Here is a 115,343-nt window from a genome sequence, read left to right on the forward strand (position 1 = left end):
TAGATAGAATTTCTAAAGATATTTTAAACAGGAAAGATTCAATTAACAATGAAGTAGATAGCAAGCTTAGTGATTGGCAAAGTAAATTAAATGAAATAACTGTTAAAATTGAAAATTTATTGTCTTCAGGTAAAGTTGATCTGGATTTAATAGATTCTGAGGTGACTACAAAAATTAAAGAGCTTAAATTTTCTATAGAAAGCCTTGAGAGTTATTATCTTGAGAAAATAGATGAGTTTAGAAATCAAGGTGCCATATACTCTGATGAGCTTTTGCAAGACATAATGAACCATTTTAATAAAGAGACTAGAGAACTTGAAGAAAATTTATCAAAAAAATTTGCTGCGGTTTTAAATAATTCAGAGGAATTTGTTAAAGAGGTTGATAGTTTATTGCAGGACAAAAGAACCGATATTGCTTCTTTTCAGGCTAACATAGATATTACTCTTGATTCTCTTAATGTGAAGTTTAATGATATAAACAAAGAAATTAATGGAAAATACAATGAGGTGATATCTAATTATAGGGGGTATTCAGAGAATATTTCTAGTAAACTTGAAAATGAAATAATGCATGAGATTGAAAATCTAAGCAGAAGATTGACAGATAGAATAGATAGTCTTAGTAAAGGTATGGATGAAAATCTTCAAAAACTTAAGGAATCTTTTGATGTATCAAAATATCAAGTTGAAAAATTTGAATTGAAAGTTAAAGATTTAACAGATGATGGAGAAGCAAAAATTAACAAGCTTGTTAAAGAGATCGAACAGTATTATAAATCTAGATTAGAAGAAGCAATTGATTATAGAAGAACGATTGATAACGATATTATGCAAGCAAAAGAGAGATTTGGGGAGATAACAAATGAGCTTAAAAATAATATTGAGAGTAAGTCTGAGTTTTTAAACGATCTTTATAAGGAAAGATTTAAACTTATTGAGAGTAATTTTGAAGAGAGATATTCTACATTTTTAATTGAAAGCGAGGGAGCTATTTCAAAAATTAGAGATGAAATCTATAAAACACTTACAAGTAATGATGAAAATTTGCAAATTAAGATTTCTGAAATGGATCAAAATTTTGAGATAATAGAGCAAAGATCAAAAGATATTTTAGAATTTGAAAAAGAATTGCAAGATAAAATTAAAGATTGTTACGGTTTTATAAATTCTCAATTTGGAGAGATTAAGGCAGGTGTTGAAGAGAATATAAAAAATCATTTTGATGTTTGTATAAAAAAGGTAAATACCTTGATTGATGATGACATTGTAAAGTATGAAAATGAAATTCACAAGAGAATTGATTCTTTAAAATCGATTGAGAGTACTTTTGATAGCATAGAGAAAAATTTAAATGATAAGGTGAGTGGGTGTATTGATAAAATAGCTAATGATTTTAATCTTAAGTATATTGAACTTGAAGAAAGGTGTAATGAAGGGCAATTAAATTTAGAGAATAAAATTGACAACAAAATTAAAGCCATTGATAATTTAGCTTTAAGTCAATATGATGGACTTGAGAAAAAGTATGCTGATATGTACGATGAGTTTTCAGAGAGATTAAATTCTTATATTGCAACTTTAAGTGAAGAGTTTAAGAGTTCAAATAAAGAGATGATTTTTGAACTTGAATCTCAACTGAAAAATCTTAAAAATCTTGAATCTGATTTAAATAATGTTGAAAAGGATGTTATTAGATTAAAAGAAGAGTCTTATCACAATGTTTCATCACATCTTAAATTATTAGAAGAAGACTTTTTTAAAGATTTAAAAATTAGAGGCGAAGAGCTTAAATATTCTTTAGAAAACTTTATTGCCTCATATAATGATAAAATTCAAAATTTAGAATATGATTTGTCTAAAAATTTGGAAAACAAAACAGAACTTATTCAAAGTTTCCGTTTAGATATTGAACAAAAAATGAAAGATGATAAAGAGAATTTTTATTTAGATTTTACTAAAGAATTTTCTTCTAAAAAAAAAGATATGCAGAGCGAGATAGCTTTAATGGAAACCAATATTACCGGAAAAGTAGATGAATTTGTTGATTTTGTAAATAATAAGCAAAGTATTATTGATTCTTGGTTTTTGAATATTAAAGATGATGTAAAAGATTGGCAAGAAAAATCTTATAGCACAATAGAGAAGAGAATAAATCTTGCTGAGCTTGGAATTAAATCATTTGAGAATGATATTTTTAATGTTAAGATTGGTTTAGAATCTTTTAAAGATGGTTTTGAGATTAAGGCTGAGGAGATTTTTAGCAATTTGCAAAACGAGGCTAAAAAAATTGAACAATCAGTTCATCTTGATTTTAAAAATATTGGCGAATCATTAAATCTTAAAGTTTTAGATCTTGAAAAATTTGTTGATTTTAAATTAGAAAAGATAGATGAAAAGGTTAATAAAAAAACAGAAGACATCTTAATTCAAGCAGAAGTGAAATTTTTAACTCAGCAAAAGGATCTTGAAGATAAGATCTTTGAGCTTAATCAGAAATTAGAGCATGAATTTACAACCTTGTCTTCTAATCTTGATAAAGTAAGGCGGGAAATGGTTGATGTAATTTCTAGTGATAAAGAAAGCTTTGAAGGGCAAATTGAATTAATTAATAAAAATATTTCAGAATTTTCTGAGAAAATTAGTTTATACAGAAATAATATTGAGACATCAATTGAGAATGAATATAATTCGTTTTCTAAATCTATAAAATCAGATCTCGGCTTACTTGAAGATGAGCTTAAAAAAAGTTTAAAACATTCAACATCAGAGATTGAAACCATAAAGAGTGGTTTGCAAGAACAAATTGATAAATTTGAGGTTGAATTTAAGAAAAATCATAAAGAATTATTAAAAGAAGTTGATAATAATATTTTAGAACTTGAATCTAAAATATTAAATTGTGATGTTCAATTTAACAAATTTATTAGTGAGATTAAAGACAATTTAGTTGAATACAAATCTGATTTGAGAGCAGAATTTGAAGATAGTTATGATAAAATAAATTTTCAAATCGAAAATCAAATTGAAAATTTTAAAAAATTAGATTCTGAACTTGAAAAGAATAATTCAATATTTTTGGAGGCTTATTCTCTTAAGGACAAGTTGGAAAAATTATGGGAAACTTTAAAAAATGAGATAGGGCTTGCTCAGGAATATAAAAATAATTTTGAAAACGTTAACAAAGAATTTTATAATATTCAAAAAGAAACATTGGGTATTATTGAAATTTTTAATGAGCTAAAGTTAGAACAAGAATCAATTAAATCTATTAAAAATGATTTTAATAGATTTTTTGAATTTTACTCTTCATTTGATAGTAGATATAAGAGTTTAATTGAATCTTATGATGAAATGCAGATATATAAAGCTAAAATAAAAGAGATAGCTGACGAGCAGAGAACTATTCTTGATAATTATGAAAGAATTAGCAATAAAGAGAGCATATTAAAGAGTACTATAGAGTCTGTTGATAAAAATTTTGATTTAATAAATGAAGTGGAGAAAAGATTTAATAATTTAAGCAAAGAGAGTGCTAAGATTCAAGACAATCTCAAGGATATGGAAAATGTTGTTTCAAGTCTCTTATTAAACAAAGGGTTGTCAGAAGAAGTGTTGATTAATGCTCAAAATTTAAAGGAAATGCTATTAGATATTGAAAATAAGTTGAAAAATACTTTGACTATGAGAGAGAGGGTGGTGAAATCTGAGACAAGGTTGGAGAATTTAAATATTGCAGCAGAAGAGAGAATAAAAACTCTTGGTATTCTTGTCAAAACTGATTCTAAATATCAAGATAATGTTGGTCTTAATAATGAAACTGTTAGGAATTCTGTAATAAAATTAATGAGGCAGGGATGGAGTGCTGAAGAAATTTCTAGAGCTACCAAATTATCTATTGGGGAAGTTGAGCTTATTTTAGAGCTTGGTATAAGTAATAAAGGTGATTGAAGGTTATATTTATGAAGGCAGATTTAAATTTAATAAAAACATTGCACCCTCTTGAGATAAAAGTAATTGTAAATAATGAAGAAGAGGATGATATTTCTGCTTCAATTATTATTGAAAAATTGGGGTTTAATGAAGGTCAAGCAAATAAAACAATTGAATGGTTAAATTCTAAAGGGATTATTGAAGAGATTTATAGGAAATTAAATGTATTTTATAAAGCAACAGAAAGGGGTCTTGGTGCTTTAAGAGATGGTTTTGTTGAAGAAAAAATAATAAATTTAGTATCTCAAAAGGCAGTGTTGGCTTCAAATTTAGCCTTAGAGCTTGATATTGATGTTAAAGAAGTAAGAAAAGCCTTTGGTAATTTGTTAAAAGAGGGCATTCTTTCTCTTGATTTAGATAAACAGATTATTATAAATTGTTTAGATGGCACAGAGACTAATTATCAAAAAGTACGTGTTTTGTTGGAAAGAGCAAAAAATAGCGATCTTCTTAGAGAAAGTTTGACAACCGAAGAGCTTTTATTAATATCAAATTTTGCTAAGAAAAAAGGAGCAGACTCTGTATTTTTTAAAATAATAGAAAAACTTGATTTAAAGTTTAGATTATCTAGTTTTGGATTGGAAGTTAAAAATTTTTTAATGAAAAGCAAATTGACTGGAGATGAGCTTACTAAGCTTACTCCCGAAATTTTAAAAAATAAAACGTATGAGAACAAAAAATTTAGAGCTTACAATATTCATATTCCATCAGCTAAGACTTTTATTGGGCGTGCCAATTCTTATTTAGATTATATTTCTAAAATTAAAGATAAATTAGTAGGTCTTGGCTTTCAAGAGTTTGATGGTCCTTTGGTAGAAACAGAATTTTTTAACAACGATGCTCTTTTTATGCCCCAATTTCATCCTTCTCGTGATATTAAAGATGTTTATTACATTTCAGATCCTAGCATGCAAGAATCTTTGCCAGAGCCTTATTTTTCTAATGTAAAATTAGCCCATGAAACAGGATATGCAACAGGTTCAAGAGGCTGGAGATATAGTTTTAGTGAAGATCTCTCTAAGAGATTGGTTTTAAGAACCCATGGTACCGTTCTTTCTGCAAAACAATTAATTAATGCCAAAAATCCAAGCAGATATTTTGGAGTTATTAGATGTTTTAGGTATGATCAAGTAGATGCAACTCACGGAGTAGATTTTTATCAAACCGAAGGGATTGTTATTGAGGATGGTGTTAGCATTAAAACTTTGCTAGGCCTTCTTGAAATTTTTGCCAAAGAGCTTGCGGGCGCTACAGAAATTAAATATGTTCCCGCATATTTTCCCTTTACTGAACCTTCGATTGAGATACATGTAAAGCATCCTGTTCTTGGTTGGTTTGAACTTGGAGGAAGTGGAATTTTTAGACCAGAAGTTACAAAGCCTTTAGGCATTGATCTGCCTGTTATTGCTTGGGGAATTGGAATAGATAGAATGGCTTTAATGCACTTAGGTCTAAATGATTTGAGAGATCTATTTACTTATGATATTGGTGATGTTATTTTAAGACGAGGAAAGATAGATGCCAAAGTTAGAAATTTATAAAAATCTTTTTTTAGATAAAATAGGAAAAAATTTTACAAATTTAGAGATTTCAGAATTACTTGAACCATTTAAGGCAGAATTTGATGGGTTTGATGAGAGTTCGGGAAAAATCAAAATAGAATTTAATGATACAAATAGGCCAGATTTGTGGTCTTATTTAGGACTTGCTCGTCAGATAAAAACGTATTTTTTTGGAGAAATGCCCTATTATGATTTTTTTTCAAAAAAGGGAGATTTTAAGAAGTTTTATGGTGAAATTTTAGTTGATGGCAAAATGTCTCAAATCAGACCGTTTATTTTTGGATTTTTAGCAAAAGGATTGATTATTAATGATAAAATGCTTGAGACACTAATTCAATTTCAAGAAAAACTTTGTCAGAATTATGGACAAAAGAGAAGAAGAATTGCAATGGGGATGTATAATTCTAATTTTATTAAATTCCCAATAAGTTATATTGCCTCATCTCCTAATCACAAGTTTGTTCCCTTTGGAATGGATTATGAGCTTTCTCTTTTAGAGATAAATGAAAAGCATCCCAAAGGATTGGAATATTCACATATTATTAAAAATTTTGATAAGTTTCCGTTATTATTAGATGATAATAATAATGTAGTCTCTTATCCTCCAATAATTAATTCTAACAATATTGGATCTTTAAAGGTTGGTGATACTGATTTATTTGTTGAGGTTACAGGTATTGATTTTGAAGCAACTTTGTTAGCGTTATCTATAGCAGCCTGTGATTTTTATGATATGGGTTTTGAAATTTTGCCCGTAAAAACTGTGTTTAGAGAGCCTTTTAATTTAGATTTTAAAGAATTGGTATGTCCTTATTATTTTCAAGAAGAAGTGGAGTTTAATGTTGAAAATATTAATAGACTGCTTGGAAGCAATTTAACATTAGAGCGTATTTGCCTTAGTTTAAAAAAAATGGGAGTAAATTCTTATTCCAAAGATTTTAAGAATTATATTGTTCCACCTTTTTATAGAAACGATTTTCTTCATGAGGTTGATGTAATTGAAGATGTAATGATAGGGGAGGGTCTTTCAAGTTTTAATCCGGAGCTTCCCAAGGCTTTTGCAGTGGGAAGGCTTAGTCCTTTAGAAGAGTTTTCAAGGAATGTTAGAAATTTAATGGTGGGTATGGGATTTCAAGAGATGATTTATAATTATATGGGTTCTAAGAAAGATTTTATTGACAGAATGAATATTAATGATCAAAATTTTTTAAAAGTATCTAATCCAATGACAGAGAATTATGAATATATTAGAGCATCAATAATTCCTAATTTATTAAAATCAGAAAGTGTTAGTTCTAATTTTCCCTATCCACATAAAATTTTTGAAATTGGCAAGGTGGCTTTAAAGAATCTGGATACTACCGAAGGAACAAGTACTTTTACTAATTTAGCTTTTTTAATGTCTGGTAAAGAAATTTCTTTTAATGAGATTAATTCAATTGTTGCAACACTTTTTTATTATTTAAATATTGAGATTAATTTAATAGAATCAAAAACCACTTTTTATATTAATGGCAGGGGAGCGGATATTGTAATTGAAGGTTTTAATATAGGTGGTTTTGGCGAAATTTCACCTTATGTGTTAAATAATTTTGGTATTTTTATTCCATGTTCTGTTTTTGAGGTTAATATAAACAAACTTATGAGTCGATCTTAAGCATTGAATATTAGTTTTAGCAATGTTAAGATTAATATTCAAATTTTTAAGAGAGGCCTGAAGTTTAGATATGTTGGAATTTGAAACTATTGATATAAATCTAACCAAGAAGAAAAATCTATCTCAAAAAGAGGTAGATTTTATTGAAGATGTAATAATTGTAGGATCTGGCCCGGCTGGACTAACAGCTGGGATTTATTCTGTTATGAGTAATTATAAGGCTGCTATTTTGGAAGGTCCTGAACCCGGGGGACAGCTTACTACAACCACAGAAGTTTACAATTATCCTGGCTTTAAAAATGGAATAAGTGGTAGAAATTTGATGTTAAATATGAGGGAGCAAGTAGTAAATCTTGGGGCTAAAACTTTTCCCGAAACCGTTTTTTCTATAAAAAGGAAGGGTAATATTTTTTACCTTTATACAGAAAATTATATTTATAAAAGTAAAGCTGTTATTATTGCTGTGGGATCAAAACCCAAAAAACTTGAAACTCTTAAAAATTCGGGTTTATTTTGGAATAAAGGTATTTCTGTTTGTGCTATTTGTGATGGACATCTTTTTAAAGGGAAAAGGGTTGCAGTAATTGGTGGAGGCAACACTGCCCTTTCAGAATCAATTTATTTAAGCAAATTGGTGGACAAGGTTTATCTTATTGTAAGAAAAAATAATCTTAGAGCTATTGCTATGTTAAGAGATAGTGTTGCTAAGTTACCTAATATTGAAATTTTGTATAATTCAGAAGCCATAGAAGTAGATGGTAAATCTTCTGTTTCTTCGGTTAAGATTTTTAATAAAAAAGATAATGTTGTTTATGAATTAGAAGTGAGTGCTGTATTTATGGCTGTTGGCTATAAGCCAAATACAGAATTTTTAAAGGGATTTTTGGATTTGGACGAAGAGGGATTTATTGTCACTAAAGATGTTGTTAAAACAAGCGTTGATGGTGTTTTTTCATGTGGAGATGTTAGCAATAAACTTTATGCTCAAGCCATTACTGCTGCTGCTGAGGGGTTTATTGCATCTGTTGAGTTAGGAAATTTTTTAAAATAGTTTTTATTAAGATGTTTTTGTTTTTTTAAATGAAGTTTTTATATAATTTAATGCTTTAGAGTAGATTTAATTGTCTTTTGATTTCAAAAATTAAAATGCCTGTAGATACAGAGACATTAAGTGAGTCTATTTTTCCGCTGGTTGGTATCCTTATTAAAAAATCAGAATTTTCTTTTATTAGCTTATGTACACCTTTTCCTTCATTTCCTAAAATAAGTGCAATTTTTTTATCGTTTATTTTGATTTTGTTTATATCTTGTCCTTTAATATCACCAGTATATATCCAAAAGCCATAGTTTTTTAAAAGATTTATTGTGTTGTTTATGTTTGTCACTGTCATTTTTTTTACATATTGACTTGCGCCAGAGCTAGTGCGCAAAACTGTTGAATTGTCTTTTGCGCTGCGTTTTTGAGTAGTAATTACAAGATCTATACTAAACTGTTCTGCTGTTCTAAGGATTGCTCCAAAGTTTTGGGGATCTTCTATTTCATCTAGAAGTAAAATGAAAGCATTTTCTTTTTTTTTAAATGTTTCTAGTAAGTTTTCAAAATCTTTGGTTTGTGTTTTTACATTTTTATTTTTTTCAAGTTTTAATTTTAATGCAAATCCTCTGTGGTCTTTGTTTTTAAGAATTTTGTCAAGTTCATTTGTATTTATTCTTATTATTTTTATATTTTGTGTTTTAGCTAGCTGTTCAATTTCTTTAGTTTTTGGACTTTTTTTTTGATATATAAAGTTCAAATCCTTTGTTATTTTTTATGCTTTCAATTATTGAATTGGCATGAGTTATATACATATTATGCTTTGAGTAAATCTATTTCATCACCATCTTTTAATTCTTTGCCCAAGTTTTCAAAAAGTTTAATAGCATTAGAATTTAAATTTTTAGGTGTTTTTATTTTGGTGATTAATATTAAATTTCCAAACTTTTCGGTTTGAAGAATTGGCATCCCTGCATTTTTAATTAAAATTTGTTCTTCATTGTTTATTCCTTTTGGAATGTGTATTTTAATCTCTTTTGAAGCGATTGTTTTTATTTTCACTTCTTTTCCAAGCGCTGCTTGAGTAAAGCTTATTGGAAGCATTGCATAGAGATCTTTACCATTTCTTTTGAATACTTTATGAGATCTTATCAATATTTTTACATAAAGATCACCATATTCTTGATTATCTGGATTAACATTTCCCTTGCCTTTCATTTTTATTTGTTGGTTATTATCAATGCCTGGGGGAATGTTTAATTGAATGGTTTCTTGCTTTGTAAGACTTCCTTTTCCTTTACAGGATTTACAAGGGTTTGATATTATTTTACCTTCTCCGTAACATTTAGAACATGTTGTTGTAACTCTGAAAAATCCTCCGCCTTGCACTACTCTTCCGCTGCCGTTACACATGTTACATATCGAAGGACTTGTACCTTTTTCGGATTTTTTCCCGAGACAAGAATCACAGAGCATTTGTCTTGTTATGTTTATGTTATTTTTGTACCCAAAGTATGCATTTTCAAGAGATATTTCTATGTTGTATCCTAAGTCTTCACCTTTTGCGTGTTTTCTATTTCTTTCTTGTCCTTTGTTTCCAGTGAAAAATGAATCAAAAATATCGCCAAAATCTTCAAAGATGTCTGAAAATCCACTAAATCCACCTGAAAATCCTTCAAATCCTCCTCCTTCAAAAGCGGAATGCCCAAATCTGTCGTATTTAGCTTTTTTATTGTCATCTATTAAAATTTCGTAAGCCTGAGTGGCTTCTTTAAAGATAGAGGCGGCTTCTTCATTCCCTTGATTTCTGTCTGGGTGATATTTAATTGCTATTTTTCTATAAGCTTTTTTTATCTCATCTTTTGAGGCTCCTTTTGAGAGCCCCAAAATTTCATAATAATCTTTTTTCACTATTTTTTATCCTCGTCAACAACCTCATAATCAGCCTCTTTACCCTCTTCGCTTGTATTGCTTTGTGGGCCATTTTCTTGTTGGCTGTTTGCATTTTGCTGGGAAGAATCTTTATACATCATCTCAGCTATTTTGTAAGAAGCTTTTTGAAGTTCTTCTGTTCTAGATTTTATAAGTGAAATGTCTTCTTTTTCAAGACTTTCTTTTAATTCTTTTATTTTACTTTCAATAGCTTCTTTGTCTTCGCTTGAAATTTTTTCAGAATATTCTTTTAATGATTTTTCTGTTTGATAAATTAAAGAATTAGCTGTATTTTTTGCTTCAATATTTTCTTTTAATTTTTTATCTTCTTCCGCATGAGCTTCTGCATCTTTTACCATTCGATCTATTTCTGATTCAGAGAGTCCTGATGATGATTCAATTCTAATTTTTTGTTCTTTGCCCGTTCCCATATCTTTTGCAGACACATGAACTATTCCATTAGCATCAATGTCAAAGCTAACTTCAATTTGAGGCACTCCTCTTGGTGCTGCTGGTATTCCATCAAGTATAAAATTACCAAGTATTCTGTTTTGTGCTGCCATTTCACGTTCACCTTGAAGGACTTTAATATCAACAGAGGTTTGATTGTCAGCAGCTGTTGAGAATACTTGACTTTTTTTTGTAGGAATTGTGGTGTTTCGTTCAATAAGTTTAGTCATAACCCCGCCTAGTGTTTCTATTCCTAGTGAGAGTGGAGTAACGTCAAGGAGTACCATGTCTTTAGTTTCTCCTGTTAGAATGCCACCCTGAATAGCAGCTCCAATTGCTACAGCTTCATCTGGATTTACTCCTTTGTTAGGATCTTGTCCAAATATATCTTTTACAATTTTTTGAATAGCAGGAATTCTTGTTGATCCACCTACAAGTATTACTTCATTAATATCAGAAGCTTTAAGCCCAGCATCTTTAATAGCCTTAAGGCATGGTTCTTTTGTTTTTTGAACTAAGTGGTCTACCATTTGTTCGAATTTTGCTCTTGTTAGAGTATATTGTAAGTGTTTTGGACCATTTGCATCTGCTGTAATAAATGGAAGATTTATTGAAGCTTCTTGAGCGCCTGAGAGTTCTATTTTAGCTTTTTCAGCTGCTTCTTTGAGTCTTTGAAGAGCCATTTTGTCGTTTGATAAATCAATAGCGCTTTCTTTTTTGAATTCTGAAATTAAATGTTTTATTATTTCGTCGTCAAAATTGTCACCACCAAGATGTGTGTCTCCGTTGGTTGACTTTACTTCAAAAACACCATCTCCAAGTTCCAATATTGAAATGTCAAATGTTCCCCCACCAAGATCGTAAACAGCAACGATCTCTTCGTGTTTTTTTTCAATTCCATAAGCAAGAGCAGCAGCAGTTGGCTCGTTAACAATTCTTTTTACCTCAAGACCTGCTATTTTTCCAGCATCTTTTGTGGCTTGTCTTTGAGCATCATTAAAGTAAGCAGGAACTGTGATAACAGCCTCTGTAACTTTTTCACCTAAATAAGCCTCTGCTGTTTCTTTCATTTTTGTAAGAGTTGCTGCTGAGATCTCAGGCGGTGACATTTGCTTTTTTATATTTGAAATGTTTACTCGCGCATCGCCATTTAGTCCTTTTTCTATTTTATAAGGAACCATTTTTATTTCGCTTGCAACCTCTTCAAATCTTCTTCCCATAAATCTTTTAATAGAATAAATTGTGTTTTCAGGGTTTGTAACCATTTGGTTTTTTGCAACTTGCCCCACAAGTCTTTCGCCTTTATTTGTGTAAGCAACAATAGATGGAGTAGTTCTTCCCCCTTCTGAATTTTGTATTACAACTGGTTTTCCATGCTCCATTATAGCTACGCATGAGTTTGTTGTTCCTAGGTCAATACCTATTATTTTGCCCATATTATAAACCTCCTTTTTTCTAATTAATTTTTGCTTTGAGCAACTTTAACTTTCGCTGTTCTTAATATTCTGTCGTTGTAGCAATATCCTTTTTGGTATACTTCTACTATTTCTGGATTTTTAAGACCCTCTTTCTCTTCAATGCTTATTGCTTCATGACGACTTGGATCAAAGTTCTCGCCATTTTCTCCAAATTTTTTTAAATTATATTTTTTATCAAAGATTGATAGTATTTCATTTTCAATCATACTGATTCCTGTTAATAAGTTATCAAAATCTTTAGATTTTTTTGAAGAGTTAATAGCTCGTTCTAAGTTATCAAGAAAATTAACGACATCTTTCATTATGGTTTCATTTGCAAATTTAACAAAATTGTCTTTTTCTTTTTCTAATCTTTTTCTGAAGTTTTCAAATTCTGCTTGTTTTCTTAAATACAAATCTTTAAGATTGGAGATTTCATTTTCAAGTTCAGCAATTTTTTTATCAGAATTTACTAAATTTAAGTTTTCTTTTTTTTGAGATTTTGTATTTTTATTATCTTGTTTGTTGGTTTTTTCAGATTCGCTTTTAGTTTCTTTTTTTTCCATTTTTCCTCCTTTGATAAAGCATTTTATCTTTAAAAAAAATATTTTACAAATTTTTTTCTTTCTTGAAATTTAATAAAATTGATTCATTTTGAGCATTTGTAAGATGTATATTTTTCTTAAGCTTTCAGTAATAGTGTTATATTGATACATATTGTTATTTAGTAAAATGTTCGTGTGTATTTTTTTGTCAAAATAAAAAATTTTATTTTTTTATTTATAAGAATATTTTTGGTATCATTTTTTGATTTTGTTGTGTTTTTAGTGCTTTTAGACATCTTTAATATTAGGGTATTTTTAAAATATGGGTGAGTATTATTTTTGCCAAGCTATTAATTTTTTTGTTGTAATTTAATGTATTATTGCTTATTATTTACCTATGAAAATAAGCATTGCTCAAGCAAAATACAGAGCTTTAGATTTTGATAAATGTATTGCTGATTTTAAAATTAATTATTATGAAGCTTTGCTAAGGGGATCAGACGTTTTAGTTTTTCCTTCTATGTTTTTAGGCAATACTAAGTATGGTGAGTTTTTTGGGCTTTCTAAATATTCTCAAAATATATGTAAGTTCATTGAATTTATGAAAGAACAGGTTAATGATAACACTTTAATTGTTTTTGGTCATAGTGTTTATGAGGGTGGTAAATTTGTAGATGTTATTTCTGTCATCAGTAATCATAAAGCTATTCTAACTGTATCACAATGCAATTTGCCTGGGTTTTTTAGGTATAAGGACAATTTATTTGCTGTATTAAATTTTGAGGATGCTTTGTTATTTAAAGAAGTAATTCCCAAATTTGGCGAGGATTTAAAGAAGCACAGTATTTAATAATACCGTCCAAATCTTACTTCACTAAGGAGAAGAATAATCTTAGGTTAAAATTCTTTCAAAGAGTTGCTATTGAGAATAATCTAGATGTTATTTATTCGAATTTTTATGGAGTTGAAGATTCTGCAGTTTATGATGGGTGTAGCTTTTTTATTAATAGTTTTGGCAAGGTAAAGCAAGCCAAAGGATTTGAATTTGATTTTATATCTAATGATACATTTCAAGATTTAAAATTTGATACATGTAATGAGCTTTTTGAAAAAATTATTTTAGCAATATCTCTTGTTTTAAGAAAATATGTTTCTTTTTCAGGATTTTCCAAAGTTCATTTGGGAGTATCTGGGGGTGTTGATTCTGCTCTTATTGCGTATCTTGCATGTTTTGCTTTGGGCGCTGAGAATGTTGTTGGGATTTCTATGCCTAGTAAATTTTCATCAGCAGGTTCTATTTCTGATGCTAAAGAACTTTCTAGAAAATTAGGTTTTAAATTGATTGAAATGCCAATAAAAGATTTATTTCAGGTAAGCAGTAGATTTTTTGAAGGATATTTTGATATTAAAGGTGTTACTGGAGAAAATTTGCAAGCTCGGTTAAGAGGGCTTTTATTAATGTCTTATAGTAATTCTCAAAATTCTTTGCTTTTAAATACTGGTAACAAAAGCGAAATTGCAGTTGGTTATTGTACCCTTTATGGGGATACTTGCGGAGGGCTTGCTTTGATCGGAGATCTTTTTAAGACTGAGGTTTATGATCTTGTAAATTATATTAATGCAAAATTTGACCAATGTATTATTCCTGTTAATATTATTTTAAAGGAGCCTTCAGCTGAGTTAAGGTTTGATCAAAAAGATAGTGATTATCTTCCAAAATATGAAGTTCTTGATGTTATTTTAAATAGATATTTGATTGGCAATGAATCTGTAGATTCAATTTATCTTAATTTTGAAAAAGGTATAGTTGATAAAGTTTTAAATCTTTATTTTAAAAATGAATACAAAAGAAGACAGGGAGCTCCTATAGTTAAAGTTTCTGAAAAAACCTTTGGTTTTGAGCTTTCAATGCCTATTTTAAATAATATAATTTGAAATTATGATTGGAGCTTGAGATTTTGAAATTCTTTTCTTTTTTTAAATTTTATTAATAATATTTTTTGCTGGAAAAATTGAAAAATAGCTTTTTAAGTTAAAATTAAGTTTTTATACCTTTAAATCTGTTTAATAGACATATCTGGTCATAGTATAGGATCTGCTTTTTTATTTCTTAGTGTATTAATATTATTAATTTTTATGTTGTGACAGCTTAAATAACACAAGTCCTTTTTAAGTGTTAAATCATGTCAATAATTATTTATTGAATTTATAAGTGATATGTGTATTCCATTGTTGTATAGAATTTTGAATGTAAAAATTATAAAAATGAGATTTGTTCTAATGCTTTAACTTCAGTTTTTTAATTTTAATGGGATTTAATGGGATTTTGGCACTTAAACAAAGGACATCGTTTTTAATTGGGATTTATGTATTTCTATTAGAAGAAAGAGTTTGTGTTTGATAAATTTTCTTAGCTTTTGATATTTAATAGAATCTTTGAGATTGAAAATAAAAAAATGTAAGTATAGATATTTATGATTTTTATACTATGTTTAGTAAAAGTTATTCTAATTTGGTGCATTTTTTAGAGGTGCTTTATTGAAAAATATTTAATTTATCAAAGTATAATGCTTTTAAAGATGATTTTTCAATTTTAGAATTTATTATTAATAAGAGAATTAAGATAAAAATGGATTGGGATTTTGAAAAAATTATATTTTTATTAAATGAATCAACTAGGCTTGCATTAAGTGGTTGTGCTAAATTAATTTTAGATTTTAAATCTGATGGGTCTATTGTAACTCAGGTTGATAAGCAAATTGAGCAATTCTTATTCAAAGAGATCAAAAAGCCTGGAAATTTTGTTCTTGGAGAAGAGACAATATCTACTTATAAAGAAGAGTATATCAAAGATGCTTTAATATCAGAGAGTACTTTTATTATTGATCCTATTGATGGAACTTCTTCTTTTGCAGCAGGCCTTCCTTCATATGGAATATCGCTAGCGTATGCTAGTGGCGGCAAAATTATTGAAGGAGCCATTTCTCTTCCTTTAAGCGGAGAGTTTTTTATTACTTCTAAAGATAATGTATTTTATGCTAAAAAAAACATTGGTAGCTATCCTTTAAAAAAGGATTTTAATAAATTTATTTTTGATAATTCTAAATGTTACAATATTCATAGTTTACTTGCAGTTTCAAGGTCTATTATAAGGTTATTTAATCTTGATATTTCTTCTCATATTCATATTAATGGTTCTTGTGTATATTCTTTTGCTAAACTTTTTACAGGTTCTTATAAGGCCTACTTTTCTTTTGTAGGACTTTGGGATATTGCAGCGTGTTTAGCTATTGGTAATAAATTGGGCATGGTTGGCGAATTTTATTGTGGTAATAAAATGACATTAGATATCTTAGATTCAATGTATATTTTAGAGCCTAATAATCATAAAAGATGGTCCTTGAAAGATTTTTTTATTTATTCTGATAATAAATCAACAATAGACATTATAAGAAAAGATGCAAATAAAAAAATCAATAAGTAAGGTATAAAAAACTTGAAAATTGTTATTTATGTTTTGCGGTTTTGTTGTTATTAGATTCAATGTCGAGTGTTTTGATTAGCTTGTTTAAGGTCCAGCTTGAAAATTTTATGTAAAGCATTTTAAATGGATTTTTTGTATTTTTCTTTAGCACTTTTAACGATTCTATATTCATTAAAGCTATTATTTCTTTTAGTGTTTTTGGTAAATTATTGAAAATTTTGGAGCCTATTTTATGTCCTTCTAGAATGAAATTTTGAAGAGTTATTTGATCTTTTTTTTGTAGGCGCCTCATATATAGCTTCAAAATACGCTCTTGAGATTTCATGATTTCTGAATTAATTTGTTCTTGTTTTTTAGTAATTTTTTTCTTGTTTTCAATGATAGGTTTTTTAGGTAGAGACTTGTAAGGGTTTGTTCCTGGAATATAATTTTTAGGAATTTTCATATATTTTACTCCTATTTAACTAGCTAACCTATAATTCTATTATTTTTTTTGTTTTTATGCAATCAATATTGATATTTTGATTTTTTATGATTAGAATCATCATATGAAGGAGTTTTTAAGGGTAGGGGCTTTTAATTTATTGCTTGGTGCTTTAATATTGTTTGTTGTTATTTTTTTACAATTTAGAAATTTAAACTTAAATATATTTTTTTTAAAAGATATAAAATTAGAAGTAAATAATAAGGTTTTAAATAGTGAATATACTTTAAATGATCTGGTTGTTAATGTTAGGGGACTTAGGATATTTTTGTCCAAGCTTAATCCACTTGTTGTTTTAGAAACTGGTTTAAATCTTTTCCCCATCTCTTATAAAGTGCAAGACATGGGTATTTATGTTTATTTTGAGAATAATATTTTTCTCGGATTTTTGCTTGATTCGGAAAATAATTTTAGCATTGAATCAAATCTCTCTAAGAGCTTTTTGTTAAGTTATGAAGTTGAAGATCATTATAGAGTTTTATTAGATAAGCCTACTATTTCAATAAGACAAGGGGAGAATTTGGAATATAAAATCTTTTTAGGAGAAAATGTAAAGATAAGAGAGAAAGATATTTTGATTTCTCCTCAAGCAGCATTTAGAATTGGCAATGCTATTTATATCGATTCACCAAAGAAAAATATTCCAAATTCTATTATGGAGGGCAACCAAACTAATAAAAGTAATGTATTAGATTATTCTATTGTGCATTCAAAAATTAAAGAGGTGGATAATAAGATTTTTAATGATGTTTTAAGCAATTTTAGACAAAATGCTTATGATTCTTGGAACAATTCTGTTAATTTTAATGCTTCAAAGGGAGGATGGCTTAAATACGGTGTTTATAGCTTTGATGAAAATTTAATGGTTTGTTTTTTAGCAGAATCTTTAATCAGAGGGGATCACGAGTCAATATTTTTAAAATTAGATTCTTTATTAGCCAAAAATGAACATAAGTTGACTTATTTAAGTTTATGTTATTACGCTAATTCAGATCAATTTGATAAATTTTTTTCTTATTTATCAAGGAATAAAACTTTTATTGATTCTCTTGAAGAAGACAGGCTTATGGTTTATTTAAAGGAAGATCCTCGTCTTTTGGAAAAAATTTTTTTATCAGAAAACGGTTCTAAATTAAATGGTGCTTTAAATCTTCTCAAAGATCCTAAAAAAATATTAAGTTCTAATTTTAATTTTAACCAAGCCTACAACATTTTATCTAATTATCTTACTTTTCTTAAGATTAGAGTTGACGATTCTTTTTATTTAAGTTTTAAAAAGGAGCTTTATAAATTTGTATTTACTTTATTTGGCGTTACAGATGAAGGAAAAATGTATATTTTAAATAATAATATTAATTCATCTGATGTTGTTGAGCATGCATTAAAGATTTCTGGGGTTCTTAAAAGAATGGCATCTTATTTAAAAGATAGCTTAATATTAAAGCTTTCATTGAATGCAATTTATTATTCTTTAATGAGTGATTATGCCAAAGGAATTCCTTATGAAAGCTATTATTCTGATATTATTGATAATCAATATATGCCCCAATTTATCTTTATTTCTAGCTATAGATCTATCAGGTGGATATATGCTGCTTCTGGGGTTTTAAATCGTGAAATTACTGATACTAAAGTTGCAATTGATTTTGATCAAGAGATTAATTATTCAAGCTATATATTTTTTGGAAACATTTTAAATCCAACTTTAGTTAGATTTAGAGAAATTGATTGGTTTACAGATTATAAGTTTTACGTATATTCTGATGGTTGGAAGTATTATCCTTTAAACAAAATTTTGGTTATTAAAGCAACGCCCAAGAAAAAGAGAACTTTTAATCTTTTATTGAGATTTGACAAAATTGCAAAAAAAATAAATATTTATGAATAAACCTTTATTATCAGAATTGATAATTGATATTGGAAATACCAGCATTGCTTTTGCCTTATTTAAAGATAATCAAGTTAATTTATTTATTAAAATGAAAACAAATCTTATGTTAAGGTATGATGAGGTTTATAGCTTTTTTGAAGAAAATTTTGATTTTAATGTAAATAAAGTTTTTATAAGCAGCGTTGTTCCTATTCTTAATGAAACATTTAAAAATGTCATTTTTTCTTTTTTTAAGATAAAGCCTTTGTTTATTGGTTTTGATTTGAATTATGATTTGACATTTAATCCTTACAAAAGCGATAAATTTTTGCTAGGTTCAGACGTTTTTGCCAATCTTGTTGCAGCCATTGAAAATTATTCATTTGAAAATGTTTTAGTAGTAGACCTTGGAACTGCTTGCACCATTTTTGCTGTTAGCAGGCAAGATGGAATACTCGGTGGTATTATAAATTCTGGTCCTTTGATAAATTTTAATTCTTTATTAGATAATGCCTATCTTATCAAAAAATTCCCCATTAGCACTCCAAATAATCTTTTAGAGAGAACGACATCTGGGAGTGTAAACAGCGGTTTATTTTATCAATATAAGTATTTAATAGAAGGTGTTTATCGTGATATTAAGCAGATGTATAAAAAAAAATTTAATTTAATAATTACTGGGGGTAATGCGGACCTAATTTTGTCATTAATTGAGATAGAGTTTATTTTTAATATTCATTTAACTGTAGAAGGCGTTAGAATTTTAGGAAATTCTATTGACTTTAAGTTTGTTAATTGAAATATTTGTTTTTAAAGTTTTAAATTTTTTTGTTAAATAAATTTGGGAAGTTTTTTGTTTGGTGATTGAAATTATCTAAAATTGATGTAATCTCTTCATATACTTTATCATTAATTTCTGCTTTAAATGAATTTACGTTTGATTCTACATAATTTTCCTTGCTAAAGCCCACTATAAATCCACTTAATTTTGTTTTTTTAAGCCATGAATATGTTAATTCTAAAATTGTTAAGTTATTTATCTTTGCTATCTCTTCAAGTTTATTTATGGTTTTCAAAGTATAAGGCCAAATTTCTTTTTTGAAAAGTATCAATTTTTCTGTTCTAATATCATTAAATTTGTTTTTGTCTTTTATATTAGCTTTAGATAAAAGTCCTTGAGCAATTGTTGAATATGATATGGTGGCAATATTGTTGTCTTCACAGTAAGGAATTACATCTTTTTCTTTATTTCTAAATAAGGGGTTGTATCCTATTTGGTTTACGTCAATTTTGCAAACTTTTTTTATGCTTTCCATGTGTGATATTTCAAAATTACTTACGCCTACATATTTTATTCTTCCTTTTACTCTCATTTCTTCAAGAAATGATGCGATTGGTCTTAGGTCAAAATCGGCTTTAGGCCAGTGTATATAGTAAATATCTATATAATCAGTTTTTAAATTTTTAAGACTTTCATTAAAGTTCTCTCTATATTCTGAAATTTCCATTGGGTAGCATTTACTTGCAATTAAAATATTTTCTCTTATTGTTGGATCTTTTTCTATTATTTCGCCAATTATTTTTTCCGAAATTCCATTTCCATAAGCTCTTGCAGTATCAATATTTCTGATCCCGTGATCATATGCTTTTTTTAATATTTTTTTAGCAGTTTCTTTTTCGACTTGCTTAAAATATCCTCCTCCGAATTGCCAAGACCCTAAAATTAATTTGCTATAAGTATTTATCTTGTCTTTAAGATTATTCACAGATTCTCCTTTTTATTTTACGATAAATTGGTATTTTTGTTTTAATGATGATTTAAGTATGTCTTATTTTAAAAGTTTTATAAATAAAATTTTATAGTTTGTTAATATTTTTTAGCAATTTTTCTTTATTAAAATCTCTATTTATTCCAAATCTGGTTAAAGAGAAATCGTATTTTACAGGATCTTCATTATTTTCTTTTGAAAAATAGCTTGTAATTTTTATTGCTTGTTTAAGATTTACGTTTTTTATTTCTTTGATTTTAAATAGTTTTGAAGCAATGCTTGTCATGTGAGTATCCATTGGCACTATAAGCTTATTGGGATTGAATTTATTCCAAATGCCTAAATCGACCTCATCTTTGCGTATCATCCATCTTAAGAATAAAAAAAGCCTTTTGCAAGAACTTCCCTTTGAAGGCTTTGGAAGTAGCATGCCAAATTCTCTCCCATTTATTTTTTCCATATGCTTTATTAATTCATCTATGCTAAGTATAAAATCTTGGTTTTTATAATAAATACTGTAAAGAAGATTTTCAAGCGTATGGTGCTGTTCTTTTATTATCTTAAGGGTGCACAGTAGCCTTACAATATCTTCTCCTTTGAAAAATCTATAAACGAATCCTTTAAATATTTCTTTTAAGTCCTTTTCATTTGCCAGCTTAAGGCTCTCAGAAGGGGATTTGCCAAGTGGTTTAAGTATTGTCTCGATTGCTTCTAAAATTCTTTCTACTCTTCCAAGCGACAATGAAGAACTWATAGGCCTACRAGTTCAATGTCTTCTTTTTCTTTATACCTGTATAGAAATTCTAAAGGATCAGGATGTATAAATTTTTTTTTATTGTATTTTGAATATATCTTTTCTAGAAAATCATATAGCGAGCTTTTAGCTTTTATTTGCATTATTATATTCTAATAGTTCTAATAATATTTTTTTAAGTTTTTTGTCGTAAAGTTTGTCTTTTGCCCATTTCCCAGTCAAATCATATATTGTTGGAGCAGATCCTCTTTTAACAAGGTAAAATCTAGGATCAACCATATTTGATTTGATATTTTGTTTTGAAGCATAAGCTTTTAAATGTTGAATATGAGCTTTAATTCCTTCTGTAATATTGGAAAAAGAATTTCCTTTTGTAAGATTATTAGTAGCGCCTATTMMTGAAAAATTGTGTTGTTCTTTTGAAACTATTCCATTGAATTTTAGAGCTCCTGTTTCTAGTAACATTTGAGCATAGGCAATGTCATAATTAACCCCTTCAATCAAAGATTCGTCTATATAGGTTTTAGCAACAGTATTTACATAGTTTTTGTCAAGCTCTGGATTTATTTCTAGAGTATATTTTACAAGGTCTTCTAGTTGAGTTTTTCCTCTACTTATTAAAAAGGGAATATATTTTTCCTTTTGTATTTCAGTACTTATTTCGATTATCTCTTCATTACTATGAGCTTTATTTGTTAAAAAGATGTTGAGCATTGCAAATAGCAAGAATTTTTTTATCATTATTATTTTTCCTCTTCAATAAATTTATTAATTTCATTAACTATAGAATTAAATCTTGATAACATTGATTTTTTGTTTTTTAAGAAATTAAAACTTTTTAAATAGTTTCTGCTAAAAATAAGATCAGAAATTTCTGCAATATTGCTTATGCCTGTTAGCTTTATAGATTTTGTATTAGCAACTTTTGTGTGGAGGTTCTTTTCATTTTCTTTTAGAATTAGTTGTAAGTTTTTTAAATTTCTTATTGTTTGCGGTTCTCCCCCTATATTGATATATTTTGCTATGTTTGTGTTTTTTGCAAGGATAAAATTAACAATATTTGCTTGATTTCCTAGTGTAATTAACGTTAGTTTATTAAGGTTCATTTTTGAATTTAAAAATTCCAAATTTTGGCTTGATTTTGCTAGTTCAATACATATTTTGAATATCAGTTTCAGTAGATGCAATATCAGCTTTTTCATTAAGGATATTGGCAGGCTCAATTAAATAGCTAATGCTTTTATTGATTACATAGCTAAATATACTTTTATGGCTATTTTTAATAAAATCGTAGCTTTTCATATGTTTATATTTTGGCGAATATAAATAAACAATTTTTCCTTTCTTAACAATCCTGCTAACTAGAGATTTGAACATTGAATCGTGAGAATAATAAGGAAGTATAAGTAAAACAGAATCATATAGTTTTTGGTTATTGCTAATAAGGGCTTTTTTATATATGTTATTCTGTTTTGATAAGTAATTCATTTCGTTTATGAAAAAAGGATTAAATTCGTACAAAAGAAATGGATTTTGTTTTTTAAGGCCCAATGTTGAGCTTACAGGGTACCAAATCGATAAGTTTAAATCATTTTTGTGATCTTTAATTCTTGCGAATCCAAGTTGATAGCTATTGTTTTCATCTTTGGGATAATTTATAAAAAGTGCTAAGTATGAAAAAATAGTTGCAATAATAACAGTTAAAATAGCAGGCATTACAAGTATTGTTTTTAGCAAAATTGAAAGAAATATTCCTTTTGATTGTTTTGTAGACCTATTGTTGATTCTTCTTCTACTATTTACTATTGTTTTGATGTTTTTAAAGAAGATGATTATCATAAAGATTAAGAATATACTGCCAATATATAACATTAACGGTCTGATTTCTGTAAAGTATAAAGTTATTACAAAAAACGTACCTGGAAATATTATGAAGTAGTCTTCATAAGTAAATTCTTTTTTAAAATTAAATAAATTTACTATTAAAAATATGCTAAAACTGGTTAAGAAAATGAGTTCATAAATTTGCGTATCCATAAAAATAATTTTTCCTTAAATAATTATAAGCATAAAAGCAATTTTTCCAAAATAGTTTACAGAATTGATTATTAAATAGTGTTAATCTAATTTTAGATTTAATAAGAGTTGTTTGATTAAGAAAGTTTATTTTTGTTTAATATAAAATGTTGTGTTAAAATAGATTATGTTTACAGGCGAAAGGTAGTAACATATGGTTGGAACCTTTTTGGGAACGGGGGCTTCAAGTGGTGTTCCTATGTTAAATTGTAGCTGTAAAGTCTGTACTTCAAGTTATAGTAAAAATAAAAGATTGAGAAGTTCTTTTTTTCTTGAGTCATCTTCTGGCATCAAATTGTTGATTGATACAGGTCCTGATATTAGACAGCAACTTTTAAGAGAGAAAATAGATAGGCTTGATTTAGTGCTTTACACGCATGAACATTATGATCATATTATGGGTTTTGATGATATTAAGTTCTATACACGATGTGCCCCTTTAAACATTTATGCTAGAGATACTGCCATGGCTCACATAAGGAATGCTTTTCCGTATAATTTTACATCCAAACCCTCTTTAAGTGGAAAGGCAGACATTATTGCCAATGTTATTAGGGATTTTGAGCCCTTTTTTTTTAAAAGTCTAAAGATAGTGCCAATTCCTTTGATTCATGGGGATATAATTAGTTTAGGTTATAGGGTAGGCAATTTAGCGTATCTTACTGATGTTAAATTTATTCCCGAAGCGTCTTATGATTATTTAAAAAATTTAGATCTACTCATAATAGATGCTATGAGGATTAAGCCTCATCCTGCGCATTTAAATTTTTCAGAGGCTTTTTGTGTAATTAAAAAGATCAATCCTAAAATTTCTTACTTTACACATATTGCACACGATATAATGCATGAAGAATTTGATTATTTAGAAAAAGATAATATCTATTTAGCTTATGATGGATTAAAGATTTATATTTGATTTAACTTTAGTTAGAGAGGATTTATGAAATTAATTTCATGGAATGTAAATGGAATTAGAGCTGTTTTAAAGAAAGGTTTTCTTGAGTTTGTAAAAGAATATACTCCAGATATTTTATGTATTCAAGAAACTAAAGCCTTAAGAGAACAGTTGCCAAAGGATTTAATTCTTGAAAATTATTATTCTTATTTTTCAAATTCAAAGATTAAAGGTTATAGTGGTGTTTGCATTTATTCAAAAGTTGAGCCTATCTCTGTAAGGCTGCTTGGAGAAGAAATTTTTGACAATGAGGGTAGGGGGCTTGTAGCATGCTACGACGATTTTATATTGGTTAACGGTTATTTCCCCAATTCTCAAGTTTTAAGAAGAAGACTTGGGTATAAACTTGATTTTTTATCTTATGTTGAAAATCTTGCAGATTCTCTTGTATGTGATGGTAAAAATGTAGTAATTTGTGGTGATTTTAATATTGCTCATACCGAGATTGACCTTATAAGTCCCGATTCTAATAGAGACTCTCCGGGATATTATATTGAAGAGACTACTTGGTTAGATGATTTTTTAAACAAAGGATATGTGGATACATTTAGGATATTTAATAAGGATCCTGGTTATTATACTTGGTGGAGCTATAGAACAAGAGCTAGAGAGAGAAATATGGGGTGGAGAATTGATTATTTTATTGTTAATGAATTTTTCAAGAGAAATGTTGAAAAATCTCTAATTTTAGACAAAGTAATGGGAAGTGATCATTGCCCTGTTTTTTTAGAGTTGGCTGATGTAGTTAGCTAAAGGGAGGAGGCTAGATTGAAAAAAAACATTGCAATTTTTTATTTAATATTTATTGTTAATTTTAGTTTTGGAATTGATTTAAATGATTTTGATTTTTACCGTAGTCTTGAAAAGGAAGAATTGATATTTTTTATTAACTTATTAAAGAGGGAGCAACTTGTTTTGGAAAATAGTTGCGCTTTAGAGTATATTGAATTAGCCTATAAGGCATTAAAAGAAAAAAATATAAATTTATTATTAAAAAATGACAAAGAATTAGCAGTAGATAATAATACTGAGCACTTAGTGCAATCCAAGGCATATAACAATGCAAGGCTTATCTTTAATGCTACAAAGGATTTAAATACTTTGGTTCATATTGGCAAAGATGGTCTTTTAAAGACTTTAGATGGGAGAAATGTAGGGGTTAAGGATAATAAATTTATTATTTTAGATTCTTTTTTGAATAACGATTTTTATGATGATGTTCCAAGTGAATATACTACTATTGAAATTTATAATAAAAGCATTTTAATGCCCAATTTAAATAAATTTCTTCTAGATAAGCGCTTAAATCCTTTTATTTATCTTGAAGATTTTAATAAAAACGTTTACTTAAATGATATTCCAAAATTAAGCAAAGAAGAGTTATTGTTTTTATTTTATGAACTATTTCCAGTTTCTAAGCTAAAGAGTTTAAAAGATTGGAATGATTTTGGATTTTCATCTATTTCAAAAGCATTGAATAAAATTTATTCTGAAAAAATAAATTCAATAAAGAGGAGTGCAAATGAATTATCAAAGAATTAAGAATTATTGTAAATTTACAAGCGTTTTTCTATTTTTTTTGTTTTCCTGTGTTTCTAATGAGTTAAAGTTAGATCAAAGTTTGGTAAAAGGAAAACTTGTCAATGGGCTAAGGTATTATATTTATAAAAATCAAACCCCAAAGAATGCCGTTAATATGGGAATTGTTTTTAATGTGGGCTCACTTAATGAAGAAGATAATGAGAGGGGAATAGCGCATTATCTTGAACATATGGCTTTTAATGGTACAAAAGATTATCCAGGGAATTCTATAGTTGATGTTCTTAAAAAATTTGGAATGCAATTTGGTGCTGACATTAATGCTGCTACTAGTTTTGATTTCACTTATTATAGACTTGATTTGTCAGATGGTAATAATAAAGATGAAATTGATGAATCTATAAATATTTTGAGAAACTGGGCTTCTCAAATCAGTTTCATGAAAGAAGAAATAGATCTAGAGCGAAATATTATTATTGAGGAAAAAAAGCTTGGTGAGACTTATCCTGGAAGAATTTATGAGAAAATGGATAAGTTTTTGACAAGCGGAAGTCTTTATGAATTTAGAAGTCCTATTGGACTTGAAGAGCAAATTTTATCTTTTCAGCCAGAAGATTTTAAAAAATTTTATAGAAAGTGGTATAGGCCAGAACTTGCAAGTGTTATTGTGGTAGGAGATATTGATCCTATAGAAATTGAAGAGAAGATAAAGAAGCAATTTGTTTCTTGGAAAAATCCAACCGATAAAATTAAAGAAGTAAAAGTAAGTTTAGACGTAGAGCTTAAGGATAAATTTTTACTTTTAGAAGATTTGGAAGTTGGAGAGCCTAGTTTAATGTTCTTTAAAAAGGAAATTATTAACTTTGTAAAGACCAAAGATGACCTTTTAAATGCTATTAAAAAGTCTTTATTAGCCGCTCTTTTTGAAAATAGATTTTCTGAATTAAAGACTGCTGGGGTAAAGCAATTTAAAAATGTTTCAAATAAAGATTTTTTCTCATTTAAATCAGATAACAATACCATTGTTGCAAAATCGATTTCTTTAAACTTTAATCCAGATCATTTGAACGAAGGAATACAAGACTTTTTTTATGAGCTTGAGAGGATAAGAAAATTTGGATTTACCCAAGGTGAGCTTGAAAAAGTTAGATCTCAATTTTACAAATCTTTAGAATTAAGGAAAAAGAATATAAATAAAACAAATTCATGGGCTATTTTTCAGGATTTAATAGAAATTGCTATTAATGGTTCTAATAAATTTGATATGAATGAATATTGCGATCTTTCTTTTCAATATTTGGAAAAGATTGATTTAAAAACAATAAACAATCTTGTAGGAAGAGAGTTTGATGTAAAAAATTGTGCAATTTTTTATTCTTACCATGGAAGAGCACATCCTGTTTTAACTCTTGAAGATATTGACAATCTTCAAAAGATAGCTTTAAAAAGAGAGTTAAAGCCTTATGAGAATTCTTTAATTGAAGGTAAATTTTTTAAGAAGTCTTTAGATGATAAAGATATTATTAGAGAAAATGAGTTTGAAAATGAAATTTCGTCATTTGTTCTTGAAAATGGGGTTGAAGTTTATTTTAAATATAATGATCAAAAAAAAGGTGTAATTGATTTTAGTGCAACTTCTTGGGGAGGTTTAATTAATGAAGATTTAAAACTTATTCCTGTTTTATCTTTTGCTCCCGGAGTAGTATCTGGTTCGGGTTATGGTGATTATTCTGCATTACAGATTGAAAAATATTTATCAGATAAAGCTGTTTCTTTAAGAGTTGGGGTTGGAGCTCAAGAATCATATATTTCTGGAAGTTCAGATAAAAAAGATCTTGAAACTCTTTTTCAGCTTATATATTTTACTTTTAAGGAACCCAAAATTGATGATGTTTCTTTGCAAAATGCTATTAATAATATAAAAGCATTAATAAAGAGCAATGAAAATAGTTCTGATTATCATTTTCATAAAGCCATTAGTAAATTTTTAAACAATAATGATCCTAGATTTGAAGATACAAAAGATAGTGATTTGCAATATTTTACAAAAGAAAATATTTTGTCTTTTTATAAGAAAAGGTTTACTTATGCAAATAATTTTAAGTTTGTCTTTGCTGGAGACTCAGATATTCAGACAATAAAGGCTTATTCAAAGAAATATTTGGGCAATCTTAACTTTAAAGAAATAAACGAGTATAAAGATTTAGATTACTCTTACAGTAAAAATTTTAATAAAATAGTTGTAAGGAAGGGAAAAAATTCAACTAGTTTTGCCTATGTAATTTATCCTTTTAAATTTAATTATTTAGCAGAGACCTGGTTAAATTTAAATGCTTTAGCGGATCTTTTAACGGATGGGCTTATAAAAAATATTARAGAAAAAATGTCTAGTGTTTATGCAATTCAAGCCTCTTTTGACTCCAATTTAAGAAAAAATGTAGATTCCGATGGTATTTTGTCTATTTTTTTTACTACCGAGCCTAAGGAGCTGGACAATGTCTTAAATTCTATTAATCGCTATATGATCGAAAGGCAAAAAATAGATTTTAATGATAAAGATTTTTCTTATGTTAAGAAGAATTATATTAAAAATACAAAAATAAATTCAGAGAAGAATGGTTATTGGATTTCAAATATATTGGCGTCATTATCCTGGTATGGAGTATTTAAAAATAATTTTGGTGTTAAGTTTATAGAGACAAACTTAAACAAAGATTTAATAAATGAATTTTTTAAGAAAATTAATCTTGATGAAAAAGCAGAAATATTGCTAATACCTGAATAGTTTGTGTTTGCTTAAAAAACATTCTTGTTTTCTGGGTTTGCTAGAAGGCAAGAATGTTTAGTCTATTTTTATTAGCAAGACATCCTCTAGGGGAATCGAACCCCTCTTGCCAGGATGAAAACCTGGAGTCCTAACCGATAGACGAAGAGGACAAAAGTGAGCTCAGTAGGACTCGAACCTACGACAAACGCCTTAAAAGGGCGCTGCTCTACCACCTGAGCTATGAGCCCAAAAGTCATTTTATGACCATCGAAAGTAATAATATATTTATTTTCCAATAATGTCAAGTTAAATTGGCATAAAATTAATAATTTATACCAAAATGTATTTAACAATTTGAGCTGCACAGGACTTGAACCTGTAACCAGCGGATTAAGAGTCCGATGCTCTACCACTTGAGCTAGCAGCCCAGTTTATTAATTTGCTAACAATAAGAATAAGTTTTTATAAATTGAATGTCAAGGTTTGTTGTTGCTTTTTTTTAATTCTTCTAGTAAATTTTTTGCCTCTAGATTATTAGGAGAGATTGTAAGAATTTTAATTAGTGCTTCTTCTGCTAATATTTTATTTTTTGCATTTATTCTTGATCTTGCTAATTTTATTAATAGATTTTGGTTATTAGGAGAAAAACGTAATGCATGTTCGTATGCAAAATCGGCTTCATTATATCTTTTTAGCTCATAAAAAGAATCTGCAATTAAATTATAAACTTTTATTATTCTTGCTCCTTTAGAATCAAGGCTAATGTATTCTTGAAAGTATTTTAATGCATTGTCATAATTTTTTTGAAAGAAATAAGCTTCTCCTAGTGCTTGAATAATTCTTATGTCATGTTTTTTAATGCCAAGTCCTATAATCGCCTCTTTTTCAGCTCTCTTGTATTCTCCTATGGCTATTAAGCTCCATATCAATATTGTCCTAGCATCTAAGTTACTAGGATTTAGTCGAATTTCTTCTAACGTGTTTAAAATAGCTTCTTTAAATTTTCCTTCTTTATATAGAAGAAGAGAGTCTTCTTTTTCTTTAGGCGGTGATTGTCCAAATAACAAGCTTGAATTGGATAGTAGAATTAAAGCTATTTGTAATAGAAAAAAAAATTTCATTCTTCTAAATCCTCCATTTCACAATTCCCTTTAAACATTGCTCCAGAATCTATAAAGAGTTCTTTGGTTTTAATGTTTCCTATTAATTTGCCGGTTTTGTAGATTTTAATTGTTTTTAAAGCCTCAATATTTCCTTTTATTTTGCCATGATTTAGCAAATGTTGACATTTTATTTCAGCTTCAACATCAGCTTTTTCCCTTAGATAGATTGAGTTTGATGAGTTTATTAAACCCTTAAGCTTTCCTTCTATTATTATTGGCTTATTACTTTCAATATATCCTTCAAACTCAAAATTTTTTTTTATTACATTTTGAGTACTACTTTCTTCGAATTCTAAGCTATCTATACTCATTGAAACCTCTAAAAATGAATGCTTTAAAGTTAAAGCATTCATTTTTGATTGAATTTTTTATGATTTTTTTATTATTTTAATCGTTTCTTCTTTGGCCCAAAAATCTTAGAAGATATAAGAATAAATTTATAAAATCTAAATAAAGTTTAAGTGAGGCTACAACCGCCATTCTGTTTTTTATTTCAGTGTCGTCTTGTAGCATTTTGTCCATTTTAGAAATATTTTGAACATCATAAGCTGTTAAGCCTGTAAATATAACTACGCCCAAAATAGATATAAGGAAATTAAGACCTGAGCTTCTAAAAAACATATTAACAAGAGATGCAATAATGATTCCCCATAAGCCCATTATTAAATAGCTTCCCATTTTTGTTAGATCTGTTGTTGTAGTGTATCCATAAACAGACATTCCAAGAAATGTTCCAGCAGTAATTCCGAATGTGAATACTATTGATCCTTGTGTGTAAATCATAAATATAGAAGATAATGTTACTCCTGTTAGTGCTGAGTAGAGCAAGAAAAGAGCTGTTGCAGTATTGCTTGATATTTTATTAAGAGCACCACTTATTGCATATACAAGTCCAAATTGTATAAGTATCATAGCCATAAATGACATTGAATTTGAGAATATTATTGCTTTGATTGTTTGATTTTCTGAGGTTGCATATGCAAATACTGCTGAGATTAAAAGTCCAATTGACATAAGCCCGAAAACTTTGGCTAAAAACTTGTTTTTTATTAGTATTTCTTGTTTTTCTTGTGTTAAATCGATCATAATAAAGCCTCCTTATTATTTTATTAAGATTTGTTTTGATCGTTAAATTTTTTGCGAAGTTCATCAAATATAGTGCTTGGAACTTTTCCATACCTTAAGAATTCCATTGAGAATTCTGCTTTTCCTTGGGTAGAGGATCTAAGGACTGTTGAAAATCCAAACATTTCGCTTAAAGGCACCTCAGCCTCAACTTTTGAAAAACTTCCATCTTCTAGGGAACCTGTTATTATTCCTCTTCTTTGATTTAAAAGTCCAAACATATTGCCTTGGAATTCAGTAGGTCCTTCAAGGGTAACTTTCATTATTGGCTCAAGGATTGTAGGCTTTGCTTTTTCATAAGCCTCTCTAAAAGCTCCAATTGCTGCTAATTGGAATGCAATATCAGATGAGTCAACAATGTGATATTGGCCATCATTGATTGTAATTTTTATGTCAACTATTGGAAAGCCAATTAATGTTCCCCTTTCCATTGCTTTTTGGAACCCTTTATCACATGATGGGATATATTCTGTTGGGATTACTCCTCCTTTTATTAGATTGACAAATTCGTATGTTTCTCCTTCTTTGTCAAGAGGTTCCATAAACCCTGCAACTCGTCCAAACTGACCAGCTCCTCCAGATTGCTTTTTGTGAGTATAATTAAATTCAGCTTTTCTTGTAATCGTTTCTCTATAGGCTACTTGCGGCATTCCGGTTTCAACTTCTGCCTTGAACTCTCTTTTCATTCTTTCAATGTAAACTTCTAAGTGTAGCTCTCCCATTCCTTGAATTATTGTTTCATTTGATTCAATGTCAACATAAGTTTTAAATGTTGGATCTTCTTTTGTAAATCTTCCAAGGGCTTTGGCCATATTATCAGCAGATTTTTTATCCTTTGGTTTTACAGAAAGAGAAATTACTGGATCTGGAATAAACATTGATGTCATTGAATAGTTGATCGATGGATCACAAAACGTATCTCCTGATGCACATTCTATTCCAAATAAAGCAACAATGTCACCACTTCCTCCAAATTCAATGTCTTCTGTATTATTGGCATGCATTCTGATAAGCCTTCCAACTTTGAATTTTTTAGAAGTTCTTGAGTTGATAAGTTCTTGTCCTTTTTTTAAAATTCCTTGATAGATTCTCACATAAGTCAACTGTCCGTATTGTCCGTCTTCAAGTTTAAATGCAAGAGCAACAGTTGGGAGCTCGTTGTCAATTTTAAGATCGATTTCTTTTTCATTATTATTTAGGTCAAGAGCGGTGTTTTTTATATCATGAGGGGATGGCAAAAATCTGGTTACAGCATCTAAGAGCAATTGCACTCCTTTGTTTTTATAAGCAGATCCCATAAATACAGGGCATAATTTTAAAGCCAATGTTCCTGTTCTAGTTGCATTGTATATTATTTCAGTAGGAACTTCTTTTCCTTCCATGTGTAATTCCATAAGTTCATCATTAAAGTCAGCAAGAGTATCAAGCATTATTTCTCGTTTGCTTTTTGCTTCTTCTAAGAGATCTGAGGGTATTTCTTTTTCTATTATTTCTGTTCCATCTTTTCCTTCAAAATAGTAGGCTTTCATTAATACAAGGTCTATAACTCCAATATGTTTGTCTTCTAATCCAATTGGAATTTGCATTAAAACGGAGTTTAAGTCAAGTTTTGATCTTAGTTGATCTTTTACATTGTAGGGATTTGCTCCGGTTTTATCACACTTGTTTACAAATGCAAGGCGCGGCACGCTATATCTTTTAAGCTGTCGATCAACAGTTATTGATTGGGATTGAACTCCTGCAACAGAATCAAGAACCAATATTGCCCCGTCAAGCACTCTAAGAGATCTTTCAACTTCAATTGTAAAATCTACGTGTCCGGGTGTATCAATAATATTTATCGGAAAATCTTTCCATTCAACGTGAGTTGCAGCTGATGCTATTGTGATTCCTCTTTCTCTTTCAAGTTCCATTGAGTCCATTGTTGCACCAACCCCATCTTTGCCTTTTACTTCGTGAATTGCATGAATTTTATTACAATAAAAAAGAATACGTTCTGTAAGAGTGGTTTTTCCTGAGTCGATGTGTGCGCTAATACCTATGTTTCGTAATTTATTATAGTCCATTAGACTTTGTCCCTCCTGATGATATGTGGGTAGAAGATTAACTATCTTAGTAATTTTACAAAATTTTTTTTTAAAAATCTATCTTATATCGTTTTATATTATTAAATATTTGGAAGTTTAAACTATTTTATATGAAATTTGACAGTTTGCTTGATTAAATTTGCATTAATGTATATCCTTATATTAGGGAATATATCATTTAGTAGATTTTGATTTTATTGATTAAAACTTTTTATTTAGTGAATTAACTCTTACTTTATTATTATACTCCTAAGATAATTATTTGGAGGAATTTGAGTTGGAAACTTTAACAATATCTAATGAGTTGAGCAAAATATCACAAGTAGATTACGATTCTTCTGTGTCTGAGCTTTCTGTGTTTTTTAAGGATGGAAGAGCTTATAAGTATTTTAAGATTGAACCAAGACATTTTAGCGCAATATCTAAACTTGTTGAGGACAGAAGATCAGTTGGTAAATATTTAACAGCAAAACSTATTTAACAAATATGACCAAGAAAAGCTTTAATTTGTTTTTTAGATAGTATTAAAAGCCCTTTTGCTTTTAAAGCAGGAGGGCTTATTTATGTTTATGACTAGCTTTTAGAGTAATAAATTTTGTTTTATAATCATCAAGATGGTTTATTTAATTTTAAAATTCAACAGCATTGAAGTTTTGTATTTTGATTATTATTAGATTTAGTGTTATTTTGCTGCTTTGGATAATTTAAATAGTATAAATAGTATTAAGGATTTAAGTAAATTTTTTATGTATAAATTGTTGTTTATTATTGTTTTTGTTTTGTCTTGTAGCTCTATTTTTAAGGAATATCAGAACATATCAGGTGAATACTATAAGCTTGCTAAATTAAATGAAGAGCTTGGTAATGATGAGACTTCTGTTTTGCTTTATGAAAAATCTATTAAATTTAATATTAATGCTGGTGATGATTCAAGTTACAATTTTATTTTAGCTTGCATTAATTTGAAAAAATATGTTGAGGCTGAGTTGAAACTTAATTCTATTATAAAAGAAGATCCAGAAAATATTTTGTTAATCAATCTTAAGGGATATTTGCTATTTAAAAAAAATGATTTGGACAATGCTTTGATTTATTATTTGAAAACTCTAGAATTTGCGCCTGCAAATAAAGAGGCTCTATTTAATATTTTTTACATTTATCATTTAAAGAGTGACAAAAAAAATGCAAAAAAATATATCTCAAAATATAAAGAGCTAAATCATCCTATACCAAGTGGTGCGGAAGAAATAGTTTCTTCTATTCTTAAGAGTTAATTTTTAAGTTTTTTTGTTTACTTTTTGCTTGTGGTAATCTTTATGGTAATTATTATATAATAAGGTGTGCAATATAAACCCTGTTTTATTTTTCATAAATTTTTGTAGGAGAGTTTGTATATGATTAGGCTTAAAGTTTTAATTTTGTGTTTATTTGGGATTTTTGTGTTAAATGGTTTTGCAGATACTAATTTTGAATTCAATTTTGGTGGTGGGGTTGCTTTTCCTGTTAGTCCCTTTTCAAGCTTTTACAATGAGGCTTTAGAGATTAATGCAAAGCTTAAGCAAAATTTGCCTTCAGATTTATCCCCAATAGAAAAAGAAGAGATAGTCCAAAATTTTTCCGATTTAGCCAATATTGCTAAAGCTGGAATAAGATATGGAACTTACGCTCAATTTGGCGCTAAATTTGATGATTTTGTTTCTATTGGATTTGAGCTTTTGTTTAACATTAATCTTCTTAAAGCAATAAAGCGTTCGGATGGAACTGCAAATGAAAATTTCTCGTTTATTATGGCAATAACACCAAGATTTTATACAAAATTAGATTTTTTTGTTTTAGCTTTAGCGTTTTTCACAGGTCCTAAGATCAATATAGCGACTTCTTCTGCGGATTCTGTTTTAGCAGAACTGGGAACAATGGGCTGGGATATTGGTGCTAGACTTTCATTTTCTTTTTTAATTCTTGAAGGGTACTATGTTTGGAATATTAAAAACCCTAAATTTTCTGATTTCAAGTTTGGAATAGGTTTTGAATTTGGAATTGTGTAGTTTATTTAATTTTATTTTTAGGATTATGTTATAGTATTTGTTTTTGCTATTAATAGAATTTTTAGATTTTTATTTTTATTATTAAAGCTAAAATATTTTAATGACCTTGCTTTAAAAAATTTTAGTCATATTTGTGTGTATAAGTTTTATTAATTAGTAAATTAAGATTGTTAAGATTTTCTAAAAAAGAACGAGGAGCTGGGTGAATTTACTTAAAAAGAAATCAATAGGAATTATTGCTTGTCCTGGGGGTAGGGTTTTTGCTAGTAAAATAATAGAAGAGCTTGACAGAATATTTATAAATATTGAAAATGAGATTATAGAGAGCATATGCCAAGATTCTAAAGCCTTAAAGGAAGAAATTTTTAAGATTGAAAAAGTTTTATCTCCTTTTTTAGAAGGACTTAGTTTGTCTACTCTTAAAAGCAAAGAGCCTTTAGAAATTCCTGTAAAATTTGTTAAATTTGCCAATGGTGAATTTAAAACAGAAATTTTAAAAACAATCAGAAATAAGGATATTTTTATTGTTCAAGATGTTGCTAATGCTTATGAAGTTGAGATAAACAGTAGCGAAAAAATAATTATGACGGTTAATGATCACATAATGAATTTAATGACAACAATAGATGCCTGTATGCAGGCCAAAGCCAATTCTGTTAGTGTTATTATCCCGTCTTATCCTTATTCAAGACAAGATAAAAAGCATTCAAGAGAATGCTTAACAGCAAGTCTTATTGGAAGATTTTTAGAAGAGTTGGGCATTAGACATATTTTAACCCTAGATATTCACTCAAAGGCTATTGAGAATGTCTTTAGGAAAGTTTATTTTGAAAATTTAAATGTTTCTTATGAAATCTTTAATTCTCTTAAGGATTTAATCGACATTAGAGATTCTAATTTAGTTATTGTTTCACCCGATACAGGTGCTGTAAGTAGAAATAAATTTTTTGCATCAAGCCTTAAGAGCCCTCTTGCTTTGCTTTATAAGGAGAGAGATTATTCAAGAGTTTCAAATGATGTTGCTGATTCAAATATTTCTGTAACCAAGCTTTTAGGAGATGTCGAAGGCAAGAATGTTTTTATGAGTGACGACATGTTAGCTACTGGGGGCACTCTAATTAAGGCAATGAAATTACTTAAAAGCATGGGTGCTAAGAAGATTATATGTGGGATTAGTTTGCCGTTTTTCAATGGAGATGCTATTAAATATTTTGATAAAGCTTATGAGGAGGGATTTTTTTATAAAATAATTGGAACAAATGCTGTTTGTCATAATGATGAATTAATAAATAAACCTTGGTATCATGAGGCTAATGTTGCGCCTCTTTTTGCGGAGGCAATATTTGCAATTTATAATAAAGTTGGTTTGCAAAAAATTCTTGATAGAAAGGATGATATTCAAAAATTGATTACCAAGGGTTAATTTATGAATGCTCTTAGTATTGATATTGGTACCAGTGTTTTAAAGGCAGCATTAGTTAGTTCTAAAAATGGAGTTTTAAGTTATATTGATGTTAGTTACTCAGATTATTTTGATGTTGATTTCGAAAATTTTGACTTTAATATATGGCTTTTTTCTTTTAAGAAAGCCATATCCAATTTTAAGCCTAGCAAAATAGATTGCATTTCTGTTGGCGGCATTTCGCCATGTTTAATTGCTTTAAATTCAAATTTAATTCCTTTGGAAGTGTTGCATTGGAATTCCTTTAAAATTAAGTCTTATTTTAAGGGTAAGTCTGTATTTTTGCCCTATGTACTTAGTACGGTTGAAAGAGGAACATATTCTAAAATAAGCTATTTTGTTTCTTGTTTTGAGTATTTTATTTATTTGCTTACAGGAAAGCTTTTTACAAGCTTTCCAAGCATGGAGTATATTCCTTTTATTTGGGATGATATAGAGATAAAAAAATATGGGCTTGACAAGAATAAATTTCCTCCATTTGTAAAAATGGGAGAAAATATTGGCGTTGTAACTTATAAAGCAGGAATTGAATTTGGGCTAAATAGTGGAATTAGCGTAATTAATGCGGGATCAGATTATTTGAATGCTTTGGTGGGAAGTGGTGCTTTTCAAGAAGGAATTGTGTCAAATAGAATGGGTACAAGTGAAGGGTTTAATTTTGTTTCAAGTACATATTTACCAGGATTTTCTCTAGAATATCCTTATTTTTTAGAAGGATTTTTTATTATTGGGAGAATTGTTCCTTTTGGATATTTGATTCAATTATTAAAAGACAGTTTTTATAAAAAAAGTTTAACTTTTGAGTTGCTCTTAAAAAAAATTGTTAAAAGTGTCACTTTAAATAATGTATACTTTTATCCAAGCAAAATTAAACTTTTTAATGATTTATTTGTTTTAGATCCTTGTCTTTGCAAAGATCTAAGTAAAGGAATTTTTGGTAGTATTAAAAATCCATTAGAGATTGGTTTATCAATACTTGAGTTTGTATGTTTTGCTTTTTACAACAGATTGGTAGAGCTAAAAGCCTGCAATAAAGAAATTTTGAGCATTTTTGTTAGTGGGTCTAATTCTGATAATTTGCTTTTAAATCAAATAAAGGCAAATATTCTTGGCAAAGATTTAAAAATTTTTGATTTTAAGCATTCAGAGATTATTGGGGGAGCAATTCAAGCATTCTATTCTTTAAGAGAATTTGGCAGCTTAAATGATTCTTTTTTAAAACTTACAAAGATTAAGCATGTTGTTTCGCCTATTATTGAGGTTCATGAAGAATATTTAGAAAAATATCAAAAATATATTAATAATTATAGTCTATTTGTTAACGGGTAATATATAAGTTTCTTTAAATTCACCTATTCCTGCTATTTTTTTAAAGTCTGCTTTTGCTTCTGATTTTGTTTTATAAGGACCAGATCTTACTCTGTAAATATCTTTATTATCTACTGTTGCAGAATATATTCTAGCAATTATATTATATTTGAGTAATTTTTGAATATAGTTGTCTGCATTGATTGGGTCTGAGAGTGATACAAATTGTATGTAATATTCTATATTAGGATCATAAATGTTATCAGTATTTAAAGTTTTTTGGGCTATGGGTTGAGGCTTTTCGATGGTTTTTGATTTCTGAGAAGTATTAGATATTTTTTGAGTTGTGGGTTGAGGCTTTTCGATGGTTTTTGATTTCTGAGAAGTATTAGATATTTTTTGAGTTGTGGGTTGAGGCTTTTCGATGGTTTTTGATTTCTGAGAAGTATTAGATATTTTTTGAGTTGTGGGTTGAGGCTTTTCGATGGTTTTTGATTTCTGAGAAGTATTAGATATTTTTTGAGTTGTGGGTTGAGGCTTTTCGATGATTTTTGATTTCTGAGTATTAGGTATTTTGTTTGTAGGTTTTTTTTCTTTATTTAAATCTTGTGTTAAATCTATAATTATTTCATTTTGAGTTTCAGATACCTTTAAAGATTTTTCATTTTGGTCAACCTTTTCTAAGGTGTTTGGATCTTTATCTTCTTCTAAAACAATATTTTTTTCTGCAATGTCTGAAGCCAAATTTTTGTTTGGAAAGAAAATAATTGTCCCAAGAAATATTATGATACAAACTGTTGCAATTGATGTTAATGCTACAAAAAATCCTTTATTATTATCATTGTTTTCATTCAAATCTTTCATAGTTAATTATCCCCTGCATTTTTTTTTCAATTTCTTTTTCTAGATATGCATAATTCTTGTTATTAATTATATTGATTATTTTTAAGTTTATAATATTTTTTTCAAAAAAAATATCTTTTTGGATTTTGAGTATTTTATTAATCATATTTGAATCAATGTTTGGTATAGAATATGATAATCTATTTTTTATTATAGAATTCTTTGCCTTAAGCACAATTATGTAGTCGCAAAGTTTTTCCAAATTCATTTTAAAAAGTAAAGCAGCATTAATTATTATTTTTGTAGATTGGTTTTGGATTAGGATTTTTTTTATTTTGCTGAGTATGACTGGGTGTGATACGCTTTCAAGCTTTTTTAATTCTTTATTGTCATTAAATACAAGATTTCTTAGTAAGAGTTTGTCTATTTCATTTTTAGTATTTAATATTTTTTGACCAAATATTTTAACTATTTCTTCTTTTTTTTCATGTAATACTGAATGTCCAAGCTTGTCTGCATTTATTTCGTAAAATCCATATTTATTGCTAATTATTTTTGAAACAGTATCTTTGCCAGATGCAATTCTTCCTGTTACTCCAATGATTAATGGATTTCTCCCCACGATTTACCCGTTTCAATATTTGCTCTTAAAGGCAGATTTAATGTGTAAGCAGTTTCCATCATAATTTTTAATATTTTTTTCACTTCATTTTCTTCTTCAATAGGAGATTCAATGAGCATTTCATCGTGCACCTGTAGCAATATTTTTGATTCCATTTTTTTACTTTTAAATTCATTAAATACTTTGACCATTGCAATTTTCATGATATCGGCGGCACTTCCCTGAATTATGCTATTTATTGCTATTCTTTCAGCGGCAGATCTTTCCAGATAATTATTGCTATTAATTTCTTTTATATATCTTCTTCTTTTTAAGATGGTTTCGCTATATCCAGCATTTCTTACGAAGTTTATTTGATTTATTATAAACTCTTTGATTTTTGGATAAGAATCAAAGTAAGAGTTTATAAATCCTTTTGCCTCTTCTTTTGTAATTCCCAGTTCTTTTGCAAGTCTAAAATCTGACATTCTATAAATTATTCCAAAATTAATAGATTTTGCTATTCTTCTCAAGTTAGGAGTAATTTCTTTTTCTTCTATTTTGAAAAGCTTAGAAGCAGTTTCTGTATGAATGTCTTTATTATTTTCAAATGCTTTAATAAGGACTTCATCTTGTGATAAATGAGCAAGTATAGCAAGCTCAATTTGAGAATAATCAGCTGAAATAAAAATATTTCCATTTTCTGGTTTAAATGCTTTTCTTATTTTTCGCCCTTTTTCATCTTTTATTGGTATGTTTTGCAAGTTAGGGTTTATGCTAGTGATTCTACCAGTTGCTGTTTTTGTTTGTATAAAGCTTGTGTGCAGTCTGTTTGTTTTATAGTTTATTAGTTCTATCAAATTATCTGTGTAAGTACTCTTCAATTTTGCAATTTGTCTGTATTTTATTAGATTTTCAATTGATTCATGCTGTTCTCTGAGAGATTCAAGCACTTTTATATCAGTTGAATCTTTTTTCATTTTTTCTGGTAATTTTAGATTTAATTTTTCAAATAAAATTTCATGCATTTGTTTTGGAGAATTTAGATTAAAATCAATTCCTATGCTTTTTATTATTTCGTTTTCGATTGCTTCTAATTCTTTTCCAAGTTCTTTTCCATATTCTTTTAAATATTCTTTATCAAGGTAAATTCCATTTTCTTCCATTTCTATAATCACCTTGTTAAAAGGCATTTCTATTTCGTGCATTAACTTGTCGAGTTTGTCTTCTTTTAATTTTTTGGTAAATATATTAAATAATCTAAATGTAATATCAGCATCTTCGGATGAATAGCTTGTTGCCATTTCTAAAGATATATTTGCGAAGTTGTCATTTTTTTGTATCACATCTTCATATTTAATGTTTTTATGCATTAAATATTTTTCTGCAAGAAAATCAAGCGATACTTTTGAGTTTGTGTCGATAAGGTATGCAGCAATCATTGTGTCAAAATAAGGTGGTATAGGGTTAAATCCATTGTTTTTAAGTATTTTATAGTCAAATTTATAATTTTGACCAATTATTTTTGGATTTGATTCAAAAAGATTGTTAAATTTTTGTATTATATAGTTTTTTTCTATGTAAATTTTTCCTTTGGCTTCGATTGGAATATAGTAACCTTCAAATTCTTTAAATGAAATAGAAATCCCAATTAATTTTGCTGTGTAAGTATCAAGCGAAGACGTTTCTGTGTCTATTGATATGTATTTAGCCTTTTTAAGGCTTTCTATTAAATCATCAAGCTCTATTTTTGTTGTTATTGAGCGGTATTTAACATTTTCTGTGTCAATTGTATTTATGTCATCTAAGCTGTTGGTAGTAGGTTCTTGCTTAAATAGACTTTTTTGGTCTGCATTTTCTTTTTCTTGTTTTAAGATATCCTTTTTATAAGTTTTTATTAGGGCAATTGCTGAGTGCTTTTCAAACAAAGATATTATCTCTTCGCTAAAATTTTTTAAGGCGAAGTTTTCAATTTCTGGAATTTTTAAATTTTCTTCAAGACTTACAAGTTCATAGCTTAAAAAAGCATTTTCTTTTTCTTTGATTAAAAGTTCTCGGTGTTTTTTATTTATTATTTCTAAATTTGAATATATCCCGTCTAAGGTTTTAAATTCTCTTAATAAATTTGCTGCTCCTTTTGCGCCAATGCCTTTTATTCCAGGTATATTGTCAGACCTGTCTCCAACAATAGCTAAATAATCTTTTATTTGAAAGCTATTTACTCCAAATTTTTTTGTTACGTACTCATTATCCATTTCAATAAAGCTGTTGTTTTCAATTTTAAGTATTTTTACGTACTCTGACATTGTTTGCAGCAAGTCTTTATCTGGAGAAATAATGTAAGTTAAATAGTTATTCTTTGCAGCCTTTTTGGCAAAACTAGCTAAAAGATCGTCAGCTTCGTAGCCTTCCATCTCAAAGATTGGTATTTTTGCCTTTAAAAGGCCTTCTTTTATCCATCCTATTTGAGGTATTAAATCGTCCGGAGGTAAATCTCTTGTTGCCTTGTAGCTTGGATATTTTTGTTTTCTAAAAGTTGGTACCTCTGAGTCAAAGGTGATAATCAAATGTTCAGGATTTTTTTCTTTTATTATGAAAAATAATGTTTTGAAAAAGCCAATAAATGCGTTTACATTTTCTCCTTGTGTGTTTAAAAGTGGATAATTTTTCATTACGTGATAATTTCTAAATATTATGTTTAGTGCATCAATTAGGTAAAGTTCTTTCATATTTTAATATCTAACATTATGGGTGAATTGTTTACTGCAAGGTTTTGGAGCTTTTTAATTTTTGGAATTTTTCTTTTTGCATTTGCAATTTGTTGTAAGATTTCACAACAAATTTGATATTTAATGTATATTTCTTCTTTTAGTAGATTAATTTCTTTAATTAAGTAATCAAAATTATCCAATTTTTGGTTTTTAAATTTTAACCATGCATTTATTGTTTTATAATAGTTTTTGATTGATTCTAATATTAAATCTTTCTTAGGATTGGTTATACTTAATATTTCTATTTCTTCTCTTTGCAATTCATTACTTTCTATTGTTAATATTAATTTCAATTCTTTTAATTCTAATAATAAATTTCTAAAATGTTTTTTTAAAATTTCATTAGCCGACAATATTGATTCCTAATTTACTTTGAGTAACATTATTACTTTGAGTAATATTATTTTCTTTTTTGCTTAATTTTTTCCAGGCAAAGCTTAATATTTGCAGTTGTTTTATGACATTGTCAATTTTGTGTATTTCTTTTTTCAAAAGAACATTTTCTAGCTCTTTATTTAGAAACAAGTATATTGAGAGTAAATTTGTAGAAATGTTTCCGCCTTGCTCAAAATTTAAGGTTGACATTAATTCAGTAATGATTTCTTGTGCATGAAAGATTTTTTCATTAGCTTTAACTGCATTTTGCCAATTTTCATCTTTTATAAGCTCTTTTGCAACTTTTAAATCCTGTATTGCTTTCTCATAAAGCATTATCAATATTGATAGGGGATTTGATGTGTTTACTTGTGTTTGTTTGTATATTTTTTCTTTTGCTATCAAAATTTCCTCTAATCCAAAAGTTTAATTTGCTCTATTATTTGTTCTTTTTTAAAAGGTTTTGTAATATATCCTCTAGCTCCAAGAGATAAAGCTTTTTGTATTAATTCTTGTTTTCCAATAGCTGTAACCATTAATATATTAACTTTTTTAAGCAATTTTTTATTAATTTCATACATTCTCTCAAGAGCTGTGATTCCATCCATTCCCATCATTGTTATATCGAGTGTTATTAAATCAATATTATTTTGTTTTTCAAATTCTTTAACAGCCTGAATGCCATCTTCGGCTTCTAAAAATTCTTTAAATCCCAATTGACTTAAGATTTTTATTAGGTTTTTTCTCATAAAAAGTGAGTCATCAGCTATTAAAGCTTTTTTGCTTTCTTCCAAACTAGCACTCCTTTTATCCATTCTAGCATATTAAAATATCTTTAACGACAATTAAAATATAATTCACATTTTTATAATATTGTCTTTTTGATTGATATTTTTCTTTAAAGATTATTTTAATTTGAACATAAATAAAATAGCATGTATTTTTGGTGGTATTTTACAGTTTGTATAGTAAAGTCGGTTTTTGCTTGTTAGAATTGTTTGATAAAATAATAAAGAATATGTTAAATTTTACCCTATGAGCAGCAAAGTACAGCAAGAAATTGCAGACTTGAAGAAGTTGATTAGAAAGTGGGATAAAGAATATTATGTCGATTCTTTGCCTAGTGTTGAAGATTTTGTATATGATAAGCATATTTTAAGGCTTCAAGAGCTAGAAAGTAAGTACCCTGAATATAAGACCTTAGATTCTCCTACTCTTAAATTTGGCAGCGATCTTTTAAATGATTTTAAAGAGGTTGAACATTCTGCACCTATATTAAGTCTTGATAAGGTTTATGATCTTGATTTGCTAAAATCATGGATAGATAAGATTGATTTTAATAATTCTTTTAACATTTCTGTTGAGCCAAAGATTGATGGATGTTCTATCGTTCTTTATTATAAAGATGGCGTTCTTGAAAAAGCTCTTACTAGAGGTAATGGAAAATTTGGTAATGATGTTACTATAAACGTTAGAACCATTAGATATATACCTTTATTTCTTGATGAAAAGGTTGATTTAGTATTAAGGGGTGAGGTTTATATTACTAAAGAAAATTTTTTGAAAATAAATAAATTTTTGGAAAAGCCTTATACGAATTCTAGAAATTTGGCTTCGGGAATACTTAGAAGGGTTGATAGTAGAGAAGTCGCTAATTTTCCTTTAAATATTTTCATTTATGATTTTTTGAATGCTGGATTAGAATTTAAAACCAATGATTTAGCTACTGCAAGACTTAAGAAATTGGGTTTTAAAGTCAATCCCTTGATTAGGTTTTTTGATCTAAAAAATTCAATTGGAGAAGTTTTAAATTACATAGCAGATATAACAAAAAAAAGAGATTCTTTTGAATATGAAATAGATGGTGTTGTTCTTAAGGTTAGTGATTTTGCTTTAAGAGAAAGATTGGGGTATACTGCACATCATCCCAAATGGGCAATGGCTTACAAATTTGAAGCGCTTTCGGGTTTTAGTAGGGTAAATAGCATTGTTGTTCAGGTTGGACGTAGTGGTAAAATTACTCCGGTTGCTAATATTGATAAAGTTTTTGTTTCAGGAGCTTTTATTACTAGTGCAACGTTACACAATCAAGATTATATAAGGTCTATTGGGTTGAATGTTGGTGATGTTGTTAAAGTTTCAAGAAGAGGAGATGTAATTCCTGCTGTTGAAATGGTGATAAATAAATTTTCAACAGGATTTTTCAAAGTTCCTGATAATTGCCCAGCTTGTAAAACGGCTGTAGTAAAAGAGGGGGCACATTTTTTTTGTCCAAATAATAATTGTCCTTCAGTAGCAGTTGAGAGAATAAAATATTTTTGTAGTAAAAATTGTATGGATATTGAAGGGTTTTCCGACAAGATAATTTCTTTTCTTTTTGAAAAAAAATTTATTTTTTCAGAAATTGATCTTTATACTTTTGATTTTTATAAGCTTCTTGAATTTAAAGGGTTTAAAGATAGAAAGATAAATAATTTGATAAATTCAATTGAAGCTAGCAAAAAAAAACCATTTAGTAAATTACTTCTTAGTATGGGAATTAAAGATTTAGGGGAAAATACAATAAGGTTGTTGTTTCTTAATAATTTAAATTCATTTTCAAAGCTTTTTAAGCTTTGTCAAGACAGATATTTTGCATTTTCAACATTGTTGAAAATTAAAGGCATAGGAGAAAAAATTGCTTTAAATATTATTGAAGCTTTTAATGATTCAGTAATGCTTAATAAGTTTAAATTTTTTGAAAATTTGGAATTTAAAATGGAAGAGGTTGTTGCGATTGATGGTGAGAATAAGTTATTGGCCGGTAAAAAGTTTTGCATTACTGGAACTTTTAATGGTTATTCCAGGTCTATTATTATTGATAAGCTAAAAAATAAAGGAGCAATTTTTAATACTTGTGTGACTGGGAGTTTAGATTTTCTTATTGTAGGAGAAAAAGCTGGATCAAAGCTTAAAAAAGCTTTGAGTTTAAATATAAAAATTATGTCTTTTGAAGACATAAAAAGTTACTTAGATTAGTTGGATAAAAGTGTTTATTTTTATTTAATTATTTTTATTTGCTTAAATTCAGGCTTTAGATTTTTATACATAATTCCTAGTTCGTGGATATTTTTGACTTCTATTAAGTTTCTAAAAAATTCTTCTTTATTTTTTAGAATAGGGTTAATGAAATATTTTTCAAATTTATATTTTGAGATTATTTCATGATTTTTTAAAGCCTCATTTAAATTGTTAGTGGGATCTATTTCAATATAGTATGTGTTTTCTTTTTTAAATGCAAATTGATCTCCCTTTTCTTTAAATTTATAATTATTAAGATATATGTCAGGGTAGATTTGAAAATCTGCTGTTTTTATCATAGTTGTTTTTGGGGTGCTTTTAGTATTTTCTTCTAGATCTCGGCTTTCTTTTTTTTCTATGGGCTTTAAATATTCCTTTTTTAATTTCTTATTTTCTTCTAAGTCGTCATTTTTACTTGTAATGCTTGGAGTGAAAGTTTCTTCATTTAAGGGTTTTTGATAAATTTCTTTTTTTTTAAAATTGTTTAATTCTTTTTGAAGTTTTAAAATAGTCTCTTCATTTTCCTTTATTTTATCTTCTAATTCTTTGAGTTTGTGTTTATCAGTTCTTATTTTTTTTTGATTTTCTTTGTTTATTGCTTCATTTGCGCTGATTTTTCTTTTTAGATCATTAATTATTCTTCCTATTGAAGATAAATTTTCCTCAATTTCTTCTAAGTTTTTATCTGAGTTATCTTTTTTTTTAAAATTCCTTAATTCTCTTTGCAAGTCTAAAATAGTGTTTTCATTCTCGTTGATTCTGTCTTCAAGTTCATCGATTTTTTTTTCATTAATAGCATAATATTTTTCGTTTTCATTAAGATTTTCTTTTAGATTGTTTATTATTCCTTCATTAGAAGGGTAATTGTCCTCATTTGTTKCTTCAATTTCATCATTATATTCATAATTGTCTTCAAAATCATCATCAGTTTCTTCTTCAATGTTTTCAATATTTATTTTTTCGTAATTTTCATCTTCTTTAGGCTTGATTTTTTTGTTAAGGAGCTTTTTTATTTCTACTATTTCGTTTTTTAATTTATTGGTTAAAATTTCATATTTTTTTGCTTTTTTTTCGATTGATTCTATTTTTTTATTTTCATTTTCCGATGTTTTTTGATTTTTGGTTTTTAAAAGCTTTTCTATGTTTTTAATTTTATTTTCATAATTTTCAATTACAGATTTTAGATCATTTTCGTCCATTCTTTTTTGGGGTAGTTTTTTGTCTCTTATATTTTCTGGCAATTTTAGATCTTTACCCTTTTTTGGGTCTTCATAAGAAACTATGTTTTTGTTTAAATGTTTTGAGGTATTTATTTGATCGCTTTTATTCCCAGAACTTTTAAATTCTTCACTTAAGTCTTCTAGAGGAATTTCAATGCTAGAGTAGCTTATTGTATTATTATTAGCCCCAAATAATGATATACATGAAAGTATTATAAAATACGTAAGGCTTCGATTTTTTGTTTTATTCATAAGGTCCTTGTTTTTATTCAGAAAACATCTATAATTTATAATGTTAGCATAATTTGTCCATTTATCAAAAGAGATAAAAATAGCCGGGGGCTATTTTTATTGACAAATAGTGCTGTTTTCAAATTAGTTTTAAGTGAATTTTTTATTAATTTATTTTAAGATTGTTGCATGTATTGGGTAGGGTCGGATGTTTTTGAGGTTTTATTTTTTAATCCTTTTTATTTATGCAATGTTAGGTTTTTACTAATTTAATTTTTTTGTTTGGTGGAGTTTTTGAGTTTAACAAATGTGGATGCGCATGAATTTTGGGCTTTGCCAGTTTGCTGCAATGTTAAAGATTCTTTTATTGAAGATTTTAGTTTTGTAGATGAACATGTAAATTCAATTTTTAGCATCAGTTATAAAGATAATATAACTTTAAAGTTTAGAGATTTTGTTGATTCTAATGAATTTAACTTGAAGCTTTTTGACAATAAAATAAGCTTTGAAGGTCAAATTCCTTTGGTTTTGTATTCAGACAATTTGGATTATTTACTAAAAGCAGAAAAAAGTGTTCTTTTTAATCTAAGAGTTGGTGATGCGAATAGTAGTTATTCTTCTGGATTTACAAAGAAAGAGTCTGGAACTTGCAATGTTTTGAATGCTTGTTATGAATTTAGCGATTACAATAGTTTTTCAGATGATTTTATTTTAGTTAAAATATTTTTTGATTCTGAAAATTTAATTATTGATGCTAATGTAGACAATATTTCTTTTTTAAAATTTTTTATTAGTGAAAATTTTGGTGTAAGTAAAGACAAAATAAAAATAAATTCTCTTGATAATTACTGGTCTAGCTCTATTTTCCCTATTTCTTTTAATGCAATTTTACAAGGCATTGTAATTTCAAAAAAGATTAATAAAAGGGTTAATATTGTTTACTACAAAAGACATTTTGGAATTTTAGATAATTTAAATTTAACTTTTTCAGTTTCTAATTGTTTAGTGGCGGATAATAAGCTCTCAAAAATTATTTTAGAAATTATAATAAATAGACCTTTAAATTTTTTATATAAGTTTTATTTTAAATTTATTAATAATATTTTCAAAAATTTGTTTTTTGATGGGTTTTTAGAAATTTTTTTTGTTGAGAATAAAAGCGATTTTATCTTTTTTTATGACAATCTTTTGGCATTTGAGACTTCTGTTTATAATTTTATTTATTCCAATTTTTATAATCTTGCTTTGTCGATGTCTTGTGAGCCAATAGGTTATTTGCTTACACAGATTAAAGGTGATTATGCTAGTTTTTTAAAAATTTTTAAAAAACTAGATTTAAAAAATTCTTTAATAAAGAAATCTGCCGTTTTAAGTGTTAATAAGGATTATGACATTTTTGATACTAGTCGAAGGGGAGTTGGTTTTGCTTATTTGAATTCAAGTGCTTATTTTTTAAGCGAAGAGCAATATGTTGTTGCTTTCTTATACAAGGATGGATTAAATGTATTTTTGCCCTACAGTATTATTGACAACAATTTAAGCAATTATTTGAAAAATAGTTTGGCTAAAACACTGGGCTTGCCTTATAGCAGTGTAAATTTTTTGATAGGCGAGAGTGTATTAGATTTTGGTAATTTTTATAACCTTCTTTTTAAAGATCCTTATTTAATTGAAAAAGCAATTTTAAGTATTAAGGACAATTTTTCTTCTTTGATAGATTCAGATTTTATAAATGAATATCCTGTAGTTTTTAAGGAAAAAATAGCTATTAGCGATGTTAATGATTGTGTGCTTGGGTGTTCTGTTGAGCTTAAATTTGAATTTTATTCTCTTAGCGCTGTTTTTAGCAATGTGAGCTTTTTTGTAGAACAAGGCAAATTTACTAAGCTTAAGTTAAATAACAAGAGAATTCGCACAATATTTGGATTAGCGGTTGATTATGTATTTTGTCGTGCTAATGTAAGTTGCGATATTAAAGATTGTTTAAGCTTAGAGTTTATTGAAGATGGCGAGTTTATTTTTTCTTTTAGAAGTGTTTTTATTGTTTCTGTTTCTGCAATTCGAACTGCTTTGATTCAGGTATTTGATTTTAATGCAAGCAAAACGCCCCTTGATTTTGAAGAAATTTTAAATAGTTGGAGTATAAAAATTGACATTAATTAATTTCAACTTAAATGGAGAGAGTATTTCAAAAAAGATTAGTCTTTCTTTGGGGACCAGAAATCTTTTGGATTCTATTTTTTTTGCTAAGAGCAATAGTTTGGAGTACATTGTTAATAACAGATTTTTTTTAATTTTATTGGATTTCAAACTTGTTTATTCTGATTTAATTCCCGCTTTTATTTTAAATGGTCGGAATGTAGTTACCCTTGAAGGACTTAAGAAAAAAAGTTTTTATAAGCACATGCAAAAGATTTTATTAGAAGACGATTTTAATTTTTGTAGCAATTGTTTTGAATCTAATATTTTGCTGTTTTATTACTTTTTGGAAAACGAGATTGTAAGCAAATCAGATATTTTAGGCTATAGAAAGTCATTAAAATGTAATTGTATGGATGTTAATACTTTTTTATCTCTTTATTTGAAAGCTGAAGAATTGTATAGAAAAAATGGCTAATGTTAAGGTTTATTATCCTGAAAGTTTTAATATACTATCTAATTTATTTAACAAAAATTTAAATAATTATATCATTTATAATGAGCTGGATTTTAAAAAAAATCCTGATTTGTTTAATAGAGAAACACCCATTGATAATTTTTTTATTGTTGGTAATTTTGAAAAATTTAATAAGGTATCTTTAAGGGGTAATTTTCTTGAGATGGGGCCTTGTGTGACTTACAACGAGATACTTCGGATTGGTAAGAAAAATATTCCAAGTTTGTTTTATGAATTTATTTCAAAATTTAATGATAAAATATATTTAAATAGTATTAACCTTGCAAATGGGTTTTATTATAAAAACACCGTTTTTGATATTTATCCTTTGTTGATAAGTCTTGATGCTCAAATTGAGTTTAAAAATGTTTTAACCAAAAAAACTTATGTTTTTAGTGCTTATAATTTAAATAGAGCTGAATATATTGCAAATCGAAACACTGTTCTTATTACTAAATTTAAATTTCCAATGATGAATTTATGGAACAGAAGCTTTTATCATAAAATATTTTTCAATACTTTGTCTTTTGACATTTTAGAAGAATCGGACATTATTTTTATATGTATTCTTTTAAACATAAAAAGAGACATTATAAATGATTTTTTGTTAAAGATATTTTATGATGACAAGGTGATAGTCATAAAGGATTTCCAGATTTTACTTTTAAACAAATCTTTGCCGCTTTCATTTTCTGAGATAGAAAATTCTCTTAAAATGTTGGATAAAAATATAAGAGATTCTAAAAATTTCAACATAGGAGAGAGAAATTTAAAGCTAATAAAGAATTTTTATTTAGACATATTAATGAGTTTTAATTTTTAATTGTTAGAATAAGTTTAATTACTATCTTTATTATGCTATATTTCTTATGTAAAGGGAATATATAATTTATTTTTATGTATTATAATGTAAAAAGTTAATCAAAAAAAACAATATTCATAATGAGGGGTTTCTGTACTTATGGTAAAAAAAGAAGCAATTATTAAGGCTGTAAACGGTTTGCATGTTAGGCCTGCATCAACTTTTGTAAAAAAAGCTAAAGAGTATTCTAGCGAGATAACAATAGAATCTGATGGAAAGTCTGTTAGCGGAAAAAGTTTGTTCAGGCTTCAAACTTTGGAATTATCATCAGGTAAAAAGCTTTTGATATGTGCTGAGGGTGAGGATGAAGAGATTGCTGCTTCAGAGCTTGCAGAGCTTATCGAATCTTTTAAGGAATGAATTTTAGAAGGATTTAAGTTATGACTTTATCGGGCAAAAGAATATCCAAAGGGATAGGCATTGGGGAAGTTCTTTGTATTAGGAAAAATTTTGATAAAATTATAAGTAGAGAAAAAATAGACTTTTCTCAGGTTGATAGCGAGATATCAAAATTCAATAAAGCGAAGTCAAAAGCAATTGAAGCGCTTAGGGATCTTGAGAGAAAAGCTATGCTTCAATTTGGAGATGATAAAAAAGGTATTTTTGAAGGTCAGGTGTTGATCGTTGAAGACGATGAACTTGATGAGCTTGTTATTGAGCTTATTGTAAAGGAAAATTATAGCGCTGCTTATTCTATTTATTTAGCGTTTGAAAATTTGGTTAAAAGTGTAGAAGATTATAAAGATCCTTATTTAAAAGAAAGAGCGTCTGATTATAAGGACATTAGAAATAGATTAATTTCTATCATTTTAGGCCAAGTATCCGATTTTTCTGAGATTAATAAAGATATTATTCTTGTTACCGAGGAATTAACCCCATCTGATACCATGCAATTTGACTTAAATTATGTTAAAGGGTTTTTAACTGCTGTTGGAGGAGAAACCTCTCATGCTGCTATTTTAGCAAGAACAATGGGGCTTCCAGCGCTTGTTATGACTTTGTCAGATATTGATGCGTTAAAGGATGGTGATAAAATAGTAATTGATGCAATGTCTTCTATTGTTATTAAAAATCCTTCTTCTGATGAGATTAATCTTTATGAAGGTAAGATTTTGCGACAAGTAGAGTTAGAAAAAGAGCTTTTTTCTTTAAAAGATAAAGATGCTGAAACAAAAGATGGCACAAAGGTGTTTTTAAAGGCAAATATTGGAACACCTGTTGATATTACCTATGTTAATAAATATGGTGTTGAGGGAATAGGTCTTTTTAGAACAGAGTTCTTATATATGAGATCTTTACAACCTCCAACAGAAGATGAGCAGTTTGAAACTTATAAGAGAGTTATAGAAACAATGGAAAAGAAAGGGGTTGTTACGATTCGTACTCTTGATGTTGGTGGTGATAAAGAAATTCCTTATCTTAATTTTAAGAAAGAGGAAAATCCCTTTTTGGGCTTTCGGGCACTTAGGATGTATAAGGAATATGAGGAATTAATCCAGGCGCAGTTTAATGCTATTTTTAGGGCCAGTCATTATGGTAAGATAAGGGTAATGGTTCCTATGCTTACCATATATGAAGAGATCGAAACGATAGAATATTTTGTTAATAATGCAAAAATCAACTTAAAGTCTAGAGGCTTGCCTTTTGATGAAAATTTGGAAGTGGGTTGCATGATAGAAGTCCCTTCTGCAGCTTTAATTTCCTCTAAACTTGCCAATAAATTGAAATTTTTTAGCATAGGGACTAACGATTTAACCCAATATGTTTTAGCTGTTGATCGTGGTAATCAAAAGATATCAAATTTATATGACAAGTATAATCCTGCTGTGTTGAAATTAATCAAAAAGGTTCTTGATGATGGGGTTAGTTCTGGAATTGATGTGTCTGTTTGTGGTGAGCTTGGAGGAGATGATGCTGGAGCACTGCTTCTTGTAGGCCTTGGGTTTAGGTCTTTAAGCATGATTCCTAGTGCTACGCTTAGAATTAAATATTTGCTTAAAAAGTATACAATAATGGAATTAGAAGAATTGGCAAATAAGGTTTTAAATAGTGATTCCAAGCAAGAAACTTTAAGTTATTTTGATAAATTTATAGGAGATTAGTTATGGGGTTTTTAGATTTTTTTAAAAAAACCGCTACATTGGATTTGATTGCTCCGATTAGTGGAAAAGTTATGTCAATTGATAAGGTTCCCGATGAAGCTTTTGCTGAAAAAATAGTTGGCGATGGAATTGCAATTCTTCCAACAAGCAATGAGTTGTTGGCGCCTTGTGATGGGAAAATAGGTAAAATTTTTAAAACCAATCATGCCTTTAGCCTTGAAACTAAAGAGGGCGTTGAAATTTTTGTCCATTTTGGAATTAATACTCTTAATTTAAATGGTAAGGGTTTTACAAGAGTTGCTGAAGAGGGCATTAATGTTAAACAAGGTGAAGTTATTATTAGGCTTGATCTTGAATATTTAAAAGAGCATTCAGAATCCGTTATTACTCCGGTTGTTATTGCAAATTCTGATGAAGTTTCAAGTATAGAATATTCTTTTGGAAGGCTTGAAAATGATTCTGAATATATTTTATCATCTTCAACTGTCTTGACAGAAGAAATTAGGCATAAAATATCTCAAACAAAGCCTGTTATAGCGGGCAAAGATTTGGTGTTGCGAGTTAAAAAGTAAAAAGAGAGAGCTTAAAACTCTCTCTTTTTACTTTTAATTATAAGAAGTCTTTTTCTATAAATTCGTTTATTATATTTATAAATTTTCCTGGATTTTTGCTGGGCATTCCTGAAGTTAACATAGCTTCTTCAAAAAGGAGAATGCTTATTTTTTCTAATTTTTCAGGCTCTAGATTTTTTAAATTTTGGACTATTTTATTATTAGGGTTTAATTCAAGTATTGGTTTTATTTCTTTTACTTCTTGTCCCATTGACAGCATGATTTTTTGCATTTGGTAAGTTGGATCATTGCTATCAATTATTATTGCTGAAGGCTCTTTTATCAATGTTGCTGATAGATTGACTTCTTTTATATGATCCTTGAGGATTTCTTTTACTTTTGTAAGGGTATCTTTGAATTCTTCTTCAATTTTTTTGAAATTTTCATCTTTTAATTCATTGCTGGTTTCGTTTTTATTTATTGCCTTTAGTTTTAATCCTTCGTATTCTGGAATTAGATTTAAAATAGCTTCATCGAGTTCATCGTCCATGATTAAGATTTCAAATCCTTTTTCTTTATAAGCAGCTACTATTGGGTTTTCTTTTAATATATTTTCTTTACCGCCTGTTATGTAGTAAATGCTTTTTTGACTCTCATTCATTCTTTCTTTATACTCTTTAAAAGACACAAACCCATCTACACTTGAGGATTTAAACCTTATTAATGATATAAGCTTTTCTCTGTTTTCAAAGTCAGAATAAACACCTTCTTTAATGCATCTCCCAAATTCTTTAGAAAACTCTGAAAATTTTTCAGGATTTTTTTTACTTAGCTTTTCAAGCTCGCTTAGTATTTTTTTTACAGAAGATGATTTTATTTTAGACAAAATTTTATTTTGCTGTAAAATTTCTCTACTTACATTGAGTGGCAAATCTTGGCAGTCTATAATTCCTTTTATAAATCTTAGATAGTTTGGAAGCAAGCTGCCTTCAGAATCTGTAATAAAGATTCTATTTATAAATAGCTTTACCCCAGGCTTAGTGTTTGGGTAATATAAATCATAGGGAGCTTTGCTTGGGACGTAAAATAAATTAGTATATTCCAAATTTCCTTCGGCTTTTGTATGAATATGCATTAATGGATTTTCATAATCAAAGGTTGTATTTTTATAAAATTCATTGTATTCTTCTGCTTTAATTTCGCTTTTATTTTTTGTCCAAAGAGCAGTAGTTTCATTTAATTTTTCTTCTTTTTCTTCTATTCCCTCTTGTTTCCCGTCCTTCATTATAGGTTCGCTGTATTTAATATAAATGGGATAATTTATGTGATTTGAATATTTTTTGATAATTTCTTGAATTTTCCATTTATTAGCATATTCAAGGCCTTCTTTATTAAGATATAACTTTATTTCTGTACCTGACTCTTCTTTTTTTGCTTTTTCTATTTCATATCCTGTTTTGCCGTCGCTAGACCAAATATATGCGTCGCTTTCTAATGCTTTTTTTGATGTAACTTCTACTTTTTCTGATACTATGAATGCGCTGTAAAATCCAACTCCAAACTGGCCAATTAGGCTTGCAGATTTTTTTTCATCTTGTTTTAAATTGTTAATAAATTCTTTAGTTCCTGATTTTGCAATTACGCCAAGATGATTAGTTAAATCTTGTTCATCCATTCCGATTCCATTATCTTTAATTAGGATGCTTTTATCATCAAACGATATTTCTATTTTTGGTTCTAGAGCAATGTTTTTGAATTTTTCGTTTGTCAAGCTTAAAAACTTGAGTTTATCAATGGCGTCAGACGCATTTGATATCAATTCTCTTAAAAATATTTCTTTATGGGAGTAAAGAGAGTGGATGATTAAATAAAGCAAATCATTTACTTCTGTATCAAATTGTTTTTTCATGCAACTTTTCCTTTTCAATTTAATCTTTACTTTTTTTATAATATAACATAATCTAAAAATAATAAATAAAGCAATTTGTTTAAAATAGAAAATTAGAATCAAGGAGAATGCAATGGATGTAGGAATTTATGGACTTGGTGTTATGGGTAGTAATTTAGCTCTAAATATTGCTGATAACGGTTTTAATGTTTCTGTTTACAATAGAGATAATGAAAAAACTGAAATTTTTGTTAAACAAAATTCTCATAAAAAGATAAATGGTTTTAAAGATATTGAATCTTTTGTTAAAAGCTTAAAAACTCCAAAAAAAATCATCTTAATGGTGACAAGCTCTGCTATAGAAAAGGTTATTGAGCAAATTTTACCCTTTATGAATAAATCAGACATAATTATTGATGGTGGAAATTCTCATTATAAGAGCACAATGAGATTGGAAAAAGAATTGTTTGCTAAAGACATTTATTTTGTAGGACTTGGAATTTCTGGAGGGGAGAGAGGAGCAAGATTTGGTCCTGCGCTAATGTATGGAGGAAGTAAATCAGCCTATGAAATTCTTGAGCCCATGTTAAATAAAATTGCAGCTAAAACTAAAAATAATGATATTTGTTCGACTTATATTGGGGAGAACGGTTCTGGGCACTATGTTAAAATGATACATAATGGAGTGGAATACGCTGATATGCAGCTTATCAGCGAGGTTTATTTTTTCATGAAAAAAGCTTTCAATTTAGATAATTTGAAAATTTCTGAAGTTTTTGAAAAATGGAATGAAGGCGATCTTTCAGGGTATTTACTAGAAATAACTTCTAAGATTCTTAAATATAAAGAAAATAATGAATATTTAGTTGATAAGATTTTAGATATTGCAAATCAAAAAGGCACTGGTGTTTGGACAGCTATTGATGCTCTTGAATCTGGTGTGCCTGTAAATTTAATTGTTGAATCTGTTTTTTCAAGATTTATGTCGGGGTTAAAACACGAAAGGATTATTGCTAGCGATTTACTTAAGATGGATACTTCTTCTTTTGAGTTTGAGCTTAGTGATTGGATTTTAGATCTTTATTATGCTCTTTTAGTTTCAAAAATAGTAGCTTATGCTCAAGGTTTTATGATGCTTAAGACCGCGTCTGTGAATTATGGTTGGGATTTGAATTTAGGTAAAATTTCTTTGGTTTGGAGAGAAGGCTGTATTATTCGTAGCAGTTTTTTAGATAAAATTAAATTGGCTTATGATAAAAATCCTCATCTTATTAATTTGCTTTTTGATGATTATTTTTTAGATTTACTAAAAAATAATCACAAATCTTTAAGAAGAATAATTTCAAAGGCTAGTGAAATTGGGATTCCTTTGCCAGCATTTTATGCCAGCCTTTCGTTTTTAGATTCTTATTCTACTAATTATCTGCCTTCTAATCTAATTCAAGCACAAAGAGATTTTTTTGGTGCTCATTCTTTTGAAAGATTAGACTCAAAACGAGGTGAATTTTTTCATAGCGCTTGGCAATAAATTTAATAAATTAGAATGAATTGGTGTTAAAAGATATAGTACTTAGCAAATATTCCCCCAGCAAAGTTTGATTTTATGCCCGAATAGGTTCTATGTTGAGCAAGAGACCTTGTATTTGAGATGAATTCTATTGAAGGTGCTATTTTCATACCTATTTCTAAATTTTCTGTAATGTCGTAAAAAATAACCAATGGAATTCTCATTCCAAATCCTAATTCTACATTTATTAATTTAGATGTGTGAGACGATATGCTTATATTTCCTCCTATTCCAATTCCTAAATTTAAATTTTTTATCAAAGATATTGTAAAAATGAAATCAAGTGCTGCTATTGCTAATAAATTAAAATCATAAAATTTTGATTCAAGTTTGGGGCCTGATAGATTTATTCCATTACTACCACCATAGCCAATTTCAAAATCAATGAAAGGAAATGACATTATTAAGTTAATAATTGGATTTCCAATGCTTGCTCCAAAGCCAATTCCTCTATTTAAATATGAATCTTTTGTAAAACCATTTGTAGATATGTTTGCAATCATGATAAACAATATAAAAATTTTTTTCACCGTTGTCTCCCAAATTTTGTCTTATTATTATATTTTATTTTTGAATTTTAAAACAATAAAAACAAGACCTTGCCCTTAAAATCTTATGTTTAAGTTTTTGGGAGCTCGGTTTGATTTTTCAACAATTGTTCTTTTTTAAAACTTTTTAAAAAAGAATTTTATTATTAAGTAAACCAGAATCTTAGTCCCAATCCTGCGAATACTTCCCATCTAAATCCAACGCCATTACTCCAAACATTCATTCCAAGTCCGGGTGCTATTCGTAAAAATATGTCGAATTTCTTCCTAAATACTGCAATATTTAAGGCCAAAGGCAATCTTGCTCCAATGCTCATTGGTCCTGAGCCTGACTTACTGCCTCCAAATCTTGAAAACCATATTGTTCCATATCCCCCTGCGCCAACTGAAAAATCCAAAATATTAGCAGCTCCCGGGAATGTGTATATGTAGAAAATATAGTCTAATGCTATAAATAATGTTTTCCAGTCTGAAAACAAATTATTTACTCCGCTGTAAAGACCAATGTCAAGATCAAAGTTTCCTATATTAATCTGTAGAGCAATTGGTAATGGAAGTATAATTCCTGCTCCAAATTTACCCCTTGCAGATTCTTTTGAATTAGAAAATCCTGAGATTGGGGCTAATAAAATAATAATTGTCATAATAATTATTTTTGTTCTCATTGCTTTATTATCTCCTAAGTATAGCATTCTAGCCTTTAAAAGAATTTTAGTCCAATAATTTTTTTTATCTAAAAAGTGAAAACTATATCTTAAGAGAGCCTTTTATTCCAATAGAAAAGTTACCTTTTATTGGAAATATTAAATTTCCGTTAGGCATTTGGCCAATAAAAATTGATGGTGTTGTTTTTATTATAATTTCAATAATGTCATAATAAGCTTCATATATTATTCCCAAGGGCAAACCCACTCCGATTTTATAGGTAATCCCAGAAGAAACATTTGTTAAATCTGAGCTTGTAATTTTGCCTATTTCAAAAAATAGGCTAGATCCCAAGAAAAAGATAAAATTTGAATCTTTAAATTTTAAATTTAAAAATATATAGTCACAATATATTTTAAATAACAATGCTATTGGTGATTTTGGAAAAAATTCCGAGACACTCAATATTGTTACCCCTACTCCAATATCAAAGTTATTAATGCTGAATTCTATTGCAGTAGGGTAAGGTAGAATAAAACCAAATTTTATTTTAGTTTTTGCTTTTAAGCTTTCTATTTTTGGATCAGTTGTACTGTTTTGTCCAGTTATATTGTTTTTAGATTTTTCGTTTGTAAAAATATTTTCAACATTGAAAAATAATGTGATAATAATTATTAATAATCTGATTAGTTTGTTTTTACTTTGCATTGTTAACTTTTTTATATTAAATTTAATTTAACCTACAACTTTCTACCTTAAATTATAAGATAGAATTCTGTTAAAATTATGTTTTTTATTGTTTTTGGTAAATTAAATTTTATTAACTTCTAATTTGTATTTATCAATATATGAGGTAATATTAATCTTGATATTAGCATTCTATTTGCGATTTAAATTACATTCAAAGGGGCGTTTATGAGCACAGATTCAGATGTGCAAGATTCTTTAAGTCAGTATCTTTTATTTAGTTTGGACGAACTTTATGCTATTGAGATTAAATATGTTGTTGAGGTTTTAGAATATACTAAGATATCAAAAATCCCAAGGACTCCCAATTACATGGCAGGAATAATAAATAATAGGGGCAAAATCGTTCCAATAATTGATATTCGAAAACAATTTGGAATGAGCGATCGTGCTGTTGATGAGGATGATAAAAAGAGGAATAAGGGAGTTAACATTTCAAATATTATTATATTGAATTTGGTTTACGAGGGGGATGAATTTAATCTTGGAATTTTAGTAGATTATGTCAATGAAGTTCTTGAATTAGATCCATTTAGTATTGATGATGCTCCTAAGATTGGATCAGGGTTTAATTCAAAATTTATTTCAGGAATTGGCAAGAGTAATGATAAGTTTATTATTATTTTAAATGTAGAAAATTTGTTTGACGTTAGAGAGCTTTCTAAATTTAGAAATACAACAATATATGATCCTGAATATCAGCAGCAATAGGAGTTTTTAGTCATGATTTATAGGCCTGAAGGAGAGCTTGTAATAAATAGTATTTTTAAGGTAAAAGAAGATTTGTTGCATATTTTTAAGAAAATGAAAGAAGGGGATACTCTTATTATTGACCTTTCAAATGTTGAAAAAATAGATATTACTTTTATACAAATTTTGTATGCATCTAATAAATATGCTAAGAATAGAAATTTGTTTGTAAAAATTGAGTATCCATCCGATGAGGTTTTAAGTTCATTAATATATGGCGGGTTTTTAGTAGATATTGAAGATGTTGATAGCTTTGATTTAGGACTTAATTTAGTTGGATTTTAGATTTAAGGAAAGCTTATGGATAGTAGTGATGTTATTGATAAATTTAAGAATTCCTTTAAGGAAGAATCAATAGAAAATATTTCAGATATTGAGCAAGCGCTTCTTAATCTTGAGGTAAGCTCAGATCAAGATATTGTTAATTCTATTTTTAGAAATTTACATACCATAAAGGGAAGTTCTGGTATGTTTGGCTTTAATTTTACAGCATCGCTTGTCCACGAAATAGAAACAGTTCTTGATGTTGTAAAAAATGGTAAGGCTGCTTTTAATCAGGCGGCTATTGATGCTACCTTAATGTCTGTTGATTTTATTAGAGAGCTTATTGAAGGCGATGAAGTAATTTCTGAGATCGACTTTGATAAGCGTAAACAGTTTTTGGTAAATGAAATTAGAAAGGTTCTTGATATTTCTAATGATGTTAAGGGAGCTTTTCAAGAAGCTTTAGAAAATGATTTTTCAAAGTCTGATAACAGTTCGGTTTTGGAAGAGTCTGTTAAAGTAAATTCAGAGAATAAATTTGATGATGAGGCTTTGCAGTCTGAATTTAAGAGTTACAAAATTCTTTTTTCTCCGGCTAAGGGTATTTTGTTTCATGGGCACAAGCCTATAAATTTATTGAGCAAGTTGATTAATTTGGGTAGTGGTTATGTTAGGGCCAAAGTAGATAACATTCCTGATTTAGAGCTTATCTCTCCTGATAATGTTTATGTTGATTGGGAGATAAGGTTAGATACAGAAGAGAGTAGAGAGAGCATTGAAGATATTTTTACATTTTTAGATTCTCAATCAAAAATTGATATTCAAGAATTGGATAAATGTTTAGAGGCAAATGAAGGTGATAATGTAGAGTCTAAAAATTTTAATTTGTTGCACTTGGACAGAAACAGCAAAGACTTGACTAATTCTTCATTTGAAAAATCGGCATTTGTTGGGAAATCCTTTTTCAATGGAGATAAAAATAGATCTAATATTCAAGATGATACTGCTAGAAGCAAGGTTAATATTGCTAGTATTAAGGTGGATTCTAAAAAGCTTGATCATTTGGTAAATCTTGTTGGAGAACTTGTTACAATACAATCAAAACTTTCAAAAGAAGCTGAAAATAGGAATAGTAATATTTTAAATTCAATATCAGCAGAATTTTCTTTGCTTATTAATGAGCTTAGGGATTATACAACAGGGCTTAGAACAGTTCCTATTGAGATTTTGTTTGTAAAATTTCAAAGGATAGTAAAAGATCTATCTACTAGCCTTGGTAAGTCAATTCTTTATCATGCTTCTGGAGGCGACACTGTTCTTGACAAAAGTATTATTGAAAAGCTAAATGAACCTTTAGTTCATTTAATTCGCAACTCAATAGATCATGGAATTGAATCGGCTCAAGAGAGAGAAAGTTTAGGTAAAGATCCCAAAGGTATTATTAAGCTTTCAGCGTGTCAATCTGGGGATTCTGTTATTGTTATTATTGAGGATGACGGAAGAGGGCTTGATAAGAATAAAATACTTAAAAAAGCTATAGAGCGCAATATAATTTCTGATTCAGTTGCCAAAACCTTATCAGAGATTGATGTTTATAATTTGATTTTTGAGCCTGGATTTTCAACTGCAAGTTCTGTTACTGATATATCAGGTCGTGGAGTTGGCATGGATGTTGTCAAAAAACAGGTTGAATCTTTAAGGGGGCATGTTGTACTTGAAAGTGAATTTGGTAAATATACTAGAATCAAGTTAATTTTTCCATTGACTTTGGCTATTATTGAGGGTTGGCTTGTTAGAGTAAAAGATGAGCATTTTATTGTTCCTCTTTCTAATGTTGAATCTTGTTTAGAATCTAATAAGTTAATTTCTCAAATAGATGGAATTGAGACTAAAAGCAATGTAATGAATTATAGGGGCAGCATGATTAGTTATATTAGGCTTAGAGAGTTTTTTCAGGTTTCTAGCGAGAAGAGTTTAAGTGAGCAAGTTGTTGTTGTAAATACAAATAGTGGGAAAATGGGCATTGTGGTTGACGAAGTTTTGGGTCAACATCAAACTGTCATAAAGGCTTTGGGTAAAATTTATTCTCGAGTAGAAGGGGTTTCTGGAGCTACTATACTTGGTGATGGAAGTTTGGCTTTGGTTGTTGACATAGATGCAATAACTAAACTTATAAAATAAAGAAAATAGAAAATAGAAAATGCAGCTTTTTGGTTTTAAAGGTTAAAAATATTAAAATATAATAATGAAGATATTAGTAATTGATATTCAAGGTCTTATAAAGCAGGTTTTTGTTAGAGCTTTTTCTAAAGATAATGATGTTGAGATATTAAATGCTGGTTTTAATTCTTTAAATCTTATTAATGTATTTTTACAAAAGTTTCCAGATTTAGTTATTATTGATGAGAATACAGCAAGATCTAATTTTGGGAATTCTTTAAACAATGTCCTTAATAATATATCTCTTCCGGTTGTATTTATTGCTCAAAATGAAATGTTACCAAATTTTGGATGTCTTGAGCAAAGCAAGGAAAAGGTTAAATTAATAATAAATAAGCTTAATTTTAAGCTTACAGTTGATTTATTTCGCAGTAAGTATTTAGCTTTAATAAAGCTGGAGTTGAAAAATCTAGGCAAAAATAAATTAATATCTTCTTTTGAAGTTAAAAGGATTCAAGCACCCGATTTTTCTAGTAATTCTAAAGTAGAGCTGAGGGAAAATAATTTAAATGATTCAAGTATAAGAAAAAGTTATAGAGTTTCTGATGTTATTAATTTTGCTCCCAAAAATGATCCGGATGTTATTATTAAATATCAAGGCCTTATCAATAAGCACAAAACTGGTAAAATTATTGTTGTAGGCTCTTCAACGGGCGGTACAGAGGCTTTAAGAATTTTTTTAAGGTCTTTTAAAAAAGATTCTCCCCCAATTATTATTGTTCAGCATATGCCTGGAGGATTTACAAAATCTTTTGCAAAAAACCTAAACAATGAGTTTAATATTGATATTAAAGAAGCTGAGGATGGAGACATTCTTCGTCCAGGTCTTGTAATAATTGCTAATGGAAGTTATCATTTGATTGTAAAATATAGTAGCGGAAATTATTTTGTAAACCTATTAGATGGACCTCTTGTTAGTAGACATAAGCCTTCTGTGAATGTACTTTTTAGGTCTGCTGCAATGTATGCAGGCTCTAATGCTATTGGAGTTATCCTTACAGGTATGGGAGATGATGGTGCTGTTTGTATGCTTGAAATGAAAAAAAATGGCGCTTATACTATTGCCCAAGATCAAGAAACCTCTGTTGTTTTTGGTATGCCAATGGAAGCTATAAAAATAGGGGCTGTAGACAAAATCCTTCCTTTAAGCGAAATAGCAGATCATGTTCTAAGGAGATCTTAAAATGGATAATGACAATAATGGTTTTGATGCCAACGATTGTTTGGCAACCTTATTTCACAAACTTGAAGCTTTTGATGAAAGCACAAGGCATATTTATTCAAATTTAAGCAAATCAATTCCTAAATTAATAGAAAAAATTTCTAAAGATTCTAAGGATTTATCTTTTAGTATTGATTTGATTTCCAATCTTGATCTTGATAATGATTCTTCTTTGAATAATTTTATAGCCAAAATTATAGGAGCATTAGATGATTTTGTTGCTTACTTTAATTCTTCAACAACTTCTCTTGAATCTCAATTTAGCATAATACGGAGTAAGGTTAAAGATATAGAAATACTTGAAGATGTTATTGAAAGAATGAAAAAAAGCTCTCTTGATATGGAAATAATGTCTATTAATACGTTAACAGTTGCTATGAGAGCGGGTAAGGCTGGTGGAGCCTTTTCTTATATTACGAGTGAAATTAAGGTTTTAACCCAATCTATGATCAAACAGGCAGATCAACTTACAAGCAAGGGTCGCGAGGTTAAAATTGGTCTGGATAGAGCTAAAAATCAAGTATATGAAAGCAATACAGCTGAAAATAAAATTCTTGAAGAATTTAGAGATAATTTAATGAAAAAAATAGATGCTTTTTCAGATGGAATAGGAAGTGTCATTGCTCTTTATGATGATATTTTAAAAGTTTTATCTGAATTTAAGTTTAAACTTGTAAATTCTATTTCTTATCTTCAGTTTCAAGACAGGCTAACTCAATCTTTGCAACATTTAAATATTATGTATTCTAATATTGATGTTTTTAAATTTAGAGATATAAGTGAGATCCAAAAATTAAAAATTTTATCAGTTTTTACGGATACATCAAAAGTTATAGTAAAAGATGTTCTTGAAAAGCTTGAAAAAAATTATACTGTTTTTGAGAAATTTATTGATTCCTCTCTTAGTTCTATTCAAACCATTAACGATTTAAGGTCTGATAATTCTTTATACATAGATATTCCTAAAATAATAGAACAATTTTCTAGTATTTTGTCTGATCTGCTTAGAAGAATTGATGATGTTGAGAAGAATAATTCTAATTTTTTGAATTTATATTATGAACAGGTCAAGCTTATAAAATCATTAGAATTAATGTTTTCAAATATTTCAGCTATTTCTGCTAGGTTTCAAAATATTAATATAGCCTCAAAGATAGAAGTTGTCAAAAGATCTGAACTTAAAGCCATGGAGGGCAATATTTCAGAAATGTCTAAGATTATCAAAGAAATTGATTCTAACATTACCAAGGGAATAGAATTTTTGGATCAAATAATCTTTTTTCTTGAAAAAGTTGTTAAGGATTATGACAATAGATTTTATCTTGAAAAGAATTATTTTAATAAATTTAAAAAATTATTCATAGAAATTAAAAATGATATTCTTGACATTAAGAATATAGCTATTGATAATATTTTGTCTTATGAAGTTTTTTCAATTGAATTTATGGAAATATTTGAAGAGATTAAATTAGAAGTCTACAATGTTAGAAATTTAAAAAATTCTCTTTTAGATATAGATAACTTTTTAAGCAATATGGAAAGCAAAATAAATTTCAATCTTAATTTAGAATTATCTAAGGTTGGAATTCAATCTGTTGAGATTGAAGATAAAGAATTTGTTAATAGAATTGCTAATCGATTTACTTTATTTGTTCATAAAAAACACTTATTATCTTTGATAGAGGAAGCCGAGGATGTTCATTCCTTTGATGAGGGTAGTGTAATTTTGTTTTAATTTTTATATACTTTTTAGGAGGGTTTTAGGAGAAAATTAGATGAAAAAAAGAATTTTGGTTATTGATGACAATAGGGCAATAAGGCAAAGCGTTGCTTATATTTTAGAACAAAACGGTTTTGGAGTCTCAGAAGCAAAAGATGGTTTAGAAGGGGTTTTAAGGTTTAAAGAAGCAGTTGGGCAAGGAGATAAAGATTTTGACCTTGTTATTACAGATATCAACATGCCTAATTTAGACGGCATTGGGGTTATTAAGCAGATAAGAGAATTTGGCAGCTTTGTTCCTATACTTGTTCTTACCACTGAATCTGAGCAATCTAAGGTTGATGAGGGTCGTAAAGCGGGCGCTACTGGTTGGCTTGTTAAACCTTTTAATCCTGAAGCTTTAATGAAGACAATCTCAAAGATATTTTAAGTTTATATTTGCAATTAATTTGTAGACTTTAAAGTTTTATTATAATTAAAATGATTTTCAATATGTTATTTTAGAATAAGGACAACCTATTGAAAGAGGTGCTTTATCCTTATTTTAATAGTATTAAATTTTATTAATCATAAGGTTTATATTAAATTTTTATTAGTATAAACAAGTAATTTATGAAAGAAAATTTTTCTTAAAAGAAGCAATTATTTTATTAGTAATGCTTGATAATTTTGAAGCTTCTAAAAAAGCAATCAAAATACCGGTAGTCGGAGTCGAACCGACATGAAGTTGCCCTCACCAGATTTTGAGTCTGGCGCGTCTACCAATTCCGCCATACCGGCATTAACTTTTATTTTACTATAATAGTGCCAAAAAAATCATTATTTTTGTTAAAAACTTTTTCTAAGTTTTCAATATTATTTCCATTTACTATGTAAAGGGTAAGTCCAAGTTTTGAAGAGAGTTTTGTTGCTATTGGGTCAAAAGGTAAATTTAAGCCTGGATTCCACTTTTGGCCCACAATGTTTTGTAATTGTTTCCAATTTAATTTTTTAAAAGCTGTTGCGTTTTTAAATTTTTTTGGGTCTTTATCATAAACTTGATTTACGTTTGTTATATTTATGATATCTTTTTTATTAAATTTTTCTGCAAATTTTACGGCAATGTAATCTGTTGAGAATCCTGATTTCCATCCGGAAGCAATTAATATTTTTCCTTTAAAAGAAAAATTTTTTAAGGGATTAGTGACAATTTTGTCTTTACAAAAGGGATTCATTACTTTACTCAGAAATTCTGCGTTTAGTCTTGTTGATATTATTCCAATCTCATCAAGTTCATGAACTTTAAAATCAGGATTGATTTTTTTATAAGCATCTTGGTATTCTCTTGCAACTCTTCCTCCACCAACTATTAAAATGATTTTTCTTTTTTCATTTTCTAGTAGCCATTTAAAAACAAAGTTTTTAAAGTTTTTAATGAATTCTATGTTGATTTGGTTTGAATTTATTACTCCTCCTCCAAGACTTATTATTTCAAGCATTCAAGCTCCTTATTTGGGTTGATGTTTTTTAAATTTTTTACTTTTAATAATATAGCAATTTCTGCTAAACTTTTCATTAAAATAAGTTTGAAACAATACAAACTTGTTAATTATATATTACAATTTAATTGTTATGCAAAAAATTAAAAGAATTTGTTGTGAAGTGTTTTAGCGTTGATTTTGCTTAGCAGTTTTTATTTTGGAGGATATTGTGCATAAGTATAAAGTTTCTGTTATTATTTGTTTTTTTAATTCGGCTGAAACTCTTGATGCAATGATAAAGGATGCTGTTAATCAAACATTAAAAGATAAAGAAATTATATTAATTGATGATGGTTCTTATGATGGTAGTTTAGAGATAGCAGAAAAATATGCCAATAAGTATAGCTTTATTAAGATTTTTAGTCAAAAAAATATGGGTCTTTCTGCTTCTAGAGACAAGGGACTTTCTGAGGCTCAAGGGGAATATGTTATTTATTGGGATGGTGATGATTCTGTAGAGAGCACCATGCTTGAAGTTCTATATAACAGAGCAAAAGCAGATAATTCTGATATTGTTTGTTCTCAATTTTATATTTATTTTCTTGCAATAAATGTAAAAAGAAAATCTCTACTTCCTTTTCCTAATTATCCATTAACAGGCAAGGAGGCGTTTAAAAATTTGCTTTTTACTGTTTATGCGACTTTTGGAAGGAAAAATTTTGTTGTTGGAACGTTATGGGATAAATTGATTAGACGGGAATTAATTTTAAAGAATAATATTCGTCAGCAAAATGTAGTATTTGAAGATATAGTTTTTGTTATGCAAATTTTTTTAAAAGCTTCTAAAGTTTCTTTTGTAAATAATTATTTTTATACTAATTTCCAAAGAATGGGAAGCATGAGTTCTTCTATTAGTGTTTTACATAAATCTAAATTATCTCTTAATACAATGGAAACTTTATTAAAAAGAGAAGGTATTTTTAACGAATGTCAAAATTTGTATAAAAAATTTTTCTTGCAATTTTATTATTTTATTTCTTTTAAGCAAATTTATATTATTAGTTGGAATATCTCTGATAAGCTTGTTTATAGGGCTTATAAAGAAAAGCTTATTTCTGTTCTTGATGAGATTAAAGGATTATCTGAATTTCAAGATTGTTATGAATATGCAAAAAGTTTTGGATTTAATGAAATTCAAATTTTACCTAGAATTATGCTAAAAATTTGGAATTTTAGCTCAAGACTTTATGTAAATTTTTCTATATTTATTTATAAGTTTTTCATAAAAAATTGAATTTATATTTTTGATTTAATTATTTTTTATGTTTTAACTTTTAATATATTAAGGAGTGTTTATGGCTATTGAGGCTGTTAATGTAAAATTTTCCTATAAGAGAAAAGAAGTCTATTCGGATTTAAATTTAAACATTGAGACCCCTCAAGCCTATTTGCTTCTTGGCAAAAATGGAGTTGGAAAAACAACTTTACTTAAACTTGTAAGTGGACTTTTGGAGCCCTTAAAAGGGAAAATTTTGTTTAACTCTTTAGCASCTTTTCCAAGAAATCCCTTGAATTTAGTGAATTTGTTTTTTATTCCTGAAGAATTTTCACTTCCCAGATTGTCTTTAGCCGAATACAGCAAGGCTTTATCTATATTTTATCCAAATTTCAATGAGGCAGATTTTAAAAAATATTTATCGGATTTTGATCTTGATATTTCTCTTGACTTATCTTCAGCTTCTTTTGGACAGAAGAAAAAAAGTATTATTGCATTCTCTCTAGCTGCAAATGTTTCTTGTTTATTGTTTGACGAGCCAACAAATAGTCTTGATATTGTTTCAAAAAATGTTTTTAGAAACATGCTTTCTAATTTAAAGGATAGAATCATTTTTATTACAGGCCACAATGTAAGAGATTTGGCAGGGGTTGTGGATTATTTAATCATTGTTGGGGAAAAGTCAATTCTTTTTTCCAATTCAGTATCTTATATTAATAAAAATTATAAGATTAAAATTATCAGCGAGCTGAATGGAAATGAATTATATTATGAAAAAAATAAGGATGGATTTAAGGCGCTTTATTTTGAGAGTAGCAATGGCGCTGAAGTTGTTGATATTGAGTTTTTCTTTTTATATGTTACTGAAAATAAAAAGAAGAGGTAATAAAAGATGTTTAGCTTAAAAAGATTTTTGAATTTATTTTATTTTGATTTTATTTACAATAAAAAATTCTATACTTTATTAATAATTCAAGTTTTAGGAATGATATTTATATCTTATTTGCTTGTTAGATTTTATTTTAATTTTTCAGCAACTGATTTTTTAAAATTTTTTGCTCCTAAAATTTTTATTTTAACCTTGATTATATCGATTTTTACCATGTGTGATTATTACAAAGTAATTCACGATCCGTTCAGAAATATTCTTTATTTATCTTTGCCTGTTTCAACTTTTGAGCATTATTTTTTCAATTTAATTAAATATTTATTTGCACTACCTTTAATTTTAATATTTATTTATTATTTAGGGGTTAATATTTTTTTATTCCTAGATAATGCATTCTTTTTAAGAGGCGAGGGTACTCCATTCTTAGAATTAAGATATTTTTATGATTTTTTATTTGTTCGTTATTTTAATTTTTTATCTATTTTTCCAATCTTTATGTTTTTTAGAATAACTTTTAAAACGCATCCTTTTGTTAAGGTTTTGATATTCTTTTTAGGGACCATTGTGTTATTGTTTTTTTCTACGTCTTTTCTTTATTTGGGTTTTAAATATGTGCCATGTTCTTCGGATTTAATTTTTTCTTTTGACAGATTTTTAGGCGACCTATTTTTTAAAATAGTTTATAGTTTGGGATTTTTTTTATATTTGGCTTCATATTTTAAGATAGTAGACTTTGGAAGTATTAGAAAAAAAAGCAATTTGTTTGCTATTCTTGGGTTTTTAGTTTTTTTGGCAATGTTTAATTATTACTATTTAACCAAAGGTTCATTATATTGTTTTGTTAATTATAATTAAAATAGTTTAAAAGATTTAAAACAATGGCTTAGAAATAGCTTTTTAGCTAAGCATTAATAATTTTTATTTTAATTTAATGTTTTTGTTTGTTTTAATGCAAGTATATTTTATTATGATTTGTGAATTCTTTTTAAGCATAAGCTTAATTGGATTGAAATTTAAAGTTTTAATTTTGGGGTATACATGAAAAAAAACTTAAAGATTTTAGTAATAACAGGAGGCGTGATCTCTGGAATTGGTAAAGGAGTTACATCGGCAAGTATTGCAAGGTTGTTTAGATATGATTTTAGAGTTACTCCAATTAAATGTGATGGGTATTTAAATACTGATCCTGGTACTATTAATCCTGTTGAGCACGGAGAAGTTTTTGTGCTTGATGATGGAGGAGAGGTTGATATGGACTTTGGTCATTACGAGAGGTTTTTAAATCTTAATGCCAAGTCTAGTTGGAACATTACAATGGGCAAAATATACAAAAAGATACTTGAAAATGAGCGAAAGGGTAAATATTTGGGAAGAACAGTTCAGCTTATTCCCCATGTTACTGATGAGATCAAATCTACAATTTTTCAGATTGCAAGTTCTGAGAATAGTGATATGTTGATAATTGAAATTGGTGGAACCGTAGGAGATATGGAAAATATTTTATTTATTGAGACAGTAAGACAAATAAGACAGGAGATTGGGAGTGGTAATATTTCTTTTATTCATTTAACATATGTGCCAAGTCCAGCTGGAATTAATGAGCAAAAATCTAAACCTACTCAACAAAGTGTTAAAACCTTAAATAAAGCAGGTATTTTCCCCGATTTAATTATTGCTAGAAGTTCACAAGTATTGACAGACCAAATCAGAAAAAAAGTGGCAATGTTTTGCAATGTTGAGAGCACTTCTATTATTGACAATGTTGATGTTTCTACTATTTATGAAATTCCTATATCTTTTTATAAGCAGGGTGTACATGAGATTTTAAGCTCTAAGTTAAATATTAAGGTTGATCCAAAAATAGAAGAGCTTTCAAAGCTTGTAGGAGTTATAAAATCTAATTTTTTTGTGCCTAAAAAAATTATTAATATTGCTATTTGTGGTAAATATGCTGAACTTGATGATTCTTATGCATCAATTAGAGAGTCTTTGGTTCATGTTGCAGCCCATTTGGATTTGCTTATTAAAAGCACTTTAATTGATTCTAATGATTTAAATGAGAGCTGTTTAAAAGAGTTTGACGGCATTATTGTTCCTGGCGGCTTTGGAGGCAAAGGATATGAAGGTAAAATTATGGCTATTAAATATGCTCGTGAGAATAATATTCCCTTTCTTGGAATTTGTCTTGGTTTGCAGCTTGCTGTAATAGAATTTGCTCGTAATGTTTGTGGAATACTTGATGCTGATACGGAGGAAAATTTAGCAAGAGACAAGCCCTTAAAAAGTCCTGTTATCCATTTACTTCCTGAGCAAAAGGGAATTAAAGATAAGGGCGCTACAATGAGGCTTGGTGGATATCCTGTGATTCTTAAAAAGAATACAATAGCTTTTAAACTTTATGGCCAAGATCGGATAATTGAAAGATTTAGACATAGGTATGAAGTCAATAATGATTATATAGATTTATTTGCAAAAAATGGGCTTATAGTATCTGGATTTTCAAGTGATTTTAAAATGGCAAAATTAATAGAAATTCCTGAAAATAAATTTTTCGTAGCTTGCCAGTTTCATCCAGAACTTATTACAAGAATAGAAAATCCAGCCAAGCTTTTTCTAGGATTAATTAAAGCTTGTATTTGAGTGTCTATTTGGTTTTTTAGTGAGTAGGCAGGTTTCCAAAATTAATGTTTGTAGTGTTCTCAAATTGCAATATTTTATAGCTTAAAAATAATTTAGAGAATATGGTTAGTAATATTATTGTTAAAAGGTCAAAAAAAGCATTAGCTATTGTTAAATTAAACGGTCTTTTTTCATAGATTATATCGTTTATTACTTTGGGTAAGCTAAAGGCAAGCCAAGTTATGCTAGATATTAGTATTGCAGATAATATATTATAATTTAAGTCTATTAAGCTTCCAAGAGAGTTGTTAGTAAGAGTTATTAGATTGTTGAATAAATTGATAAGAGCATTTATTAAAAAACTTTGTAATAAATGATTTAAAGCTAAAACAAAGATAACAATTATTTTATATTGTTTTTTTTCAGCATTTAATGTTTCGGTACTGGTAATTATTTTTTTTAATAATATTTTTCGGTATATTATTTCTAATAATATTTTAAATAAAGTCATGCTGACTATTAATATTAAATTAATATTTGAGAACATGAATTTGATTAACATAATTTTCCCTTTCATTTTCGGCAATGATTTAATTATAATTAGTATATAATAAAATATTTTGATTTCTTTAATAAAATTTGTATTTTATTATATTTATATAATAGCTTTAATTTTTGGCAATTTTTATCAGGAGGATTGAATGAAGGAAGAAGACATTAGAAAAACAATTTTAATGAAAAGGCTAGTTAAATATTTTTTTGATGAGCTTAAGTATAGAATGAAGATTCGTTGTCTTAGAATAAGCAATAAAGAGGTGAGCACTAAGTACATACTTCTCAATCTTTTTAGGAAAATTGCAAATCTTCCTTTTAATAAGCAATATGAAATAGAAGAGCAGTTTGCTCTTGAAGTTGGCGAGAGAGTTGTGCTTACAGATGCTGTTTTGATTAAAAGAATTGATCATGAACGATGTGTTATTGTTGGGATTGTTGAGGCAAAAACGGATCAAGTTGATCTTGATTATGAATTTAATAGATTTTTTCTTCAGGACAAAAAAATCAACGTTCTTTTTTGGCAACCCAAAAAAGTTATCCTCAAGCAAGATGATAAATTATTTACAGTAGAATCAGACGATATTTTTAATTTTGACAACGATTTTAACTTGCCAAAAGTTAAAGCTAAATTAGAAGAGTTTATTGATATTTTTTTATGTTTTTTTTCTTACAGAGATGTTCTTTTTGAGTATAATGAAGTTAGTGGGCGTTACTCTTGGGTAAAAAGAAAGTAAATTTAATTTAAAATTAGTTTTAAATTAAATTAAATTAAATTAAATGAGGAGAATGATTTGTATCTTTAGATGGTTTTATGGTTTAAGATGAAAGCTTAAATTTATTTCAAAGTAATTAATTTTTACCATTTAAATGTAAAAATATTTTTTGTTTATTGATGTATTTGATTTGATATTAAAAGTTGAAATAATGTGTCAAATTAAGTACTGGTGACCCTATTCAAAAAAAAGTTTTTATGATAGAATCCCTTTATGAAAAAATTTTCGTTTTTTAAAAAAAAGAAAAAAGCTGTTGATTTAAATCTTTTAAATGTTGTTGGTAATGACAAAAAAGATTTGAGTACTTACGAATATAAGGCTCCTGTTAAGGAAATGCTAAAGGGATTTTATCATACCAAAGCTTCCATTTCTACTTTAAAAGTAGGATTTGAGTCATTACAAAGGATTTTGTTTTCTGAAATAGAAGATTTTGATCAGATATTTTCTACTTTTGTTGAGATGACAAATAATGCTCGTAATCAGATAAGCGTTATTTTTAGTGATCTTGGTAAAAATAATAAGGAAAAATTAAATCAAATATCTTCTGTTATTGTTGGAATTCAAGGCAGCTTAGAAACAATAAGTAATTTTTTAGGTGCTACCAATATGATTTCTCTTAATGCAAAGCTTGAGGCTGCAAGAGCTAAAGAATATGGTAAAGGATTTTCTGTTGTTGCAGATGAGATCAAGCGACTTTCTGATCAGGCAAAAGGTGTTATGAATATGATTTCTGTAAAGGAAATTGAGGAGGTTTCTAAAGATTTGATTTCTCATAACCTTAAGGATTTGCAGATTGATATTGATAAGTTCTTTGCCGAGATTCTTGAACAGCTTAATTATCTTGAGAGCATATTTAAGCGCTTTTCAAGAAGTCAAGAGGAATTTTCTTCTTTGATTGAAAGTCTTGAGAGTATAGATGCTAATATGGCTTATTATTCAAGAAACTGTGATTCTTTGATTGGCTCTGATACTTTTATGCTGTCTAATGATGAATTTTTAAAAGAGCTAGAATTTATTATCTCAGACCAATTTTCTTGGATTAATAATTTGAGACTACTTGTTGAGGGGCAAAGGACAATATTCATTCAGACAGATGCTTCCAAGCATGGGTTTGGATTGTTTTATAAAGGATTGTCTCCCAAGAATGATGCTATCAGGCAGTTGTGGGAAGAAGTATACATTCCTTATTTAAATATTAATAAGTTTGCAGCTGAAATTTTGATTATATTTAGGGTAGAGAATCGTAGTGATAGCGGTTTAAGGCAAGCCAAAGATTTTTTGTCTCAAGCTGAGAGTTTATCTGAAGAAATTGTTAGAAAACTTGAGCACATTAAAAAGATGGTAATTGAATTGGATAATCAAGGAATTAGTATTTTTTCTTGATTATTTTGATAAGATTTGTTGCAATAATTTAAATTAGAGATTTAAAAATTATTATGACTTTTTTAATTTTTATTTATTTGATTAAGGTTTGTTAAAAATCAAGTTTTATTTTGATAAAATAATTTTAGGTATGAGTTTTAGGTCTAGGTTTATTCATCTTCATGTTCATTCAGATTATTCTCTTTTGGATGGAGCTGCAAAAATATCAGATATTATATCAAAAGCAAAAAAATGCAATATGTCGCATATTGCATTAACAGATCATGGCAATCTTTTTGGAGCTATTAAATTTTACAAAGAAGCTAAAAAAGCAGGAATTAAGCCAATAATTGGCATTGAAGCCTATATGGCAAAAACTTCTAAGTTTTTAAAAAAACAGGATGATCTTGGAAAAATGTCTTACCATTTAATTTTGCTTGCCAAGAATGAGTTGGGTTATAAAAACCTATTAAAGTTAACAAGTATTTCTTATCTTGAAGGGTTTTATTATCGTCCAAGGATAGATAAAGATGACCTTGAAAAATATTCAGAAGGTTTGATTTGTACTTCAGCTTGCATTGGGGGGCTCATTCCAAGACTTATTTTGGCCAATAGATTTGAAGATGCCAAGAATGAAATTCTTTGGTTTAAAAAAGTTTTTGGCAATGATTTTTATCTTGAGCTTCAAAGGCATGGTATTAAAGATCAAGACATTGTAAATGAAAGGCTGGTTAAGTATTCTAGAGAACTTGGAGTTCCTTTAACAGCAGCTAATGATTCTCATTATGTTAACAGAGAAGATGCAACTGCTCAAGACATCATTGTTTGTATTGGTACTGGTGCTAAGAAAAGCGATGAGAATAGATTAAAAATGGAAACCAATGAATTTTATATTAAATCTCAAGAGGAAATGTGTGAACTTTTTAATGATTTGCCCGAAGCTTTAGAAAATACTGTAAGGATTGCAGAAAAGTGTGATGACTTTAAAATAACTTTTCCAGGTCCTATTTTGCCTGATTATCAAATTCCTGTTGAATTTAATACTCTTGGTGAATATTTGGAACATCTCACACTTGAGGGGTTGAAATTTAGATATAAAAATTTGACAAGCAAAATAAAAGATAGAGCTTTTTATGAATTGAGCGTAATAATTGGAATGGGCTTTGAAGGCTATTTTTTGATTGTTTGGGATTTTATTAAATTTGCTCATGATAACGATATTCCTGTTGGAGCTGGGCGTGGTTCTGGTGCTGGTTCAATTGTGGCTTATGCTCTTAGGATTACTGATATTGATCCTTTAAAGTATAATTTGCTTTTTGAGAGATTTTTAAATCCTGAGCGTATTTCTATGCCTGATTTTGATATTGATTTTTGTTTTGAAGGCAGAGATGAGATTATAAAATATGTTACCAACAAATATGGAGAAGATAAGGTAGCTCAAATAATTACTTTTGGAACCTTAAAGCCTAAGGCTGTAGTTAAGGATGTGGCTAGGGTTTTAGATATTCCATTTGCTGAATCAAATGAACTTACTAAGTTTATTCCTGATGGTCCTAAAGTTTCTTTAAAAGAGGTTTTAGATGACAATTCTTTGAAAGAGTGTTTTACTAGCAAGCCTGTTTATAAAGAATTAATGAATGCCGCATTGGTTCTTGAGGGAATGAATAGACATGCTTCAACTCATGCTGCAGGAATTGTGATTTCTAAAACCCCTTTAACCGACTATGTGCCTCTTTATAAGGATTATAAGCAAGGTTCTGTTTCTACTCAATACACAATGGATTTGCTTGAAGAATGTGGGCTTGTTAAGATGGATTTTCTTGGTTTGAAAACATTGACGTTAATAAAAAATGCAGAAAATCTTATTAGAAGTGTAAATCCAGATTTTAAAATAAAAAATATTCCAGATAATGATGTTAAGACTTTTAATATGCTAGGAGAAGGAAGAAGTGCGTCTGTTTTTCAGTTTGAATCTGAAGGAATGCAGCAAATTCTAAAAGACGCAAAGCCCGATAGCATTGAAGATTTAATAGCTTTAAATGCTCTTTATAGGCCAGGTCCTATGCAATTTATTCCTCAATTTATTGCTGCTAAAAAAGGTGTTAAGAGAATTAAATATCCTCATCCCGATTTAAAGGAAGTTTTAAGACCAACTTATGGGGTTATTGTTTATCAAGAACAAGTAATGGAAGTTGCAAAAATAATTGGAGGCTTTTCTCTTGGCAAGGCCGATATTTTAAGACGTGCTATGGGTAAAAAGAAAGAAGACGAGATGAATGAAATGAAAGTCGACTTCTTAAGAGGCGCTATTGAGAAAGGATATGACAAAGAAATTGCTAGTGAAATTTTTGAACTTTTAAAGCCCTTTTCTGGGTATGGATTTAACAAATCGCATGCAGCGGCGTATTCTTTAATAGCATATCAAACCGCTTATCTTAAGGCTAATTATCCTGAATATTTTATGGCTGCCAATTTGACCAATGAAATTAATAATAATGATAAGCTTTCTTATTACATCGAAGAGTCAAAAGCTATAGGCATAAACGTTCTCAAGCCCGATATAAATCGATCATTTAGGGAATTTCGTGTAACTGATTCTGGGATTTCTTATGGGCTTAATGGGATTAAAAATCTTGGAGGAATTGTTGTTGATTTAATAATTGATGAGAGAGAAAAAAACGGCAAATATAGTTCTTTTGAAGATTTTATAAGACGTGTAGATGATAAAGTAATTAATAAGAAATTTTTAGAATCTGCAATAAAATCTGGACTTTTTGATAGTTTGGATCAAAATAGAAAAACTTTATTTGAAAATCTTGATCATTTGATTGAAGTTGTTTCAGAAGATAAAAATAATAAAAAACTTGGTCAAAACAGCTTATTTGGTGCTCTTGAAAGTCAAGATCCAATTCAGCAAAGTTTTAATTATCAAACTTTTAAAGAGTATTCTTATTCTGAGCTTTTAGGATTTGAAAAAGAGCTTTTAGGATTTTATGTGTCGGGTCATCCTCTTGATCCTTATAAAAAGGCAATTGACAGTTTTTCCAGTTTAAATGTTTTAACAGATCTTGCTGCCAAAAAAGATAGCATTGTTCAATTTTCTGGAATTTTAAATTCAGTAAAAGTTATTCAAACTAAAAGAAATAATGCAAAAATGGCTTTCGGCGTTATAGAAGATTTTAAAGGCGCAATAGATATTGTAGTTTTTACAGAAAGCTATGAAAGATATAGAAATTTTTTACTTGAAGGCAATGTTATTGGGGTTGTAGGTAGGCTTACGTTTAACAGAGATAAATTTTCAATTGTGGTTGAAAAAGTTGTAAATATTGAGAGACTTTCCGAATATAAAATAAATAATATTCATATTAAGTTTTTAAATAATAAATTAAATGACCTACAATTACTTAATTCTTTAAAGGAAAGTATAAGTAATTTTGAGGACAATTCTGGATTTTCAAATGTTTATTTTTATTTAAGGGAAAATGGTAAAGATTTGAAATTAAAAATGAATTCAATTTTAAATTTTGTGCCAGATGAAGATAAGCTTGATAAGTTGAGAAAGTGTGTGATAGTTGAAGATGTTTGGGTTGATTAGGAGGTGCTGTTTTGGTTGTTTTAATACAAATTTTAATGGTATTTTTGCAGATTTATAGGATTTTAATTTTAATTAGGATTCTTCTTAGCTGGCTTGTGTCTTCAGGGATTAATACCAATGTATTTTTCAGATTTATACATGTTGTCACAGAACCATTTTTATCTTTTTTTAGAAAAATTCCTCTTTTTACATTTGGTATGTTTGATTTTTCTCCAATTGCAGCTTTAATAACTTTAACTATTTTTGAAAGAATGTTGGCTTATGGGAATTATAAGCTTTCTACATTTATTATTTTATTCATTGTTGAAGTTTGGGAGATATTTAGAAGCATTTTTATTGCTATAGTTTTCTTTTTATTGTTGAGATTATTATTATTGCTTTTGAATTTGTTCCAAGGCTCAGACTTTTTTAAAACAGTCGATTCATTTTTACTTCCTTTGTCCACTAAGATAAGTGGTGTGATTACTGACAAACACATGTCTTATACTTTACGTTTGATTGTTGGGAGTGCTTTAATGGTAGCATTTATAATTATTATTGAACAAGTTGTATTTGCTATTAGAGCTTTAGGAACATATTTGCCTTTTTAGGAGATTAAAATGTTTTTACATGAGTTTGAATATGAGCTTAAAGGTATAGGTGGTCTTGGTGAGAAAGGGGTTGAAAGGTTAAATAATCTGCAAATTTTTAATGTTAAAGATCTTATTGAGTTTTTTCCTGTAAAATATGAAGATCGTCAAAATATACAAACTTTTCCAGATTTTTCTAAGGTAAAAAGTTGTGATATGATGACGGTGTTCACAGTTCTTGGGCATAAAAAATTTGGGGATAGTTCTAAAAAAAATTTAAAGTTAACAGTTAAAAGTATAAATGAGGAACCTTTCGAAATTCTGCTTTTCAATAGGGCTTTTTTAGAGAATGTTTTTAAAATAGATAAAAAATTTTATATTTATTCTAAATTTACCTATAACGATTATAGTGGTTTATGGAGTTGTTCTAATTTTGACAGCGAAGTTTACAGCGACAAGCCTGAAAGGTTTAAAAAAATTCTTCCGGTTTATTCTTTGACAGAGGGATTAACGTCCAAGAAAATTTCATTATATGTAAAAGAAGCTCTTGAATATTTTTTTAAGTTTGGGCAAACAGACATTCCTAGATTTTTAATAGAAAAGTATTCTTTATTATCGTTAAGTGATGCTTTAAAAGAGATTCACTTTCCAAGTTCATTAGAAATGCTTGAAAAGGCAAAAAAGACATTAATTTACAGAGAAATTTTTTTGCTTCAGTTTTTTTCAAGGTATAGATCTTCTAAGATTCTTTTTCGAGAAAAAAAAGATTTATCAAAAGATTTGCTTGAAAAGGTTGTCTCGAGCTTGCCCTTTGAGCTTACAGAAGATCAAAAAATTTCTATTGATGAGATATTCTTTGATCTTAACTCTTCTAAGCCAATGAATAGATTGCTTCAAGGTGATGTTGGAAGTGGTAAAACCCTTGTTGCCTTGCTTTCAGGACTTCCTTTAATTGAAGCTGGATATCAGGTAGCATTTATGGCCCCTACAGATCTTTTGGCTCGTCAACATTATGATAATTTATCTAACATATTAGCACCTTTTAACATTTCAATGACTCTTTTGACTGGTAGTTTAAGAAAGAAGGATAAGGAACAAGCTCTAGAAAGCATTAGAAATGGTACTTCTGGTTTAATAGTTGGAACACATGCTATTTTTTACGAAAGTACAGAATTTAAAAGATTGGCGTATGTTATCATTGACGAACAGCACAAATTTGGAGTTGTTCAAAGAGAAGAGCTTAAAAACAAAGGAGAAGGGGTGGATATGCTTTTAATGTCTGCAACACCTATTCCTAGAAGTTTTGCATTAACACTTTTTGGTGATCTTGAAGTTTCGTTTATTAAAACCTTGCCTAAGGGTCGTTTGCCTATTACTACTTATTTAGCAAGGCATGGAAATGAAGATAAAGTTTATGAGTTTTTAAGAAAAGAGCTCTTAAAGGGTCATCAGGTTTATTTTGTTTATCCATTAATTTCATCTTCAGAAAAATTTGAATTAAAAGATGTTAATAATATGTGTTTGAAATTAAAAGAAGTTTTTGGCGAATATGTTGTGGACATGCTTCATTCTAAGTTGCCATCTGATTTGAAAGAAGAAATTATGAAAAATTTTTATTCGAAAAAAGTAGATATTTTGGTGGCGACTAGTGTTATTGAGGTTGGAATTGATTGTCCAAATGCAACTTGTATGGTAGTAGAGCATGCTGAGCGTTTTGGACTTTCTACTTTGCATCAAATTAGAGGTCGTGTTGGTAGAAGCAATTTACAATCTTTTTTCTTTTTGCTATATAAAGAGCCTTTGACAAGTGCTGGCAAATTTCGATTAAAAACTATAAAAGAAAATTTGGATGGATTTAAAATAGCAGAAGAAGATTTAAGGCTAAGGGGGCCTGGTAATTTATTTGGACTTGAACAAGCAGGATATTTGAAATTAAAAATAGCTAATTTTGTTGATGATAGAGAAATCATAGTCTTAGTTCGAGAAGAGCTTGATTTATTTTTTTATGATAATTCTGCTTACGATAAGCTTGATATTGATTTACTAGACAATCTTTTTTGTTCTTATTTGAATGCCGGAAGAAGTATTTAGTTTGCATATTTTTCAATTAGGTTAATAAGATTTGTTTTGTTCTGGTTCCAAAATTCAAGAAGCTTATGTTGTAAATTATTAAAATATTTTTTCTGAATAAAGCATGGCTTAGGTCCTATGTATAAGTAGTGCCAAGGCTCTGCTTTATATCCAGTGTCCGTTTCATATCCTTTTGGGTATGAAACGGAAAATCCGTATTTTAGAGAGTTTTCATAAAGCCATTTTCCTTCTTTTGTGTTTAGTAAATTATCATCTATATTTATAAAATCTATTGCTGTTCCCATATGATGTTGAGAATGGCCTGGAATTGCTGATTGGGTTTCTGCAACTTTTCTGCCATAAGTTTTGACATTGTAATCAAATAAAAATTTTTGATATTCTTGCGTTCTGTAAGCAGATTTGATTTTAATTTCAATCCCAAATTTTTTTGCATCTTTTATTAGTCGAATTAAATCTTCGATTAATATTTTTCTTACTTTAATAGTCTTTGCTCCAAGATTTTTAAGATCTTCAAAATCATCAATATTTACCAGATCAGGTATTTTATAATTTTCAGGAATTGGTATTTTTTTATTTATTAGAGTTAAGAGGTTATTTTTTTCTGCATCTACTAAGGGTTTTATTTCTTTTAAGAACTGAATAGGATTTTTTTCAATAAAATTTTTGCATTCCTTATTCATTGCTTGGGCAATCTTTAGCAGTACTTCTAAATCTTTTTTTGAAATGTTGTTAGCCAACAAAGATAAATTAATAAATAGAAATAATAAAGCATAAATTGATTTCATATTATTTAATTATAATATATTTTAGTATAATTAATAGTTAATTCTAAATATATGTATATTCTAGATTGGATTAAATTTAGTTAAAAGTAATAAATAAAGGAGACTGTATATAAGGAATATGATCAAAAAGTTTAAAAATTATGACCAGATAATAAAAGAGCTATTTGTTATAGCTATTCCTACAGCTTTTGAATCGCTTTTATTTCAAATGGTAACTTTTTTTGATAATTTTATGATCTCCTATTTGGGCTCTTTTCATGTTACGGGAGTTTCTTTGGCAAATAGAGTAACTTTTCTTTTTTTTATTATTGTGTTTGGACTTGGTACGGCTTTAAGCGCTTACGTTTCCCAAGCAATTGCAAAAAAGAAGTTTCTTCAAGTAAGACAATCTTTTGCTTATATATTATTAATTGGAACTACAATAGGAATAATTTTTTTTATATTTTCATTTCTTTTTCCAAGAAACATTATAAAGCTATTTACAGCTAATCAGGATTCTTTAAATTTTGGATCAGAGTATTTAAAAATTATTTCATTGTCTTATGTGCTAATGGCATATTCTTTTTTATCTGCTATGGGATTTAAGAGTGCTAAAGAAGTAAAAATACCCTTATATGTTACTTCTATTGTTGTTTTAATAAATATTGTTTTTAATTATATTCTTATTTTTGGCTTTAGCATGGGAATAAAAGGTGCCGCATATGCTACTGTGCTTGCTAGAATTGTTGAGTTTGTTTTCTATTTTTTATATAGTTTGATAAGCAGTAATTCATATTATCGGATTAAGTTTGGCGATTTTTTTGCTCCAAAGGTAGTTACTAGGGCTAATTTGAAACTAATTATACCTGTTTTGTCTCACGAGATTTTTTGGGTTTTAAGTATAACTATTTTGCATGCATTTTATGCTCGTGTTGGGAGCATTGAATACGCTTCATTTGCTGTTGCATCAAATCTTTTTGATATTTGTTTTGTATTGCTTCATGGTATGGGACTTGCAACAGGGGTTGTTATTGGCCATTTAATGATTTACGATAAGAAACATGTTAGATCAGTTGGATTTTTTTTATCTTTTTTAGGATTTCTTTTGGGCATTTTTGTAGTTATTTTGCTTATTGGAATATCGAGCTTTGCACCTTATATTTTTAGTAAATTAGATTCTCCCGAACTTGTTAGCGTGTTTATTTATGTTTTTGCAAGTATTGTAATTTTTAAAGCTTTTACGGCACAAGTTCTTGTTGGGGTTTTTAGGGCTAGCGGTATACCAAATGTTTGTTTTTTTATTGAATCGGGAGTAATTGTTTTTTATACCCTTCCAGTTGCTTATTTATTGGTGTTTTATACAAATTTAAGTTTACCAATAGTTGTTTTTATTGTAAATCTGGAAGAGATTATTAAAAATATATTTATTATAATTGAATTTTTTCACGATGATTGGATACGAGAGATTGAGTATGAAGAACTTGCTTGAGTATGGGATAGCGTGATATATTTAGTGTTAATAAAGATTTTAATAATCTTGGTGGATCTAGAATTCATTCTGATTATACTAATTTGAAAGCAATTCCTTTTGCTTTATTGTAGGTTCCGGTATTTGTCTTTACAAAAATCTTAATTTTTTTATTTGGAGAAATTTATGTATTCATTGGGTGTATCGAAAAAGGATAAAATTTATAAAGATCTTTTAAAAATTGCGATTCCAACTGCTATTGAGTTTTTTTTATTTAATTTTATTTCCCTTACAGATAATGCTATGGTTGCATATCTTGGTGACTATCCTGTTGCAGGAGTTTCTCTTGCAAATAAATTTTTTGAACTGTTTGTTACTATTGGGTTTTCCATGGCAGGAGCTTATAATATAATTGCTACAAGACAATACAATCAGGGTGATTTTAAGAGCTTTAGAAATACGTTTTTTATTAGTATATTAACTATTATTTTATTTTCTTTTCCGTTTATTTTGATTTCCATAGTGAATCCTTTTTTTTTACTTAGATTGATTTCTAATGATGAGCGGGCGGTTTACTATGGAGCAGCTTACTTAAATATAGCTATTTTTTCTTTCGTATTTGCAATCATAAAAGGACTTATTGCTAATGCTCTTAAGGTTGTTGAAATTGTTAAATTTCAAGTTTACATTTCTGTTTTTTCAGTGCTTTTGAATTTTGTATTTAATTATATTTTTATTTTTGTTTTTCATATGGGAGTAGTTGGAGCTGCTATTGCAACAACAGTTATTCGTACTTTAGAGCTTATTGTTTATCTTGTTTGTACAGCTTTTAACAAAAATTCAATTTTGCACTTTAAGTTAGATGATTTGAATATTAATATTAAGCCGTTTGCTCAGCTAATTAAATTTTTTATTCCAATTCTTTTAAATGAGTTTGCTTGGTTTTTTGGCTATCTTGTATTGACATCGATTTTTATAGGAATTGATACTCATAAATATGCTGCTTACAGCATATCTTTTTCTATTTATTTTATTATCTTTAATATAATTCATTCCTTTTGTATTTCTTTAAATATTATGATGGGCTATGAAATGCATAATAGTAAAAAAGAAATCATGAAAGTTGCAATATATTTGAGTAAAATTGGCCTTAAGCTTGCTTTTTTAACATCTTTTGTATTGTTTATATTTTCATTTTTTGCTCCTTATATTTTTTATACATTAAAGTATTCGCACCTTATAGGAATTATTTTAAGATATTCTTCTGTTTCTGCCTTTTTCATGGCTCTTGCTTTTCAGTATCTTTTTGGATTTTTTCGTGCAGGAGCATCTCCAAGTTTTGGCGCTATTATGGAAGGCTCTGTGACTTTTGTTTATACCATTCCTATTGCTTTTGTTTTAGCAAATTATACAAATTTGCCTTTTGAAATTATTGTTTTTATTCCATCTCTTGAGGACGCAATCAAACTTGTTGTTTCACTTCCTTATTTTTATAGTGAAAGGTGGATTAAATCCGTTTAAACAGTTGGCAGGTTTGATATAATTTTATTGTGCTTTTAGACGAAATTAAAAATTTAAATTTTTTAATCATGGGTTTAGGCCTTAATGGAGGAGGAGTAGCTCTTTCTAGATTTTTATTAAAGCGTGGGGCAAAATTAGTAATTACTGATCTTAAAAGCGAGACGGAATTAGCTTTAAGTATTGATGCTTTAAGAGATTTTGAGGATCAAATTAGGTATGTTTTAGGCAAACACGATGTAAACGATTTTAAAAATGCTGACATTGTTGTAAAAAATCCCGGTGTGAAACCCAATAATAAATATTTAAAGTTTGCAAAACGAATTGAGACAGATATTAGCTTATTTTTAATGTTTAACAAGAACCCTATAGTTGCAGTAACAGGCACTAAAGGAAAATCTACTCTTGTATCTCTTTTGTATCAAGCTTTGAAAGAAAAATATCCGGGGGTAAAGCTTGGAGGCAATATTGGTGTATCTCCTTTAAGTTTTTTTGATCAACTTGATGGAAAATCTCCTTTGATTTTAGAGCTCTCTTCTTGGCAGTTGCAATCTTTAGAGAATTTTAATCCTATTATTAGTATTATTACAAATGTTTACAACGATCATCAAAACTATTATTTAAATTTTGATGATTATATTATTGATAAGTCAAAAATTTTTGTAAATCAAACTTCAGGAATTGTGATTATTCAGGATCAGGCTTATTGCAAATATTTTTCAAAATTTAAATCAAAAGTCAGAGTTATTTTATTTTCCGAATTTAATCCTTGTGATTTTGATCAAGATATTTTTTATTGCAATGAAGGCAAAGTATATTTTAATGACAGCTTGATTGGAAGTTTTTCTAATTCACGAGCTGTTTTTATAATTCCTAAAGTTATTACTTTTTTTGTTTCGTATTATTTAAACATAGACCTTAATCGCACGGGTCAGATTTTAAGTAATTTTAAAGGTATTGAGCACAGATTAGAGTTTGTTAAATCAGTTCAAAATGTAATGTTTTATAATGATACAGCTTCAACTATTCCTGAGTCTACTGTTTTATCTGTTAAAAGTTTGAAAACAAAAGATAACCGTATCAACTTAATTGTTGGGGGAACCGATAAAGAGCTTGATTTTTTAAGTTTTAGCAAGATTGCAGATATTGTGAGAACTTGGATTTTAATAAGAGGTAGTGCAACTGTAAAAATTATTAAGATTTTAGAAAAAAGTAGCATACAATATTTTCTATTTGATTCTTTAAGAGATGCAGTAAATTATGCTTTCAAGATTTCAAGTCCGGGTGACATTGTGTTATTTTCTCCTGCTAGTGCTTCTTTTGAGCTTTTTAATAATGAGTTTGATAGAGGTTTGCAATTTAAAAATTTAGTTAATAATCTTGGTTAAATTTTTTTCCTTATTACTTTGTAATAGAAGTATCTAAGTTTTTCAAGATTTGCATAAATCTTATAAATAAAATTTTTGTAAGTAAAATCATAACAACCAATTCTATGAATAATATTGCCTCCAAATCCTGTTTTAAAACTAAAAAGACCATATAAGGGGTGGTTTTTATTTGCAATTGGGGGAATTCCTAATAAATCATATTCTTTTATTTCTAATTTTTTTAACATTTCTATTGCTTTAAATTGTACAGCGTAATTGGGCATTAAATTTCTATATTCCTTGCTTGAAGCCCCATAAAGATAGACTGCTTTTTCTTTGTAAATTCCCACTATTATGCCAGAAATAATTATGTTATTGTAAAATGCAATTATCAATTTTATTTGAGCATTTTTGTCTTGTTTGAATATTTGAATTAGGTTTTGTATATATTCTTCTGAGTGAATAGTAAATTTATCTCTTTTGCTAGTTTCTTTGTATAGCTTGTAAAATTCACTTAAATGTTTAAATTTATCATCTATTATTATATTTAGATTTTTTTTTGTGCTGAGCTTTATGTTATATCTTGTTTTTTTTTTCATGTTAAGCAAAATCTCTTCAAGAGAATTATTTAAGTTTAATATTGTTGTGTTTGCGGGTTGTATGTCATCAAAGGATTTTTTTAGATATTTGATTTTAGTTTTTAATGGAGAGTATTTGTCATTCAGTGTTCTTTGGTAGTAATACATTAAATCGAATCTTAAAAAGATTGTATTTTTATGTAAGTAGGGTTTTATTTTTATGCTAAATTCTTTAATACTTTTACTGATTTTATCAATATTAATGTTTTCAAGAGTTTTGTTTGAGAATTCTGGATGCGGAATATATGCTAAGTAAAAATTTTTAAATAGTCTTCTTTGCATTACAACAATTTTGCCAAGAACATCGCTCTCAAATGCTATGGCTTTCCAATAACTGTTTTTTGTTGTTTTTATTAATGCCCACAGTTCGCTTTGAAGATAATTTTCTTCCATTTCTTTTGTTTTTATTTTTTTAATAGTCATTAATAGCTCTTAGCAAACTGTTCCGTTTGGAATATCTTTAGATAAAATTTTGTTCTTAGAATTTTCTAATATTAAATTTATTCCGTTTATTTTAAGCTCTCCGTTTTCTGCTACTATATTGGCTTTTAAAAACTTATTTATGTCAATTTTAGGTGGGCAGGCAAGATCTTTATTCTGATCGTTTTCAAGTATTATTCTCTCTCCAGCAATAGGATTTTGAATTGAATCTTCTACAATTATAACTTTAAAATTTTTATTTTTGTCCTCAGCAGCTATTAGCATTCCTTCAGATTTTATTCCCCTAAACTTTGCAGGCTTTAAATTGTCTACTATTATTATATGTTTTCCTAAAAGTTCTTCTTCTGTGTAATATCCTTCAAGGCCGCTTACTATTTGTTTATCCTTGTTAGTTCCGTCATCTAGTTTTAATATAAATAAGTTTTTAGCCTCGGGATTTCTTTCTATTTTATTTATTTTTACAACTCTTAAGAGCACTTTTTCTCTAAACAAGTTTTCCGGTTGCTCTTTTGCTATAGGCAAGTTTTCTGCTTGTTCGTTTTCTTTCATGTTTTTATCTCCTGAATATTTTAGCTTTAAATTATTAATTTTTTTTTGCTCTAGTTTATTGAATAATATTTCTGTGAATTCAATTTTTTTAATTCCCGATTTAGTTCCAAGAATTTTGGTTGAAAATTGATAACTGTTGCCAAAGAATTGTTGTATCTTTTTGCTTGTTTCGGGAATGAATGGCATCATTAAAATAGATAAGTCTCTGATTAGGTATATTAAGTTTGAGATTAGTTCTTTTGTTTCTTGTGGAGAGTTGTTTTTTCTTTTCCAGGGTTCGTTATCTTGAAATATTTTATTTCCAAGGGAAGAAATTTTAAGTATTTCTTTGAGAGCAGATTTTAGTTCTGTCTTTTTAAAAAGATTTAGTATTTTATTATATTTTGGTGTTATTTGTTTCCAAAACTTATTTTGAATTTCTATTGTTTCTATTACATCTCCAAAGAATTTTCTTTGAAATGTTAATACTCTGTTTACAAGGTTTGAAAAATTATCAATAAGTTCTGTATTTACTCTTTCCATGAGATCTTGCCACATAAATTGAAAATCAGATTTTTCAGGCCTGTTATAATAAATATAAAATCGCCAAATATCAGAGGGGATTCCTGTAGTAATAGCATCGTTTCCAAAAATTCCTGTTCCTTCTGATTTTGAAAATTTAAGATTTTCGTAATTTAAGTATTCGCTTGATGAGAGTTGATTTAATATTGTCCAATTTTCTTCACTTCCAATTTCTATGCAAGGGAATATAATTGTATGAAACAATATATTGTCTTTCCCAATAAATTGTACAAGATTTACTTGATCATTGTTTTTCCACCAAGATTCCCAATTTTTGATAATGTTTTTGGTAATTGAAATGTATCCTATTGGAGCATCAAACCACACATAAAATACTTTATTTTCAAAACCTTTTTTAGGCACAGGAATTCCCCATTTCAGGTCTCTTGTAATTGCCCTTTCTTTAAGGCCATCTCTTAAAAAAGCCTTTGTCATTTTAAGGGCATTGGTATTCCAATTCTTGCTAGTATCTGGATTTTTTATCCATTTTTCAAGTTTTGTTTTTATTTTGGGAAGATCTAAATAAAGATGATTGGTTTTTTTTAAAATAGGCTTGTTTTTACAAATTATGCATTTTGGATTTATTAGGTCTGTTGGATTTAGAAGTTTAGAACAGTTGTCGCACTGATCTCCTTTAGCCATGCTTTGGCATTCTGGGCATTCTCCTATTACATATCTATCAGCCAAGAACATTGAATCTTTATTGCAATAAAACTGTTCAGTTTCTCTCTCTTTTATATAGCCGTTTTTTTCTAATTGTAGGAAAAAATTTTGTACAATGTCTTGATGGTTCTTGTTGGTTGTGCGACCAAAGATGTCAAATTCAATATTGAACCATTTGTAAATTGATTTATGTATTTCATAATATTTATTGCAAAGTTCTAAAGGGGTAGTATTTTCAATTAAGGCTTTGGTTTCTGTAGCTGTTCCATATTCATCTGTTCCGCAGACGTAAAGAGTTTCAATTCCTGACATTTTCGAATATCTTGCAAAAGCATCAGCTGATAGCACTTGAACTAAATTCCCAAGATGAGGTATGTTATTAACATAGGGTAGAGCAGCTGTAACTAGATTCATTTTTTTCATTCAGTTTTCCCTTTTTTTATGCTATTAATATTGTAATATGGATAGGATATTTTTTTTCAATATCTTTTACAAAAATTCTTTCAAAAGCAATTCAATTTTGGCTTTTTTGTAAAAAATGATATAAATATTCTTTTATTATAAGGAGTGTGATTTTATGAATAATTGTTTAATAAAGTTTTTTATTTTTTTATTAGTTTTTTCAAACAGTTATGTTGCTTTTTCTAAAAATGTCAATGTTTTAATAGTAACTGCTATGGACTCTGAGTTTGATCAGATAAATAAGCTTATGTCTAATAAGGAAGAAATAGTTCTTAAGGAGTATGGTCTTAATAAAAAGATTTTAAAGGGGAAGTTGTCTAATCGCAATGTTATGGTTATTATTTGTGGGGTTGGTAAGGTTAATGCTGGTGTGTGGACTAGCTACATTTTGTCAAAATACAACATAAGTCATGTCATTAATTCTGGCGTTGCTGGTGGCGTTGTTAGTGCTAAATACAAAGATATTAAAGTGGGAGATGTGGTGGTGTCTTCAGAGGTTGCATATCATGATGTTGATTTGACTAAATTTGGATACAAGGTAGGACAGCTTACAGGAGGATTGCCTCAAAAATTTAATGCCAATAAAAATTTAATTAAGAATGCCATAGAGGCCATTAAATCAAAGGTTGGAGGTTCTAATGCATATTCAGGATTAATAGTTTCAGGAGATCAGTTTATTGATCCAACTTATATTAACAAAATTATAGGAAACTTTAAAGATGTAATAGCTGTTGAGATGGAAGGTGCAGCAATAGGGCATGTTTCTCATATGTTTAATATACCTTTTATAGTTATTAGGTCAATATCTGACATTGTAAATAAAGAAGGGAATGAGGTTGAATATAGTAAATTTTCTAAAATAGCTGCTTTCAATTCAGCCAAAGTTGTACAAGAAATTTTAAGAAAACTTTAAGAAATATTTAATTTTTATAATTGAAAATCATGTATGAAAAAAGATTTTTTATTTTAAAATGTCTTTTTTTATGCATTATCAATTGTGTTGTATTCTTTTTATAAGGTGTTTTGTTTAAAAGATTATGTTTTTAAGAAGGCAAGAATATTTGTAAAAGAGAATAAGCTTAAGGCCAATATAGTTTTTCCCGAAAGTAGTGATTCTAGAGTTTTAAAGGCAGCTATTGTTATTTTGCAAAAAAATCTTGCAGATTCGATTATTTTGATAGGCAAAAAAGATACTGTTATTAATTCTTTAAAAGAATTTTCTAATTGCAATGATATTTTAGGAAGAATAGAAGTTGTTGATCCTAATTCTTTCCCAGATATTGAAATGTATTTGGATGAATATTGGAGTTTACAAAAGTTAAAGGGAGTTACGAAGCAAAGTTTAAAGACTCAAGTTTTAGATGAAATTACTTTTGCTATGCTTATGGTAAGATTTGGTTATGCTAAATCTTGTGTTTGTGGGGCTGTCTCAACTTCTGCTAAAGTTTTGTCTAATGCTTTAAGAATAATCCCTAAGTTGGAAGGTGTTAAGATTATATCATCTTTTATGATTATGGATACTTTATGCACTGCKCGTAATGTTGATTTTTGTTTTGGACATAATGGAATCTTATTTTTTGCAGATTGTTCTGTAGTGGTCAATCCCAATTCTTTAGAGCTTGCAGAAATTGCATTGCAAAGTGCTAAATCTTTTAAAGATATTTTAAATGCAAAGCCCAAGGTTGCTCTTTTGAGTTTTTCAACAAAAGGGTCTTCTAGTGCTAAAGAAACTGAAAAAGTAAAGAATGCTTTAAATATTGTTAGGAATAAAGAGAGTGATTTACTTATTGATGGTGAGCTGCAGCTTGATTCAGCCATAATAAAAGATGTTGCAGAGAAAAAATGTAGAGAATCTTTAGTAGCAGGTTCTGCTAATGTTTTAATATTTCCCAATTTAGATGCGGGGAATATTGGTTATAAATTAGTAGAGAGATTTGCTTTTGCCAAGGCCTACGGTCCCTTTTTACAAGGTTTTTCCAAGCCCATTAGCGATCTTTCAAGGGGCTGTTCTGTTGATGAAATTGTATTTGCAAGTGCTTTAATGATAAGCATTTAAAGTGTTGGAAATTTGTATAAATTCTTCAACAGAAATGTTTTCAGGTCTTTTGTCTAAATATTCTTTTAAAAAATTTTCTCTCAGAGTAGCTTTATTGGTAATGAAATTAATAATAGTGTTTTTTAATTTCTTTCTTCTGTTTGAAAATACAGTTCTAACCAATTTATTGAATTCTTTGAAGTTTTTTATGTTGTTTTTTTTAGGAATTAATTTTAGTGTTGTGGACTTAACCTTAGGTGCAGGATAAAAATTGTTTTCTCCTATGTCTAATATTTTAATTACCTTGAAGTGTGATTGTACTAAGACCGTAAATGAAGAATAGTTTTTGCTGTTTATTTTTGCAGTTATTCTGTCGGCCAATTCTTTTTGCACTGTGAATACCATTTCTTTTAAAAAGTTTTCTTCAATTAATTTAGATATTACTTTTGATGCAATATTGTATGGCAAATTTGAAAATATTTTATCAATGTTTTGATTTTCGTTTTTGTATTTTTTTAAAAAATCCCCTTTTATCAATTTAAAGTTTTTTAATTTTCCAAATTTTTCATTTAATATTTCTGAATATTTTAAGTCAATTTCAAATGCGGTTAAAAGATTAGTTTTTTTTAATAAAATCTCAGTCATTGCGCCAAGGCCTGGGCCAATTTCCCAGATTTTTTCATTTTCTTTTATATCTAAGCTTTCTATTATTTTTTGCCTTATGCTTTCGTTGATTAAATAGTTTTGTCCCCATAATTTTCTTGGAGCGATTTTTCTTTCTTTTAATGTTTGTTTTATGCTAGTTATACTGTTATAGTTGATATTCATAGATAAAAGAGATAGTATCATATTATTCTTAATAATGACAGATATTTTAAAATTATTTTAATTTTTTTTAGTTTCGTTATTATAAATAATGTAAGTTATAAGAAAAATACTTAATATTAAAAATATAGGTATTTGATGGTGCTTGACTATAAAGAATTTGCTAAAAAATGCTGCTGTAATTTTTATTGCTTGAAATATGTAGGCATTTATAAGGTCAAGGGGAAAAAATAAATTTAAACTTGAAAAGTAAGTTATTAAGCTTAATATTGTTATTGCTAAGAAAATTGATATTAATGGAATAGCTATTAAATTTGACAGTATTGAGATTGGTGCTAGATCAAAATTATTGATATAAATTACTGGCGAGGTGAATATTTGAATAAAAAATGTTGTAAGCATTGATGATTCTAGCCTGTTAAGACCGTATCTATTTTTTAGATGAACCGATGCTGATATTCCTATTGTTGCAAGATAGGAGAGCTGAAATCCTATTGAATTTAGCGTTTCGGGGAATGCAAGAGCATTTATTATAAAACTAATAGATGTGCAGCTTATTAAATTAATTTTGCCGTAAATTAGTTTGTATATTATAAGAGATTCTGTTATTAGAAATGCTCTTACCGTTGAAGGTGCAAATCCAGTTAATATTAGATAATTTAATAAAATTATGCTTAATATTAAGTATTTTAATTTTTCATTAGTGATTATTAAAAGGAAATAGTAACTTATTAAACTTATTAGATAAAAATGCAGTCCAGATACTACCAAAATGTGGGCAATCCCCGCATTTTGAAATAATGTTTTTTCATATTTTGTTATTTCTGATTTGATATTCAAAATTATTGCTTTTGAAAAATGGGAATAGCTGGGATTTAGTGTAGTGAAAAAATTGTTTAAGGCGTTTGTATATTTTTCTCTAAGCTTGGCAAAAAAGGGCCTTTTAATAAGTTTTATTTTTTGATTTTCAATTTTAATGATATCTCCTATTTTGTAAATATTTTCAATATTTTTGAAGCTATATTTGTACATATTTGATTTATTGTCAATTACTTCTACAATGGTTTTTGAATCTTTTTTAAAATTTTTAATGTTTGTTATTTGATAAATATTTTTTTTTAATGTTTTAAAATTTAATCTCGCTTGAAAACTTAATAGCAATATTGTGCAAAAAATAAAACTAAGTGCTAAGTGTTTGTTGTTTTTTATAATAAAAAATAATGCTAGCATTGTGTTAAAATAAATTAAATTGAGTTTTAAATAATATTGAATTAATAAATTAAGTGAAATAAGGACAAATATTAAAATCATTTATAATATTCTTATTTTTATTTATAAATAATTATATTTTGAATTTTAATTTGTTTTGATTAATCAATCAATAATCATTCGTTGACAATTAATAATTATTTAATTACAATACTTTATGCAATTGTTAAAAAATAAATATCCATTCAAGCGGGCTTTGCTTGATCTTTTTTTGGTCTATGCTATTGTTTATTTGGCATCTCCTTTTGTAAATGTTAATTCAGAATTTTGGAATGTTGATGAAAATCATTTTTATTTTTGGATTTCAAGATCTTTTTTAATTATTTTTATAATTTATTTTTTTAAACTTACCAGTTCTTATGATGATTTTAGAGTAGAGTTTTTTATTCCTAAATTTAAATTTATTTTTCTTTGGGATTCTGTTTTAATTTTTATTAAAACAATATTGATTGCAATGATAGTCATTTTTTTAATAGCTTTTTTGCTTGAATATTTGTTGCCAGAATCGGTACTTGTCTATTATTTTCAAAACAATGCTGGATTTAATTGGAAGATTAGCAGTAAAAAAGCATTTTTTTTAATGACTTTTACCTCTTTTTTTACAGGAGCTTTTGAAGAACTTTTTTACAGGGCTTTTGTTATTACTAAGTTTACACAAATGGGATTTCCTGTTGTAGCTACCGCCATTCTTAGTAGTATGTTTTTTGCTTATGGGCATTTATATTATGGAATTTTAGGATTTTTGGTTACATTTATATTAGGGATATTTTTTGCTTTTACTTATTTAAGGTATAAAAATGTATATTATGTGATTTTTATACATAGTTTTTATAATATTATTGTTAGCAGCTTGTTGCTTTTTTTGAATTAATTTTAAATTGTTTTGAGGGGGATTTATGAGTGATACTGTGCCTAAGCGTTTTAAAGATGTGGTAGCTCTTTATAGTGAGCTTGATATTTTTATGTATAAGGAGGGGGAATCAAAAAGTTTTAAGAAGCAAATATACGCTGATTTTTGGAATGAGACAAAAAGAGTGGCTTCTGGGCTTTTGCATTGTGGCATTAAAAGGGGAGAAAAGGTTGTAATTATTTCTGATTCTAGAAGAGAATGGATAATAATCGACGTTGCTACTTTGGGGTTAGGCTGCGTTGATGTTCCCAGGGGAAATGATTCTTCTGAGGATGAATTAGCTTATATTATTAACCATTCTGAATCTACTTTTATTTTTGTTGAAAACAATAAGCAACTTCACAAGGTTTTATCCAAAAAGCATGATCTTAGATTGGTAAGATGTATTGTTGTTATTGATGATGATAAATCTTATGAAGAAAAAATAGGAAATATTACTGTATTTTCTTATAAAAAATTACTAGAACTTGGAACTGAGTATTTAAGAGCTAATCCAAAATCATTTGATATGGAGATTGAAAAAGGTTCTTCAAAAGACATTGCAACTATAATATATACTTCTGGTACAACAGGTATGCCAAAGGGAGTAATGTTGAGGCATGAATCTTTTATTTTTCAATTAGATAGACTTTATGATTATCTTCCAACACTTAAACCCGGCAAGATAATGATTTCTATTCTTCCTCTTTGGCATTCTTTTGAGCGGGCTTGTGAATATATAGTTGCTTTAAAAGGCATAGCAATTGCATATTCAAAGCCCATAGGTCCTGTTTTGTTAAAAGACTTTTTACTTTTAAATCCTCAAATGATTGTTTCTGTACCCAGAATTTGGGAAGGTATAAGAATAGGTATTATTAAAAAGGTATCAGAATCTTTTATTAAGAAGTTTGTGTTTGGAGGGTTTTTAAAAGTTGGGATTATTTATGCAAAGCTTAAGGAGAGATTTTTAGGGCTTTCTCCTATTTATAAAAAAACTAATTTTCTTATTTCGCTTTTTTCAAAATTATTTTTATTTATTGGGATTGTTTTAATTTTTCCTATTAAATTATTGGGCGATATTTTAGTATTTAAAAAAATAAAAAATGCTCTTGGGCAAAATTTTGAATTTGGAGTTTCTGGTGGTGGGGCATTGGTTGATTATGTTGATTATTTTTTTAAGGCCGTAGGAATTAAAGTGCTTGAAGGTTACGGTCTTACTGAAACGGGCCCTATTTTGAGCGTTAGGCGTCTTAAAGGCCCTGTAGCAAAAACTGTCGGCCCTATTTTGCCAGATGTTGAATACAAAGTAGTTGGAATTGATGGGAGAGTTTTGCCTTATGGAGAAAAAGGCGAGCTTTGGGTCAGGTCGCCACAAATAATGAGTGGCTACTTTAAGGATAAGGCTAAGACAAGTGAAGTTTTAACAGAAGATGGTTGGTTTAACACTGGGGACTTGGTTAGATTAACAATTAATAATGAAATTTCAATTGTTGGTAGAAGCAAGGATACAATTGTTCTGAGGGGCGGGGAAAATATTGAGCCTGAGCCCCTTGAGAGAGTTTTGGGTAAATCTTTGTTTATTGAAAATATTATGATCGTTGGTCAGGATCAAAAATTTTTGGGGGCTGTTATTGTGCCTAATTTTGATAATCTTGAAAAATGGGCAAATTCTAGTGGAGTTTCTTTTTCTTCCAGAAGTGATTTGTTAGCCAATGAGGACGTCAATAAACTTTATTCTAAGCATATTTCAGACACTATTAATACTAAATTAGGTTTTAAAAATTTTGAAAAAATAGTAGGCTTTGTTTTGCTTCAGGATCCTTTTACAATTGGAGAAGAGCTTACCAATACTCTTAAGTTAAAAAGATATTATATATCCAAAAAGTATGAAGATAAAATAAAATTAATTTTTAGCAAAAGTGACTTAGATTTAAACGGATATTAGGCAAGAAAATTTTGTAAAATTTTCTTGCCTACATTTTTAACATATAGGGAATATTGAGCAGGTACATGCAATTTTTTATTGTTTGTAATATGGCTTTTAAAAATTCGATTCTTGCGGCTGTTAAATTGATATTGTTTGTATCTATTACTTTAACTTCTTGATAGTACGTGCTAAAATGCTTTGCAAGCGAGTATGAATAGCTGGTAAGTATTGAAGGGTTTAAATCTTTTGCCGCATTGATTATATTTTCTTCTAATTCCGATATAATTTTAATAATTTCCCACTCTTTTTCATGTTTTAAAAGTTCAAAGTCAATTTTTTCCATTACAGGAATAGAAAGTGCTTTATATTTTTCAAGAATGCTATTAATTCTTGCTCCAACATATTGGATATATGGTCCAGAATTTCCCGTAAAAGACAGGCTTTCTTTTTTATTAAATACAATATCTTTATGTATAGCTGATTTTAGCAGATAATAGTGAATTGCTCCCAATGCAATATTTAAAGCATTTTTTTTAGCGCTCTCTTTATTTTCAATTTTTTGTGTCATTTCAGGTATTATTAATTCTATTAAGTTTGAGATTAGGTTATCCGCATCAATTACATTGCCTTCTCTTGATTTCATTTTTCCATCAACAAGATTAACCATTCCGTGTGACAAATGAATAAGTTTCTTGTTTTTAGAAAGGCCTAATTTTTCTGCTACAAAAAACAAGCTTTTGAAGTGCTGAATTTGTTCGCTTCCAACCACATAAATCATTTCTTCAAAATTAAATTCTTTTGTTCTAACTGCTATATTTCCTAAATCTTGGGTAAGATAGATAGATGTTCCGTTTGATCTTATGAGTACTTTTTGTTTTACCTTGGTGTCTGCTTTTTCATCTGAGTCTGAAGGTAAGTCAATGCATATTGCGCCATCTTCTCGTTTGTAACAAAATCCTTTTTCAAGCCCTTCTAATACGACATTTTTTCCAATTTTAAAAATTTCACTTTCAAGGTAAATTTTATCAAATGAGGTGTTTGTAATTTCGTATGTTTCTTTTATTCCTTCAATTGCCCATTTATTTAACTTTTTCCAAAGTTCAATTGTGCTTACATCTTTTTGCTCCCAGAGTAAAAGTAGATCTTGAATTTCTTTTTCAGCATTTTCATTTTCTTGTGAGTATTTGTTGTATTTAACATAAAAATCGCCAATTAAATGATCTCCTTTTTTAAAAGCTTTTTCAGGGGTAATGCCATTTCCAAATTTTTTGTATGCAAGCATTGATTTGCAGATATGAACCCCTCGGTCATTTATTAAGTTTATTTTTGTAATTTTTGCACCCACAGCCTTTAATATTCTTGACAGACTTTCTCCTATTACGTCATTTCTAAGATGTCCTACATGCAGTGGTTTGTTTGTATTTGGTGATGAAAATTCTAATATTATTTTTTTATTGTCTAGATATTTACTTGTTCCATAGGTATCTTTTTGAGTATTTACCATTTGTATTGTATTATTTATATATTCTTTTCTAGAAATTTTGATGTTTAAGTAAGGCCCCACAGCTTTAATTTCATATTTAGTTTTAAGATTTTTTATTATTTCTTCGGAGATGATTTCAATAGGGAGTTTTAAGGTTTTACCAATTTCAAACATTAATATGGAAATATCTCCCAGATCACTTTTTGGAGGTTTTTGAATATTTATATTGATATTATCTAGCTTTATGTTATTTGATAATGCTAGATTAGTAACTATAACATTAATTTCGTCTTTAATCTTTTTTTTAACACTTTTATTCATTTTTTTCCTCTTTAACACTTTTATTCATTTTTTTCTCTTTAATTTTTGTTAGCATATTGATTAATAGTAAAAATAAAGACGCTACAATAAAAATGTTTGAGCTATGGGCCGACATTTTTATATTTATAAGTCCCTTTATTATAGGTATTTCGTTGTTAAAAAGTTTTAAATTGCCCGTGTTTAATATTTCTCTAATAAGTGAGGTTGTTGAGCTTAGGGTAATGAAAATTAAAATTGGAATTTTAGAATATTTAATTATCATTGATGGGTTTTTTAGAATTTTAAAGGGTTCGTTTTTATGAAATGATATTATTATGGCTATTAAAATGGGTATTGAAAATTTAAATTCTTTATATAAAGTTGGTGTTAAGTAGAGCATAACTAAGTAAGTTAGGCTGGTAAAAATTCCTATTATTAATAGATATATCCCTAATATATGGCTTTTTTGCTTTTTCAATTCTATTTGATTGATTATTAGGGCAGGAAGTATAATGCATATTGAAATCCAAACAGATGCGATACTAGCATCTAAAAAGTTTTTTGTATAAGCAAAAATAGGAAATAACATTAAATGGCTTTTAAGATATTTTTCAGTATTATAAAATGTCTTTTTTTGCATATTATTTCCTTTTAATCTAGTTTATTTGGTTTTAAATTGATTTATACTTTCGCTAATCCCAGAAATATGGCTTGAGTTTGTAGTTCCTAAAACTTTAATACGCTCAATTGCTTCTACTAGCGTATTAATCTCTTCTTTTAAACCTTTCATTGAGTTTGAGACCGTAATATTAATTTCTCCTAACAGTTTGATAGTGCTAATGATTTCTTTATTGCCTCTAAACATATCATTTGAACCAATTTTTACTTCATATGTTATTTCCCGCATTGTATTTAAAGCCTTTAAAATTTCTTGGCTACCTATTGATTGCTCTTGCATTGTATGATTTATTTCTTCTATTACTTGAACAACTAAATTGATTGAATCGAATATTTGATTGAAAGCTTTATTTGTTAATTCAGAGGTGTTTACGGTTTTGGTTATTGAATCCATTATTTCGTTAATTGATGAAGCAACAGATTCTGATTGTGATGTTACTTGTTCTGCTAGGTCTTTTATTTCTTCTGCAACAATTGCAAATCCTTTTCCGGCTTCACCAGCATGAGATGCTTCAATTGCAGCGTTCATTGAGAGTAGGTTGGTTTGACTTGCTATAGATGAAATTAAAGAGTTTGCTTCTTGTAATCTTGTTGAGTTTTTAAAAATCTCTTTAATTTGAGTAATAACTTCTTCTTGTTTTTTTCGCCCATCATCAGAGAACCTTTTTAGTTCTTCTGTGCTTTTTGCAGCTTTTTGAGTTATTTCTGTTATTGATTGTATTCCTCCTATCATTTCTTCTATAGCCGATGAGGACTGTTCAACGCTTGCGGCTTGAGTTTCAATTGAATTGTCAAGAGATGAAATATTTTTTGATAGGCTTTCAATTATATTTGTTGTATTAGAGATGAATTCTACCTGCTTTTCTACTTCTTCTTGTGTTTTTTCTATGTATTGATTTGAATTTTTTATTGTATTATGTGTTTTATTTATCTCGCTGAATAAATGGTCTCCATTTTCTTTAAGCAGCTTTACTCGTTCTTGCAGTGAATTAATTACATTTTTTAGATTTTCAATAAAATGACCAAAAAGATTTATTGTTGAGCTTATTGAATCTTTGCCTTTTGATTCGATTTTAAATGTTAAGTCACCGTTTTTAACTTTTGGAATGACAACATTGAGTTTATCTATTTTTGATATTATTAAAGTTTTTATGGTTGATATCATTATTAATATAAAAATTATTACTAAGATAAATATAATGGAAAGCGAAACCAATCTCATATTTTTAAATTCTTTTGAAAATATGTTGTTATAATCTATTTTTATTCCTAAGTACCAATTGGATGTTGTGATCCTTGCTAAGGAGATTATTTCATTTGAATTGCTTGTATTGTAATTTGCTTTTCCTTGAGATAATGTATTTAGTATTTCAGTTAATGTTTTTGGGTTAAATCCAAATATATGCTTTATGTTCTTTAAAATTTCATCTTTTCCTCCAAATGCATCACCACTACTGTTTATTATGTATACATTAAAGTATTTTGATGAGTTTTCGGTGCTTGCATTTTGTTCTAGCAATGAGTTTTCCAAAAGTAGTAAAAGATATTCTTTTAGCTCAGCGATTTTTTCTGAAATGTCAGCATATAAAATAATATATCCAACATTAGATTTTTTTGAATCTGTTATTTTATATGCTATTGGAATGTAAAAATTGTTATTTATCTTTGCTAGACTGTTGTGAAGAATTGAAATTTGAAATGCAGTTAAAGCTTTGCCCAATAGCAATTCTTTTAAACTTATGTACTGACTGGTTCTTTTTTTTTCGCTTGATGCGATTATGTATCCATCTTTGTTTGTATACTCTATTATTTTAATAAAGGAGGGGAGTGTAATTAAAATCTTATCAGATACTAAGTGTTCTTCATTTTTATTATTTAGGATTGCAGACCGATAGTCGTACCTAGTCGTTAATATGCTTAAAGCTTTTATTATTTCTTTAGATTCATCAGAAAAGCTTTTAATCATTGCCTGGTTAATGAATTTTGTAAAGTCTTGAAGTTCTTTTGTTATGATTTTTTTATAGCCTTGATCTAGTAGCAAAAAGGTTGTTGCAATAATTATTATTGTATATGCCAGAATTATAAAATTGAATTTATAAAAAAGGTTGGAGTTAAGTTTCTTTCTTTTCACTAAGTCTCCTCAAAATTTTGTTTTTTCATAAAATTTTTAAAACATTAAATTTTTAGTATTCTACATGTTTTATTATATAATTATATATGCATGTAGCTAAATAATAAAATAATTATTTGCAAATATTTGAAGGATTTAATCTTTAAGATTTAGAAAGAAAAGTCTAATTTGCCAATTGTTATTAGTAATTATTTATATATGATTTATGAAGGTGAAAGTTTTGTTTTAAGATTTTAATCATACTAATATTTATGTTTGGAGAGCTTTTATGACAGATGAGAATTTAATTGATGTTAATCTGAAAAATACTAAACGATTTCTTTATCTAGTTTTATTTGGATTCCTTTTTTTAAATTTTTTATTCATAGGCTATGCTTATATGAATCATAAAAATGAATATTTGGATCGCTTTAAATTTGATTCTAAGTTGTTTTTAAACAGTGTGTCTGCTGTTATTAAAGCCAAATATTCGGAATCCTCTAGGTTTCTTGAGGAGCTTATAAGAGATAGCTATAGGTTTGGGATATTGGTGAATTCTTCAAAAAGCTTTCTTTTGTCTTCAAGTTTAAAATTAGGTGATAGTTTGGATGAAAATAGTGATTTGTTTTTAAGGTCAAGGGAATTTAACTCTATAGATAAAATTTTTAAAACTATTCCTTTAGCAGAAGATTCACTTGAAGGTATATTTTATATTCCTATAGGGAAAAATGTTTTAATATCAAATTCAAATTTTTCATCTTTAGGCTTAAAAGATGTTAGATTGGATCCAATTTATTCTGTTCCTGTAGAAAAAAATTCTAAGTATTATTCAAGATATATGCAAATAGATGGGAAAATTTATTCTATAATAAGTTTTCCAGTTAGAGATTCTGTTTCAACATTGGGTGTGATAGGGATTTTAATATGCTTTGATGAGTCGTTAGATATTATTGAAAATCAGTTGTATTCTTCTCTTAAATTTGGTAGTAAAAATTATAATTTTTTTATGCTTGACAGAAATTACATGCCCATTTTTTCAAACCTTAATAATCTTCAGGCCAAATCTTTTTCTACAGCTTATAGTGAGAATTTTTTGAGTAAAGTTATAGCTTATGCTAAAAAAGATTCTTCTAGCTCTCAGTACACTTTTAATTATGAAAGAGATTTTTATTCTTTAAACTTTGTAAAAACCGATGATTTTTTGACTCAGGGGCTTATTTTAAATGTCAATTCCATTCCTATTATGTTTAAATCAAATTGGGTTATATTTGTTGCATTTTTATTATTGTCTTTTGCAATTATTTTTTATTTATGCAATACTTTTGTTTTTTCATTAATTAATGATTTTAACAGAATTGTTGACTATCAAAAATCAAAAAGCGATCCTTTTAGTCTTGAATCTCCCTTAGAGGTTAAGTATTCTTCATCTATTATTTCTTATATTAGTTCAAAGCTAGATAATCTGTCTTCTAAGAGTAATGAATCTTTTGAGAAGATAAAATTTTATTCTGAAGATTTGAATGAATATTTGGAACAAATAGAAACTGCTATATCAAATACTGAGAGTATAGATTCTAGCATTTTAGTTTACGAACAACTAAGAGATACTTTTTCTAGATTTGAAAAATCAATTGTTGATATTTTAAAAGGCTTTGAATCTATTGCTGATCCGATTAATGATCACAATAAATATATATCAGAAATCTCTTCAAATTTTGAAGAGAGTGTTAGTTTTTTCTATAGTATAGATAAAAATTTAGAAATTTTTAATAAGGTTGCTACTATAAATTCTACTGATATTGAAAATATTAAAAGTAAGGTTTTTGATTTAAATATTGTTTTTGAAAATGTGAATAAAAATTTTGCAGATCTTTTGTCTCAAACAAATAGTTTGCAAAGTGTAAATAAACTTTTAGTTTCAATTTCAGCTCAGACCAATATGCTTGCTATGAATGCAGCAATTGAAGCAGCAAAAGCAGGTGATGCAGGTAAAAGTTTTGCAGTTGTTGCTGAGGAGATTAGAAAGCTTGCTATTAATTCTGGAAAATATTCTAAAACCATTAAAGATGAACTTAAAACGGTCGACAGCATTATTGCAGTAATTAATTCAGAGATTGATACAATTTATAAAAATTTCATAGACATTCAAGATAATGTGGACAACAATTTTTCAAGACACGAGAAAGTAGATCTTACTCTTGCTAAGCATTTTAAAGAAATTGGCGAGTTTAAAGAAAGGTATTTGTCTCACGATACTAAGATCAGAGATGCTAAGAATATGTATAAAGAAATATTTAATAATCATTATTTTATTAGTGGCAAGTTTAACAACTTTAGTCAAGATTTAAAAGAGTTTAAAGTTTCTAAGATGAATTTAGATGCGGTAAGTTCTCTTCAAGAATATTCATCTTTAGTAAAGTCTTCTAAGGATAAGATATTAAAGACAAAGGAATTGATTCAAAAGATTAATGATGAGATTAAAGATATTCTTTTTTAGTTTTTTTGATTATTTGAATCCTATGTAAAGAACTTCTTCTTCTAGTAAAAGTCCAGTTTTCAAGTAGACCTCAGCTTTTACTTTTTCAATTAAGCTTTTTATGTCTTTAGAAGTGGCATTGTTAATATTGATAATAAAGTTTCCATGATATTTAGATACTGTGGCGCCTCCAATGCTTAATCCTTTGAGCTTGCACTCTTCAATTATTTGTCCACTAGGCTTGAGAAATGCTTTATTGTTTTTAAAAGTGCTTCCACCACTTGGAAATAAATAATGACCTCTATTTATTCTTGCTTGTTTATTTTTATTCATTTTTTCTTCAATAATTTTCTTATTGTCTTTTTTTAAATTTAATTCAATTTTTAATATGAAAAAGTTTTTATTTTGAAAAGGCGATATTTTATACTTAAAGTCTTCTTTTTTAAATTCTTTGCAAATAGTTTTTCCTTTATCATCTATAAATGTAATTTTTTTTAGTATCTCAGAGATTTCATTCCCGAAACATCTAGCATTCATCCACACAGCGCCCCCTAGTGTTCCGGGTAGTCCATAGATAAATTCTAGGCCACTTAAGCTGTTATCAAGTGCAATTTTACATAAACTTTCAAAATCTGCACCACATTCGCCGACAATTTTATTTTCGTGAATTTCTATTTTGTTTAGATATCCGGTGTATATTATTGGAAAATCAATCTCTCTCTCGTCATTGACTAAAATATTTGATCCTCCCCCAAGAATAAATAGTTTAATTTTTTCTTCTATTGCTGCTTTAAAAATATTTTCAGCCTCTTTAATATTTTTAGGGGTGAGAAATAATTTCGAAATGTTTCCAATTTTATATGTTGTATAGTTAGCTAGATTTTTTGTTTGAGGCTTAATATTGATTTTTTTAAGAAAATTATTTAGGCTTTTAGGCATACGTACTTAATAATAAATTAGATTTTTTATTTTTTCAATTTTGAGAAATGTATGATTTTAAAGTTATATAATACTAGAACAAAGGATTTTTCAGAATTAACAAATTTTGAAAATGTTAAAGTGTATGCTTGCGGGCCTACTGTTTATAATTATGCTCACATCGGGAATTTTAGAACTTATATTTTTGGAGATTTGTTAATTAAAACTTTAAGGTTTTTGGGGTATAAAGTTAATTATGCGATGAATATTACAGATATTGGACATTTAACAGGTGATCTTGATGATGGAGAAGATAAGGTTGCTAAGACCGCAAGAGAGAAGGGCCTTACAGTTTATGAGATTAGTGAATTTTTCACAGAGGCTTTTTTTAACGATTGTAGAAAATTAAACATTGTATATCCCGACAAAGTTCTTGTTGCAAGTAAACATATTCCCATAATGATAGAGGTTGTTAAAATTCTTGAAGAAAAAAAAATTACTTATTTTTCTAATGGTAATGTGTATTTTGATACTTCTTGTTTTAAAAGCTATGGTGAGATGGCCGGCATTGATCTTATTGATAAAGATATGACTTTACCCAGAGTTGATGTTGATAAATTTAAAAGGAATAAAACCGATTTTGTTTTGTGGTTTACTAATTCTAAGTTTAAAGATCAGGAGATGAAATGGGATTCTCCTTGGGGATTTGGTTATCCAAGTTGGCATTTGGAGTGCGCTGCGATGAATTTGGAGTATTTCAAAGATGCTCTTGATATTCATTTGGGAGGAGTTGATCATATTGGAGTTCACCACATAAATGAAATAGCAATAGCAGAGTGTTTTTTGAATAAAAAATGGTGTGATGTCTTTGTTCATGGAGAATTTTTGATTATGGATTATAATAAGATGTCAAAGTCACGTGGAAATTTTATTACAGTTAAAGATTTAGAAGATCAAAATTTTTCCCCTCTTGATTTTAGATATTTATGTTTGACATCGCACTACAGGAACCAATTAAAATTTTCATTAGATAATCTTCAAGCAAGCAAGATTGCTAGAGAAAATTTGATAAACAAGCTAAGTTATTTTTATGAATCTTTAGATCCAGTTGATTTAAATACACTTAATAAGGATTTAAAAAATTTTGGTTTTAGTGTAGAAAAAGAATATTATGACTCTTTTGTAGAAAAAATTTCTTTTGATTTAAATGTTGCTCAAGGATTGGCTTTGCTTTGGGAGATAATTAAATCTGACAATCTAAGCTTTGTTTCAAAGCTTAGATTAGCTTTTATTTTTGATGAGATTATGTCACTTAATCTGAGAGAAGAAATTTTAAAAAATTTACAAAACCATGACGTAGTTATTGATGAGAATATGAAAGCTTTGATTGAAGAGAGAAGAATAGCTAAATGTGAAAAAAATTTTAAGCGTGCTGATGAAATCAGAGATTTTTTTGCCAAAAAAGGTTTTGTTTTGGTTGATACTAAGGAAGGAACTAAGGTTAAAAGAGGCTAACATTTGGCTATTTTTTTAAAAAACAAATATTTTTATTTAAGCCTGATTTTTATTATTTTTTTATTTTTATTTGTTTTTTCTGGATTTTTATTTTATTCAAAGCCAATTATTTATGATATATCTCCAATTCCCACTTCGCACAAGGATATTATTGTTATTAAAGGAAATAATTTGGGGTACAGTACAGGGGAGATTAATATCAACAATAATTATTTGGTTAAAAGTAGCATTATTAGCTGGAATAACACGGAAATAGTTTTTAAAATTACAGATGAAGTGAATTCTGGACTTATTTTTGTAAAAGGCGAAAGGGGCACTAGCAACGAACTTTTTCTTGTTATTAGTAGGCAAGTTCCTGTTAAGCTTAATAGGAAAAATATACCTTTTATTTTTTCAGAGGATAAAATAATTTTAAATGCAAATTCTTCAACTTTATTGCAGGGTATGAATTTGTTTTCACCTTTTAGTACTATTACAATTTTTCTTGAAACTAAGGATAAGCTTTATACAATTTTACCTCAAAATATTTTAAATGTTTCTGAGAATAGAGTGGAATTTGTTTCTCCTAAAACTTTAAATTCTAGTGGGAAGCTTTATGTTTTATTGGACAATATTCAAAGCAATAAAGTTCCGTTTTCTGTTAAAAATGATTTTTTTAAGTGGACTTTGAGCGATTTTAAAGAGTTTGTAATAATTGAAGAGATTTATTTTAGTCAAGATGTTAGTAGTAATTTTGATTCAAACCCCCAAGATATTAATTTTAATATCTTCTATTTAAGACCAATTGAGAATGAGCGTCAAAAAATTACAGAGCGCAATAGTGAGCATCTTGATTTTAATATTGATAATTTATTTTTTGAAAACCTGAAGACAAATAAATTTATTTTTAAGACTAGGGTAAAAACTTATAAACTTAATTTGGAATTTTTAGATGCGAAATATTTAGAAAGTATTGAAGTTAATAGAGATATTAACAATCAAGAGTACAAAAAGTATGTTCAAGACAAAAAAAAAGATTATTTATCTTACAGCTATGTTGATTTAATGTCTTTAGATTCTTTAATTTTATCTAAAACCTCTGGCAGTAATTCAGTTTATAAGTTAGCTAAAGCAATTATTGATGTTTTGACTTCAAATTTTAAAATTGTTGAGAATAATTTAAGTTTAAAGGATTCTATTGAAGAAAAAAAAATTTCATCTGGCAATTTAATAGTTCTTACTAATTTATTATTTTTAAAGTATGATATTCCGCTGAGAAATATAGTTGGGCTTTACTATGATTCTAATTCTCTTAAATTAAAAGAGCATTTTTGGTTTGAGTTTTTTTTAGCTGGGGTTGGTTTTGTATATTTTGATATAATAAATGCAGTATTATTTAAGGATAGCTCTAAGTATTTTTTGAATATATCTGATAACTATATTCAATATGGATGCAAAGAGGACTATGATAAAAATGAATTTTTTGATGGATATTTAGATTCTGGGTTTTTAAAGTATAAAAGCTTGACAAACGGATCGTATTCTTTAATGCATAGGTTTGTTTTGGAGGATAATTTTTAATGAGAGATGATCAAATATTTAATTTAATTGAAAAGGAAAAATTAAGAGAAAGAGAGCATATTGAACTTATTGCTTCTGAAAATTTTACATCTTTAGAGATAAGGCAGGCTGTTGGTAGTATTTTAACTAATAAGTATGCCGAAGGATATCCTTTGAATCGATACTACGGTGGTTGTTCTTTTATTGATGAGATTGAAACTCTGGCAATTTCGAGAGCAAAAGAGCTTTTTGGCGCAAAGTATGCCAATGTTCAACCTCATAGCGGATCTCAGGCCAATATGGCTGCCATAATGGCTCTTATTAGCCCGGGTGACAGGATTCTTGGTATGCAATTATCTCATGGAGGGCATTTAACTCACGGCAGCAGGGTAAATTTTTCTGGTATATTTTTTAACACTTATTTTTATGGTGTTTCTAGAGATTCTGAGCTAATTGATTATGATGAAGTTCTTAAAATAGCTAAAGATTGCAGGCCAAATTTAATAATAGCTGGAGCTTCTTCTTATTCAAGAGAAATTGATTTTAAAAAATTTAGAGAAATAGCAGATGATGTTTCTGCTTATCTTTTGTGTGATATTGCTCATATTGCAGGCCTTATTGTTGCCGGTTTTCATAATTCCTCAATTGATGTGGCGCATCTTACTACAAGTACTACGCATAAAACTTTAAGAGGGCCAAGAGGTGGAATAATACTTTCTGGAAAGGATTTTGACAAATTAGTAAACTTTAATGGAAAAGAGAAGCCTTTGTTTAATGCTGTAAATTCTACAGTTTTTCCTGGAACTCAAGGGGGTCCTTTAGTTCATGTTATTGCGGGTAAGGCTATTGCATTCAAAGAAGCTCTTCAAGAAAGTTTTAAAGAATACATTGCTAACGTAATAAAAAATACTAAAGTTATGGCTGAATATTTCAAATCGGAAGGATTTCGTATTGTTAGTGGGGGCACAGACAATCATTTGTTTTTGGTTGATCTTAGTAGTTCGGATCTCACCGGTGCTGATGCTGAGAAATTACTTGAGAGCGTAAATATTACTTTAAATAAAAATGCTATTCCTTTTGATAAAAAAAGCCCTTCTTTGGCTTCTGGTATTAGAATTGGGGGCGCTGCTATTACTTCTAGAGGCCTAAATGAAAGCGATTCTTTAAATGTTGCTAAATTTATTGTTAGAGCTTTAAAGGCAAAGTCTGATATTGAATTAAAACAAATAAAAAAGGAAGTTGTAAGATTTATTAGAGATTTTGACATGCCTTGATTACGCTGGAGGTTATGATCAATAAATGCCAAGCCCAATTAGAGTGTTTTTTTTAGTGTTGTTGTTTATTTTTATTTTTAATCCCGTTTTAATAGCAATGCTTTTTATTTTATTTCCTTTTATTTTGATATTATTTAGTTTTTTAGGTGTTTTTAGAATATACTTTACAAGGGATTACTCATATTCTAGATCTAGAGAGTTTGAATTTTATAAACTTTCTTTTTTATTAATGGCTAAATTGCTATCTATTTTAGGAACTGTAACTGGGGAGCAGCTAAATTATGTCAATTTTATTATCAATTCTTTGAATTTGTCTGAACGTGGTAAATCAGAATTGTATACCATTTTTCATTCTGCTATTACTAAAAATAATAATGCTGATAAAATTTTATATACCCTTAAGCTTGGTTATTTTCAGCACAAAGATCTTTTTATATGGCTTTTTGCCACTCTTAAAGAAATTAACAGGCTTTCTAGGTATAAAAATTTAGAAGCTGAAAAATTTATTTCTTATGTTGGTGTTTTTTTAGAACTTGAATCTGATGGTTATGAAGCTTATAAAGATATTAATATTAAAATTGTAAATCCTTATAGTGTTTTGGGGTTAACATATAGTGCTAGCGATGATGAGGTTAAAAAGGCGTATAAAAGCCTTGTTATAAAATATCATCCTGATAAGTTTGCAAATGATCCTGTAAGACAAAAAGATGCAAATGATAAATTTATAAAAATTCAAGATGCTTATGAAAAAATTTGCAAGGAAAGAAATATAAGGTAATCCTCAATTGTTTTTAAAGATAAAAAAGAAGGGCCAAAGCCCTTCTTTTGCTGTTAGCTTCCGCTGTAGGCTATTTTGAATTGCAAGAAAGCACTTCCAATAGCAGCATTATTTGTGTTTTTATTAGCAAGTTCTATAATGTTATTTGAATCCCATCCAAGAGAAATTGTTGTAAATCTTATTAGTTTTTCAAGGCTAAGTCCTGTTTTTAAATAAATTTTTGTAGCATCGCTTGAGAGTTTATTAGAAGGTCCTAAAATGTATGCTCCAATGTAAGGTACTACATATGCTTCTGTTGAAATGGATGCTATTGGAATTGCATAATCAAGATATAAGGCCAAGCCGAGTTTCATTGCATCTTCAAATGTCAGATTAGGGGTTGTGGTCTTTGTGCTTGTTGAACTTTGTTCAGTTTGATTGTTTTCAGTGGTGCTTGAAATTGTTGTAGGATAGTTTTCTACAGATTTTTGTCTTAAAATATCGTAAAGACCGATAGATGTTATCCATCCTAATCCATTTATAATCCCTTTTTTGTTGTCTTCATAGCTTGAAATTTCAACATTTAAGCTTTGAAATGCATTTTCAGATATGGTTTTTAATCTTTTTTCTGTATCTTTAGATCTGTAAAGGTTTTGTCCATAGCTTATTCCCAATGCAACTCCAGATTTTTTGTCTTGTTCTCCAAAGAGTCTTGTACTGTAGGAATCAGATCCTTTAATCGCCCAGGATTCTTTTTCACCGGTATCTTTATTCCAAGCAAAACCTATACTTGCTCCTGTTGAAAATGCAATGCCCAATTCTGTGTTTTTGCTGAAATTAAGAGCATTGCCATTTGGATCAAATATTTCAGCTTTTTTGTTAGGATCTGAGGGTGTTTCTTTTTTGAAATTCGCTGCTTTTGAGATGTGTCCAAATATAGAAAAATCGCTTGCAAAAGGATCTATTCCAAAATCAGTTCCCATTTGCAAAATAAGATAGGTATTTTTATCGTTTATTTTTGTTAATCCAAGCTTATATTTAGCTCCAAAAGATGCTAAAATTGCAGAATTTGATAAAGTTGGGCTCAATAAATCGTTGCCAACTACGGATTTATCTTTTAAAGAGTATGTTATTGATGAATTATTGAATGTCTCGTTTCCATAGGCTCCTGACAAGCCAAAATTTAATTCAAAAGGTGTTTCTGCAATTACAGATTTAGTATCTTCGTTTTGATCAAGTAGATTTTTTATTGGTTTCCATGTTGCTTGAATTCCATAAAGGATTCCTTGATATGTTTTATTGTATGGAGTGTCTTTGTCATTCTCTTGATTTCTGTTACCCGTGCCTGTTCCCCCTATTGCAAATGTAAGGTCGAGTTTTGGGAGTTTGTATCCCAGCTGAATTGTTCCTATGTTTTTAGAAGTACCTCTTGCAAGAATTGTCCCTCTTACTGCCCTATCATTGCTTGGGAATCCATAGTAAGTGCTTTTAAATCCAGTCATAGGTGCAAAACTAAATAAAGACTCTTTATTAAAGTCAAAATCTGTCATAGTACTTATTTTAATAAAAAAATCGTACATATTGATTTGGGCTGTAATATCTCCCACGTCAATTTTAAATTGATCGCCTTTTTTGCCTTCCGCTTTTAGTGCAAGATCTTCTACCTTAATGTAAGCTGAGAATGGATCGTCTTTGCCTAATTCGGGATTAGCTTCAAATGGTTTAAGCTTAATGGTAATTTTGCTTTTGTTTTCAAACCCAGGAACAAGCTCGTCCATATCTAATCTGAATTCACTTGTGTTTTCAAATCCAAATGTTGGCATCCATGGGTTTATTTTAAATATATCTTTTTCCTTTAATGCGTCTGCTGCAAATATTGCTGCAGATGTGGTTAAAAATATGATTAATTTATATAAAATATGGCTTTTCATAATTATACCTTCCTGTTGTAATTATAAACTTTTATTAGTTTTAGTTTTTAATTAAACGTATTAATAAATATATTATAGATATGTTATTATGTATAATATATTAACATATATATAACATGTATATAATATTAAAATATTAGGTAAAAATTCAAGGCCATATTATTATTTTGTGATTTTTGTATTATTCAAATCTATAAATAAGATTAATTTTAGTATAAATTAATCTTATTTATTTTAAATGATTAATTTATACTAAATAAACTAGCAATCCTGTTGCTAAAATGTAGTATAAAGCATAAATTATTGTTTTTGATAAAAGCTTGCCTTCTTGTCCAATTAATCCAGCAGTTGTTGTTGCTATTGTGATGTTTTGGGGAGAAATCATTTTCCCTCCAGTTGCTCCTGTTGTATTTGCTGCTGCAAGCCAGTAAGGATTTGCTCCAATATTTTCTGCCATTTGTGTTTGTAAAGGTCCAAAAAGAACATTTGAAACCGTATCACTTCCTGTTAAAAATGTCCCAATAGCTCCAATTAGTGGGCTAAATAATGGTCCAAATTTACCTGTTATTATTGAGATTCCATTAGCAAGATCTCTTATCATTCCACTATGTGTCATTAATCTTGATATTGCAACAATGCATATGATTATAAAGGAAGATAATGCCATTTTTTTCAAGGTTAATGTAAATATTTTTAGCTGTTTTAACATTGGAACTCCCCGTATTGAATAGGATATTGTTGTTGCAAGTATAATCAAGAAGCCCGGAGAGATAATCCATTTAAAGTGTAAGGGATTTGCTTCTGGATAAATGCTAATAGTGCTTTGAAAAGTTTTTAGGTATTCATGAATTTTGTTAAAAAGAGGAGATACAAGCACTATAAAAGTTACTATTAAAATGTAGGGTGAGCAGGCAATAATTCCTTTTGATAAGGATATTGTGTTTTTGCTTTGGCGCTCAGTAGTTTCTTTATTTCCAAAAAACCTTGCATAAACTATTGTTATTGTCATAGAAAGAATGCTTCCAAGGATTGCAGGAAGTTCTGGACCCAAAGTTTTTGATATAAATACTTGAGATATTGCCATTGACATTCCTGAGAGTAAGGTAAGAAGGAATACTCCTTTTAATCCTTTAATGCCCCCTCCTGTAAGAATTACCAGTACAAAAGGTATTGTTAAGGTTGGAAGTATTAGTTGGAATGCAATCTCAGATGAAACAATGTTAACATCCAAGTTAGTTGCTTGAGCTAAAGATGTTATAGGGATTCCCACAGATCCGTAGGCGGTTGATGAGGTGTTCATTATTAAACAGATTAAGCAGGCAAAAAATGGTTCAAATCCCATTGCTATTAATATTGATACAGGAATTGCAACAGCAGTTCCATATCCAGCAACTCCTTCTAAAAAATTTCCAAATCCCCATGCAACTAGTAATACTATAATTCTTCTATCAGAAGATACGTTTGATAAAATATTTTTAATAGTTTCTATATCTTTTTGATCTTCTGACATTTTGTATGTAAATATGGCAGCAATAATTACAGTTGCTATTGGCCATATCCCCATTAAGGCGCCCTCAAGCATTGCAAGACTTGTGTTTACTATTCCCAAGTTTTTATAAAATATAACTATAGCAACGGTGGCTATTAATGATATGGGTATTACATAGTAAGCTGGCTTTTTTATTATGCCAAGTCCAATAATTATTAGGATTATTGGTACCAAAGCTGTTATAAAATCATAAGAATTCATAAAAATGGCTCCTTTTTAATTGTATTGTAATTAACAATCAATAAATAATATATAATTTTAATATTACAACATGAATAGTATCTATGTTATTGGGAAATTGTTATTAACTTTATTTTTAATTTTTTTCCCGTTTTGTTATAATCTTTTTGCAGTTAATTTAGCTGAGATTAATAAATTATCAGAGTATGCAAAGTCAATAGTTTTAATAGATTTTGATACTAAGCGAATACTTTATTCTAAGAAGCCCAATTTGGTTTTTCCTCCAGCATCTCTTACAAAGATTGTTACAATTTATACAGCTTTAATTGAAGCTGAAAAGCGAAATATAAAATTAAAAAGCATAGTTCCTATTAGCGATTCTGCTTCATATTATAATGCACCCCCCAATTCTTCTTTGATGTTTTTAGAAAAAGGTCAAATTGTTAATTTTGAAGAGATTTTAAAAGGACTTTCAGTTTCTTCGGGTAATGATTCTTCTATTGCAATTGCTGAGTTTGTAGTAGGCAATTTAAATAGCTTTGTTAATTTAATGAATATTAATGTTTTAAATTTAGGGCTTTTTAATATGCATTTTGTTGAACCTTCTGGATATAGCAGCGAGAATAAGATTACAGCACTAGATATGGCTTTTTTTGTGAAATCTTATATAGAAAAGTTTAAATTTATGCTTAATATTCATTCTTTAAAGTATTTTATTTATCCAAAGAGTAGAAATTTAGGAACTGCTTTGTCATCAAAATTTTTAAACTTAAAACAAAGAAATGCTAATTTATTAATATATGATTACCCTTATTCAGATGGCATTAAAACGGGATATATTAAGGAATCAGGCTTAAATCTTGTTGCTACTGCTAAAAAGGGTGAGAGAAGATTAATAGCAGTTGTATTGGGGGTTGAAAAAGGAATTAATGGATTTGGAGAGAAAATGAGATCTTCGATTGCAAAAAATTTATTTGAATATGGATTTAATAAATATTCTAAATTTCCTTTAATAGTAAAATTAAAAGAAAAAGTCTATAATGGTACAGTGGATACAGTTGCTCTTTTTTCTAAAGAGCCTTTTTATTATATTTTAACTAAAGATGAATTTGATAAAATTAATATAAGTTATACTGTTGATAAATTGGTTGCTCCACTTAGTGGGGATATGCCTGTTGGGAGGGCTATGATTTTTTTAGAAAATGAAAAAATAGGGGATGTTGCTTTGTTTAGTGGCAAGGTAAAAAGATTAGGGTTTTGGCAAGGTCTTTATAAGAGTTTTATAAATCTTTTTTCAAGAGAGTATTAATTTTATGTTAAATCATTTTAATTTTAAATTAAAACGCGATGTTACAATAATAGTTCCTGGTGAAGCTTTTGTTTCAAACAAAAGAGTGATTTCTACAATTCTTGGTTCTTGTGTTGCTGTTGTGCTTTGCGACGAATCAAACAATTTAATTGGAATGAATCATTATGTTCTAGTTAAGTCAGATCTTGACATATCTCCTGATCAAAGGGGAAGATATGGGATTTATGCTATTCCTATGTTAATAAATGCAATGCTCGAAAATGGAGCTAGCAAAAGTAATCTTAAGGCTAAGCTTTTTGGTGGAACTAATTTTATGGCAAAAGGATCGGTTAAGGTGGGGCTTGAAAATTCAGAGTTTGCCGTTAATACATTGAATAAGTATCGTATTCCAATCTTAGCTAAAGATTTTGATCAATCTAAGTCGCGAAAAATTTTTGCTTTTCCTGAAAACTTTAAGGTTATTGTGGAATATCCAGACGGAACAAAGGTTTTTTAATTTTGTCTAATGATGATTTTTTAAAAAATTCTCTCAATCAATTTCAATATGAAGCAGTTACTACTATTGAAGGCGCTCTTTTAATTATTGCTGGTGCTGGTAGTGGAAAAACAAGGGTTGTTACTCACAGAATAGCGTATTTGCTTTTAAAAGGCATTGCTCAGAGGGAAATTTTAGCCTTGACTTTTACCAACAAGGCTGCTAATGAAATGAAAGACAGAATTAAAAAAATTTTAAAAAGTCCTCTTAGTAATCTTATGGTTTCAACTTTCCATGCTTTTGGGCTTTACTTTTTAAAAGAAAATTATAAATTGTTAGGATATAGAAAAAACTTTAGTATTTATGATGACAATGATAGAATCTCTCTTCTTAAAGAGATTTTACTTGATGAGGGTCTTTTTAATAAAAAAGTTTCTTTAAATTCGCTTAGCAATGTTATTTCACTTTTAAAAAACGGTATTCTCACTCTTAATGATTTAAAGGAAGAAGATATAAATATTTACAGGCTTTATGAAGAGAGGTTAAGGCTTTATAATTCTTTTGATTTTGATGATTTGATTTTAAAGCCAAAAGAATTGTTAAGTAATAATTCTGATATTAGAAATAAATATTCTAAAAGATATAAATATGTTTTGATTGACGAGTTTCAAGATACTTCTTTGATTCAATATAATTTTATTCGCCTTTTGATAAATCATAGTAATTTGTGTTGTGTTGGGGATGATGATCAGTCGATATATTCTTGGCGCGGGGCTAATTATAACAACATGTTGCAATTTGAAAAAGATTACAACGTTAAAGAAATAAAGCTTGAACAAAATTATCGTTCTGCAAAAAATATTTTAGATGTTGCCAATTCTGTGATTTTAAATAATAAAAATAGAAAAGAAAAGACCTTGTGGTCCTCAAAGATGTGTAGCAAAGTTATAGATGTTTTTATATTTGAGGATGAAATTCAAGAATCTGAGTTTGTTGCAAATAGAATCATGCAGCTTTCAAGGCTAGAGGATTTTAAGTCTAAAAAGATAGGGGTTCTTATGAGAACCAATGCTCTTTTTAAAAACGTTGAAATGATTTTTAGAAGACAAGGCATAAAATATAAAGTTTCAGGGGGAACATCTTTTTTCCAGAGAAAAGAAATAAAAGATATTATTTCTTATTTGAATGTAATAATAAATCCTAAAAGTGATTATGATCTTCTTAGAATCATTAATGTTCCAAGAAGGGGGATTGGCAAGGAATATTTGAAAAAAATTAGAGATATAGCAGACAAGAAGGGTTGTTGCATTTATGATGCTCTTTGTGACATTACTTTTTCTTTTACAAATATTTCTAGTTATGACAAGGCTTTAAATAAGCAGGTCATTGAAAGCATAGAAGATTTTGTATCTTTTATTGAAGAGTATCAATATAAGTTTAGTATAACAAAAAACACGTATTCCAATATAATCAAAGAAATGATAGAAAGTATTGAATATTGGGGATTTTTAGTTAGTGAAAATCCCAATTCAATCAAAGTGGCTGAATATAAGTATCAAAATATAGAAGGGTTTTTAAGCATAATTAAAAATTGGGAATCCAAACAATTTGGTGAGTTGAGAGATTTAAGTAGCTTTTTAAATTACATAGTTCTTCAATCTAACGAAGTAAGTGAGGAAGCTGAAAATATTAATATTAATTTAATGACAGTACATTCTGCTAAAGGTTTAGAATTTGATTATGTATTTTTTATTGCTGTTGAAGACAATATTATTCCTCATCATAGAATCATTGAAGATAGTGAGGTTGACTTAGAAGAAGAGAGGCGAGTTTTTTATGTTGCGTTAACTCGCGCAAAAGATTCTCTTGTTATTACTATGGCTAATAAGCGTAAAAAAGATAGGCAAATTTTTGATCAGTTGCCT

Annotated in this window: 87 protein-coding genes, 3 tRNA genes and 5 pseudogenes (2 of these 95 running past the window's edge); 55 read left to right on the top strand and 40 right to left on the bottom strand. The window is 28.3% G+C overall.

What is annotated here, in order from left to right:
* The 4 genes from BB_RS02580 to trxB form a co-directional block, all read left to right on the top strand.
* On the top strand, positions 1-3,950 hold the 3' portion of the coding sequence (locus BB_RS02580) for a SpiroCoCo family coiled-coil protein (protein WP_010889758.1). Its footprint begins 2,551 nt before the window's first position; 3,950 of the gene's 6,501 nt are visible here — the last part of the coding sequence; its start codon lies off the left edge, out of view; the stop codon is at positions 3,948-3,950.
* An 11-nt stretch (positions 3,951-3,961) separates the two neighbouring features.
* Positions 3,962-5,533, top strand: a complete 1,572-nt coding sequence (gene pheS, locus BB_RS02585; protein WP_002665337.1) for a phenylalanine--tRNA ligase subunit alpha — start codon at positions 3,962-3,964, stop codon at positions 5,531-5,533.
* Entirely contained in the window at positions 5,511-7,211 is a 1,701-nt protein-coding gene (gene pheT / locus BB_RS02590; protein WP_010889759.1) for a phenylalanine--tRNA ligase subunit beta, read from the top strand. The genes pheS and pheT overlap by 23 nt, the downstream gene beginning before the upstream one ends.
* 70 nt (positions 7,212-7,281) lie before the next feature.
* Positions 7,282-8,262, top strand: a complete 981-nt coding sequence (gene trxB / locus BB_RS02595; RefSeq protein ID WP_002656440.1) for a thioredoxin-disulfide reductase — start codon at positions 7,282-7,284, stop codon at positions 8,260-8,262.
* A gap of 55 nt (positions 8,263-8,317) precedes the next feature.
* Here trxB and rlmB read toward each other — a convergent pair.
* From rlmB to grpE, 4 genes and pseudogenes are all read right to left on the bottom strand, one after another.
* Positions 8,318-9,059 (bottom strand): annotated as a pseudogene (gene rlmB, locus BB_RS02600) (23S rRNA (guanosine(2251)-2'-O)-methyltransferase RlmB).
* Between the two features lies 1 nt (position 9,060).
* Positions 9,061-10,155, bottom strand: a complete 1,095-nt coding sequence (gene dnaJ / locus BB_RS02605; protein WP_002656231.1) for a molecular chaperone DnaJ — start codon at positions 10,153-10,155, stop codon at positions 9,061-9,063.
* Positions 10,155-12,062, bottom strand: a complete 1,908-nt coding sequence (gene dnaK / locus BB_RS02610) for a molecular chaperone DnaK (RefSeq protein ID WP_002557108.1) — start codon at positions 12,060-12,062, stop codon at positions 10,155-10,157. The genes dnaJ and dnaK overlap by 1 nt, the downstream gene beginning before the upstream one ends.
* 23 nt (positions 12,063-12,085) lie before the next feature.
* The gene (gene grpE, locus BB_RS02615; RefSeq protein ID WP_002557109.1) at positions 12,086-12,649 is read right to left on the bottom strand and encodes a nucleotide exchange factor GrpE; all 564 of its coding nucleotides are present in this window, start codon (positions 12,647-12,649) and stop codon (positions 12,086-12,088) included.
* Between the two features lie 376 nt (positions 12,650-13,025).
* Here grpE and nadE point away from each other — a divergent pair.
* Both nadE and BB_RS02625 read left to right on the top strand, forming a co-directional pair.
* Positions 13,026-14,563 (top strand): annotated as a pseudogene (gene nadE, locus BB_RS02620) (NAD(+) synthase).
* A gap of 694 nt (positions 14,564-15,257) precedes the next feature.
* On the top strand, positions 15,258-16,112 hold the full coding sequence (locus BB_RS02625; protein WP_002658001.1) for an inositol monophosphatase family protein: 855 nt from the start codon (positions 15,258-15,260) through the stop codon (positions 16,110-16,112).
* Positions 16,113-16,134: 22 nt separating this feature from the next.
* Here BB_RS02625 and BB_RS02630 read toward each other — a convergent pair whose 3' ends face one another.
* On the bottom strand, positions 16,135-16,557 hold the full coding sequence (locus BB_RS02630; RefSeq protein WP_002557113.1) for a hypothetical protein: 423 nt from the start codon (positions 16,555-16,557) through the stop codon (positions 16,135-16,137).
* Between the two features lie 103 nt (positions 16,558-16,660).
* Here BB_RS02630 and BB_RS02635 point away from each other — a divergent pair, with 103 nt between their 5' ends.
* Positions 16,661-18,484 (top strand): hypothetical protein, encoded by a 1,824-nt coding sequence (locus BB_RS02635; RefSeq protein ID WP_010889760.1) that lies wholly within the window; start codon positions 16,661-16,663, stop codon positions 18,482-18,484.
* Positions 18,477-19,265: a type III pantothenate kinase gene (locus BB_RS02640; protein WP_020948753.1), complete on the top strand. Its 789-nt coding sequence runs from the start codon at positions 18,477-18,479 to the stop codon at positions 19,263-19,265. The genes BB_RS02635 and BB_RS02640 overlap by 8 nt, the downstream gene beginning before the upstream one ends.
* A 19-nt stretch (positions 19,266-19,284) precedes the next feature.
* Here BB_RS02640 and BB_RS02645 read toward each other — a convergent pair whose 3' ends face one another.
* From BB_RS02645 to BB_RS02660, 4 genes and pseudogenes are all read right to left on the bottom strand, one after another.
* A complete protein-coding gene (locus BB_RS02645) occupies positions 19,285-20,232 on the bottom strand; it encodes an aldo/keto reductase (protein ID WP_002658007.1) in 948 nt (315 codons plus the stop codon).
* Positions 20,233-20,323: 91 nt separating this feature from the next.
* Positions 20,324-21,132, bottom strand: a pseudogene (locus BB_RS02650) (TIGR02757 family protein).
* Entirely contained in the window at positions 21,116-21,730 is a 615-nt protein-coding gene (locus tag BB_RS02655; RefSeq protein ID WP_023591459.1) for a glucosaminidase domain-containing protein, read from the bottom strand. Before BB_RS02655 ends, BB_RS02650 begins: the two are co-directional and overlap by 17 nt.
* Before the next feature lie 2 nt (positions 21,731-21,732).
* A pseudogene (locus BB_RS02660) lies at positions 21,733-23,026 on the bottom strand (hypothetical protein).
* Between the two features lie 193 nt (positions 23,027-23,219).
* On the opposite strand from BB_RS02660, the gene BB_RS02665 reads away from it, so the two are divergent.
* The 4 genes from BB_RS02665 to BB_RS02680 are packed head-to-tail and all read left to right on the top strand — an operon-like array spanning position 23,220 to position 28,344.
* A complete protein-coding gene (locus BB_RS02665; RefSeq protein WP_002658011.1) occupies positions 23,220-23,981 on the top strand; it encodes an MBL fold metallo-hydrolase in 762 nt (253 codons plus the stop codon).
* A gap of 24 nt (positions 23,982-24,005) precedes the next feature.
* Positions 24,006-24,773: an exodeoxyribonuclease III gene (gene xth, locus BB_RS02670; RefSeq protein WP_002656039.1), complete on the top strand. Its 768-nt coding sequence runs from the start codon at positions 24,006-24,008 to the stop codon at positions 24,771-24,773.
* Between the two features lie 15 nt (positions 24,774-24,788).
* Positions 24,789-25,562, top strand: coding sequence for a hypothetical protein (locus tag BB_RS02675; protein WP_002656837.1), 774 nt, complete (start codon positions 24,789-24,791; stop codon positions 25,560-25,562).
* Positions 25,543-28,344, top strand: a complete 2,802-nt coding sequence (locus BB_RS02680) for a M16 family metallopeptidase (protein ID WP_010889761.1) — start codon at positions 25,543-25,545, stop codon at positions 28,342-28,344. The genes BB_RS02675 and BB_RS02680 overlap by 20 nt, the downstream gene beginning before the upstream one ends.
* 157 nt (positions 28,345-28,501) lie before the next feature.
* Here BB_RS02680 and BB_RS02685 read toward each other — a convergent pair.
* The 6 genes from BB_RS02685 to fusA form a co-directional block, all read right to left on the bottom strand.
* Positions 28,502-28,574 (bottom strand) — tRNA-Lys (locus BB_RS02685).
* 107 nt (positions 28,575-28,681) lie between these two features.
* Positions 28,682-28,754 (bottom strand) — tRNA-Lys (locus BB_RS02690).
* Positions 28,755-28,802: 48 nt separating this feature from the next.
* The gene (locus BB_RS02695) at positions 28,803-29,447 is read right to left on the bottom strand and encodes a tetratricopeptide repeat protein (protein ID WP_002656128.1); all 645 of its coding nucleotides are present in this window, start codon (positions 29,445-29,447) and stop codon (positions 28,803-28,805) included.
* Positions 29,444-29,842, bottom strand: coding sequence for a bactofilin family protein (locus BB_RS02700; protein ID WP_002665254.1), 399 nt, complete (start codon positions 29,840-29,842; stop codon positions 29,444-29,446). The genes BB_RS02695 and BB_RS02700 overlap by 4 nt, the downstream gene beginning before the upstream one ends.
* 34 nt (positions 29,843-29,876) lie before the next feature.
* The gene (locus BB_RS02705) at positions 29,877-30,575 is read right to left on the bottom strand and encodes a Bax inhibitor-1/YccA family protein (RefSeq protein WP_002656001.1); all 699 of its coding nucleotides are present in this window, start codon (positions 30,573-30,575) and stop codon (positions 29,877-29,879) included.
* 23 nt (positions 30,576-30,598) lie between these two features.
* Positions 30,599-32,680 carry an elongation factor G gene (gene fusA, locus BB_RS02710; protein ID WP_002557127.1) on the bottom strand — a complete coding sequence of 694 codons (2,082 nt, stop codon included), beginning with the start codon at positions 32,678-32,680 and terminating at the stop codon, positions 30,599-30,601.
* Between the two features lie 298 nt (positions 32,681-32,978).
* Between fusA and BB_RS02715 the strand changes: the two are divergent.
* The 5 genes and pseudogenes from BB_RS02715 to BB_RS02735 all read left to right on the top strand — a co-directional run bounded on the left by BB_RS02715 (position 32,979) and on the right by BB_RS02735 (position 37,537).
* Positions 32,979-33,207 (top strand): annotated as a pseudogene (locus BB_RS02715) (KTSC domain-containing protein).
* A 240-nt stretch (positions 33,208-33,447) separates the two neighbouring features.
* A complete protein-coding gene (locus tag BB_RS02720) occupies positions 33,448-33,975 on the top strand; it encodes a tetratricopeptide repeat protein (protein WP_002657002.1) in 528 nt (175 codons plus the stop codon).
* 120 nt (positions 33,976-34,095) lie between these two features.
* Complete coding sequence (locus BB_RS02725; protein ID WP_002557130.1) at positions 34,096-34,746, top strand: hypothetical protein; 651 nt, start codon at positions 34,096-34,098, stop codon at positions 34,744-34,746.
* A gap of 202 nt (positions 34,747-34,948) precedes the next feature.
* The gene (prs, locus tag BB_RS02730; protein ID WP_002557131.1) at positions 34,949-36,169 is read left to right on the top strand and encodes a ribose-phosphate diphosphokinase; all 1,221 of its coding nucleotides are present in this window, start codon (positions 34,949-34,951) and stop codon (positions 36,167-36,169) included.
* Between the two features lie 3 nt (positions 36,170-36,172).
* Positions 36,173-37,537 carry an FGGY-family carbohydrate kinase gene (locus BB_RS02735; RefSeq protein WP_010889762.1) on the top strand — a complete coding sequence of 455 codons (1,365 nt, stop codon included), beginning with the start codon at positions 36,173-36,175 and terminating at the stop codon, positions 37,535-37,537.
* Here BB_RS02735 and BB_RS02740 read toward each other — a convergent pair.
* Genes BB_RS02740 through BB_RS02765 form a run of 6 tightly spaced genes read right to left on the bottom strand, consistent with a single transcriptional unit; the run spans position 37,520 to position 42,900 of the window.
* The gene (locus BB_RS02740; protein WP_002664796.1) at positions 37,520-38,380 is read right to left on the bottom strand and encodes an SPOR domain-containing protein; all 861 of its coding nucleotides are present in this window, start codon (positions 38,378-38,380) and stop codon (positions 37,520-37,522) included. The two genes, BB_RS02735 and BB_RS02740, sit on opposite strands and share 18 nt — an antisense overlap.
* Complete coding sequence (coaE, locus tag BB_RS02745) at positions 38,364-38,981, bottom strand: dephospho-CoA kinase (RefSeq protein ID WP_002658855.1); 618 nt, start codon at positions 38,979-38,981, stop codon at positions 38,364-38,366. The genes BB_RS02740 and coaE overlap by 17 nt, the downstream gene beginning before the upstream one ends.
* The gene (polA, locus tag BB_RS02750) at positions 38,963-41,689 is read right to left on the bottom strand and encodes a DNA polymerase I (protein WP_010889763.1); all 2,727 of its coding nucleotides are present in this window, start codon (positions 41,687-41,689) and stop codon (positions 38,963-38,965) included. The genes coaE and polA overlap by 19 nt, the downstream gene beginning before the upstream one ends.
* Positions 41,686-42,084, bottom strand: a complete 399-nt coding sequence (locus BB_RS02755; RefSeq protein ID WP_002658032.1) for a hypothetical protein — start codon at positions 42,082-42,084, stop codon at positions 41,686-41,688. Before BB_RS02755 ends, polA begins: the two co-directional genes overlap by 4 nt.
* On the bottom strand, positions 42,074-42,511 hold the full coding sequence (fliS, locus tag BB_RS02760) for a flagellar export chaperone FliS (RefSeq protein WP_002658034.1): 438 nt from the start codon (positions 42,509-42,511) through the stop codon (positions 42,074-42,076). The genes BB_RS02755 and fliS overlap by 11 nt, the downstream gene beginning before the upstream one ends.
* A gap of 8 nt (positions 42,512-42,519) precedes the next feature.
* Positions 42,520-42,900 (bottom strand): response regulator, encoded by a 381-nt coding sequence (locus BB_RS02765; protein WP_002658036.1) that lies wholly within the window; start codon positions 42,898-42,900, stop codon positions 42,520-42,522.
* Between the two features lie 241 nt (positions 42,901-43,141).
* On the opposite strand from BB_RS02765, the gene ligA reads away from it, so the two are divergent.
* The gene (gene ligA, locus BB_RS02770) at positions 43,142-45,124 is read left to right on the top strand and encodes an NAD-dependent DNA ligase LigA (RefSeq protein WP_010889764.1); all 1,983 of its coding nucleotides are present in this window, start codon (positions 43,142-43,144) and stop codon (positions 45,122-45,124) included.
* 20 nt (positions 45,125-45,144) lie between these two features.
* Here the strand turns inward: ligA and BB_RS02775 are convergent, their stop codons facing one another.
* Positions 45,145-46,638, bottom strand: a complete 1,494-nt coding sequence (locus BB_RS02775; RefSeq protein WP_023591460.1) for a hypothetical protein — start codon at positions 46,636-46,638, stop codon at positions 45,145-45,147.
* Between the two features lie 273 nt (positions 46,639-46,911).
* Here BB_RS02775 and BB_RS02780 point away from each other — a divergent pair, with 273 nt between their 5' ends.
* From BB_RS02780 to crr, 6 genes are all read left to right on the top strand, one after another.
* Positions 46,912-48,780 (top strand): hypothetical protein, encoded by a 1,869-nt coding sequence (locus tag BB_RS02780; RefSeq protein ID WP_010889765.1) that lies wholly within the window; start codon positions 46,912-46,914, stop codon positions 48,778-48,780.
* Complete coding sequence (locus BB_RS02785) at positions 48,767-49,234, top strand: hypothetical protein (RefSeq protein WP_002557143.1); 468 nt, start codon at positions 48,767-48,769, stop codon at positions 49,232-49,234. The genes BB_RS02780 and BB_RS02785 overlap by 14 nt, the downstream gene beginning before the upstream one ends.
* Positions 49,227-50,096 carry an FAD binding domain-containing protein gene (locus BB_RS02790; RefSeq protein ID WP_002557144.1) on the top strand — a complete coding sequence of 290 codons (870 nt, stop codon included), beginning with the start codon at positions 49,227-49,229 and terminating at the stop codon, positions 50,094-50,096. Before BB_RS02785 ends, BB_RS02790 begins: the two co-directional genes overlap by 8 nt.
* Before the next feature lie 138 nt (positions 50,097-50,234).
* Positions 50,235-50,495 carry an HPr family phosphocarrier protein gene (locus BB_RS02795; RefSeq protein ID WP_002557145.1) on the top strand — a complete coding sequence of 87 codons (261 nt, stop codon included), beginning with the start codon at positions 50,235-50,237 and terminating at the stop codon, positions 50,493-50,495.
* A gap of 20 nt (positions 50,496-50,515) precedes the next feature.
* A complete protein-coding gene (ptsP, locus tag BB_RS02800; protein ID WP_002656738.1) occupies positions 50,516-52,237 on the top strand; it encodes a phosphoenolpyruvate--protein phosphotransferase in 1,722 nt (573 codons plus the stop codon).
* 2 nt (positions 52,238-52,239) lie between these two features.
* A complete protein-coding gene (gene crr, locus BB_RS02805) occupies positions 52,240-52,809 on the top strand; it encodes a PTS glucose transporter subunit IIA (RefSeq protein WP_002557147.1) in 570 nt (189 codons plus the stop codon).
* A 37-nt stretch (positions 52,810-52,846) separates the two neighbouring features.
* Here the strand turns inward: crr and htpG are convergent, their stop codons facing one another.
* On the bottom strand, positions 52,847-54,697 hold the full coding sequence (gene htpG, locus BB_RS02810; protein WP_002557148.1) for a molecular chaperone HtpG: 1,851 nt from the start codon (positions 54,695-54,697) through the stop codon (positions 52,847-52,849).
* 112 nt (positions 54,698-54,809) lie between these two features.
* Between htpG and gnd the strand changes: the two genes are divergently transcribed.
* Positions 54,810-56,204 (top strand): decarboxylating NADP(+)-dependent phosphogluconate dehydrogenase, encoded by a 1,395-nt coding sequence (gnd, locus tag BB_RS02815; RefSeq protein WP_010889766.1) that lies wholly within the window; start codon positions 54,810-54,812, stop codon positions 56,202-56,204.
* Between the two features lie 26 nt (positions 56,205-56,230).
* On the opposite strand, the gene BB_RS02820 is transcribed toward gnd, so the two are convergent.
* From BB_RS02820 to BB_RS02830, 3 genes are all read right to left on the bottom strand, one after another.
* Positions 56,231-56,773, bottom strand: a complete 543-nt coding sequence (locus BB_RS02820) for a DUF3996 domain-containing protein (RefSeq protein ID WP_002657001.1) — start codon at positions 56,771-56,773, stop codon at positions 56,231-56,233.
* A 164-nt stretch (positions 56,774-56,937) separates the two neighbouring features.
* Positions 56,938-57,456: a DUF3996 domain-containing protein gene (locus BB_RS02825; RefSeq protein ID WP_002656613.1), complete on the bottom strand. Its 519-nt coding sequence runs from the start codon at positions 57,454-57,456 to the stop codon at positions 56,938-56,940.
* Between the two features lie 82 nt (positions 57,457-57,538).
* Entirely contained in the window at positions 57,539-58,144 is a 606-nt protein-coding gene (locus tag BB_RS02830) for a DUF3996 domain-containing protein (RefSeq protein ID WP_002662669.1), read from the bottom strand.
* A gap of 207 nt (positions 58,145-58,351) precedes the next feature.
* Here BB_RS02830 and BB_RS02835 point away from each other — a divergent pair, with 207 nt between their 5' ends.
* The 6 genes from BB_RS02835 to BB_RS02860 all read left to right on the top strand — a co-directional run bounded on the left by BB_RS02835 (position 58,352) and on the right by BB_RS02860 (position 64,789).
* A complete protein-coding gene (locus BB_RS02835) occupies positions 58,352-58,894 on the top strand; it encodes a chemotaxis protein CheW (RefSeq protein ID WP_002557153.1) in 543 nt (180 codons plus the stop codon).
* Between the two features lie 12 nt (positions 58,895-58,906).
* Entirely contained in the window at positions 58,907-59,218 is a 312-nt protein-coding gene (locus tag BB_RS02840; RefSeq protein WP_002557154.1) for an STAS domain-containing protein, read from the top strand.
* Between the two features lie 15 nt (positions 59,219-59,233).
* Positions 59,234-61,378, top strand: coding sequence for a chemotaxis protein CheA (locus tag BB_RS02845; RefSeq protein ID WP_010889767.1), 2,145 nt, complete (start codon positions 59,234-59,236; stop codon positions 61,376-61,378).
* A 64-nt stretch (positions 61,379-61,442) separates the two neighbouring features.
* Positions 61,443-62,600, top strand: coding sequence for a CheB methylesterase domain-containing protein (locus BB_RS02850; protein WP_002557156.1), 1,158 nt, complete (start codon positions 61,443-61,445; stop codon positions 62,598-62,600).
* 1 nt (position 62,601) lies between these two features.
* Complete coding sequence (locus BB_RS02855) at positions 62,602-64,374, top strand: BB0569 family chemotaxis protein (RefSeq protein WP_002658057.1); 1,773 nt, start codon at positions 62,602-62,604, stop codon at positions 64,372-64,374.
* 40 nt (positions 64,375-64,414) lie between these two features.
* Entirely contained in the window at positions 64,415-64,789 is a 375-nt protein-coding gene (locus BB_RS02860; RefSeq protein WP_002658059.1) for a response regulator, read from the top strand.
* 266 nt (positions 64,790-65,055) lie between these two features.
* Here the strand turns inward: BB_RS02860 and BB_RS02865 are convergent.
* Positions 65,056-65,139 (bottom strand) — tRNA-Leu (locus BB_RS02865).
* 8 nt (positions 65,140-65,147) lie between these two features.
* Positions 65,148-65,837 carry a UMP kinase gene (gene pyrH / locus BB_RS02870; RefSeq protein ID WP_002665224.1) on the bottom strand — a complete coding sequence of 230 codons (690 nt, stop codon included), beginning with the start codon at positions 65,835-65,837 and terminating at the stop codon, positions 65,148-65,150.
* Positions 65,838-66,036: 199 nt separating this feature from the next.
* On the opposite strand from pyrH, the gene BB_RS02875 reads away from it, so the two are divergent.
* The 4 genes from BB_RS02875 to pyrG all read left to right on the top strand — a co-directional run bounded on the left by BB_RS02875 (position 66,037) and on the right by pyrG (position 70,624).
* Positions 66,037-67,113: a glycosyltransferase family 2 protein gene (locus BB_RS02875; RefSeq protein ID WP_002665235.1), complete on the top strand. Its 1,077-nt coding sequence runs from the start codon at positions 66,037-66,039 to the stop codon at positions 67,111-67,113.
* A gap of 61 nt (positions 67,114-67,174) precedes the next feature.
* A complete protein-coding gene (locus BB_RS02880; RefSeq protein WP_023003296.1) occupies positions 67,175-67,981 on the top strand; it encodes an ATP-binding cassette domain-containing protein in 807 nt (268 codons plus the stop codon).
* A gap of 6 nt (positions 67,982-67,987) precedes the next feature.
* The gene (locus BB_RS02885; RefSeq protein ID WP_002557162.1) at positions 67,988-68,839 is read left to right on the top strand and encodes a membrane protein; all 852 of its coding nucleotides are present in this window, start codon (positions 67,988-67,990) and stop codon (positions 68,837-68,839) included.
* A gap of 183 nt (positions 68,840-69,022) precedes the next feature.
* Positions 69,023-70,624, top strand: a complete 1,602-nt coding sequence (gene pyrG / locus BB_RS02890) for a glutamine hydrolyzing CTP synthase (protein ID WP_002657046.1) — start codon at positions 69,023-69,025, stop codon at positions 70,622-70,624.
* 16 nt (positions 70,625-70,640) lie between these two features.
* Here pyrG and BB_RS02895 read toward each other — a convergent pair whose 3' ends face one another.
* Entirely contained in the window at positions 70,641-71,165 is a 525-nt protein-coding gene (locus BB_RS02895; RefSeq protein WP_002661355.1) for a DUF1761 domain-containing protein, read from the bottom strand.
* 139 nt (positions 71,166-71,304) lie between these two features.
* On the opposite strand from BB_RS02895, the gene BB_RS02900 reads away from it, so the two are divergent.
* From BB_RS02900 to recG, 5 genes are all read left to right on the top strand, one after another.
* Entirely contained in the window at positions 71,305-71,892 is a 588-nt protein-coding gene (locus tag BB_RS02900) for a hypothetical protein (protein ID WP_002656054.1), read from the top strand.
* A gap of 252 nt (positions 71,893-72,144) precedes the next feature.
* Positions 72,145-73,314, top strand: coding sequence for a methyl-accepting chemotaxis protein (locus tag BB_RS02905; protein WP_002658072.1), 1,170 nt, complete (start codon positions 72,145-72,147; stop codon positions 73,312-73,314).
* Positions 73,315-73,402: 88 nt separating this feature from the next.
* A complete protein-coding gene (dnaE, locus tag BB_RS02910) occupies positions 73,403-76,888 on the top strand; it encodes a DNA polymerase III subunit alpha (protein WP_010889768.1) in 3,486 nt (1,161 codons plus the stop codon).
* 11 nt (positions 76,889-76,899) lie between these two features.
* Positions 76,900-77,478 carry a YggT family protein gene (locus BB_RS02915; RefSeq protein WP_010889769.1) on the top strand — a complete coding sequence of 193 codons (579 nt, stop codon included), beginning with the start codon at positions 76,900-76,902 and terminating at the stop codon, positions 77,476-77,478.
* A 9-nt stretch (positions 77,479-77,487) separates the two neighbouring features.
* Entirely contained in the window at positions 77,488-79,548 is a 2,061-nt protein-coding gene (gene recG, locus BB_RS02920) for an ATP-dependent DNA helicase RecG (RefSeq protein ID WP_002656646.1), read from the top strand.
* Here recG and BB_RS02925 read toward each other — a convergent pair.
* Positions 79,545-80,333: a M15 family metallopeptidase gene (locus BB_RS02925; RefSeq protein WP_010889770.1), complete on the bottom strand. Its 789-nt coding sequence runs from the start codon at positions 80,331-80,333 to the stop codon at positions 79,545-79,547. The genes recG and BB_RS02925 overlap by 4 nt on opposite strands.
* Before the next feature lie 118 nt (positions 80,334-80,451).
* On the opposite strand from BB_RS02925, the gene BB_RS02930 reads away from it, so the two are divergent.
* The 3 genes from BB_RS02930 (at position 80,452) to murD (ending at position 84,686) form a co-directional block, all read left to right on the top strand.
* Positions 80,452-81,801 (top strand): MATE family efflux transporter, encoded by a 1,350-nt coding sequence (locus BB_RS02930; RefSeq protein WP_002656553.1) that lies wholly within the window; start codon positions 80,452-80,454, stop codon positions 81,799-81,801.
* A gap of 165 nt (positions 81,802-81,966) precedes the next feature.
* Complete coding sequence (locus BB_RS02935) at positions 81,967-83,301, top strand: MATE family efflux transporter (protein WP_002656270.1); 1,335 nt, start codon at positions 81,967-81,969, stop codon at positions 83,299-83,301.
* Positions 83,302-83,330: 29 nt separating this feature from the next.
* The gene (murD, locus tag BB_RS02940; RefSeq protein ID WP_010889771.1) at positions 83,331-84,686 is read left to right on the top strand and encodes a UDP-N-acetylmuramoyl-L-alanine--D-glutamate ligase; all 1,356 of its coding nucleotides are present in this window, start codon (positions 83,331-83,333) and stop codon (positions 84,684-84,686) included.
* Here the strand turns inward: murD and BB_RS02945 are convergent.
* Positions 84,683-85,726 carry a lipid II:glycine glycyltransferase FemX gene (locus BB_RS02945; RefSeq protein WP_002658082.1) on the bottom strand — a complete coding sequence of 348 codons (1,044 nt, stop codon included), beginning with the start codon at positions 85,724-85,726 and terminating at the stop codon, positions 84,683-84,685. The genes murD and BB_RS02945 overlap by 4 nt on opposite strands.
* Positions 85,727-85,735: 9 nt before the next feature.
* Positions 85,736-87,940 (bottom strand): methionine--tRNA ligase, encoded by a 2,205-nt coding sequence (gene metG / locus BB_RS02950; RefSeq protein ID WP_010889772.1) that lies wholly within the window; start codon positions 87,938-87,940, stop codon positions 85,736-85,738.
* 154 nt (positions 87,941-88,094) lie between these two features.
* Between metG and BB_RS02955 the strand changes: the two genes are divergently transcribed.
* Positions 88,095-88,892 (top strand): 5'-methylthioadenosine/adenosylhomocysteine nucleosidase, encoded by a 798-nt coding sequence (locus BB_RS02955; protein WP_002657094.1) that lies wholly within the window; start codon positions 88,095-88,097, stop codon positions 88,890-88,892.
* An 87-nt stretch (positions 88,893-88,979) separates the two neighbouring features.
* Positions 88,980-90,035 carry a phosphate acetyltransferase gene (gene pta / locus BB_RS02960; protein ID WP_193345633.1) on the top strand — a complete coding sequence of 352 codons (1,056 nt, stop codon included), beginning with the start codon at positions 88,980-88,982 and terminating at the stop codon, positions 90,033-90,035.
* Here the strand turns inward: pta and rsmA are convergent.
* Complete coding sequence (gene rsmA, locus BB_RS02965) at positions 90,018-90,863, bottom strand: 16S rRNA (adenine(1518)-N(6)/adenine(1519)-N(6))-dimethyltransferase RsmA (protein ID WP_002656878.1); 846 nt, start codon at positions 90,861-90,863, stop codon at positions 90,018-90,020. The two genes, pta and rsmA, sit on opposite strands and share 18 nt — an antisense overlap.
* Before the next feature lie 36 nt (positions 90,864-90,899).
* On the bottom strand, positions 90,900-92,150 hold the full coding sequence (locus tag BB_RS02970) for a ComEC/Rec2 family competence protein (protein WP_010889773.1): 1,251 nt from the start codon (positions 92,148-92,150) through the stop codon (positions 90,900-90,902).
* 115 nt (positions 92,151-92,265) lie between these two features.
* Here BB_RS02970 and BB_RS02975 point away from each other — a divergent pair, with 115 nt between their 5' ends.
* Entirely contained in the window at positions 92,266-92,979 is a 714-nt protein-coding gene (locus BB_RS02975) for a CPBP family intramembrane glutamic endopeptidase (RefSeq protein WP_002658835.1), read from the top strand.
* A 25-nt stretch (positions 92,980-93,004) separates the two neighbouring features.
* Positions 93,005-94,942 carry an AMP-binding protein gene (locus BB_RS02980; protein WP_002658995.1) on the top strand — a complete coding sequence of 646 codons (1,938 nt, stop codon included), beginning with the start codon at positions 93,005-93,007 and terminating at the stop codon, positions 94,940-94,942.
* 28 nt (positions 94,943-94,970) lie between these two features.
* Here the strand turns inward: BB_RS02980 and argS are convergent, their stop codons facing one another.
* The 3 genes from argS to BB_RS02995 are packed head-to-tail and all read right to left on the bottom strand — an operon-like array spanning position 94,971 to position 99,516.
* A complete protein-coding gene (gene argS / locus BB_RS02985) occupies positions 94,971-96,728 on the bottom strand; it encodes an arginine--tRNA ligase (RefSeq protein WP_010889774.1) in 1,758 nt (585 codons plus the stop codon).
* The gene (locus tag BB_RS02990) at positions 96,721-97,347 is read right to left on the bottom strand and encodes a hypothetical protein (protein WP_002665384.1); all 627 of its coding nucleotides are present in this window, start codon (positions 97,345-97,347) and stop codon (positions 96,721-96,723) included. Before BB_RS02990 ends, argS begins: the two co-directional genes overlap by 8 nt.
* 21 nt (positions 97,348-97,368) lie before the next feature.
* A complete protein-coding gene (locus BB_RS02995) occupies positions 97,369-99,516 on the bottom strand; it encodes a methyl-accepting chemotaxis protein (RefSeq protein WP_002658100.1) in 2,148 nt (715 codons plus the stop codon).
* A 268-nt stretch (positions 99,517-99,784) separates the two neighbouring features.
* Between BB_RS02995 and BB_RS03000 the strand changes: the two genes are divergently transcribed.
* Positions 99,785-101,992 (top strand): methyl-accepting chemotaxis protein, encoded by a 2,208-nt coding sequence (locus tag BB_RS03000; RefSeq protein ID WP_002665216.1) that lies wholly within the window; start codon positions 99,785-99,787, stop codon positions 101,990-101,992.
* A gap of 9 nt (positions 101,993-102,001) precedes the next feature.
* Here the strand turns inward: BB_RS03000 and murB are convergent, their stop codons facing one another.
* Positions 102,002-102,910, bottom strand: a complete 909-nt coding sequence (gene murB / locus BB_RS03005; RefSeq protein WP_010889775.1) for a UDP-N-acetylmuramate dehydrogenase — start codon at positions 102,908-102,910, stop codon at positions 102,002-102,004.
* A 51-nt stretch (positions 102,911-102,961) separates the two neighbouring features.
* Here murB and BB_RS03010 point away from each other — a divergent pair, with 51 nt between their 5' ends.
* The 4 genes from BB_RS03010 to BB_RS03025 are packed head-to-tail and all read left to right on the top strand — an operon-like array spanning position 102,962 to position 107,995.
* The gene (locus BB_RS03010) at positions 102,962-104,404 is read left to right on the top strand and encodes a cysteine--tRNA ligase (RefSeq protein ID WP_002662611.1); all 1,443 of its coding nucleotides are present in this window, start codon (positions 102,962-102,964) and stop codon (positions 104,402-104,404) included.
* 3 nt (positions 104,405-104,407) lie between these two features.
* Positions 104,408-105,964, top strand: a complete 1,557-nt coding sequence (locus BB_RS03015) for an IPT/TIG domain-containing protein (RefSeq protein ID WP_010889776.1) — start codon at positions 104,408-104,410, stop codon at positions 105,962-105,964.
* On the top strand, positions 105,964-107,217 hold the full coding sequence (gene glyA, locus BB_RS03020) for a serine hydroxymethyltransferase (RefSeq protein WP_002656965.1): 1,254 nt from the start codon (positions 105,964-105,966) through the stop codon (positions 107,215-107,217). Before BB_RS03015 ends, glyA begins: the two co-directional genes overlap by 1 nt.
* 25 nt (positions 107,218-107,242) lie before the next feature.
* Complete coding sequence (locus BB_RS03025) at positions 107,243-107,995, top strand: J domain-containing protein (RefSeq protein WP_002656803.1); 753 nt, start codon at positions 107,243-107,245, stop codon at positions 107,993-107,995.
* A 53-nt stretch (positions 107,996-108,048) separates the two neighbouring features.
* On the opposite strand, the gene BB_RS03030 is transcribed toward BB_RS03025, so the two are convergent.
* Together BB_RS03030 and BB_RS03035 are read right to left on the bottom strand one after the other, a co-directional pair.
* Positions 108,049-109,905, bottom strand: a complete 1,857-nt coding sequence (locus BB_RS03030; RefSeq protein WP_002656762.1) for an integrin-binding adhesin P66 — start codon at positions 109,903-109,905, stop codon at positions 108,049-108,051.
* A 247-nt stretch (positions 109,906-110,152) separates the two neighbouring features.
* Entirely contained in the window at positions 110,153-111,655 is a 1,503-nt protein-coding gene (locus BB_RS03035) for an L-lactate permease (protein WP_002656884.1), read from the bottom strand.
* Positions 111,656-111,725: 70 nt separating this feature from the next.
* On the opposite strand from BB_RS03035, the gene BB_RS03040 reads away from it, so the two are divergent.
* The 3 genes in view from BB_RS03040 to BB_RS03050 are tightly spaced (at most 4 nt apart) and all read left to right on the top strand, a layout consistent with a single transcriptional unit that may run on beyond the window.
* Entirely contained in the window at positions 111,726-112,943 is a 1,218-nt protein-coding gene (locus BB_RS03040) for a D-alanyl-D-alanine carboxypeptidase family protein (RefSeq protein ID WP_044283526.1), read from the top strand.
* Positions 112,944-112,947: 4 nt separating this feature from the next.
* Positions 112,948-113,439 (top strand): chemoreceptor glutamine deamidase CheD, encoded by a 492-nt coding sequence (cheD, locus tag BB_RS03045; protein ID WP_002658115.1) that lies wholly within the window; start codon positions 112,948-112,950, stop codon positions 113,437-113,439.
* Between the two features lie 2 nt (positions 113,440-113,441).
* Positions 113,442-115,343: the 5' portion of an ATP-dependent helicase gene (locus tag BB_RS03050; protein WP_002665417.1), read on the top strand. Its footprint extends 78 nt past the window's final position; the window shows 1,902 of its 1,980 coding nt (coding positions 1-1,902); the start codon lies at positions 113,442-113,444; the stop codon falls past the right edge of the window.

Source organism: Borreliella burgdorferi B31 (assembly GCF_000008685.2).
Lineage (GTDB): Bacteria > Spirochaetota > Spirochaetia > Borreliales > Borreliaceae > Borreliella > Borreliella burgdorferi.

Excerpts from the sequence above, each read along its gene's own strand:
- pheS (WP_002665337.1), top strand. The coding sequence starts at position 3,962 with ATGAAGGCAGATTTAAATTTAATAAAAACATTGCACCCTCTTGAGATA.
- pheT (WP_010889759.1), top strand. The coding sequence starts at position 5,511 with ATGCCAAAGTTAGAAATTTATAAAAATCTTTTTTTAGATAAAATAGGA.
- trxB (WP_002656440.1), top strand. The coding sequence starts at position 7,282 with ATGTTGGAATTTGAAACTATTGATATAAATCTAACCAAGAAGAAAAAT.
- dnaK (WP_002557108.1), bottom strand. The coding sequence starts at position 12,062 with ATGGGCAAAATAATAGGTATTGACCTAGGAACAACAAACTCATGCGTA.
- grpE (WP_002557109.1), bottom strand. The coding sequence starts at position 12,649 with ATGGAAAAAAAAGAAACTAAAAGCGAATCTGAAAAAACCAACAAACAA.
- BB_RS02625 (WP_002658001.1), top strand. The coding sequence starts at position 15,258 with ATGGATTGGGATTTTGAAAAAATTATATTTTTATTAAATGAATCAACT.
- BB_RS02630 (WP_002557113.1), bottom strand. The coding sequence starts at position 16,557 with ATGAAAATTCCTAAAAATTATATTCCAGGAACAAACCCTTACAAGTCT.
- BB_RS02635 (WP_010889760.1), top strand. The coding sequence starts at position 16,661 with ATGAAGGAGTTTTTAAGGGTAGGGGCTTTTAATTTATTGCTTGGTGCT.
- BB_RS02640 (WP_020948753.1), top strand. The coding sequence starts at position 18,477 with ATGAATAAACCTTTATTATCAGAATTGATAATTGATATTGGAAATACC.
- BB_RS02665 (WP_002658011.1), top strand. The coding sequence starts at position 23,220 with ATGGTTGGAACCTTTTTGGGAACGGGGGCTTCAAGTGGTGTTCCTATG.
- xth (WP_002656039.1), top strand. The coding sequence starts at position 24,006 with ATGAAATTAATTTCATGGAATGTAAATGGAATTAGAGCTGTTTTAAAG.
- BB_RS02695 (WP_002656128.1), bottom strand. The coding sequence starts at position 29,447 with ATGAAATTTTTTTTTCTATTACAAATAGCTTTAATTCTACTATCCAAT.
- BB_RS02700 (WP_002665254.1), bottom strand. The coding sequence starts at position 29,842 with ATGAATGCTTTAACTTTAAAGCATTCATTTTTAGAGGTTTCAATGAGT.
- BB_RS02705 (WP_002656001.1), bottom strand. The coding sequence starts at position 30,575 with ATGATCGATTTAACACAAGAAAAACAAGAAATACTAATAAAAAACAAG.
- fusA (WP_002557127.1), bottom strand. The coding sequence starts at position 32,680 with ATGGACTATAATAAATTACGAAACATAGGTATTAGCGCACACATCGAC.
- BB_RS02720 (WP_002657002.1), top strand. The coding sequence starts at position 33,448 with ATGTATAAATTGTTGTTTATTATTGTTTTTGTTTTGTCTTGTAGCTCT.
- BB_RS02725 (WP_002557130.1), top strand. The coding sequence starts at position 34,096 with ATGATTAGGCTTAAAGTTTTAATTTTGTGTTTATTTGGGATTTTTGTG.
- BB_RS02735 (WP_010889762.1), top strand. The coding sequence starts at position 36,173 with ATGAATGCTCTTAGTATTGATATTGGTACCAGTGTTTTAAAGGCAGCA.
- BB_RS02740 (WP_002664796.1), bottom strand. The coding sequence starts at position 38,380 with ATGAAAGATTTGAATGAAAACAATGATAATAATAAAGGATTTTTTGTA.
- polA (WP_010889763.1), bottom strand. The coding sequence starts at position 41,689 with ATGAAAGAACTTTACCTAATTGATGCACTAAACATAATATTTAGAAAT.
- ligA (WP_010889764.1), top strand. The coding sequence starts at position 43,142 with ATGAGCAGCAAAGTACAGCAAGAAATTGCAGACTTGAAGAAGTTGATT.
- BB_RS02790 (WP_002557144.1), top strand. The coding sequence starts at position 49,227 with ATGGCTAATGTTAAGGTTTATTATCCTGAAAGTTTTAATATACTATCT.
- BB_RS02795 (WP_002557145.1), top strand. The coding sequence starts at position 50,235 with ATGGTAAAAAAAGAAGCAATTATTAAGGCTGTAAACGGTTTGCATGTT.
- ptsP (WP_002656738.1), top strand. The coding sequence starts at position 50,516 with ATGACTTTATCGGGCAAAAGAATATCCAAAGGGATAGGCATTGGGGAA.
- crr (WP_002557147.1), top strand. The coding sequence starts at position 52,240 with ATGGGGTTTTTAGATTTTTTTAAAAAAACCGCTACATTGGATTTGATT.
- htpG (WP_002557148.1), bottom strand. The coding sequence starts at position 54,697 with ATGAAAAAACAATTTGATACAGAAGTAAATGATTTGCTTTATTTAATC.
- gnd (WP_010889766.1), top strand. The coding sequence starts at position 54,810 with ATGGATGTAGGAATTTATGGACTTGGTGTTATGGGTAGTAATTTAGCT.
- BB_RS02825 (WP_002656613.1), bottom strand. The coding sequence starts at position 57,456 with ATGAGAACAAAAATAATTATTATGACAATTATTATTTTATTAGCCCCA.
- BB_RS02830 (WP_002662669.1), bottom strand. The coding sequence starts at position 58,144 with ATGCAAAGTAAAAACAAACTAATCAGATTATTAATAATTATTATCACA.
- BB_RS02835 (WP_002557153.1), top strand. The coding sequence starts at position 58,352 with ATGAGCACAGATTCAGATGTGCAAGATTCTTTAAGTCAGTATCTTTTA.
- BB_RS02840 (WP_002557154.1), top strand. The coding sequence starts at position 58,907 with ATGATTTATAGGCCTGAAGGAGAGCTTGTAATAAATAGTATTTTTAAG.
- BB_RS02845 (WP_010889767.1), top strand. The coding sequence starts at position 59,234 with ATGGATAGTAGTGATGTTATTGATAAATTTAAGAATTCCTTTAAGGAA.
- BB_RS02850 (WP_002557156.1), top strand. The coding sequence starts at position 61,443 with ATGAAGATATTAGTAATTGATATTCAAGGTCTTATAAAGCAGGTTTTT.
- BB_RS02855 (WP_002658057.1), top strand. The coding sequence starts at position 62,602 with ATGGATAATGACAATAATGGTTTTGATGCCAACGATTGTTTGGCAACC.
- BB_RS02860 (WP_002658059.1), top strand. The coding sequence starts at position 64,415 with ATGAAAAAAAGAATTTTGGTTATTGATGACAATAGGGCAATAAGGCAA.
- pyrH (WP_002665224.1), bottom strand. The coding sequence starts at position 65,837 with ATGCTTGAAATAATAAGTCTTGGAGGAGGAGTAATAAATTCAAACCAA.
- BB_RS02885 (WP_002557162.1), top strand. The coding sequence starts at position 67,988 with ATGTTTAGCTTAAAAAGATTTTTGAATTTATTTTATTTTGATTTTATT.
- pyrG (WP_002657046.1), top strand. The coding sequence starts at position 69,023 with ATGAAAAAAAACTTAAAGATTTTAGTAATAACAGGAGGCGTGATCTCT.
- BB_RS02895 (WP_002661355.1), bottom strand. The coding sequence starts at position 71,165 with ATGTTAATCAAATTCATGTTCTCAAATATTAATTTAATATTAATAGTC.
- BB_RS02900 (WP_002656054.1), top strand. The coding sequence starts at position 71,305 with ATGAAGGAAGAAGACATTAGAAAAACAATTTTAATGAAAAGGCTAGTT.
- BB_RS02905 (WP_002658072.1), top strand. The coding sequence starts at position 72,145 with ATGAAAAAATTTTCGTTTTTTAAAAAAAAGAAAAAAGCTGTTGATTTA.
- recG (WP_002656646.1), top strand. The coding sequence starts at position 77,488 with ATGTTTTTACATGAGTTTGAATATGAGCTTAAAGGTATAGGTGGTCTT.
- BB_RS02925 (WP_010889770.1), bottom strand. The coding sequence starts at position 80,333 with ATGAAATCAATTTATGCTTTATTATTTCTATTTATTAATTTATCTTTG.
- BB_RS02930 (WP_002656553.1), top strand. The coding sequence starts at position 80,452 with ATGATCAAAAAGTTTAAAAATTATGACCAGATAATAAAAGAGCTATTT.
- BB_RS02935 (WP_002656270.1), top strand. The coding sequence starts at position 81,967 with ATGTATTCATTGGGTGTATCGAAAAAGGATAAAATTTATAAAGATCTT.
- BB_RS02945 (WP_002658082.1), bottom strand. The coding sequence starts at position 85,726 with ATGACTATTAAAAAAATAAAAACAAAAGAAATGGAAGAAAATTATCTT.
- metG (WP_010889772.1), bottom strand. The coding sequence starts at position 87,940 with ATGAAAAAAATGAATCTAGTTACAGCTGCTCTACCCTATGTTAATAAC.
- BB_RS02955 (WP_002657094.1), top strand. The coding sequence starts at position 88,095 with ATGAATAATTGTTTAATAAAGTTTTTTATTTTTTTATTAGTTTTTTCA.
- rsmA (WP_002656878.1), bottom strand. The coding sequence starts at position 90,863 with ATGATACTATCTCTTTTATCTATGAATATCAACTATAACAGTATAACT.
- BB_RS02970 (WP_010889773.1), bottom strand. The coding sequence starts at position 92,150 with ATGATTTTAATATTTGTCCTTATTTCACTTAATTTATTAATTCAATAT.
- BB_RS02975 (WP_002658835.1), top strand. The coding sequence starts at position 92,266 with ATGCAATTGTTAAAAAATAAATATCCATTCAAGCGGGCTTTGCTTGAT.
- BB_RS02980 (WP_002658995.1), top strand. The coding sequence starts at position 93,005 with ATGAGTGATACTGTGCCTAAGCGTTTTAAAGATGTGGTAGCTCTTTAT.
- argS (WP_010889774.1), bottom strand. The coding sequence starts at position 96,728 with ATGAATAAAAGTGTTAAAAAAAAGATTAAAGACGAAATTAATGTTATA.
- BB_RS02990 (WP_002665384.1), bottom strand. The coding sequence starts at position 97,347 with ATGCAAAAAAAGACATTTTATAATACTGAAAAATATCTTAAAAGCCAT.
- BB_RS03000 (WP_002665216.1), top strand. The coding sequence starts at position 99,785 with ATGACAGATGAGAATTTAATTGATGTTAATCTGAAAAATACTAAACGA.
- murB (WP_010889775.1), bottom strand. The coding sequence starts at position 102,910 with ATGCCTAAAAGCCTAAATAATTTTCTTAAAAAAATCAATATTAAGCCT.
- BB_RS03010 (WP_002662611.1), top strand. The coding sequence starts at position 102,962 with ATGATTTTAAAGTTATATAATACTAGAACAAAGGATTTTTCAGAATTA.
- glyA (WP_002656965.1), top strand. The coding sequence starts at position 105,964 with ATGAGAGATGATCAAATATTTAATTTAATTGAAAAGGAAAAATTAAGA.
- BB_RS03025 (WP_002656803.1), top strand. The coding sequence starts at position 107,243 with ATGCCAAGCCCAATTAGAGTGTTTTTTTTAGTGTTGTTGTTTATTTTT.
- BB_RS03030 (WP_002656762.1), bottom strand. The coding sequence starts at position 109,905 with ATGAAAAGCCATATTTTATATAAATTAATCATATTTTTAACCACATCT.
- BB_RS03035 (WP_002656884.1), bottom strand. The coding sequence starts at position 111,655 with ATGAATTCTTATGATTTTATAACAGCTTTGGTACCAATAATCCTAATA.
- BB_RS03040 (WP_044283526.1), top strand. The coding sequence starts at position 111,726 with ATGAATAGTATCTATGTTATTGGGAAATTGTTATTAACTTTATTTTTA.
- cheD (WP_002658115.1), top strand. The coding sequence starts at position 112,948 with ATGTTAAATCATTTTAATTTTAAATTAAAACGCGATGTTACAATAATA.